Here is a 115,343-nt window from a genome sequence, read left to right on the forward strand (position 1 = left end):
GAAGGTAATTCCTGCGCTGGCGCTATTGGTAAAGCCATTGATGCTCAAACCGGGAAATTGCACGGCACTTTCCACGCCGGGTTCCGCCAAACCGATTTCGCCCATTTCACGAATTACCGCTTCTGTGCGCTCCAAGGTGGCGCCGTCGGGCAATTGCGCGAAACCGATCAGATATTGTTTGTCCTGTGCGGGTACAAAGCCTTTGGGAATCGTGTTGAAGCCGACACCTATAATGGCAAGTAACACTAGATAAATGCCTACAGCAAGTGATTTGCGACCGAGCATTTTGCCAACGCTGGTAGAGTAATTTCCCGCGCTGCGCTGGAAGCTGCGATTAAACCAGCGGAAGAATCGGCCGAATAATGCGTCCATCACTCGCGTCAGGCGATCTTTTGGCGCGTCGTGTCCTTTTAATAAGAGGGCCGCGAGTGCCGGACTCAAGGTCAAGGAATTCACTGCGGAGATCACAGTGGAAATGGCGATGGTCAGGGCAAATTGTTTGTAAAACTGCCCGGTCAGTCCGCTGACAAATGCAATAGGCACAAATACAGCAACCAATGTCAGCGAAATGGCAATAATAGGACCGCTCACTTCCTGCATGGCTTTATAGGTTGCCGCCAGTGGAGACAAGCCTTCTTCGATATTTCGTTCGACGTTTTCCACCACCACAATCGCATCGTCCACCACTATGCCGATGGCGAGTACGAGGCCGAATAGCGAGAGTGTATTAATGGAAAAACCAAATGCCCACATCAATGCAAAGGTGCCGACGATGGAGACGGGAACAGCCAGCAGCGGAATAATGGACGCGCGCCAGGTTTGCAGAAATACGACTACCACTATAACGACCAGCGCCAGCGCTTCCAGCAGAGTTTTGATGACCGCTTTGATGGAGTCTTTAACGAAAATCGTCGGGTCATATACCACTTCGTAATCCACGCCGACGGGAAAGCGCTCCTTCAATTCCGCCATGGTTTTACGCACGCCTTCGGAAATTTGAATCGCGTTAGCTCCGGGCGCTTGAAAAATTGGAATAGCGACCGCCGGTTGATTGTTTAGCATGGAATTCAAACTGAATTCCGCAGGACCGAGTTCTACGCGGGCGACATCTTTCAAGCGGGTAATTTCGCCGTTGCGGCCGGAGCGGATAATGATGTCTTCGAATTCTTCGACACTGTCCAGCCGGCCTTTGGCATTAACCGGCAATTGCACTTCCACCACATTGCTGATCGGTGCTCCGCCGATAATACCGGCGGCAACTTGCACATTTTGTTCGCGCACGGCATTGGTTACATCACTGGCAGTGAGATTGCGCTCGGCGATTTTTTCCGGATTCAGCCAGATGCGCATGGCGTAGTCGCCGGAGCCAAATAATCGCACCATGCCGACGCCGGACACTTTCGCCAATTCATCCTTGACGTTCATCAAAGCGTAATTGCGCAAATAGAGTTCGTCGTAAGTTTTATCCGGCGAAATCAAATGCACCACCATGGTCAAATCGGGTGAACTTTTTACCACGGTAACACCGGTTTGCCGAGTGACATCAGGAAGACGCGGCAAAGCCTGGGAAACCCGGTTTTGCACCATCTGCTGGGCAAGGTCTGGATCTGTGCCGATTTTAAACGTCACTGTGAGCGTCATGCGTCCGTCGGTGGTGGCCTGGGAAAACATATACAGCATGTTTTCCACGCCGCTCATTTGTTCCTCCAGCGGCCGCGCAACGGTTTCGGCAATGACCTTGGGATTGGCGCCGGGATAAGAGGCGTTTACCACAACAGATGGCGGTGACACTTCCGGATATTCGGAAATGGGTAATTGAAACATGGCGATCAATCCCGCGATAAAAATCAGCATGGATATGACGCCGGCAAAAATAGGGCGGTCGACAAAAAAGCGAGAAATATTCATAAGCGCTCCTGCTTAGAGCCTGGAGAAAAATAAAAAGAATTGGCTGCTATTGCGCAGCCAATTGATTGAGCGTGGAAACGGTCACCGGATTGACGACTGTGCTGGGGCGCAGATGAGACAGGCTGTTGACCGCTATACGCCGCCCGGCTGAAGGCCGTTCAAAATAATGCGGTGGGCCTGGTAGTGCCCGCCGAGCGAAACCTCGCGGTAATTCACCGTATTGTTTTCGTCTATGACATAAACAAATTTGCGATTTTGGTTGGTGCCAATGGCGCGCTCGGGTACCAATAAAGCTTCGGTAGTCGTTGCGGTACCCAAAGAAATATTGGCGTACATGCCGGGTGTAAGCGCGTTATCCTCGTTAACAAAAATGGCACGCGCGCGGATGGTGCCGCTGGCGACATCCAAACGATTATCAAACGCATGAATGTAGCCTTCATAAATCTTTTTGTTATCGCCATCGTCGCCCGCCAGCGTTAAATGCACAGGCATTTTTTCCTGCTGTTGAATATGCCGCACCGATTGGATGTAGGTGTTTTCGTCGACATTGAATTCCGTGTACAGATGATCGTCCGCTACTACAGTGGTGAGCACTGGTGCATTAACACCAGCGTTTACCACATTGCCCACCGTCAATTCCGCGCGGCCAACCCGGCCTTTTATCGGCGAGCGAATATGCGCGTATTCCAGATTCAAACGCGCCTGCTGCACGGCACTTTCCGCTGCTTGCACGGCCGCTTGGGCGACGCGATCGTCGTTGAACGCGCTATCGAAAACGCTTTGGGAAATCAGTTTGTTGGCAAGTAATTGCCGCGCCCGCTCCAATTCGTCCCGCGCCAATCGTGCGCGGGACTGTGCCGTGCTGAGTTCTGCCTCCGCACGTTGCAATTGCGCTTGATGAGGGCGAGGGTCGATGACGAATAAGGGATCGTCTTTTTGCACCACTTGGCCATCTTCAAATAACACTTGCTGGATGGTGCCGCTGACCAGGGGTTTGATTTCCGCGCTTTCCACCGGCGTCAGGCGTCCGGAAAAGCGCGTCCAGGTGCGGATTGCCTGCGGCACAAGTTGGGCAACTTCAACATTGAGAGCGGGAGGCGTCTGGCTGGATGCGTCGTCCGCATTGGCGCTACAAAGCGGTAGTGTTGCCGAGTATCCCAACGAGAACGAAGGGCAGGGTGCGGGACGAAAGCAGGGTAGAGAGTTTGGTGAGACTGAATTTGAGGTTTGTGGCAAAGCGCATAAGTCATTCTCCGGTGCCAACAACAAAAAATCCGGTCGGTTAAAGACCGGCGTCCTAGGTATTTCGAGATATGTTGGGCGATAATACATACCGTTCGGTATGTGGCCAATCAGGCAAATGTAAAAATTTGGTTTAGATTTAATGAGAGATTAGTTGGATAAAAAATACCCGCGTTGTGGTCTGATGGGCAGGTTGCTTGCCATTTATAGGTCATGCGGTTAATTTTTACGCCGTTTCGAGCAGCCCAGAGTCATGATGCCGATATATACATACCGGTCGGTATCATGAGAGTGAGCAAATTCCTGAGATTGAATTGATATGTCCGCAGAAGAAACCCGCAACCGTTTACTGGATACCGCCCTGGAGTTGATTTGGCAGAGCAACTACAACTCCGTAGGCGTCAACGAGATTTGTAAGCAGGCGGGCGTAACCAAAGGTGGCTTTTACCATCACTTCGAATCCAAGGCGCAATTGTTTTGCGCCGCCAGCGAGCACTATTGGGAAAACATCAAGCGCGATCTCGACGCCATACTGTCGCCGGTGAACACGCCGTTGGAGCAGCTGGAAAACGTGATCTCCTTTATTTTTCACCACAAGTTCACGCCCGATTCCAGCTGTGTGCGCGGCTCGCCGTTCTTTAGCGCCGGTCTGCAAACCGGTTGCGAAGAGCCGATGATCAACGAAAGTCTGCACAAAATGTCGCAGAACTGTGTGAAGTACTATCTGGCCATGGTGCGCTCACTGCTCGCCGCAGGCTATTTGGAAAGCGAAGTGGATCCCGAGCGCGTGGCGCGGTTACTCAGCCAATATGTGCAAGGTTTGGCGGGTTATGCGCGCGTGAATGGCTGCCAGTGTTTGCGCGGTATGTACGCGGATATGGCAGAAGGTTTTTATCGCTTGGTGGGATTGAAGCGGGAGTATTGGTTTGCCACCAAACCCACTTGGGAAGCGCCGAAGCAGAAGTGTTTGGCGTGATAGGCGGGCAGGGGGCAATTCCCCTGCGTTTCTCTCTTCTTCTCTCTCTTTTCTCTTCCCTTTAAAGCACTGTTCTCAACATCTGCAGCGCCAGCAGCAGCGACAGGATGCCAAATAATTTTTTCAGCCATTTGACCGGCAAGCGGTGGGCGAGACGCGCCCCCAGAGGCGCTGTAATCAGGCTGAGAGCAGCGATGCTCAAGACTGCTGGCCAGTAAATAAATCCGAGAGTAAATTCCGGCAAGCCTTCGACAGACCAGCCGTTGATGAGATAACCGAGTGCGCCAGCAAGCGCCACTGGCAGGCCGGCGGCAGCGGAAGTGCCTATGGCCACTGGAACGGCAACGTTACACCAAGCCAAAAACGGCACTGTGAGAGATCCCCCACCAATCGCCACCAGCGCGGAAATGCCACCGATTCCACTGCCTGCTACGGTCATTCCCAGGGTACCCGGTAACTGGCGCGACGGCTTGGGTTTGCGATCGAGAAATAACTGTAGCGAAACAAACCCCATAAAGATCGAGAAAAAGATCGCCAGCGGCGCGGCGGGCACCAGAGCTGCCAAAAAGGTTGCTCCGAAAGTGCCGAGCAATATGCCGGGCGTTAAGCGCGCAACAACCGGCCAGAGCACAGCTCCATGACGGTGGTGGGCGCGTAAGCTTGCCAAAGAAGTGGGAACAATTGCCGCCATGGAAGTGGCGAGCGCCATATGCACCAAATGCTCAGGTGCAAAACCCTGGGCGACGAACAGAATGGTCAGCACCGGCACCATAATGCCGCCGCCACCGATACCGAATAATCCAGCTAGCAATCCAACGACGGCACCCAGGCCCAAATACGCCAGCAGCCATTGCAGTTCCAACATCGTGCGACCTCTTGCAAAAAGAGTCGTATCATACGCCGATTGCGTCTTGCTGTTCAGATGGCACTGAGCAGCAGGCTCAGTTCAGACGGGTTGAGGGCCTGCTCAAGTTTGGCGAGGAAATTCCGCCGCTCCGCTGCCGGCATGGCCGCTGCGGATTGCCCCACCAGGGTCGCGGGCGGCAGCTCCATGGAGACGAACAATAGGCGTTCCTCGTCGTCCAGATGCAACAAGTACTCGCCGACGAACTTCAGCCAATCCAAATGCAGCCGCGCCAGCAGTTCCCGGCACGGACCTTCCTGACTTGGCTCCAGATCTTCCGCCAGCACCAGCACCCGGGACAATTGCGCCTCCAGCTCGCGGTGATCTTCCGCCATATGGTTGGCGAGGGCGGGGTCGAGCTGGCGCAGCTGGGACGCCAAGGTGCGGTCCTCCGTTTCCGCATGTCGGCGCAATACGCCGGCAATGGCGGTAAGCGTCTGCAGCACCTCAGAGGAGTCCGCCGGTGTGGCGCGGGCGAGCAGGCCGGCGGCGGTAAACAGTTCCTGGCGAATCAATTTGTGAACCACGGTAATGGCATTGGGTTGGTAGGCCATAAAACGCTCCTTGAAAACGGTACTGGTGATACAAGCTGCGCGATGCTAAAACCTCAGGTTTACTTGAGGTCAAGGGGTTGGATGATGGATGACGCAGACAAAACACCGGGCCGGGAAATGACCATCGGCGAGGTGGCGCGCCGCAGTGGCGTATCGGTGGCGACCCTGCATTTTTACGAGAGCCGCGGCTTGATCAGCAGCTGGCGCACCTCCGGCAATCAGCGGCGCTACCCGCGCGGCATTTTGCGGCGCATCGCGGTGATCAAAGTCGCCCAACGCGCCGGCATTCCGCTGGCGGAAATCCAGCAGGCGCTGAGTGTGCTGCCACCGAACAGCGCACCGTCGGCGGCGGATTGGCGGAGATTGTCCCAGCTCTGGCGCGCCGACCTGGATGCGCGCATCCAGCGGCTGACGCAGCTGCGCGATCAATTGAGCGATTGCATTGGTTGCGGCTGTTTGTCTCTGCAGGACTGCCCGCTGCGCAATCCGGGGGACCGGCTGGCTGAACAGGGCAGCGGGCCGCAGGTGTGGGGCGGGGATGGGGAATATTGAGAACGGGCTGCCCATATATGCCTCTGCGACGATTCAGTTCCTTTTCAGTCGCATCGGCCGGGGCAAAATCGACAGGAGATCTAGTTTTCGCCAGTGGACTTGATCCAACGTCCTTTCACTGGCGTCACTTCAAAGCGCGCCCACTGGCGGAATTCATCGCGGGAGCAGATGCCGGTTTCGTAGGCGCCGTCGCCGGCCAACACCTTGTAGATCACCTGGTCCTTGCGGTCATCGCCGCTGCTGGCGTCCACCACCTGACGGATGCTCCACAGATTGCCAAGCTTGCCATTGCTGTAGAACTTGCCGGCGATGATGTGCTCCGGGTGGGTGATGTTCTTTTCTGCGTGCTGTTTGGCGAGTTCCAGCAACTCGGTCAGGCTCTCCGCTGTTATATCCACGTAGGAATCCAGTTCTTCCATGGCCGCGGCGAAATCTTCCTGGGTCAATTCAAATTGCCGCTCGGCGGGTTTGACTGATTTGGTTTTGCGGCGACGCGCCAAATGCGCGGGATAGCGGCGCCAGGGGAACAAACTGTTGAAAATCACCGCGCTTGTCAAAATGGCAAGCACATTCAACAGGATAGGGGTAAGCAGATAGAAATAGCCGAGGCTATGCACTTCCGGCCCGCTGATAACGGCGGCCAGGGCAGTGGCGCCCCCCGGCGGGTGTATGCAGCGCAAATAGTGCATGGCGGTAATCGCTGTGCCTACTGCTAGGGCACCGGTCCAGAATTGATCGGGCCACAGTTGCTGACAGGTCACACCGCAAAATGCGGAAATCAAATGCCCGCCGAGCACCGGCCATGGTTGGGAAAGCGCGCCGTGAGGTACGCCGAACAGCAACACTGCGCTGGCAGCCATGGAGGCGGTCATCACAATTACGCCGGGGCCAGTCCCGCAAACCAGCACCGAAATAGCGTATACGGAGATGATGCCCACCAGCCCGCCGAGACCGGAGACCAATTTTTCTGCGTGACTGGTGGTATTGCGCTCCAAGCCGAGCAGCGCTCGGCACTCCTGGAGCAGGATGGAATGACGGGGCATGTATGGAGGTAATACTCAGTTCTGTTTCATTTTTGCGGCGAGCCACTCGGTGCCGAGCACCAGTGCTGCCCCCAGCAGCGCGCATACGCAAGCCAGCAAAATCATCGGCTCAGCGCCGGTGACCGCAGTGTAGTCAAAGGGGTTGAGATTGCTCTGTTGCAGCACAACGGTTTTGCCATGGCTGTCCACCGTGGTGACCAGCGCTTGTTTCCACGGCCAGGTGACGTTCAGTGAACCCACCAGAAAACCGATCAGGGTGGCGAGCGTGACAGCGTGGTAGCGCGTCAACAGCCAGCTGACAAAGCGGGAAAACAGAATCAGGCCGGAAATACAGCCAGCGCCGAAGGAGGCGAGAGCAATCAAATCCAGATTGTGGATGGCGTTAAGGAAAACCGGATAGAGCCCGACCAGCAGAAGGATAAAGCTGCCGGAGATGCCCGGCAGAATCATCGCGCATATGGCGACAAACCCGCCGAGGAACAATACCCACCAATGACCCGGCAACTGCGCGGGCGTCAGCACGGAAACGCCGTAAACAAAGGCGGCGCCAAGCAAGAGGCCGATCCAATGCGGCAATTTCCAGTGGGGTTGATGACGGGAAAGGGAATAAATGGAGGCGATGATCAGACCGGTGAAAAATGCCCACACCAATATGGGGTAAGCGTCGAGGGCAAAGAGCACGACACTGGCAAGGGTTTTCAGGCTGATCAGAATGCCGGCGAACAGGGCGACGAGAAAATTGCCGTTGATATAGCGCCAGGTTGCCGCTATGCCTTCGTTTTTCAGCATCAACAGAGTGGCTGGATGACAGCGTTTCAGGGAGTCCAGCCATTCATCATAGATCCCGCTGATAAACGCGATGGTGCCGCCCGAGACCCCGGGTACTACATCCGCCGCGCCCATACACATACCTTTAAGTAGTACCACCAAATAGTCTTTGATTCCGCGTGCTTCTCTGTTCAAGGCGCTTTCTCCTGCGTTGCTCCCCTCGGCCGGTTGGCCCAAAGGCGGGGATTCTATCAAGGTTCGCCCCGCGAAAGTATTAATCCGGGCTCCGGTAATCGGGGGGCATAGAAAGGAAAGAAAGTGGCTATCAAATCTAAATGAAAATAAATATCATTTGCGATATCGCTTTGGTGCGTTTATGATCGCGTCAAATTCAAATCGGCCACTTATTTTTTGCTTATCGGGGGGTTCTATGGCACGTCGGAATGCCAATCAAGGTTTTGCTCTGCCAGCGCCAAATCACGCTCAATTGCGCGATGGGGTTGCACGCACAGCTGCATCTTCGCTTTTGGTTCTGGGTATTGGATTGACCGCTGCAGCGCAGGCGGCAGAGCAGGAAAAGCCGTCGCAGCTGCCCACGGTAAAAGTTGAAGACACAGCAATTCCTTATAAAGCGGAAACTATGTCTTCACCAAAATATACCGAACCCCTCCGTGACACCCCGCAAAACATCACCGTTATCACCAGCGATTTGATTCAATCCCAAAACGTGCAATCACTGCGCGACATTCTCAGTAATGTTCCCGGTATCACCTTTGGTGGGGCAGAAGGCGGCAACGGCTACGGTGACAATATCATTCTGCGCGGTTATGACATCAGCAATAACTCCTCTGATATTACCGTCGATGGTGTGCGCGACTCGGGCCGCTTTACGCGCTCCGACTCCTTCAACCTGGAATCAGTGGAAGTCGTCAAAGGAGCTAATTCCGTTTATTCCGGTGCGGGTTCCGTTTCCGGAACTGTGAATATGGTGACCAAATCACCGAAGAACGAAGACGTCACCACGGTAACGGCCGGATTGGGAACCGAAAACTATCAACGCGTGACTCTGGATACCAACAAGGTTATAGGCGATGGTGTGGCCGTTCGTTTGAACTTGATGACCCACGCTAATGAAGTTGCAGGCCGCGATTACGTCGAATACGAGCGCTGGGGTATAGCGCCATCCATTGCGTTTGGACTGGATTCAAATACCAAAGTGGTTCTCAACGCGCATTTTCAGGATGACCAAGGTTGGAACGACTACGGTGTGCCTATTCGTATGGGACGTGAAGTTCCGGGTGTTGCTCGCAGCAATTATTACGGTTGGCACAACCTCGACGGCGAAAATACCGACAGCCGTTCGTTCAGTGTCTCTGTCGACCATAAATTCAGTGAAAAACTTTCGTTGCGAAACTTGAGCCGTTGGTCGCAGGTGGATGGACGTTTCGTCAATACTGCTTTGCAGGGACGTGTGTGTATCGAAGAGGGCGAGGTGCCGCTCGGCACAGCGCCGAATACGGCGGTATGTACTGCATCCGGCGTTTATCAACATTCTCAAGGTCCTCGTGCAGTAGGAAGAGATTCGATTAATACCACAGCTCTTTCCCAGACCGATCTCACCTGGGATTACGCAATTGGAGCTACGGAAAATACTTTGGTATTTGGTAATCAGATTTCCACCGAAAGAGGTGATCGTCAGAATTTTAATAATATTCCGACGGCAACCGTCACCGTGGATTTATATAATCCCAATTCTTATTGGGATGGTCCCGTCGAAAGAATATTGAGTGGTAAATCGAACTCCGAATTGGATGTGGTGGCATTTTATGCATCCAATACATTTAAATTCAGTCCGCAGTGGCAAGCCAACGTCACCTTGCGATATGACCATTACACCTTCTCGCAAGAGACATTTACGGTGGCGGATGGAAAAATTACTAGTCCTCCTGAGCCGGAACCGGATCAACCTTATACCCCACCTGCGTTTAAATTCGATGATGAATTGGTTAGCGGACGAGTAGGTTTGGTCTATAAGCCGCAGGAAAATGGCAGTATTTATGTTTCCTATGGCACATCTGCAAACCCGGCGACTCCTTCTGCAAATACAACCTGTAACTTCAATAGCAACTGCTTTATAGATCCTGAAGAGGCAGTGAATTATGAGGTGGGTACCAAATGGGATTTGTACGACGGTAAATTGGCTTTGACCTCAGCGCTTTTCCGTAATGAAAAGAAAAATGCCCGGGTTGCATCTGGCGAAGATTCGGTGACGCAGCAGGTGTTGGAAGGACGTTCTCGGGTCGACGGTTTAGAACTGGGCGTGTCGGGGCAAATTCGGGAAAACTGGTCGATTTTTGCCGGCTACGTATTTTTGGATAGTGAAATGCTGCAAAGCGTTTCCAACTATACTGCGTCGAACAACGGCGATCCGCAGAAAGGCCACGCGCTCGCCAATACACCAAAACATTCCGGTACCTTGTGGACTACATATACGTTCGAGTCCGGTTTGAACTTGAGCTATGGTTTGCGTTTTGCCAGCGGCGCTTATATTGGTAATGGACCTACCACAGTCGGCGACGTAACCATAGATCCGAAAGTGCCGAGCTATGTCGTCCACAACGCCGCCATCAGCTATGCCATCGGCCAGGCCACCTTGCAGTTGAACGTGAACAATATTACCAATGAGGAATATTTCACGACGTTCTCCACCAACCCCAACCGTTGGGCTTTGCCGGCGCCGGAGCGTACGACAGTGTTAACCGCTTCTTATACGTTCTAGAAGTCATCTCAAAAATGCAGCTCGGCTGATTTTTGAGGTGCCTACTAAATGCTGAGGTAAAAATCATTATGTTATTAGCGATCCCTAATGTGTTAACCGCTGCGCAAGTGGCGGAATTTCGCAGTGAGTTGGCAAAAGCGGAATGGGTGGATGGACGGGTTACCGCTGGCCATCAATCCGCGCAGGTGAAATACAACCTGCAGGTGCCAGAGGATCATCCTGTAGCGCGCCAACTCGGGGAACGCATTTTGACGGCATTGGGAAACAGTCCGTTGTTTCTCTCTGCCGCACTGCCGCGCAAAATTTATCCGCCGCTATTTAATTGCTATCAGGAAGGCGGCAATTTTGGTTTGCATGTGGATGGAGCGATCCGCGATATCAGAGGAACACCCCATCGCGTGCGAACAGATGTGTCGGCGACATTATTTTTGTCAGCACCGGAAGAATATGACGGCGGTGAATTAATGGTCGAAGACACCTACGGCGCGCAGAGCATAAAACTGCCTGCGGGCCATATGGTGCTCTATCCGTCGACCAGCCTGCACAAGGTCAATCCAGTGACGCGCGGTGCGCGCATTGCCTCTTTTTTCTGGATACAGAGTCTTGTTCGTGAGGATGCTCAGCGCAGTTTGTTGTTTGACCTCGATAGCGCTATTCGAGGCTTGCAGCAGGATGTTCCAAATCATCCGTCGGCGGTCCAGCTGACCGGCGTTTATCACAATCTGCTGCGCCGCTGGAGTGAGGTATAGACCTACCGCCTCCGCACCTGTGGTCCGTCTTTTAAACCTTATTTGTCTTCGATCAATTGATGGGTCGCTAAGGTAAATAGCATGGGGCGTCATCCCCTGTGGAGATATTCACAGAATTGGCGTCCATCTAAAATTTTCGTTGAACCGATGATAAAAATGATTATCATTTAGCTTTCGTTGTGTTGGGGTAAAAGGTTTCCATAATGCAGTTCTGCTCTTCCTTTAAGATCAGCCCAAAATGGGTATTGAGTTCCGTGATTTCCGCCGTTATGGCGGCCCAGGCGGTTGCCCAGGATTCATCAAGCCTGCCAAAGGTTGTGGTATCGGCAACCGGCTTTGAACAAAAGATAAAAGATGCTCCAGCGAGCGTAACCGTAGTTGACTCTGAAGAGTTGAAGAGCAAGCCCTACACCAGCCTTGCGGATGCACTGCGTGATCTGGAAGGCATAGACGTAGGCTCTGGCTTCGATAAAAACGGCAATATCTCCATCACCTTGCGTGGTTTGCCGTCCGACTATACCGTCGTGATGATCGACGGCCGCCGTCAGAGTGATATTGGCAACATTGGCCCCAATAACTTTGGCAATAGCCAATTTATGTATATGCCGCCGCTGTCCGCCATTGAGCGGATTGAAGTGGTGCGCGGTCCCATGTCCACCCTGTACGGCGCAGATGCTATGGGTGGGGTAATCAATATCATTACCCGCAAAGTGCCGCAAAAATGGACCGGTTCTTTGGATACCAGCGTAACGCTGCAGCAAGACTCGCAATTTGGTGATGATAAAAAATTGGATGTCTACCTGGGCGGGCCATTGGTGACGGAAAAACTGGGCCTCAGCCTGCGTGGCGGTATTTACGAGCGCGACTCTAGCGATCCTTCCTACAGTAATGCTCTGCCGTTGCCGGCAACGGATATCAATGGCAATCCAAATCCGCCGGAGTGGGTAGATGAAGGCAGTTTCGGTGATAAGAAAATTGTCGGCGCTAAAAACTGGAATTTTGGCACCACTTTGAATTGGTTGGTGGCGGAAGGTCACGAACTGAGTTTGTCGTACGATGTGGCAAACCAGCGCTACGACAATACCAAAGGTCAAACGGGAACTCTGGATGGTCCCGAAAGTTTATGGAGAGCCGCCGAGGTTGAAATAGTAAACGGAGTTAAGAAGGCGGTAGTTCAGCCCCGCGTTGGTTATACGCCATATCAGCGAGTAGAACGTGAGCAGATTTCTCTCAGTCATACCGGAAATTACGATTTCGGCACTTGGGTTACCACTTACACCTACAATACAAGTGCCAACCTCGGGCGTTCTTTACCTCTGACCGTATCTGAGCGAGCTCGCTTACAGGAGCTGTGGGATGAAAATTGTCCTACGACTACCGCATGTCGGCAAATCCCCGACGACGTAAGGGAAATTTTGGTCACCGAGTTTCTACCGCGTCCATTGCGTACATTGGAAATCAAAAATCACACGCTGGATTCCCGCGTCGATACCAGCATTGGCGATTCGCATGCGTTGAGCGTCGGTGCGCAATACTATGACGCTGAAATGGAAGACGGTGTTTTCGGGATGTTCGGTGATGGCTATAGAGATGACACCGTTCAGCCGCATCGTCAGTCAGCCATTTTTGTTGAAGATCACTGGGGTTTGACCGACGAGCTGGTTGCCACACTGGGTCTGCGCTACGACCACCACAATATATTTGGTGGGAACGCCAGTCCGCGTGTTTACCTGACTTGGCAAACCAACGACTGGTGGACTTTGAAAGGTGGTATCAGTACTGGTTATAAAACGCCGCGCCCGGACCAATTATTTGCGGGGATCACCGGTTTTGGTGGTCAGGGTGTAAACCCGCTGGTAGGCACGCCAGATCTGCAACCGGAAAAGAGTCGCAACTACGAGTTTGCTGTTTATTTTGACAACCTCAATGGCTTTAACGCCAATGCGACAGTGTTCTATAACGACTTTGATGACAAAATTGCCAGCGCACCGAGTGTTCCCAACTGTTACGACATTAACGACTTGAAATATTTGAGCGGTGACTGTGTCGATATAGGACCAGGCTGGGCACCTTTGGGTTATCAGAACTTTAACCAGAGCACCAACATCGATAAGGTAGTCACCTCCGGTCTTGAGCTCGCCACTCGCTATGCCTTCGCTCGCAACTGGGCAGTAAAAGCAAACTACACCATGACCGACAGCGAGCAGCGAAGTGGTTCCGAAAAGGGTTTGCCATTGGTGAACACTCCGCGCGATATGTTCAATGGAACTCTCGAGTGGCAAGCGACGAATGACCTCCTCCTGTCATTAGTAGCGGAAGTACGCAGCAAGCGTTATCGCGGCGCCACAACCAATACAGTTACGGGTGAGCGTACGCTGAATTACTACAAGTCTTATGAGCTTTATCACCTGCGCGCGCGTTACAAATACAACGACAATTTGAGTTTCGGTGCCGCGATCAACAATTTGCTGGATGATGATCTGTCGAGCATTACCTATACACTTAATGATCAGCAAAACGGTTACAACAGCCAGCCTGATTACAACACCACTGAAAAGGCTCGTAGTTTCTGGTTGTCAGCAAACCTCAGCTTCTGATCCGATCGACAATGGCGCCCATGTTCGGGCGCCTTATTTTTGAATGCGGTATTAATGAATTGAAGGACAAAAATTTTTGATTTTTCTCGGCACTGTACGTCAGTGGCATTGGATCAGTTCCGCCATTTGTTTGGTCGGCATGCTGCTGTTCGCTATTACCGGCATCACGCTTAATCACGCTGCGCAGATTTCCACAAAGCCGCGTGTCGAATCTATTGAAAAACAATTGCCGAAGGATCTTGTCGGCAATTTGGTTGTGCCCGATGCGGAAAAAGCCCCATTGCCAATGCCTGTAGCACAATGGCTGGAACAAGAGCTCGACATTTATGTTGGCAAACGACCGGCGGAGTGGAGCGAAGACGAAATATATTTGTCTTTGCCGCGACCTGGCGGTGATGCATGGTTGACAGTGGATTTGACTGATGGAACGGTGTTTTTCGAAAAAACCGATCGCGGTTGGATTTCCTATTTCAACGATCTGCATAAAGGCCGCAATACCGGCAAAGTCTGGTTCTGGTTTATCGATATTTTTTCTGTGGCCTGTGTGGTCTTTTGTATCAGCGGTTTGATTTTGTTGTATCGACATGCCGGAAGCCGGCCAACTACGTGGCCGCTGGTGGGACTTGGTTTGGTTGTTCCGATCATTCTGGCGCTTTTATTTATTCACTAATTTGCGAGACGCAATATGGCTTTTCGACGATATTTATCCGCATTGAGCCTGTTCATCTGTGCTCCAGTATTGGCAGCAGAACTGTCGATTTCTGTGGAAATTCCTAAATTGGATGTAGCGGAATATCACCGCCCTTATGTGGCTGTCTGGTTGGAGCGCGATGGCGCGCACGCAGCGAATCTCGCGGTTTGGTACCAATTGGAAAGAAACGGCCAGGGCGCAGAAAAAGGTGAAGAATGGCTGAAAGATATGCGTCAGTGGTGGCGTCGCAGTGGACGCAATCTGGATATGCCGGTGGACGGTATCAGCGGTGCGACCAAAGCTCCCGGTGTGCATACTCTGACATTTACCCCGGGCAAAGGCGTATTGGCAGATTTGCCAGCGGGCGAATATCAGTTATTGGTTGAAGCTGCGCGCGAAGTGGGTGGAAGGGAAGTGCTGAAAGTCCCATTCCAATGGCCACCGCAAAAAGAGGAGTCGCACTCTGCTAAAGGCAGCAGTGAGCTCGGCACATTGAATTTGCAATTGATTCCATAAGGAGGAACGTCCATGAAAATAAGTCATTCCCTGGCTGGCGCTTTATTGGCAGCGCTTTTGATTCCCGCTGCTCACGCTCACCGTGCCTGGATTGTTCCTGCAGCCACAGTACTTTCCAGTGAAGATCCGTGGGTGACGTTTGACGCTGCGGTATCCAACGATATTTTTCACGCGGATCACGCACCTATGCGTTTGGAAGGTGTAAAAGCGATCGGTCCGGACGGCAAGGAGGTGCCTTTGCAAAATACCGCTGTTGGAAAATACCGCAGTGTGTTCGATGTAAATCTCAAACAAAAAGGCACTTATAAAATCACTTCATTCAGCGGCGGTTTGCGCGCGCGTTGGGAAACTGAAGATGGCGAACGCCGTAGTTGGCCTAATCGTGGAGCGCAAGCGACTGAGGAAGCATTTGCCAAAGAAGTGCCGAAAAAAGCCAAAAATCTGGAAGTCTCCTACGGTTCACGCCGCATGGAAACATTCGTAACCGCCGGCTCGCCAGATGCCAAAGTATTTGTTCCGTCCAACCAAGGTTTGGAGCTGGTGCCTGTTACTCACCCGAACGATTTGTTCGCCGGTGAAAAAGCGGAATTTAAATTTCTGATCGATGGCAAACCCGCAGTTGGGGCAAAAGTGGAAATTATTCCCGGCGGCATGCGCTATCGCAACCAGCAGGACAGCATCAACGTCCAATCTGATAAAAACGGTAGCATTACGGTTACCTGGCCGAAAGCTGGATTGTATTGGATGAGCGTCAGCTACGAAGATGATAAAGCGAAAAAACCTGCGAAAAAACGCAGCGCCAGTTATGTTGCAACTTTTGAAGTATTGCCGGAATAACGCAGTAAAATTCTGGCTGTGATCGTGAAGCGCCTATTACAGGCGCTTTTGTTTTTAGAGCCATCTCAAAAATCAGCCGAGAGTAGGCGCTTTTAGGATGGTTTCTAATGTAACGGATGAAAACCATTGCGAATCTATTTAGCCTGCTTAGTCCTGGTTGCATACGCATTTTTTTGTGTGCTGTGTTGGTGGCACTACAGTCGCAAAATGCGGCGCGAACATAAGCCGTCGACCGAAATTGCACCAGATTGGTTGATTGCCTATGCCAGTCAAAGCGGCACTGCTGCGCAATTGGCTGTGCAAAGCTGCGATCAATTAACGAATGCGGGATTATCTGCACAGGTTGTAACGCTTAATCGCCTGGATGCGCAGTTGTTGCGACGACATAAAAATATTCTGTTTATCATCAGTACTTTTGGCGAGGGCGAAGCGCCGGACAATGGCAATCGCTTTTTGCCGCGGCTGAAAAAACTCGATCTATCCCATTTGCACTATGGCCTGTTGGCCTTGGGTGACCGCAATTACCGATGTTATTGCGGTTTTGCTCATTCCGTTAATCAAGCATTGCATAGCGCTGGTGCAACGTCGATTTTCGATATGATCGAGGTCGATAAAAATGATTCGGCCGCTATCCGCCACTGGCAATATTATCTGGGGCAAATCAGCGGCCAAACCTTATTTCAGGATTGGCAAACGCCGGAATATGAGCCCTGGTATTTGCAGCTGCGCACCTGTCTCAATCCCGGCAGTCCCGGTGCCCCTGCATTTTTTCTTCAGTTGAATCCTGTTGCTGACAAAAAAATGTGGCAAGCCGGTGATATTGCAGAAATTGGTCCATGTAATAGCACCGCACGCCTGGATGCATTTTTGCAACGCGTGCGTCCAAATGCGGATGTAAATGCATTGGAAAAATTGCGCGAACAGTTGCTGCGTCGCGATTTGCCGCAAGACAACGAATCCATTAATTCTTTACGGGCGCTTGGGGATCGTGATTTAGCTGCAGCCTTGCCCGAATTACCGCACCGCGAATATTCCATTGCTTCTATTCCACACATGGGATCATTGGATTTGTTGATTCGCCAAGTTAAAGATGATCGCGGTGAATTGGGATTGGGTTCGGGCTGGATGACCCACTACGCTCAGGAAGGCGAAAGAGTTCTGCTGCGTATTCGTCGCAATCCGGATTTTCATCCGCCAGCGTCGCATATTCCTTTGATTCTGATTGGCAACGGCACCGGCATAGCCGGACTGCGCGCACATCTCCAGGCGCGCCGTCGCCAAGGCGCAAGGCAAAATTGGTTGCTGTTTGGCGAGCGCACCGCTGCCCATGATTTTTTCTTTGGCGATGAAATTCGCGCGTTGCAAAAGGAAGGCTTTTTAACGCACCTGGACTTGGTATTTTCTCGCGATGCGGGCGGGCCGCGTTATGTGCAGGATTTATTACCCATAAACGCGCAACGTCTGCGCGAGTGGGTAGAGGCTGGTGCGGCGATTTATGTGTGCGGCAGCCTGCAGGGGATGTCTCAAGGAGTGGATCAGGCGCTTGCCACAATACTCGGCCGGGACCTACTCGATCAGCTGGCGGAAAATCGACGTTATTGTCGAGATGTCTATTAAACCCTCTCTTGCTCCCTTCTCATCAAGGTTTAATGCCTTGATCACATTTTCTGCAAGCTAAATTGACGCTGTTAATTTTGAGCATTAAGTTCGGTTGATATTGGGTCATTCTCCGCCGATTAAAAAAGTATTATAAAAGAGAAAAATATAACGCTCCGTCAGAGGGCTTGGGTCTCAAAAAATGTTTGCTACGCCGATAAGGCTATGCAAAAAACGTAGGATTCAAAAAATCCTGCAGAATTTTCTATTTTGCAGCGGTCAGCGATGCTTAATATCCGGCCAGTTTGGCCTTCCAGGTGTGTGACCCCGAAAAATGCCTAATCCAAGATAATTCCAAGGGCTATAACAGATGAATCACAGAGCACTTTTTGTCGGATTGCTTTTTCTTGCAGGATTGCTCCTGACCGGGTGTGGGGGTGGCCAGGGGGGATCATCCAGCAGTTCGTCTTCAAGCAGTTCTTCTTCGAGCTCCAGCAGCTCTTCGAGCAGTTCTTCCTCCAGCTCTTCATCATCAAGCAGTTCGTCATCTTCCAGTTCGAGCAGTTCTGGTGTGACCGGCCTCACATTGCAGGAGAATTCCGCAGGGCTTTGTTCCTTTAATGGTGTTGTTGATAACCGCCATGACGGTTTTACCGGTGCAGGGTTTATTGATTCGGCTAACACGCTTGGCGCCGACATAGTGTGGGCGGTGTATGCCGAGCGCGCGGATAGTCTGGTGGTGGAACTGCGTTACGCCAATGGCGGAACTGAGACACGCACGGCAAGCCTGAGCGTTGACAATTCTGGTCCGGCGGCATCTATGAGCTTTGCGCCGACTGCGGGATGGACGGATTGGCGCAGTGAAAGTGCCTATATCAATTTGCGCCAAGGCAATAATCTGGTGCGTTTGACGGCGGGCACGGCGGCTGGCCTCGCCAATATAGATTTCATTTATTTTGCAGCGGACGGACTTAAACCTGGCGAGTGTCCGGTTGCGGCGTCTGGCCCTCTGTTTCCAGCTCCTGGGGCGACAGGCGTCAACCCCGATGTGCGCTTACGCATTACTTTCGATAATCGCCCCGCCATTCAATCGGGTGTGGTGCAGATTTACGACAACACGACTAACGAATTAGTCGATTCCATCAATGTCGCGGGTGATACCGACACTATTGGCTACAGCGGCCAAAGCAGTGCGCGCACTTTGAAGGTAAAACCGGCGGTGGTTCTGGATAAAACCATCAGCATCAACCCGCATACCGGCAAGCTTGCCTACGGCAAAACCTATAGAGTTGTGATTGGCAATGGCGTATTTTCCGGCAGCGTCAATGGCTCGACTTACACCGGTGCTAGCGGCAATCAGTGGACTTTTACCACCAAATCGGCAGGGCCTTCCGGCACCACCGTGACCGTTGACGACGACGGCCCGGCGGATTTCAGCTCGCTGCAGGGCGCACTTAATTACGTTATGCGTTCCGTGGCAAAAGATACTCCGGCGCAAATCAATGTGCGCAATGGCATTTATCCGGAATTGCTGTTTTTACGCGATAAAAATAATTTGCGCGTGATGGGTGAAAGCCGTGATAACACGATTATTCGCGCAAGCAATGGCAATCAAACCAATTCCGGCACGCGCGCTCGCGCCTTGTGGTTGATTCAGCAGAGCGATTTGCTCAGTCTGGAAAATTTCACCATTCACAATAATGCGCCGCGCGGCACAGAAGGGCAGGCGGAGACCATTTATTACGACCATTCAGCGCGCTTGATCGCGAAAAATATGGCGTTTATCAGCGAGCAGGATACTTTGTTGTTGAGCGGTTATTCCTGGTTCTACAACTCCTTGATCGCCGGTAATGTCGATTTTATATGGGGAACCGCAAAAGTTGCCCTGTTTGAAAACAGCGAAATTCGCTCGCTGGGAGATTCAGCGTCGCCTAACAGCGATAACGGCGGTTATGTATTGCAGGCGAGAGTTTCTTCCGCGTCAGATCCTGGATTTATATTCCTGAATTCCACTTTCACGCGTGCAGCAGGTCCGGCGGGCAATAGCATCGGCAATGGCAAAACCTATCTCGCCCGCACAGGCAACGGCAATCCGCCGCAGTACTTCGACAGCTTTGCCTTCATTAACTGCAAAATGGATGTGCATATTAATTCTGCAGGATTTAGAACCGAAAATGGCAAAGTGCAAAATCCCAGTCGCGGCACCGCCACCAACGGTTATCGCGAATATGGCACGACCAATTTGTCCGGAAGCCCGGTGAATTTAGGCAGTCGCGTGGGCGCTTATATTTTGAATGCGAATGAGGTCAACCAATATTACTCAAGCCGCAGCCGCATATTCAGTTCATACAATAATGGACAGGGTTGGAATCCGCAGCCGTAAAATCGGGGAAATATCATGAATAAAAAGACTGTATTGTGGTTAATTCTGGGATTGGTTTTTGCTGGCTGCGGTGGAGAAAAAGGGGAGAGCTCAAGTTCTTCAAGTGCATCCAGCTCTAGCTCGTCTGGTTTGAGTTCGTCCAGTGCATCCAGTTCCAGCTCGTCCAGTTCGTCGAGCAGTTCCGGCGCAGCTTTGGTGACGCTGACGTTACAGGAAAATCAGCCTGGTGTATGCCGCGTCGATGGCGATCCGAATGAATCGAAAAACGCCGGTTTTACCGGTTCTGGTTATGCCAATGTCGATAATGCTGTAGGTACGGCAATTGTGTGGGCCGTCAATGCATCAGCCAGTGGTCGTTATCAATTGATTTTTCGTTTTGCCAATGGCGGAACAAGTGGCCGCAATGGCGCTTTGCTGATTAATAGCGGCAGTAACGGCAATTACACCGTGGAATTTCCAGCGGCCGGCGACTGGACCAATTGGCAAAATGCACGAATGGAAGTTGATCTGGTGCAAGGCAACAATATTTTGCAATTGTCTTCGCTGACCAGTGATGGTCTTGCCAATATCGATTATTTATCGGTAACAGGTGCGCCTACTGCTGCGGGCGATTGCAGTTCATCGTCTAGCAGCTCCAGTTCTGGTGGAACATCCTCCGGCGCAGTAATACTGCCGCAAAGTGGCAACCCCGTACAAAGCCGCTATAACAGTGCCAAAACCGCTTGGGGTAAAGAGAAAGCGGATATTGTTTTGTCGCATCAATTTTCCAATGGCGGCTGGCCGAAAAATCAGGAATACAACTCGTTCGGATCTGGTGGCGATGGCAGAGGGGAATCCACTTTTGATAATGGTGCTACCACCACGGAAATCATTTATCTCGCCCATTTGTACAGCAGTGATCGCCAGTCCAAATATCTCAATGCCGTGCGCAAAGCCGTGGACTTCACCTTGAATGCGCAATATGCATCGGGCGGTTGGCCGCAGTTTTATCCGCTGCGCGGTGGATATTGGGATCATGTAACCTTCAACGATAACGCCATGACGCGAGTGTTGACTATGTTGCATCACATCGCGCAGCGCACAGCACCGTTCGATACAGATGTTGTGACAGATCAACAACGCGCCCGCGCTGCAGTGGCGGTTACAAAAGGTGTGGAGTACATTCTCAAATCGCAATGGCGCCAAAATGGCCGCTTGACCGTCTGGTGCGCACAACACGGTGCAACGGATTATCTACCTAAAGCTGCACGCGCCTACGAATTGGAATCCCTTAGCGGCAGCGAATCAGCGGAAATCATCGGTTTTTTAATGACGCAGCCGCAAACACCGGAAATTGTGGCAGCGGTTAAAGCGGCTTTGGATTGGTATCGAAGTCCTAATACCTATTTGGCCGACTACGCCTACGACAACAGCGTAGCGCAAAAAATCGTCTACAGGCCGGGCAGTAAAATGTGGTACCGCTTTTATAAACTCGACACCAATCGCGGATTTTTCAGTGATCGCGACGGCGGTACCTATTACGACATTATGCAAATTTCTGAAGAGCGTCGTAATGGATACAGTTGGGGTGGGAATTGGGGGAATAAGATTATTTCTTATGCTGAGAGTGTTGGTTATTGATAAGTTGCCCCCCCCCCTTGAAAAGGGGAGGGGCTTGCCAAGTTCCGTTTATTTTTTCTTACTTAGCAATTCATCCAACGTCAAACTGTAACTGTCGATAAACGTATCGAGAAAATACTGCACTTCCGGCATGCCTAAATTGTCCAGGCGCGCTTTGACGGCTTCTTCGGCTTTGCTGAATTCCTGGTTGCCGGCGTTCACTTCCGTACGGCATTTAATAAAGGCGGCGATAGTATCGGCGGCTTTGATTAATGCGCGATGTTCCTCCGGGATCTGTTCTTCCATCAGCACATTGCGATAATCGGTTTGCAATTCATCCGGCAGCAAATTCAATAATTCCCGTTCCGCCTGGCGCTCGATGGCCTTATAGGCTTGGGTGATTTCCGGCGTGTGATATTTGATGGGTGAGGGCAGGTCGCCGGTAATGACTTCACCGCAGTCGTGATACAGCGCTGCCACAACCACTGCGTTCACATCCAGTTGGCCGCCAAAATAACGGTTTTTGATCAGCGCCAGAGCGTGGGTGATGGTTGCAACTTCCCAGCTGTGTTCCATCACATTTTCGTTGACGGTATTGCGCTTTAACCCCCAGCGTTGCAGCCAGCGCAGTTTACTGATGTAAGCGTAGAAATGACTTTTCACAATAACTCCAAAATCAATGGCATTTTTGCATCAGCGGAGTGCTGCCTTCGGCTGCTGCAATATTTTCGAAAACTTGATACTGCTGAACCGCGTCAGCAATAGTTTGATAGAGCGTTTTTACCCAGGGACGTTGATTGGTTGCGAGTGGCTGCAAATCGTGTTTGCGTGCATCGCTCGGTGCAATAATGACCTTTACATTTTTAATGCCAATCTGGGCAACCAGGGTAAAAAGTTCTTCAATGGCAGGATCGCCTATGGCGAGGCAGCCAATGGAAACCGCTTTGCCGTGAATAAAAATATCGCCGCCTAAATTGCTGCGGTTTTCCTTGCGTGCCTGTTCGCGGTCGAATTCGTTGGGATAATTGATTTTCATTGACAGGTGATAAAGGCTGTTGGGATTTAAATATTCCAGCCGATAAATACCTTCCGGTACTTGTTCGTCGCCTTGCTTCAGTTTAGGACCTGTGATGCCGCTGGCGGCTTTTATGGGATAGGAGCGAATAAAATAACGCTCGCCATTATCTTCACTCCAGAGCTCCAGCTTTTTTTCATCCTTGATGGCGAGCAATGTAATGGACTTGGGCGGGTAGGGGGCTTTGGCGGATTCAAAAAACGGCTTTAAGCGCGCTTGCGCTTTATCGCCGTAAATACGCTGCACATCTTGGACTGATCTTGCGCCTGTTGCTTGGCGATACAGCGGCACCCATAGGGGACGCGCATAGGTGTAAACCGTATAGGATGACAATGCCAACGCCACAGCGCTCAATAGCCAGCGACGGGTGTGACTCGAAGGTTTGCTCATGGTAGGTCCCTCTGAATTTTTTCAATCAAGCTAGAAGCGCTCTCAATTAGGTTCATTAGTCAAACGTCTTAAAAGTCGCCCATCTTCTTCAAACAGATCGATTTGAAACTGCGCTTCCGCAGCCCGCAAGATTGAGCTTAGCTGATCCGCCATTTCCAGGCCCTCTATCTCACCGCGCAACATCCACATACCGGGCTCACTTTGCTCGAGTGATCCGCTAAAGCCTTCGGACTTTAGAATCAGTTGATCCGATCTTTGTGTCGCCCTCCAGCCTGCGCGCTTGAAGATGGCGGCCCAAGTCTCCAGCGGTTCGAGGGATTGAAGAGTGGCAAACAGTCTTAATGGTTCCATATGGGCTCTACAGGTTGACATTTCCAGTATATAACCGATACTGTATATAAATACAGTGTAGATCTGGAGGGTAGACAATGGCGGTTATCGCAGTTTGGCAATGTGATCGAGACGGCACTATGTTTCAAGACAGAAAAGAAGCTGAAGAATACGACAAAATGCTGGAGTTGGCGGAAAATATCAGCGAACTGCTCAACCAGCATGTCCCGGGCGGTACCGCAGAGCACAACGAAGCGGTAGGCCTGTTCCTCGCCAAACATCGCGATCTTCTGGCGCGTGCGTGCAAGGGTAAACCAGAGTTGCTGCTGGAGGAAATCGCAGCGCCAGAGCCTGCGGCCAGCAAGGTGACGCCATTGGTGGCTAAGGGATGAGTGGCCCCTCCCTTGTGACTGGTTCGTACCCCGCCCCTTGGCAAGGGCGGGAACATAAGAAAGGGTGAAGCCGTGCGGTTTCGCCCTTCGCAATGTTGGTAACGCATCCACCTCACGTTGTGGTTTTTTAGATACAGCTCAAGTGACTTAAGCCCCCTAGCACCCACACGTAAGTCCACCTATGCCGAATTTCTACTTTTGGTTTCTTGTCAGCTCAAACGTTAAGCTTTGTTTTAAGTGAATATAAGCGTGTCGTCTCGGTCTGTGGCGCGGATCAAAGGACGGCGGTTTTGTATTTGAAGCAATTACAGTTAAAAATGCTCAGGAATTCGTGGTCCAAAAGATAACTTAACTTGCTAAGAGGGCAACCCTATGGCTGTTAAACGACTGCAATTCACAACTGAAATCGACGCACCAGCTGAAGTGGTTTTCAAAATCATGTTGGCCCCGGAGAGCTATAAGGAGTGGACCTCCGCATTTATGGAAGGCTCCTATTACGAAGGCAAATGGGAGCAGGGCGAAAAAGTCCGTTTTCTGGCTCCTTCCGGTCAGGATGGCATGCTCTCAGAAATCGCCGAATTGAGACCAAATGAATTTGTCTCCATCCGCCATATCGGCGCTATCCAAAACGGCAAAGAAGACACCACCAGCCCCGCCGTACGCGAATGGGCACCCGCCTACGAAAATTACACCTTCATCACCATCCCCACCGGCACCAGAGTCGTAATCGACCAAGACGTCCCCGAGTCCTATGAGCACCATATGACGGACAGCTGGCGTGTTGGGTTGGAGAAGTTGAAGGAGATTTGTGAGAGGGGGTAGGGAAACCGTCGCCTGATAATCGGTCGTCACTTTGCAGCTGATGTCGTTGAAAAGACTGCTGACGTTTCCTCTTTTGTTAGCTCTACAAATGAATGCGCAGGTTTTCTAAACCCCCTCTCCCGTTGGGGTGAGGGCCGGTTGTGCAAACCGGCAACATAGGTAACAAAACAAACCGAGAGCATGGGTTACACAAGTATCGTATGAGCAAGGAGGACTTGCTTATGCCCTGGAACGAGACTTGTGTGATGGATTTGAAGATGCAGTTGATCGCTGACTGGCTGCGACAGGAAAGCAGCATCAGTGAATTAGCCCGAGGTTATGGCTTAAGCCGCAAAACGGTTTATAAGTGGGTGACGCGTTATCAGGATGAAGGAGCGTCTGGCCTGCAAGAGCGTTCACGTGCTCCCAAGCATTGCCCGCACGCGGTGGCAGATGAAGTGGCAGACAAAATATTAGCCGCAAAACGTAGCCACCCAAGCTTTGGGCCCAAGAAGGTTATGGACCTGCTGCGCCGCAAGCAGCCTCAGGTTAGCTGGCCAGCAGATAGTACGGCGGGAGACCTGCTGAAGGCTGCGGGACTGGTAAAAAATCGGCGCTACAAGAAGCCTTATCCAGCTGACCCTCAACCTTTTGAGTTGGGAGACCGCAACAATGCGTTATGGAGCGTGGATTACAAAGGACAATACCCGACAACCAATGGTCGTTGGTGTTACCCGTTGACGCTGACCGACAATGGCAGTCGTTATCTGCTGTGTTCTCAAGGTGTAACGGCTACGGATTATGCGCAGGCCAAGCCCATTCTTGAATGGACGTTCAAGAAATACGGGTTACCTGAAGGCATTTTGTCTGACAATGGATCACCCTTCGCCAGCCGTGCTGCAGGAGGGTTAACACGATTATCAAAATGGTGGATTGATCTGGGAATCGCCGTGCATCGTACGAAGCCGGGTACACCCACTCAAAACGCCCGGCATGAGCGTATGCACGGCTCACTGAATCAGGCGATAGGTGATCAGCTGCGAGGTTCCAGCTTGAGCCGACAACAAGCAATGCTGGAGTCGTTTCGACACGAATACAATTCCGAGCGCAGCCATGAAGCTTTGGGAAGAAAAACGCCAGCCAGCGTCTACCAGCCATCAAGGCGAGCTTACTCACCTGTTTTAAAGCCAATTGAATATGACGCAGACCAGAAGGTCCGCAGCATTCGCCAAAACGGTGAAATTAAATGGGGCGGCAAGTTGATCTACATCAGCGAGCTACTCGCTTTCAACCATGTAGGCATGAGAGAAATTGATAATGACCGAGTGGAAGTGAGATACAGCTTCCACCTACTTGGTCATATCAACTTAAAAACTTCGCGACTGGAAACTGCATGCGAGTGGCATGCAGGGGAAAAGGTGTAACCCATGTTGCCGGTTTAAAGTGTTACCTATGTTCCGGTTGCACAGGTACAAACCGAGGGGGCGGGGCCGATAGAGCAGCCTCGAACTTCGGTTCAGTCCGTCGCACAAATCCCGATTTATCCCTAATCGAACATATCCTTCTTCTGAAAAAGCCTTACAATGCCGCGCGAAAAATTCGGGTGGTGGTCGTTCGGCTGCCCCTGATGTCCGATCAGGTGTCAGTTAGAGAGTCAAAGCGGTATGGCGGATTTTGTCGTAGGTCAGCGTTGGGTGGTGGATGCGGAGCCGGAATTGGGGCTTGGCATTGTTGTCGGAGTGGATACTCGGGTCGTCACCCTGATGTTTCCGCAAGCGGACTGCGAGCGCATGTACGCGCGGGAAAAATCGCCTCTTACCCGCATAGCGTTCGACGTAGGCGAGCAGATTCACACCACTGACGGACGCACCGGAACCGTTACCGCGGTCCACGAGCTCAACGGCCTCAAGTTATACGACATAGGCGAAGAGCAACTGGTCCCCGAGCTGTCCCTGGCCAGCGAGATCAAGATGAACCAGCCGTTGCTGCGCCTGCAGACCGGCCAGCTCGATGCCGCCAAATGGTTTGCCTTTCGCCGTCAGTTGGATCGCGCCGTTGCGCGTACCTGGCAATCGCAACTGGGCGGCCTGCTCGGCGTGCGCGCCAATTTGATTCCCCATCAGCTTTACGTTGCCCACAGCGCCTGCAACCGGGAAAACGTCCGCGTGTTGCTAGCGGACGAGGTTGGTCTGGGTAAAACCATCGAAGCCGGCATGATCCTGACGCGTTTGCTGCGTTTTGACCGGGTGCGACGCGCCCTGGTGCTGGTGCCGGATGCGCTGCAAATTCAGTGGCTGGTGGAATTGATTCGCCGTTTTAATCTGCGCCCGGATCTCTACGCGGCGGAAGAGCACGATTACCTCACCGGACAAATCCATCTGGTGCCGCACTCCGCCATGACCAGCGACGAACGTCTGCGCGAATTGGCGGGCGAGTTCGATCTGGTGATCGTCGATGAGGCTCACCATATCCAGCCTGGCTCTGAACCGTTTTCTTTGCTGGAACACCTCTCCGCCCAATGCCACCATTTGATTTTGCTGTCCGCTACGCCAGAACAGTTGGGAGTGGAAAGCCATTTTGCCCGTCTGCGTTTGCTCGATCCTGCCAAATTCACTTCGCTGGAAGAATTCCTCGCCCAGGAGCAAACCTATGGCGAGTTGAATCAGAAAATTCGCGCCCTGCCCAAAGGGCGTGAGCAATTGATTCGCGATTATCAAGTTGATCCGTCCGTCGACGATCAACAATTGCTGGATCAATTATTGGATTGCCACGGTATTGGCCGGGTGATGTTCCGCAATACGCGCGCATCTGTGCAGGGTTTCCCGCAGCGCGTCGCGGTGCCGCATAAATTGGAAGAAGATTCCTGGACCGCCAAGTTTGAATGGCTGGCGAATTTCACCCGCAAAAATCCCGGCAAAAAAATCCTGGTGATTTGCCATCTGGTGGAACACGTGCGCGCGTGTGAGGAACACTTGTGGCAGAAACACGGCATTCACGTTGCTCTGTTCCATGAAAATATGGATCTGATAGAGCGCGATAGCGCCGCTGCCTACTTTGCCGATATGGAACGCGGTTGCCAGTTGTTGCTGTGCTCGGAAATCGGCAGTGAAGGTCGCAATTTCCAATTCAGCCATCATTTGGTGTGTCTGGATTTACCGGATCATCCGGATATGTTGGAACAGCGCATTGGCCGTCTGGATCGAATTGGTCAGCGCGAGACGGTTTCCATTCATATTCCCTATGCGGAAGGTTCTGCCGAGCAGGAAAAATTGACTTGGTATCACGAAGTGCTGGAATGTATCGATCGCCAGAGCCCGGCAGCCGGTGCAGTACACGATCGCTACTGGTCGCAATTGACGCATACAGATGCGGATAAATCTATTTGGGATGCCGCGCGCCAAATGCGTATGCAATTGGAACAGCAAATTCAGGAAGGGCGCGACGCGCTCTTGGAAATGAACAGCTGCCGTCAGCCGCAAGCGGCGCAACTGGTGCAAACCATCGCCGAATTTGAAAGTGAAACTCCACTTGCGCTGGTGGAGCAGGCGAGCGAATTGTTCCATTTTCACTTCGAAGAAACTCAAGGTGGCGCTTATTCTCTGATTCCCGCAGACAATATGTTGATTCCGTCATTGCCTGGAATTCCTCTCGACGGTATCGAAGTGACATTCGATCGCGCCTTGGCCAATGCGCGTGAAGATGTGTTGTTCCTCACCTGGGATTCGCCGTTTATTATCGGCTTGTGGGAAATCCTGCATCACTCAGATTTGGGATCGGCATCAGTGGCGTTCCTGCCCAGCAAACAATTGCCACCCGGCAAATGTCTGTTGGAAACCTGTTTTGATATGGTGATCCAATCGGCGCAGGCGACCGCGTGTTTGCCGTTCCTGACAGATTTGTCGGTGCGCGCCTTGGTGCTCGATGTAGGCGATAAGGATTTGTCCGATGCACTGCCGGAACTTTCTTTCGAAAAATCCCTGACGCCTGCCGATAAAAAACTCGCGCGCAAAATTATCCAGTCGCGCAAGGATGTATTGCCGCAGTGGTACCACAAGGCGGAAAAATTCGCCGAAGCCCGTTGCAAAGGATTATTGGATCAGGCGGTGCAGCGCGTGCAAGCCTATTTCAGCGGAGAGGCTCAGCGATTGGAAAGTCTGGCGCGGCGCAATCCAGCTGTGAATATGGACGAAGTGGCGGCGCTGCGGGAAAAAGAAGCGGCGATCATTCACGCGTTACAGAGTCAGGTGCAGGTGCAGTTGTCGGCGATTCGGTTGGTGGTGACGACGGCGCCTTAACTTTCTGTATTGAATATTCGGTGTGTCGGAAGGGGACTTTGTCCGGCCCACTGGGTGTTTTTTGTTGGATATCCAGAGTGTCGGAAGGCGGCTGCGCCTTTTCCGACCTGATTTTCGATTTATTGGGTGTGTAGCACCTCAAAACCTTCCTCATAGCGGCTGAGCAGCTGTTGCAGATAAAACTCGTTGCGTTCATCGCTGATCAGCGGGTTTTTCAGCACAATCAATTTGCGTTTCTGTACTTTTAATTCAGTCCACACGTAATGGAAATGCCGGTCGAACAATTGTTGTAGTGAACCGTCTTGCAGTGCTATTTGCACACCTTTGTGCAGGCGTTCGGCGAGTTGCGGTTTTCCGGCGTGTACATATAAATAGAAAGGCAACGCGTAAAACAGGCTGACATCCCGGCTCAGCGTGAGCTCAGGGTGAATTTCCCGCTGATTTGCCAGAGTTGTGTGTGCTTCCAGTGTGCTTAAGGGAATGTAGTCGAAGCGCCCGTGCATCAACATCGGAAATAAGGCGTCGAAATTGTGCGCTTCAACGACCGGAATCTGGTTACCTGCCAAAATTTCGACGTCGATCCATTTTTCCCCAAGTCCTGCGGTCAGTTCGCCAAAATTCTGTGGATTCCCTTTTTCTTTTATATGCGCTCGCGCCTGCTGCGTGGTAATTAAATCGCGCAGTCCCAACATGCCGTTCAGCACGGGAAATTCCACGGGAATCACTTTGGAACTGTCGACATAGCGGCCATTCCAGTGCGGGGAGAAGAGTAAATCGAGCAGTGCGCCTTTTTCGGTTTCCAGCTTTAACCGGTTGGAGGACATGAACTCCTCCAGATAAACCAGTTCATAAGGCCCATATTCCGCCACGGTTTTATCCAGCGTCAGCTTGAGCACATTGGCGAGATAAAGCCGCAGCAGCGGGGAATATCCCTGATTGTAATGCCGGATGATTTCGGTAGCGCCGGCGTACGGGCTAAGGCCAAGCCAAAGCAAAAATGCCGCGCACAAACGGCGAAAGTGGAGCTGCACGAGGAAATCTTCTCCTTTATTCCATTAACAGACTTCTATCAGCATAGTCGATGTGCAGAAAACTCGAAGATGCGCCAGAAACCAGCGGAAGTGGAATAAAGAAACGGAATTTCCTATTGAATCAGAATAGAAAGCAAAAGATTTGCCGACAATAAGCTTAAAAATCCGACTCCCGGTTAGGCGAAGCCTTAATCGCTGGCTATAGTGAAAAAATATATGACTGATAGTCTTTAACTAAAAGCTATTTAAGAAGACCTGTACTCGGCTGATTTTAGCGGTAGCTTCAAAACCGAATGATGCGCGCGATAACTCGATTTAATTAGGGAAAGCATGACTCAGACACCAGGCCGCACGCATGGACATCGCTTGCAGCGATACCTTGCGATAGTGGTATTTCTATCCATTGCACTGCCGGCTGTGATCAGTGGAAGTGTGCTTATTTGGCAGAACTACCAGCGCACGCTCGAACAGGACAGTCTGGCGACGGCGAACAACTACATCGACTTGCTGCAGGGCGGTATGTCGGTGCCGCTGTGGAATGTCTCACCGGAGTTGGGACGTCCGTTGATGGACAGTATTTTGGTGGACACGGCGGTGGTGGCGATCCGTGTAGTGACAGATCGCGATGAGCCTTTTTTGGAATATGTGCGTGCGCCGAATGACTCGGTAGCAAGCGATCACATTATTTTGAAGCGCAATGTACTGCACAGCCGGGAACGGATTGGCTCGGTGGAATTGCACTACAGCCTTGCTGCAGCGCAGGCGCGGGCAGCGGGTGAAACCCGCTTGTTGGCCATTATTATTTTTGTGCAGTTGGTGGTGTCACTGGTGACCATCTCCTGGATGTTGCACCGAAAAGTGTTATCGCCGCTGAAAAAATTGTCGGTCGCGGCAGCGGGAATTGCCAAAGGTGACCTGAAAACGAATATTCCGAAACTTGCCGATGACGAGTTCGGGGCTCTATCTCAACAGCTCGAAATCATGCGGCAGGAATTGGATAACAATTTTTCTGAATTGGAAAAGCGGGTGGATAAACGCACTCTGGAATTGCGCGTGACCAATGAAGCCTTGCAAGGCACCTTGGATCGCCTGCAGCAGGCGCAGGAGCATTTGATCCAGTCGGAAAAACTGGCGGCGCTTGGCTCCCTGGTTGCAGGGGTTGCGCATGAATTGAATACGCCGATTGGCAATGGCCTGACCGTCGCCACGGCCATGTGTGAAAGTTGCGACTCCATAAAACGGGAAATGCAAAGCGGTTTGACCCGTTCATCCCTGGAGAAATTTTTGCGCGAGATGGACGAAGGCTCACAACTTGTGTGGCGCAATTTGGAAAAATCTGCGGAACTGGTTAGCAGTTTTAAACAAGTAGCCATGGATCGGACCAGTGCGCAGCGGCGGAATTTCGATTTGTTGTCAATACTGCAGGAAACTCGTTTGACGTTATCACCGGCATTTAAGCGCACTCCTTATGTAGTGGATATTCAAGTGCCGGAGAATGTGATTTTGGATAGTTACCCGGGGCCCTTAGGGCAGGTGGTGACGAATTTGCTGAATAACACGCTGGTGCATGCGTTTGACGGACGGGAGTCCGGTAGGGTGGTCATGCGGGCGGAAAAACAAGACGATAAAGTGGAATTGGTTATCGAAGATGATGGTGTAGGAATTCCAGATGCAAATAAAGGAAAAATTTTCGATCCATTTTTTACCACCAAACTCGGTGCCGGCGGCAACGGTTTGGGGTTACATATTGTGCATAACATCGTCACAGGTATTTTAGGGGGGGAAATACGGCTGTGGTCGCAGGTGGGTGAGGGAACACGCTTTATTCTGACCTTGCCTCTGTGTGCACCGGAAGAAGGTGCGCAGGAGCAGGATCAGTCTAAATCAGAACTGCTTGCGACAATTTAATTCAGCAGTAGGTGTGTTCTCATGAGTGGTAATTTTCCAAAAGATAAAGACCTCTTCGTCTTCAAAGACGAAGGCAAGATGATCCTGATTACCGATACGGGCTCACCTGGCTCCAGCGATACCCAAGACGATGACGATCGCGTGTGGCGGATTCTGATCACCGATGATGAAGAGGAAGTTCATCAGGCGACGCTCTATGCACTGCGCGATACCAAAATTCTGACCCGCAATCTGGAGTTTTACCACGCCTACAACAGCGCCCAGGCGCTGGATATATTGCGCACAGTCCCGGATATTGCCGTGATACTGCTCGATGTCGTAATGGAAACATCGAACGCAGGTCTCGACCTTGTTCCCGTCATTCGCGAACAACTCAAAATGAACGATTTGCGCATTATTTTGCGCACCGGCGAACCGAATCAGGCGCCGGAAATTGACGTCATTCGCGATTACGATATCAACGACTACAAGCTCAAATCCGATCTCACCAAGAAAAAACTCTACGCTTCACTGACGTCGGCGGTGCGTTCGTACAAACAATTGCGCACCATCGAGGACAGTAAAAAAGGTTTGAATATGATCCTGCAGGCCAGCTCGGAATTGCTGACCCAGGAGGGGCTGAACAATTTTGCCCAGGGCGTCATTATTCATATAGCTGCGCTGCTCGGCGTGGCGCCTGAAGGCGTGATTTGTGTGCGTCGACGCGACCAACACGTTGAAGAAGATTTAATGATTATCGCGGCGGCGGGGGATTATTGCTCGCTTATCGACCGGCCCTTGTCGGAAATGAGCGAAAGCATAACATCACGCTTGTTGCGTGAAAGTCTCGATAATCGCTGTAATGTTTTCCATAAAACTGGTGTGGCACTCTATCTCGGCAGTCATACACGCGGCGATATGAGTTGTTATGTGGCCAGCGGAACACCTATTTCCGATGTAGATAAAGGCCTGTTGGAAATTTTCTGTAACAATATCGCGTTGTGCGCTGACAATATCAGTTTCCTGGAAAGCTTAAAGGATTACGCGTTTACCGATACCCTGGTGGGCTTGCCCAACCGCAACGCGCTGGAAGAAGTGATCAACCGTTATATTGATCAAAAATCCGATGTGCCTTATTCGCTGGCGCTGATCGATATAGATAATTTCGCGGAAATCAATGCGGCGCTTGGTCAGGAGTACGGCGATCAATTATTGAAAACAGCGGCGGATCGTTTAAAAGCGCGCTTTTATGAGCCTAATACGGTTGCGCGGGTTGGTGGCGATACTTTTGCTGTTTTCGGCCCTACATCACATGTGCAGAAAAAAGCGCTGTTGCAGCCGTTTGTGAATCCCTTCCAAATTGGCGGCGAATTGCAGTTGTTGTCGATCACTGCAGGCATAGTTCCCTTGACCGAAATTCAAGGCAGAGGCTCTGAGGCGATCAAGGATGCGTCCATTGTCCTTAAGCAGGCGAAGAACCAGAGTCGCGGGCAAGTGGTGATGTTCCACCATAAGATGGTGGACGATGCGCGTTCGCGTTTGCAGATGCTGCGCAATTTGCGCTCTGCATTTGAATTGAATCAGCTGTTTCTGGTATTTCAACCGAAATTGAAACTGAGCGATCTCAGCGTCACAGGATTTGAAGCTTTGATTCGCTGGAAAGACAGTTCCGGTCGATTTGTATCACCCGGGGAATTTATTCCACTGGCGGAACAATCCGGTCTGATTATTCGCATGGGCGAGTGGATTCTGCGCAATGCCATTGCGGAGCTCGCACTGTTGCGTGCGAAAGGCTACATGAATACCAGCATGGCGGTGAATTTATCGGTGGCGCAGTTGGAGCATCCCGATGTACTGGAAATGCTCATGCGCGTCATTGGTGAAAACAATATAGATCCGAGCTTCATCGAGCTGGAAATTACTGAATCCATCGCCATGGGGGATATAGAAGCAAACCTGCGTCGCCTGGAAAAAATACGCGAGATCGGCTTTAAATTGTCCATGGATGACTTTGGTACAGGGTTTTCATCCTTTACCTACCTGCAAAAAATGCCGATCAATTGCTTAAAAATCGATCGCTCATTCGTCAATCGCTCCAACACCAAAAGCGGGCGGGAAATTGTCGAGATGATCGTGCAATTGGGCAAAACCTTGGGTCTGAATGTTATCGCCGAAGGTGTGGAAGAAGAAGTGCAAGGCGTGCTGTTGAAAGAAATGGGCTGCCATGAAGTGCAGGGCTTTTTCTACGCTAAACCGATGGAGCGTGAACAATTGCATCAGTGGCTGGCTGCGCGTAAAGCGAGAGGTTGATGTGAAGTGCTTCGCTTGATCATGCTGTGCTTGCTTTCTCGATAGAAGACAAGCACGTACGTATTTTGCAAAATTAGTTTTAAATCGCGCGGAAGAAATTAGTGTTAATCGCCCTTGGGCGGAAGACTGCGCACAAAATGTTCGCAATGCCGGATCCATTTGTGCAGAGAAGAATCAGAGGTGATGGCTTCGGGTTCTACGTAGACAAATCCTTTTAGGGGTTTGCCGGTGAAGTCCATGATGGAGGTGTACATCTCTTTGAGCGCTCGTTCGTAATGTCTCGGCCCGACGCGAGCCATAAGTCTGCGACCGTTAGTACCGACACACATGTGCCCGTCGACAAGAAACGCCAATCCCCCGAACATCTGCTTTTCTACTACGCCATCATGATTGGAGAAATAGCGGCGAATGCGTTCTGCCAGTTGTTCGTCATAGATCATAACTGCTGGACCCACCGTACACTTGGCGCTTCCGATGCGATTGCTTTGCCCTTTGGTTTAAGTGTAGATGAGCAGATCCCATTTCGCCTGTTATCTGTTTTGGCGAGATTTTGATCGGCCGGCGCGGCTGAGTCTTAAAGCATTGGCTGTACTGGCGTGATAAAAGGGCTTCCAGAAGCTGAATGCCGCATCCAGCGCGGTTTTTTGCAGCTGTAGTTGGTATTGCACCAGGTCCAGGCCCTTCATCTGCGGCCAGGGCTTTATAGCAGCCTGGGTAAGCGCCATCAGGCCCTGAGTAGAAGCACTTGCTTTCTCTTCCACCATGCGCCACAGCTCTTTAGTGTCCGGCGCCTGATTATTCTGCAACCTATAGCTGATCCCGCTAAGGCGGAGGCCAATGGTGAGGCCGGAGGCTACCGCCATTTCCCACCAGCGCAAGCAGTAGATATAACTATTTAACGAGTTTTCAAAAATGCTTAGAGAGTTGCGCATGGCCATAGGGATTCCTCCTGTGAGCCATAAGAGGGAGAGGGCATAGAAACGCGATTAATAGTGCACCAATAAAATGGCAAATGCGAGGAATAAAAACAGCAGCTGGAAGGAATGCAGGCTGATTTATTTGCTAAACCAGCCTCGCAGCAGCACTTATGCAGTTGGTGCTTGTCCGGTGGAGGAGAGCAAAAGAACCGTAGCATTTTCCGGCGACAGAGGTTTGGCGATGAAATAGCCTTGACCGTAATCACAGCCGTAGGATTTCAAAATTTCCATTTGCTGTTGCGTCTCGATGCCCTCGGCGATGATGCGCATGTTGAGGTTGTGGGCGAGCGAAATAGTGGCCCGCACGATTTCGTGAGCGCTGCTCTTGTTTTCTGCCAGAGCGTTGATGAATGAACGATCGATTTTCAGAACCTGCACCGGCAATTTATCGAGATAGGCCAAAGATGAATAACCAGTGCCAAAATCGTCGATGGCCAATTCGATTTTTCGCTCGCGCAAAGATTCGAGAATATCGTCCACCGTTTCGGTATGTTGCAGCAGCGCCGTTTCGGTAATTTCGAATTTGATATTTTCCGTATCTACGCCGCTGTTGATGATAATTTCATCAATGCGATCGAGAAAATCTCTGCGCTCCAGTTGAATGGGCGATAAATTGACGGAAATAACCGGCAGTGGATCAACCTGGTGCTGGGTCTTCCAGATATTCAATTGCTGACAAGCCTGTTCCAGAACCCACAAACCTATATCAAAGATTTGCCCCGAGGCTTCCGCCATGGCAATAAATTTATCCGGTGGAATCATGCCTTTTTGTGGATGGAGCCAGCGAATCAACACTTCGAAGCCGACGATGCGGCACGAGTCGATCGAAATGATGGGTTGATACACCACATGAAATTGTTTGAGTTGCAGAGCCATTTTCAAATCGGTTTCCAATTCGGCTGCCGATAAGGTCTCCTGCAGAATTTTATCGTCGAATTTCTGCCACACGCCGCGACCGCGATCTTTGGCTTTTTGCATGGCGATATTGGCGTTGCGCAGCAGCGAGGATGGCTCATCATAATCGCCGGGTTCTGCAATCACATAACCAATGCTGATGGTGAAGCTCAAGCGAACCTGATCGATCAGGAAGGGATCGCGGAAGGACTGGATGATATTTTCGACCAGTAATTCGATTTCATTGTCGTTTTCGATATTTTCAATCAGCACCGCAAATTCATCGCTGCCCAGGCGAGTGACATGCGCGGTATCCGGACACAATTGCAGCAAGCGTTGGCCCGCGGCAATCAACACCTGGTCACCCAACTGGTGGCCGTAGGTATCGTTGATTTTGCGGAAGCGGTCGCCGCCGGCAAACAGCAGGGCAAAACGGCCACCTTTTAAGGTTTTTTCCAGCTGGAGCAATAACCACGCGCGGTTATAAAGTCCGGTAAGTGAGTCGTGATACGCGATATAGGTCGCCTTGGCTTCGGATTCCTTGCGCTCTTCAATTTCTTTCAAAAGCTCATGGGTGCGCTGGTTGACGCGCTGTTCCAGTTCAGAGTTCAGCAAGCTGACTGCGCGGTTGGCAATTTTGAGTTTGGTTGTTTGTTCGTTGACCAATATTTCCAGCTCGCGTGCTCGTTTGCCACTGACACGCACACGCCACACGCTGAAGCCATAGGTCAGAAACACTAGCAGCGAGATATACATGCCATAGGCCCACCAGGTCTGCCACCAGACGGGTTGTATCTCGATGTTCAAGGTTTTCGCCTTCCCGGCCCAAACGCCGTCATTATTAGCGGCAATCAGTTGGAATTGATATTTTCCCGCTGGCAAATTGCTATACAGCACAGTGCGCTCGTCACCTGTGGTTTCGATCCAGTCTTTATCGCGACCGAGCAGGCGATAGCGATAGCGATTTTTTCCCGGGGCAATCAAATTCGTGGCCGTGAACGATAAGCGAATATCATCGGTATCGCTGGGCAGAATTAGAGTATCCATGTAACGCAGAGATTGCGGCAGCCAGGGCGATTGGCCGGGAATTTGAATTTGGTGATTAAGACTGATACTGGTGAAATGAATTGATGGGGCAAATTCATTGCGTGGTATGTGTTGGGGATCAAAATAACTGAAGCCGCGATTGGTGCCAAAATACAGATGGCCGGAGCGGGTTTTAAAATGGCTGAAACGGTTGAATTGCGCTCCCGCTAAACCGTCCTCTTCGTCGAACACTTCGATTTCTTTACTGATAGGGTCGAAGCGATTCAAACCGTTGCGCGTTGCCAGCCATAAGTAGCCGCGCTCGTCTTGTTCAATGCCCATGACATGCTCGTCAGACAAACCATCTTTGGGCGTGATGCGAATGGCTTCAGAATTCACCGGATTAAAACGGATCAGACCGCGCGAGGTGGCAATCCACAGCAAGCCCACATTATCGCTGTGAAGATCAAAGATGGCGCCGTTTATGGCGAGATTGGCTGTGGTGAATTTTCCGGTTTCGGGTGAATATTTTTCCAGACCGCGATAACCGCCGATCCAAATATCACCATCGGGGGTAAGCAATATATCGTTGATATAGTCGCTGCGCAGGCCGTGGGCAAGATTCTGCTCATCCGGGGGATAATGAATGAACTCGCCGGTTTCGGGATCAAAAATCTGTAAGCCGGAACTGCCAACAGCCAACAGCAAGCGATTGTCTTTATCCACCGCAATGCGAAAAACATGGTTTTCCGCCAGTGTTTGATTTGTCGGGAGCTTGGGATCGCGTAAAAAGTGTTGCACCTTTCCAGTCTCAGGGTCGAGCCGGTTCAGACCTCCCGCCCATGTGCCCAACCAAATAAAACCTTGTGAATCTTCCGCGATGGACAGAATGGAATCAGAGCTGAGGCTGTGTGGATCTGTGGAAGAGTGACGGAAATTCTGGAAAGACTGGCTGCGCGGATCAAAACGATCCACGCCATTGCCATCCGTGCCTATCCAGATAAAACCCTTGCTATCTTCATACAAAGCGGAGAGCTGATTGAAACTGAGCGAATTTTCTGTCTCGAAGCTGTGCTGAAAGGTATGGAATTTTTGCAATTGAGGACTTAAGCGAAAAACGCCGTGATGCCCCGCTGCAAACCACACGGAACCCTTTTGATCATCAAAAATATAAGTGATGGGCGCCGGTGGAAAACGGTATTTATCGTAGGCGGATGGAGCGTAATGGACAAAACTGTCAGTTTCCGGTGCATAGCGAAATACACCGTGTTTATCGCTGCCAATCCAAATATTGTTTTGTTGGTCGCGCGCGATGGACGTGAGGGCGCGGGTCGTAATATCCGAAATGTGTTCTTTCTCTTCCAGGCGATACGGCCGCGCTGTGCGGGTAGCAGGATTAAAGCGGTACAAACCTTCGCGGCTGACGATCCACACATCGCCGTCGCCACCTTCCTGAATGCGCATAAATGGACGGAAGCCAGTGGTGTTGGGCAAATCCAGCCATTTTTCCGCTTGCAGGGTTTGCGTGTCGAACAGCCATAATCCTTCGCTGGTACCTAACCACAATTGGGCGGAATTTTGGCGGCGGATGATACTTTGCACGCTGATGGCAGAATTGGGCTCATTAAAAAATTGCCGTATGACCTGGCCATTATTGGGGTTAAATAAAATCAGACCAAATTGATCGCCGCCAACCCAAATGCGCCCGAGTTCGTCTTCGTAAAGACTGTAAATTTCTTTGTACTGACTGACGTTGTAGCGGGTAAAGGTTTCGCTGATGGCGTTGTAGCGATTGAGGTAGTTACCAGCCGTCCACAAAGTGCCATCGGAATGTACAAGAAATGCATTGGTGTTGGGGGAGCCTATAGTGGCCGGATTTTGCGAATCGTGAGAAAAAGTCTGCAGACTGTAGCCGTCGTAGCGTTTTAAACCGTTATCTGTACCAATCCAGAGAAAGCCTTCCGAATCGCGAATGACGGTGTTCGTATAATCCTGCCGGTAGGCTTTATCCAAATGTAGTGGATAAACGCGCATGCTCGAGTTCGCCAGCGCGAAGTCGGCGCCCAGGAGCAAGGCTGTGACAAAAATCATTCTGATCATAACGGTGCAGTGAATTCCACACGGTTGCGGCCATTTTGTTTGGCCCTCAAAAGTGCCTGGTCGGCACGTCGCACAGCGTCGGCAAAATCTTCATCTTCTCCCACTACGGCAACGCCAATACTCACGCTGATATGTAAATCGTCATCGCCATTGAAGGTGCACTGGGTTGCAAGGCTGCGCAATTTTTCCGCAAAGGTACGCAGACCTTCCAGCGGTTGACGCCGGCAAACCACCATAAATTCTTCGCCGCCCATGCGCGCGAAAATATCTTCTGTGCGTAAATTCATGGCGAGTAGAGAGGTAAAAGCCTTCAGAACCTTATCGCCCATATCGTGGCCGTAGCGGTCGTTCAGGTTTTTGAAATGATCGAGATCCAGTACCAAAACACCCAGTCCACTTAAGGTGCCGAAACGGATTTTTTCTGAGTCGACTCTGCTGCGCAAGCCCGCGCGATTGTAAACGCCGGTGAGAGGGTCGGTATCGGCAAGCGCTTCTAAGTGTTTATTTTGTTCTTCGAGCGCGCGCTGTCTTTCCAATAAAGCCTGGATCGCAGTGCGGTCGCGTTGCCCGGCTCGGTACAGACCGTAAAAACGGATACCGCCTTCAATCAAAAATAGGGTCATCCATAAGGACAATATGATAAGTATCAGTGTTTCGGTATAAATCCATTTGCCAATCAAAGTTATACGCTCGACTATGACTTCGTGTTTGCCTTGCTCAACAAAATCCAACCCGATGGACGTGATGTTGTTTTTTTCCGGTTCTGACCAATGGCGGCGATGTTTGCGCTCCATCAACCACCAGTGGGCAAGAGCAAAATCGCTGAGTTTGAGCAACACAGGCTGATTCGCTTCCGCTGTGGCGAAGGTTGTTTCCATAGGTTGAGTGGTGCTGAGATCGTTGGGGTCGGAATAGGCGGGATTGAAATTGCGCAGATACGCACGAATGCGCGACGCGGGTCCGGTGTATTGCAGTTTGATTTCCATAAAATCATAGGAGGTCAGATCCACTCCACTTCCGACGGGTTCGAGATCCGGTGACGTGCGCCAGCCGCAACCATAGGCGTGCGTGCTTTTGTAATGACAAATCCAGTGATTTTCTTCCTCGTTGACCCAGTAGGCGGATGTTCCTTTTTCTCGGTCGACAAAACCGTACAGTTTGGCAACAAATAAAGGCGCTTTGACTTCCAGAGTTTTGGCTGGCAGAAAATAATGGCCGATAAAAATAATAAGGGTGAGCAGCGATGCCCAGCGGACGCCGATGCGGTAGTAACGTATTGTTTTGCTCTGCGTGAGTTGCATAAAAAATTTTATTCCAACCACTCGTAAACAGCGGTGTTACGGTAGAGCTTGGCTTTGTACAGTGCTTTGTCTCCGCGCTTGAATAAATTATCGAACGATTCATTGTCGGTTGCTTTCACCACACCGATGCTGACGGTAATGGTATTGGCGGGCAGAGCTTTAAATTGATGCGAAGCGGTTTTTTGTCGCAGTTTTTCCGCCAGTGTCGACAATTTTTCCGTGGTTGTCTCCTCAACCAATAAAATAAATTCCTCACCGCCCCAGCGGGCAAATAAATCATGGACGCGAATTTCGCTGCGGATCAGTTCGGCAAACTCGCGCAAAATGGCATCTCCAACATCGTGGCCGTGAGTATCGTTAATGGATTTGAAATGATCTATATCCAGAACGATTAAGCCGGTATGGGAAGGCAACAGACTACCGCCGTGTCTATGGTTGAGCTGCCGCGCTATGCCTGCGCGGTTTAACACGCCTGTAAGTGGATCGGTCAGAGCGCGCGATTGCAGCTGTGCTTGCTCCGCTTCCAACAAATTGGCGTTGTCTTCAAGGCCGAGCAGTTCCTGCTGCTGAGATTGCAAAGCGCTGCGCAAGCGGTAGTAGCGCACAGCGGCTTCTAACAATCCCAAAAAGATCCAGAAAATCAGAATAGTGAGCAGATAGGTTTTGTCGGAGATTCGTTCACCGACCAACTTGATTTCATTGACTCGGATCCGGTGCACGCCGGGTTCCACATTGCCCAGAGCAACCTCCGCGATATGGCCGAACTCCGGACCGGCAATTTGTAATGGTGGATTCTTCGCCATGGTCCACCAATGCTCAACATTGAATTGATTCCAGCGGATCACCACCGGACCGGTTTTTAAATCGTCGGTCCGCAACAAAGCGGCAATAAATTTTTCCGTAATGTCCGGCTTGATGGTGGGGTACAGGGGATTTTTGTCTTGCAGGTACACGTGCAGATACTGCGCCCGCCCTTCGTAGGAAATATCCAAGCTGAGTCCGTCGTAGGCGCTGAAGTCGATGGTGCCGTCTGCGGCGGGTCTGAAGGTCACTTGTTTAAGCGTTTCGCAAGCGTCGGCCGGAGTCTCATTTTGATGTGTGCACTCGCTGAGCGTTTCCCAGGAATAGGTAATGCCGCAATACAGTTGTTTTTCCCGCTCGGGCAATTGGCAGCGCCACTGGGAGTCGTCCAGCCAGGCGTTTTGGGGCGTTTCTCCATCGCTGTTGCTCTGGCCGTAGAGTTTGGCCGTAACGCCGTCCGCCGGGTGTATGACCAGCGTTTTAAGCGGAATAAAAGGCTTTCCCACAATCGCCAGCACTGTGAGTAACGCCATGACGAATCTGATGCTGGTGAATAAACCCGACATACGACCTTATAAGAATGAAATCCACGCACGCAGGACCGAAGAGCCAGGGCGTCGACAACGGCGAGCCCATAGACACGCCTCTACGCTGAAATCCCTGCGCGTAACGATTCACATGCATCTGGCGCCAAACTAAGCGCAGCTATTTAGGGGACAACTTCTAGCGAGTATAGACCAAGGTCAAGCGGCTCGCGGGAGAGTGATGTAGATGCCTGCTCGCCAAATGGCGGCATGAATCCGGATTGATAGCGAAATGAAATAAGTCGGCTGGAGCGGCTATCTGTTGATGCTTCCTCCTATATGGACTATGGAGTCGTCTATTGACTTTACTCGGCTTCTTTTGATCGCTACAGTTCGGCCCTACGCCGGGGCTCGCCCCACAGGATGCCCAGGAATACAAAAGTTTAGGTCAACAAGGAGAAGTCTCTATGCTTCAAGCCAATCGCCTGCACGTCACGGAAGGTCAGCTCACCACCATCGCAGGGGAGACTGCCGGTCGAAAAGTACGCTGCTCCCCACAGGCTCTTCCTGTATATAACTCCCTGGTCGGCCTTGCCCGCAATGGCAATTATTGGGCTCGGCTGATTGTCCAAGGTATTCGCGGCCTTACTTCAGGCCGTCTTCATATGGACAATATTTATGTCAAACAGGAAACCAATATTGCCTATGGTAGAGGGCTGTTTTACGTCGTTTTGCCAGGAGTAAGAGCGACACTAGAGGATCGTGAATTCAGATTTGAATTTTAAAGCAACCGTTAAAACTTCAGCGTTCGGCTTGTCTGCTGCAGGTGCTGCTTTTGGTGTGGCGGGGCTTAGTCTAACAACGTCGGGAGTCGTAGGATTTGCAGGGGCATTGTATTTTGTTGGCACGACCCTTGTGGCAGGAACGAAAACTCTTTCTCCGAAAAAATATAAATAAAGGGGCGCCGGATACATGATGAATGTTCCTTTCAAACTCCGAGAGCCCAAAGGTTTAACTATCCCTAGAGGCCCTAGTTTCCAAAGGGCTCAAGCTGTTTGTAGCAGTATCGCAGGAACTGAGATTCAGTTTAGAGTGCCAAAACACTCGCCTAGACACTCAAACAATAAAGAGGTTTTCCCCGGCAAACGCTATGCATTAGATGAATTGCGATTTTCGTCGAGGTTTAAAGAAGAAGATGTTTTAAGAGGGGTCAAGGATGATTGGGAAGAAATGCTCTTCCTTTACCGTGCATGGGCATTTAATGGGCCTTGGTTTACTGGGACACTGGCGGAATTAAGATTGTCATTGTGGTTAATTAGATCTGTAAATTCCGAGCAGAAGTTTTCTTTGTTTCACCCCAGGGCAATGGAGATGACGATTGGAGATTATTTAACGTCTCTGTACGGGCATCGTTTGAATAAAAGCAGAAATTATATTCAAGAATATATTGCGCCGATTGATTGGCAACCTCTAAATCACTTGCCTATCAATACTGTTAGCTTGTGGGTAAAGTCTCAAGACTTCACTCCGTATCGACGAAATAATCGGATGATATTCTTTCCGGTTGCCGATGATATGTTGGTGTTATTTAGTTTTGATCCAAGCCGTTTAAAAAATGTGCCTGATTCGGAAATGGACAATTGCGTCAGTGCCGAATCAATGTATGATTTGATGGATCAAATCATCAGTAGCATCAAAGTTGAATTGTCTCCAGAAGCGAAAGAACAACAAAAAAAGGCTTTGGAAGGCTTGGTGGATACATCTCTAGTCAAAGAATTTCCGCCCATAAAATGGGATAAGCTCGACGAAAAAACTACGGAAGCTATATTGTTGGAGTCTAAACAGAAAAACATCCAGCAAATGTAGAAATGAAAGGCATCCAATAGGATGCCTTCTTGTATATGCTTTCGGAATACAATGACTCCCAAATAATAAGGATGTAGCAGTGATTTACGTTCCTTTTCAGCTACGAGAATCCAAAACGCTGGTTATTCCAAAAGGGCCAGATTTCCAATGGGCGCGCACTATTTGGCACCACTGTCGAAGGCACTGAACTGAGTTTTAAAGTGCCCCGACATGCATCAAGGCATTCCAATAGCAAACCTATTTTTCCCAAGCGCCATTATGATCAATTACCCCTTCGGTCTTATTACAATGAGCAGGAGGCAGCTAAAGGTAAAAAGGATATTTGGCGCGAGGCTAAAATTTTTTATCACGGTTGGGCTTTTTGCGGGCCGTGGTTTACTGGAGTGTTGTCCGAACTCCGTATGACTTTAACTTTATTTGCCCCAGTTAATTATCCTCAGAAATTTTCACTGTTCCATCCTCGTGCAATGGAAATGGTTATTGGGGATTTCCTTAGTGATACCTATGGGTATCATTTGGATGAAACCAGGCACTATATTCAGGAGTTTAAAGCGCCAGTGAATTGGCAACCATTGGATCATTTGCCTGTAAATGCGGTGAGATTGGAGGTGGTTTCGCAAGACTTTTCGCCTCATCGAACCATAGAGCATTTTATGTTTTTCCCTTTGTCAGATGGCTTGATGGTGCGCATCTGGTTTGAACCAAGTCGGTTAAAAAACATTCCTCGTGAGGAAATGGATAAGCTCGTAAGTGTTAGTCCTATGCATGAATTGATGGATCAAATCATCAGTAGCATCAAAGTTGAATTATCGCCAGAAGCGAAGGAGCAACAAAAAAAGCCTTGGAAGGCTTGACAGATACATCTCTGGTCAAAGAATTTCCACCCATAAAATGGGATAAGCTCGACGAAAAAACGACGGAAACTATATTGTTGGAGTCTAAACAGAAAAGTATTCAAAAAATGTAAAAAAAGCATCCAATAGGATGCCTTTTTTATTCCCGCATTATTAAAACACCGCCGTATAAGTCGCCGGCGCAGCAGTCGTCGTAATCACGTGGTAGCGATTAGTAGAAATAGTTTGGCCGTTGGCGTTGCGCCAGCCGACAAAATTGAAACCGGACCTTGGACGTACTTTTAAGGTCACTGGAATGCCTTCCGGATATTGAAAACCGCGTGTCACCAAGCCTGCGTTGGGGTTGGTGGTGTTGACGGTGAGGGAGTAGGTGGGTTTCAGCGCGGCAACCAGGGGAGCCACTGCTGCATGGCCGGATTCGCGCAACCCCTCGGTCACCAAACGAGCCATTTCCACCGCGCCCATTTCCTGGAAGTGAACCTGGTCGGCGCGGCCGCTGGGGTAGTTGGGATATTCGCCCGCCGCCAGATTCATGTAATAGAAGTAGGTGGAGTATTCCTCGCCGACGCTTTCCAGCAGGGCGGTGCTTTTGCCATCGAGGTCGACCACAGGAATACCGAGCTGTGCTCCGAGTTCGCGGGTGACGACCGGGTGTTCATGGTAGGCGGGATACACCTTGTTGCCGTCCCACGCATTGCGCACCAGGGTGGCGACAAAAATCGGCGTTGCGCCGAGTGCCTGAGTCTCGCGCGCAAAGCGGGTCAGGTAATCCTGGAAGACGCCGTTGCCGGGAGCGTAGCGATCGGGATCGGCGTTGTTGCGATCGTTGATGCCGAATTGAATAAACACAAAATCGCCCGCGCGGATTTCTCGTTTCACGTCCGCCCAATGATCGTTGTAAAAACTTTTGGAGCTGCGACCGCTGAGGGCGCGATTGAAGACGGTGATTTTGTCGCTGCGGAAAAATTTACCGAACACCTGACCCCAACCGATCATAGGGTAGTAACCCGAGTTGTAATCCGAGACCGTGGAATCGCCGATCAAAAATACCCGAGCCGCCGGATATTCCGTGACGTTCGAGCCGCGAAATTCCGCTGTGTAAGTCGTATTGCCCGCCGGCATAAGGACGCGATGTAGGGAATTGGTGCTGATGGAATTGCCGTTTTGCGACCAGCGCGTAAAGCTGTTGCCGTTGTTGGGCAGAGCTTTCAGCGTGACCGGCGCTCCTTCGGGCAGGGAGAGGCTGCGCGTAATAGTGCCGGTATTGGCTGGGTTGGCGGTAATTTGCAGGCTGTAACGCGGTTTTAAATTATCGGCGAGGCGCTTCAAGTCTGAGCGGGTTTGTTCGCGCAGTGCCTGGGTAATCAAACCGGCCATTTCCACTGCGCCCATTTCCTGGAAGTGGGTGCCGTCATTGGCGCCATCTGGATAGTTGGCGTATTCACCCGCCTGCAGGCCCATAAAAATAAAGCGCGTGGCGTAGTTCTGGCCGACCGAGCGAATCAACTCAAAAGAGCGCTGGTTTAAATCCAGCAGGGCGACATTCATTTCCTGCGCGACTGCCACCATAGCGCCGCGGTAATCGTTGCCGGATTCGGTAAAGACATTGCGCAATTGGCCGTTGTTGTAGGCGTTCATCACCATAGGCGTGACGAACACCGGAATAGCGCCTTTGTTGCGCGCTTCATTCACATACATGCGCAAGTAGGTTTGGAAATCGGCTGGTGGTGTATAGCGTTCAGCTTTGCTGAAATCGCGGTCGTTGTGTCCGAATTGAATGAGCACGTAATCGCCCGCGTTCAATTCATTCACCACGCCTTGCCAGCGGCCTTCCTGATAAAAACTGCGCGAGCTGCGTCCGCCGATCGCGCGGTTGTTAATGGCAACCGAATCGCTGTAGAAAAAGTGGTGCAGAATCTGGCCCCAGCCGGTCATGGGCGCCTGACTCGAGTTGTAGTTGGCCACGGTGGAATCGCCCACCACAAACACCCGCACATTTTCGCGCGTATTGGCCGGGCAATTGGCTTTGCTCAAGCCTGCGCCTGTAAGCGTCAGGCGATCTAGGTTGGCGACGCCATCAGCGCTGGCGGCGATCAGCTGAATCAGGTTCAAACCCGCTTTTAGCTCCAGATTAAAGGTTTGCGTCTGCCAATCGGTCCAGGCTTGTGTGGGTGGGAAGTTCAAAACCGTCTGCGGCAGATCATTTACGTTGACCTGCGCAGGTCTGTTCGCCGTGCCGGCATTCGCGTAGCGCCACACGGCCGAATAGGTATCGCTGTTGGCCGCTTGCACAGCCCAGGTCAAACTGACGCCTTGTTGGTTATCCGTATTCGCATAACCCCGGCCGGTGTAGCCCGCGTGAATGGATTCGATGATGCCAATGAACTCGCAAAAGCCGGTCTCGCCTTCTTCAATGGTCAAAACCGTGCTGCCAGAGGACGAGCTGGAACTCGATGAGCTTGAGCTGGAAGAGCTCGAAGAGCTGGAACTACTGGAGGAAGACGAACTAGAGGACGAGGCGCTGGAACTGCTGCTGGAGGAACCGTTCTCTCCAGTGCCTCCACAGGCCGTCAGCACCAGTAGGAGTATCCCAAGTAAGACTGTTCTCATGTTTGACCTTTTTATTGTGTGTTTATGCAGATCCCACTGCCCAGGATACAAGCATGCAAATGGGGGCTTACAAAATACCGAATCCACCTCGAGGCCGGGACGATTCGGGTCACAAATGCAATAGGAAAGATCTGCGGCATTGCCGGGTTCAATCGGCAATTGCGCAACCTTAAAAACATTTGTGCTATGCGTCACGTTTAGTTCAGCGTTATTCGATTAATAAAAGAGACAAAAGCAACGCGTTTATCTGAGCTGATTGGCTCAGCGTCTTGATCGCATTAACAATGCAAACAAGAACTGCTTCACGTTTAAGGGTGTTTTATTCCATGCATTGCCGCCGTGTATTGTGCAAAAAAGCGTTCTAGTTTGCCGAATTGGAAAAATTTGCCGGGTACAATAGCCCGATTATCCCATTGGTCGGGTAAACCTATTCAGCAAAAAAAATCGTCAATTTACGCTTGTTGAATAAATCGATGCTGATTTTTAAAGAAGAGAGATGGCAGTATCGCCGGGCAGATAACCTCGGCATATGTGATCACTGCAAAAAGGATCTCGAAATAATAATCTGGGTGAACCTATGTATAAAAAATTAGTGCCTCTGAGTGTCGCATTACTGATGTTAGCCGCCTGTGGCGGAACGGGAGGTGGTTCGTCCTCCTCCAGCAGCGCTTCATCAAGCAGCAGTTCTTCCTCCAGTAGTAGTTCTTCATCAAGCTCAAGTTCTTCGTCCAGCAGTTCCTCCAGCAGCTCATCATCGTCCAGCTCATCCTCCGGCAGTGTCAACGCCAAATATATGGAATGGCTGAATCGCGGGGTGGTGGCGGTAAAAGTGAACAACGGGGTGTTTGTGTCCTGGCGCTTGCTGGGTACAGATCCACAAAATGTCAGTTTTAACCTTTATCGCAATGGCACTTTGGTCAATGGAACGCCGCTGACCAATGTCACCAATTATGTCGATACCGCTGGCAGCACTAATTCCACTTATGAAGTAAAAGCCATTATCAACGGCGTTGAGCAGGGTGCGGATGCGCCTGCATCGGTTTGGGCAGATCAATACCTCGCCATCAACCTGAATGTTCCTGCGGGCGGCAGTACACCGGATGGTGCTTATACCTATGAAGCCAATGATGCGTCGGTGGGTGATCTGGACGGCGATGGCGAATATGAAATTATTCTGAAATGGGATCCGACCAACGCCAAAGACAGCGCGCAAAGCGGGTATACCGGCAACGTCTTATTGGATGCCTATAAATTAAATGGCAAACATCTGTGGCGCATCGACCTGGGTCGTAACATTCGTGCGGGCGCGCATTACACTCAATTTTTGGTTTACGACTTTGATGGCGATGGCAAAGCCGAAGTAGTGGTGCAAACCGCTGATGGCACTCGCGATGCAGCGGGTACTGTGATTGGCAATGCCAATGCGGATTACCGCAACAGCTCCGGTTATATTCTGACAGGGCCAGAATATCTCACCGTATTTAATGGTGAGACTGGGCGGATTTTGCAAACCATTGAATATCCCAATCCGCGCGGCACTGTATCCGCTTGGGGCGATAATTACGGCAACCGTGTTGGACGTTTCCTCGCTGGCGTTGCCTATTTGGATGGTCGCCGTCCGAGCATGATTATCGCGCGCGGCTACTACGCAAAAACCATGATTTCTGCGCTCGATTGGCGCAATGGTCAACTGACCAAGCGTTGGACCTTTAACGCAGACGACAACCAAAATCAAAATTATCGTGGCCAAGGCGCGCACAGCTTGAGTATTGCGGATGTCGATAACGATGGCCGCCACGAAATTATTTATGGCGCCGCCACCATCGACGATAACGGCAATGGGCTCTATACAACCAATTTGGGTCACGGTGATGCGCTGCATGTGGCGGATATCATTCCCAACCGTCCCGGTTTGGAAGTGTTTATGGTGCACGAGTGCCCATCTTGCTACGGCAACCACGGTGTGGAAGTGCACGATGCGCGCACTGGGCAAATTCTCTATAGCGGCAATGGCAACGCCCAGGACGTTGGCCGTGGCGTAGCGGCGGATATAGATCCGCGTTATCCCGGTATGGAGGCTTGGGCATCGCGCAATGGTCTGTTTACTTCGACTGGTCAGGAGCTTTCCACCAAACCATCACAAATGAATTTCCTAAGCTGGTGGGATGGCGATTTATTGCGTGAATTGTTGGATGGCACCACGATTTATAAATGGGATTATCAGCGTGGTACTTCAACCAGCATTTTTGCTCCGAGCGGCGTATCTTCCAACAACGGTACCAAATCAACGCCGGCATTGTCTGCGGATATTCTGGGCGACTGGCGGGAAGAAGTGATTTTCCGCACGTCGGATAATCGTCAGTTGCGAATTTACACCACAACGATTCCAACCGAGCACCGCTTGTATACGCTGATGCACGATCATCAATACCGCGTTGCTATTGCGTGGCAAAATACCGCTTACAACCAGCCACCGCACCCGAGCTTTTTCCTGGGTGAGGGTATGAGTGCTCCGCCGGTTCCGGATATCACCACGCCGCGAGCCAGGTAAGTTGCACTAAGAGATTTAATAAGCCGGTGTTACGCCGGCTTTTTCTTTTTCAGGAGAGAGAAGTTTTTGTTTGTTGTAATTTTCCGCGCGCGCATCAAGCAGCTTGACGAAGAATATTCCACAACCGCTGCGCGCCTGCGCGAGCTGGCGTTAACGGAATTTGGTTGTGTTGAATTTTATTCGGTGAGTGAAGGGCCAGAGGAAGTGACGCTTTCCTATTGGCCAACGGAAGAGCATATACGTTTATGGAAATCGCACCCGGAGCATAGTGCCGCGCAAAAACTGGGTGCGGAAAAATGGTACGAATCCTATTCGGTACAAATTGCGGAAATTAAGCGGGAATATGCCCGTTTAGCGAATCACCAAGGGAATTTTATTTAACGGCAATATTTCCTGGGCTGCACCGTGGTTGATGGCCTCCTTGGGCATGCCAAAAACAACGGATGTGGCTTCGTCCTGGGCAATGGTTCTGGCGCCAGCTTGGCGCATTTCCAGCAGACCGCGGGCGCCGTCGTCGCCCATGCCGGTCATAATAATGCCGATGGCATTTTTTCCCGCAAAACGTGCGACAGAACGAAATAACACATCGACTGAAGGACGATGGCGATTGACCAGCGGCCCGTCGAGGACTTCGACATAATAATAGGCGCCGCTGCGTTTGAGCTGCATATGTTTGCCGCCCGGGGCGATCAACGCCAGGCCGGGAATAACCCGGTCATTATTTTTCGCTTCGCGAACTTCAATCTGAGAGAGTTTATTAAGCCGATCGGCAAAAGACGCAGTGTATTTTTCTGGCATATGTTGCACGATAACAATGCCGGGGCACACGCGAGGCAAGGGAACCAACACAGTTTCCAAAGCTTGAGTTCCACCAGTGGACGTGCCTATAGCGACGATTTTTTCCGTGGTTTGTGCCATGGCACCTGGAGGTGCGCCTAGCGGGATCACATCGGCCGAATTCTTTTTCGGCGGATGGAGAATGTCGGAAGTCAGATGTGTGCGTTTTACTCTTGCGTTGGCGGCAGCACGAATCGCCATAATCAAATGATCGGTCGATTCTTCAAAAAAATCGCGCAGACCCATTTTAGGTTTGGTGATGATTTCTACCGCTCCCAGGGCGAGCGCCTGCATGGTAGTTTCCGCGCCTTTTTCCGTCAGTGAAGAGCAAATGACAACGGGAGTAGGGCGCTCGGACATAATTTTTTTTAAGAAGGTTATGCCGTCCATACGTGGCATTTCCACATCCAGGACAATGACGTCCGGCCATTCTTTATTTAATTTGTCTATGGCGAATATGGGATCGGAAGCCGACCCGATCACTTCAATGTCGGGCTGAGACTGCAAAATTTTCATCAATACCTGACGTACAACTGCGGAGTCGTCCACCAATAACACTTTGATTTTTTTTAAAGACACCTAGTTGACCTCTCTAATAGGCTGGTGGCGGACCCACACATTGCCGCTCCATACTTCAAAAATAACATTGCGGTGTCCACTGGCGCCGACATTTTCCGATATGGGTTTCATGTTGTACTGGTCTAAGAACTGTCGCGCAGCCTGGATATTGCGGCGCGAAATACTCTCCCCCCGGGACGGGCGGCCGGGAAACATATCACCGCCGCCAAATAATTTGATTTGATAGTCGCCGGGATGGGTTTTATGAAGCCGGACTTGCTTCAACAACAATTCCAATACTTCATCGGCATATTTACCATGAAATTCGTCGCCGCGTTGTGCGCGTTGCGGCAGCATAAAATGGCACATGCCACCTATGCGCTTCCATGGATGCCATAGGGTTATGGAAACGCAGGAGCCTAAAATTGTACGAATGCGCGTCGACTCATCACCAAAGTAGTAATCACCTGGCTGAAGGAAAATGTCGATGACTCCATCTGGCGCTTTCATAATTTTTGGTACACCGACGGGCTGATTAGTTTGAACGCTTCTGAAATGCCATTGAGGCTTTCGGAATGGCTTACGAAGAAATAGCCGCCGGGTTTCAGCTTGGGCAGCAGGCGGCTAACCACTTTGCGTTTGGTTTCCAGATCGAAATAGATCATCACATTGCGCAGAAAAATCACATCGAACTCACCGAGATCGCCTGGCAGGGGTGCGATGAGATTGATTTGGGAAAAGCGCACTTTCTGTTGTAGTTGGCGGTCGATCAGCATGGTTCCTTCCTGGCGTCCTATACCCTTCATGCAGAAACGTCGCAAAAAATCCGGCGGAATATGACGCGCCCTATTCATGGAATAGTGACCGTTGCGGGCCATGGACAGAACGTGGGTGCTGAGATCGGAGCCGAGAATTTCCCATTGTGTGGAAACCAGCTTATCTGCCAGTACCATGGCAATGGTATAAACCTCTTCCCCGGAAGAGCAGGCTGCGCTCCATACCCGAAAAGTTTTTCCGGGGGTTAGCCCGGGCAAGATGGTATCGCGTAAAAATTCGAAATGTTTGGGTTCGCGGAAAAAATAGGTTTCGTTAGTCGTCAGCAGATCAATGGCAATTTGCAGCTCCGCAGAGGCCTTGTCGCTCATGATCAATTTAAAATAATCACCAAAACTGTGTAAGTTGTGGTGTCGCAATCGTTTGGTTAAACGGCCTTCAACCAGCATTTTTTTTGCGGGCGAGAGGTTAATTCCTGACGCATCGTAAAGCCAGGTTTTAAACTGATTGAACTCGCTGTCTTTTAGATGGTTAAGGCTCATTTGAGTATTCTGTGATGCATTTGACTGATAAAAATGCCATCGCAAACCGTCGCTGCGAATTTTGCGATGGCATCGTTAATGCACTTTATTCTGTGATATCGCTGGGAAGGTTGGTCATTTCAGAAATCATGGTCATTTCTTCAACGGACAATACTTTTTCCACATTGAGGACGATCACAAATTTGTGATCGATTTTCGCCATACCGCTGATGAAATCCACGCGGATACGTGAACCAAAGCTCGGCGGCGGCTCAATTTCTTTCGACGGAATTTCCATGACGGCTGATACCGCATCTACCATAACGCCAATGTCCTGTTGATCGTCATTTTCGGTTTTTGCCTCAATAATGACGATACAGCTGCGACGTGTAACATCGGAAGTTTTACGTCCAAAGCGTGCTGCGAGATCGATAACCGGAACCACCGAACCACGCACATTGATTACGCCGCGCACAAAATTCGGCATCATGGGTACGCAGGTTAAATTGCCATACTCAATGATTTCCTTGATCGCCAGGATCCCGATGGCGAACATGTCGCCACCGGAGGAAAAAGTCAGATATTGATAATCTTCCTTTTCTGAATAAACAGCCGGCGAGTTTTTCAAAGCAAGTTCGCCCATGTTAGCCTCCTGTTAAAAGCGCGTGAATTCGCTATCGAATGACCCACCTGCTGCGGCGTAGACCGGAGCTTTGGCAGGCCGAGAGGTTACATGCGAACTTTTGTCGGTGGCTTTTTTAGCATTGGCTTGAGGCTTGGTGACGCCGTTGGCGTCAACTTGGAAGAAACTCATGATTTGTTGCAGTTGTTCAGCTTGACTGCTCATTTCTTCCGCTGTCGCTGCCAATTCTTCACTGCTGGACGCGGTCTGCTGCGTGATCTGGTTCAGCTGAGACATGGCGGTATTGATCTGCGAAACGCCACTGGCTTGTTCTTCCGAGGCGGCACTGATTTCTTGTACCAGATCAGACGTTTTGCGAATAGACGGCACAATTTCATCCAGAAGTCGGCCAGCTTTTTCTGCCAGCTCTACGCTGTTGGACGACAATTCACCGATTTCCTGCGCTGCAACCTGGCTGCGTTCTGCCAGTTTGCGAACTTCCGCTGCCACCACCGCAAAACCTTTACCGTGCTCGCCTGCACGTGCAGCTTCGATTGCCGCGTTAAGTGCGAGCAGGTTGGTTTGGTAAGCGATGTCATCGATGATGCTGATGCGCTGCGCAATCTGTTTCATCGCATTAACGGTTTGCTGCACGGCCTCGCCACCTTCATTGGCTTCCTTGGTCGCTTTGCTTGCCATGCCGTCGGTCACTTTGGCGTTTTCGGTATTTTGGTTAATGCTTGCGCTCATTTGTTCAACGGACGCGCTGGTTTCTTCCACGCTGGCTGCTTGTTCACTGGCTGCCTGGCTCATGGATTGCGCAGTCGCACTGATCTCTTCTGATGCACTGACAAGACTATCCGCAGAGCCTCGAACTTCTGTAATCACCATGGAGAGTTTTTCAACCATTTCCTGCATGGCCTGGCAAAGCTGGCCGGTCTCGTCTTTGGATTTGACGTCGATGCGCAGGGTCAAGTCACCACCGGTTAAGCGTGTCGCCATTTGCGCAGCTTCAGCGAGCGGTCTGGCAATAATGCGGGCTATTACTAATGCCAAGGCAATGCCGAGAATAATGGAAACGATTAAAACCTGGATAATGGCAAAACGAGAATTTTTTGAAATTTCCGCACTGAGCTTGCTGGAAGCGGCGGCGTGCTCATCAGACAAATCAATCATTTGTTGGATGACCCCGAGCATGTGATCGAACCGCTCACGCGACTGAACGCCGAACAGAGGACGTAATTCTTCCTGACGATTCTGATCGGACAAATCGAGAACTTTACTACTGATGGATTGATAATCGCGCCAGTGGTTTTTCAGTGATTCGACAAATTGCCGCTCTTCCGGCATGGTTATGAGTTTTTCATAGTCTGCGAAGAGACCTTTTACAAATTCGGCTCTTTCGGCAATTTCTTTTTCGAAGCGCGTTTTGCTTGCCGCATCTTCAGCCAGAACGTGGCGCGCTTCTTTGAGACGATAATCTGTAACATAGAAACGTATGCGCTGAGCTATCCGCATTGTCGGCATCCAGACGTCGCGAACTTCCGCACCGGCGGTGTTGACTTCCTCCAGCTTGGTTATGGAAAAAATTCCCATAAATGCCGCCAGCGCTAAAACAATAAGAAACGAAATCAAAAGCTTCGTCCCTATTTTCAGATCATAAAACCATCTCATTAAAGTTTCCTCGAGCTTACGTGTGGTGGGGGATTAAATGCCGTCATAAATGTGACGGTCTTTGTTTAGAAATCCTGTGTGTCTCTCAATGCAGAGATGCTTTTATGGGTGCATTCTGGTTGGTTTCCCGATCAATGATTTTTTGCACCAGTAGCGGAATATCCAGAATCAAAGCAACTGCACCGTTGCCCAATATGGTCGATCCGCTAATGCCGCGCAGAGTGCTGAACATTTTTCCTAGAGGTTTGATCACCGTCTGGAATTCACCTTCCAGTCCATCGACGACCAAGCCCGCTTTTTGATTGCCATAGCGCACAACCACGATATTTTTTCTACGGGCGTGGCTGTCTGTAATATTGAATTGTTTGCGCAGATGGATAAGTGGCAGTACTTCACCGCGTAAATTCAGACAATCGACTTCACCTTTTTCCTGTATCTCATCGTTTAGCTCCAGGCATTCCTGCACCATTTCCAGCGGAACCACATAGCTTGCGGAACCGACGCTCACCAGGAAACCGTCAATAATTGCCAGTGTAAGAGGCAGGCGAACTTTTACTTGTGTGCCCAAACCGGGGGTTGTGGACAGCTCCACGGTACCGCGCAGTGCAGCAATATTGCGCTTGACGACGTCCATGCCGACACCGCGCCCGGATAAATTGGTAATAGCATCTGCGGTAGAAAATCCCGGTTCAAAGATCAGGTTGTAAATCTCCTGATCGGAAAGGGTGGTTCCAGGACTCACCAATTCCCGTTCTATGGCTTTATTGAGAATTTTTTCCCGGTCTAATCCTCTGCCATCGTCAGTAATTTCAATCACGATGCTGCCGGACTCGTGATAGGCATTTAAGCTCAGCGTCCCGGTCGGTGATTTCCCCAAACTTACTCGCTGCTCGGGCATTTCGATACCGTGGTCCATGCTATTGCGCAACAGATGCACCAGTGGATCGCTGAGTTTTTCCACCACACTTTTGTCGACTTCGGTTTCTGCGCCGGTAATTTTCAGATCTATGTTTTTGCCCAGCTCATTGCTGACGTCGCGCACCACTCGATGGAAGCGATTGAAAATTTCGCCGATGGGTACCATGCGCAGGCGCAATGCACTATCGCGGATTTCTTCGACCAGATCGGCTACCACAGAGGTGGCCTCATGAAAGGATGGATCGCGGGATTTTTGGGCGATCAGGTTGGCACCAGCGCCGGCGATTACCAATTCGCCGATTAGATTAATCAATTTATCCAACTTGTCTGCTTGCACCCGGATAGAACTTCCCTCGCGAGATTTTTGCTCTTTGTTGCGGGTTTGTTTCTCCAACGCCGCATCCACCACCTGGGTTTCCACCGCATGTTGTTCAACCAAAATTTCGCCCAGAAGTGGTTGCGTACCTTTGATTTCAACATTTTCCTTTTGCCGATTTAGACCCCTTTCCAATTCCTGCGGTGTCAGAGCGCCGCTTGCAATCAAAATTTCGCCAAGGCGAGCATTGGTTTCCGGCAGATTGTGGATAAGCTCGATGTACTCGGTGATTTTGCTGTGCGGCGGCAGAATGTGAATCAAACAATCCTCACGTACAAATGCAAAAGCATCGGCGATAGTTTGTTTATCAACGGTGGTGTCGTAATCAATTTCAAAACCGAGATAGCAGGTCTCCGCATCCATGATTTCCGTTGCGGGCATGGTGTCGCACAAGGTTGTAATGCTGACAATGCGACCAAAGGTTTTCAGATAGCGAATAAAGGAAAGGGGGTCCATGCCATTGCGAAACACATCCGGACCGAAGCGCAGTGAAATATGCCAGAATTGTGAGGCGACGTGATTGTGGTCTTGCGTATTAACAGGTAATTCAGCAGGAATATTCAGCGAGTTATGCGAAGGACTCTCGGGCATGGGTTCTGTTTGCGTTTGGTAAGCGGTGAGTCTGTTGCGCAGGTCTTGTTCGCGCTTTAATGCACCTTCATTTAATTCGGTGCCTTCTACCACAATAACATCGAGCATTTCGCGCAAATGGTCGCCGCATTCCAACAACAGAGCGATCAAATCCGCGTCGATAAAAAGCATTCCGGCACGGACGCGATCGAGCACGTCTTCGAGAATGTGAGTGAAATCAACGATCGCAGAAAAATTAAAAATACCTGCGGATCCTTTGATGGTATGGGCGGAGCGAAATACTGCCGCTATATGGTCGCCATCGTTTGGATCGTTTTCCAATTCCAGCAGGGATTGTTCCATGCTCTCGAGCAATTCCTGCGCTTCCTGGATGAAGATCTGAAGAATCTGATCCTGAGTGATCACGCTATATTTCCTCCATCTTCTGTTGCAGGTTCGTCAGCCAAAGTCTCGGCAGAAATATTGAAATAGTGGGTGAGGCCGACGAGTTCGAGAACGTCTAGAACGATCTGGCTTGGGGCGTATACTTGTATCTCGATTCCGTGCTGTTCAGCTTCACGTTTGGCCCACAAAAGCAACTGCAGGCCCGCACCATCAAAATCGGTTACTTGCGCCAGATCAATTTTCCAATGCTCGGAATCAGGCAATATGTCGAGCATTCTTTCTTTGAGTTCGGCAGCATGAAATATAGTGACTTCACCACCGATGATCGTTCGTGGAGGTGTATTACTAATGTCGTGTTGAAAGTTGATGCTCATGGGAATCAGAATTTAGTTGATCAGCATGGAAACGGCCTGCAGCATTTGCTCAGGCTTGAACGGTTTGACTACCCAGGCTTTTGCGCCCGCCGCTTGTCCTTCTCTTTTTTTGGCTTCGGCCCCTTCGGTAGTGAGCATGATGACCGGAGTAAATTTGTAGGCAGGCTTTTGTTTAAATTCCTTTAAAAAGCTGATTCCGTCCATATTTGGCATATTGACATCGGAAATCACCAAATTGATTTTGGGCGCACTTTCGAGCTTGGCTAAGGCGTCTTTGCCATCGACGGCTTCAATAACGCTGTATCCTGCACCCTTCAAGGTAATTCCCACTACCTGACGAATACTGGCGGAGTCATCCACGATCAAAATCGTTTTAGACATGTTGGTCTCCTAAAAAAATGTAATCTGAGAACTCTGGTCTGTGGTGTGAGTGCTTTGGATACCTTGGTGAACATCCACCTGCTCCAGCGTTGTATAGGTCTGGCGAATGGAATCGAGCCAGGCACCCACGTCGATGGTGCGGATGCTTTCACCGCGTTTCAGTTTTTGCTGGTGTTCTTGCAGCATATCGCCGAACTTTTGCATATCGGCGGTTACGTGCCCCAGGATCTGGTTGACCCGATCCTGGAATTGCAGGTTAACCAGCACTTCTTCAACGTTGTTCTGTACGGCTGAACTCTCCTGTTCGAGCGAGTAGGCGGAGTTGATGATGCGTTCGCTGGTACTGCGGAATTTCTTCAAAACATCCTGAACGGCAATTTCAGACTGCTGCAGCCGATCCGTATCCTGTTTCGCAAATTCTGTGGTGGTGTCCATGGTTTTTTGAAGCGCAGCATTGGCTTGTTCGATGCGTTTGCTGATGCGCGAGCCTGTTTCACCGGAGCGACTTGAGAGCGTGCGTACTTCGTCGGCAACCACAGCAAATCCGCGACCGAAATCGCCAGCCCGCGCAGCTTCGATGGCGGCGTTCAAAGCCAGCAAGTTGGTTTGCGAAGCGATACCGGCCACTTCGACGCCCATGCTGCGAAGATCATCAGTAATTTGTGCGAGGGCATTGATTTCGGAAAGCAGAGCATCGCGTTGCTGTATCGCCTGGGAAATCAACGTCATCATATTTCCCAGCTCGTTTTCCGCGAACATGATTACGTCGCTCAGGCCTTCCTGGCCTTGCATGTTGGAAGCCGTCGAACGTGAAGTATCAACGGCAATCTGCAAGCGCGAATGAATATCGGAAAAGCGTGTCGTTAACTCATTAATACCTTTTTCCATCTGCGAGCGCGCCAGTTCCGTTTGACGATTCCATAAAGGAATCAGTTCTTGCAGAAGTTGCTGGTAGTTGTTGTTTATGTCAGTGAGTATTTTTACCTGCTGATGTGATTTGTCACACTCATTTTCCAATTCAGTGAATGAGCGAAGCGTTCCCTGATGCTGCGTCAGCAAATGACACGTGATGGTCGTAAATACGAGTAGGATCAGACCCAGCAAACCGCGTATCACGTATGAATCTGGCGGGAAAATCAGGGCTAAAAATAGAAGGGCAGCGACCGGGATGATAACGGCGAATAAGATGGATGTTCTTGTCAGATAAATTTTTGTCAGAACATCGGATTGCCCCGAGCGATCGGCAAACATACTGCTATTCCTGTCTTTTATAGGGATAGGGGCTCTTACTTTTTCGAGAAGGCTTAGTGGAAGCTGTCTCTTAACTGGGGAATTAAAGCTCTGCCGTGAGAATTATTCCGTCTACCGAAGTAGTAGCTAATTTATAGGATGCGATCAGAGCGCTGTCAAAAAGACAATGACTCTTTTGGCTCATTAATTTGGGGCAAGGCGATGAGCGCAATTTTGTGCTTTGCATCCTCCGCTTTTCAGTGACAAAAATTCGTTTTTTGGGAGTTGTTATTTCCTTTATATATGAAGCATGGAAACCATTCTTTCCGATGCATCGCTTGAATATGAGGGTGAATCGCCATTTAACGCCGTTTACGGTTGCAAAGATCCATAAATGAGCTTTCTGCTGATCTTTAGACGCTTTCCTAATTTATTGGCAAGGCAACTCACTTGAGGAAGCGGTTATTTATCAGGGGCCGGATATTATTGGTCGGTAATCCAGGGTGTCGGAAATTTATCAAGTCTAAATGAGACGCTTTCTTGTTAATCTCTTGAGTGTGCGACTCTGATCTGTTAGGCGGTGAATGTGGCACGAAAATCTCGTCGAGACCTTTTACGGCGAAACATGCGCCGTGTCATTTTTTTCATTTTTGATAAATTTTGATTTGCTAAGCCCTGAATTTTTCCTATTGGCGGAGCGTGACAACAATTCTTTTTTTTCGATAAGCATGACGGGTACTTAAGCGCGCAGGCCCGACGCAACAAGAAGCCACTTTTGTAGGTTTATCCGAATCGAGAGGAAGGGTGGGCACAGGGATTGCTGTTTTAACGGCACAACAACAATAAAGAACCGGCGACCCAGCCGGACGGGACACAGGATTCCATTTCTTTTCATCAAGCCTAGTGAAGGGCGTCAGCAAAGGTATGCATCATGAAAACTCGTATATCCATCTCAAAATCATCGTCACCACAATCTTTTTCCATTAAAGCCTTGGTTGCGGCCATTGCTGCATCTGGCATCTTGTCATACGAGGTCAACGCCGCTCCTACAGGAGGAGCGGTGGTAGGCGGTACTGGCTCTATTAACCAAATCGGTAGTACTACTCAGGTCCAGCAAACGTCAAATCGCCTCGCTGTGCAATGGAATTCATTTAATGTGGCGGCAAGTGAAAGTGTGAAGTTTGTTCAGCCGAACAAAAGTGCCATAGCACTTAATCGGATATTGGACAACAACGCCTCCCAGATTCTTGGGAAAATCGATGCCAATGGCCATGTAATTCTGATGAATCCCAACGGGATATTGTTTGGCACTAGTGCCCAAGTCAATGTAGGAGGTTTGATCGCATCTGGGTTGAATATTAAAACCAGTGATTTTATGAGTGGCGATCTGAAATTCTCTGGAGTTGAAGGCACATCTGGCTCAGTTACCAATTCTGGAGTCATAAAGGCAGCCGCAGGTGGCAATGTTCTATTGCTTGGAAAAAATGTTTCAAACAATCTTTTGATATCTGCAGATCTCGGACACGTAGCGCTGGCTTCTGGGAATGAAGCGGTAGTGACATTTGATGATGATGGTCTAATTGGTGTAAGAATCGATCAGGAAACTCTAGCCAGTGACGTGGCAGCCTACGCCGTTAATAATTCCGGTATGGTGTCGACCAAAGGAGGCAAAATATTGCTAAATGCCAGTGCCAGTGCAGATCTATTCAGTGAGGCCGTAAACCGTGGAAGTTTAAATGGCAGCACCGAAGTAGTCCTACATGAGGATGGAAGTTTTAGTTTGGGAGGAGGCAACGACGTTATTAACAGCGGGGCTCTCTCGGTATCTGCTAGTGGGCCAGGCGGGCATGACGCGGGTTATGTAATAGTCGCAGGCAAGAATGTGGAGCAAAGAGGTGTTATTCAAGCAAATGCCTCAGGCGCTAATCTCGCCGGAGAAATATATGTAGAAGCAAGTGATCAAGTGTGGATGAGGAATGCCAGTTCCATAACTGCAACAGCTGGAGTAATCAGTGGAATAGTAAGTTTGGATTCCGACAAGATTCAATCCGAAGCGGCGGCCACTATAACCACTACTGGTAACACTTACGCCACTGGGTATTTGGAAGCTGGGTTGCCCAATATAGATACGCACCATTTGTACGTCAGCAGTTTGGATACCCTGACACAAAGTGCGCCTGCCGTAGTGAGTGGAAATACGCACATAACCGCGGCTGGTGGTGATATTCAATTGAATAACTCTGATAACGATTTTAATACAGTCAGTATAAGGACTTATTTCAACGATAATGTTTCGATCACGGACCGTAATGACATAGTGTTGGGCAATATTGAAATGGAAGATTCTTCCTTGAGCGTGCAAGCTTTAGGGGAGGATGCCACCATCAGCCAACTCGGAGATAGCAATCTCTTCCTAAGCGCAGGTCATTTGCGATTGGAGGCGGATAACGTAATTCTCGGTGAAGATGGAAGTACCAGTGATCTCACAGGAGTTGCTTTCAACGTAGATTTTACTAAGAGCGTTGCCACCAATGAGTCGGTAACTTTGCACCCTTATATGGGGATGGAAGGCAGCAATGTGGTTCACTTTATAGGAAAGACCAGGGAATACGGGGATGTGTTGCTGGACTTGAAAGGTGGCGACCAAATTGAACTTAACGCAACTTTTGAAGATGGTGAACATCTGCTGGTGATCGACAGAATGCTCGGTCGCACAGCAGAGTTATATGGAGCTTCTCTGGAAACATATCAGACAGGTCCAGTCACACTTAGCGAATCCTTGACCTGGAATTCCTATATTACAGAGCTGACAAACCCGCAAAATGATATAGCATCGATTAAGGGAAATGGCGGCCCAGCGTTTGGATCGCTGAATTACGTCGATAAAAATGATTTGGTCATAGATGACCTGATTACAGGTAGCGAGGTTTCCGTCAGTCTGGCTTCAGTTGGTTCGGGAGGCACACTGAGTCAAGCTGCCAATACGACATTACAGGCAGATTTTCTTTCTTTATCTGCAAATAACATATCGCTGGGAGCTGGTGGGACCAGTGAAATTGTTGGCGGAAGCGTTATGGACATTAATTTTTCCGGAGACTTGGAAATCGATGGCCCTTGGAGCGTGAGCTCATATGCACTCCAAGGGCCTTTCGTTAACATTATAGGAACCAATAGTAGTAATAGGCTGAGATTCGGTCCGAATGCGGTAAATAACAGTTTTGCCAACGCGGGTTATTTTGCACGTTTGAATATAGACCTGAAAGGTGGAGCAGACGTCGCTATTTTTGATAGTGAATTTCCTATCGGCGGAGCGGATCCAGAAGTGTGGGATTTAATTCAATTGAATATGGGCAGCGGAAACGATCGTGTTGAATATAACAGTAATGTCCAAATCCCACTGTTGCTCGGCGCAGGGCGAGATACCCTGACTCTTCTGAACGGTACAATCGAATATGATGTACTGGACTTTAATCCCGCCGAGGACACATTGGTTGGACTTTAATTGAATGGATTCTTGGAGAGGAGGCGTCAGCCTCCTTTTTTATTTCATCCTGCTCACTCAATGAGGTCGGAATTAGGAGGCTTGGCGCAAAAACCTTGTCGAGACCTTTTACGGCGAAACATGTGTCTCGGCAATTTTTTGAGTGGGGGAATTTTTTTTGCTCTGTGTTTTTGTTGTCGGAGCGTAACAATCAGGTTATTTGTTTCGTTAGCGAATACAGATACTTAAATATGTGGTTTCGCCAAGGGCAAATTGTTTTGCAGTCGAGCGGAGGGAGTGGGCACGGGGATTGCTGTCTAACGGTACACAAAATAACAACACCGGCGGCCAAGCCGGGCGGGACATGGATATTCCATTTCTTTCACCAAGCCTCGATAAGAGCGTGAGAATAGGTGTGCATCATGAAAACCCGTCTATTGAACTCTAAATCTGCAAAAAAAATTCCCTTTGAAAAATTACTATCCCTAAAATTATTGGTTGGAGCAGTTGCCGCATGCACTGTCCTTCCCTATCAGGTCTACGCTGCCCCTACGGGAGGCACCGTAGTTGGAGGAACTGGTTCAATTAATCAAACCGGAAATTTAACCAGTGTTACCCAAACCTCGGATCGCCTCTCTCTCCGCTGGAATAAGTTCAATGTCAACAGTAACGAGCGAGTAGAATTTGTTCAACCGACAGCCAGCTCTATAGTGCTGAATCGAATTTTGGATAGCAATGCATCGCAAATTGCTGGACGTATCGATGCCAACGGTCGGGTCATCTTGATGAATCCCAACGGCGTTATCTTTAATGGAACTGCGGTCGTTAATGTCGGAGGATTAATAGCATCTGGATTGAATATCGAAAGTAGCGATTTTATGAATGGCGATCTGGTTTTTTCCGAGGTTTTAAATTCGTCGGGACTTGTTCGCAATAAAGGCCTTATTACCGCGTCCACCGGAGGGAACGTAGCGTTGCTTGGAAAGAATGTTATTAACTCCGGATTGATCAGTGCAGACCTGGGACACGTAGCGCTGGCTTCGGGTGCAGAGGCGGTAGTGACATTTGATGCTGATGGTTTGATTGGTGTACGGATTGATAGAGAGACGCTTACAAGTGAGCTTGCTGCTGAAGTGAACAACTATGGTGTGCAAAATTCCGGGACTGTTATTGCCAACATTGAATACTAATCATTTATATGTGGCCAGTGTGGGGAATGTGCAACAGTCCGCGCCTGGCGCATCGATAGTGGTGAACGGTAATACGCATATTACGACTGCGTCTGGCACAAATGTGTACTTGACTAATGCTGCAAATGATTTCAACACGGTCACTATCAGTTCGAATTACAACGATAAGGTTTTTATTGCCGATGGTAATGATATCGTTTTGGGCGATATATCCATGGATGATTCGTCATTGAATGTCAAAGCATTGGGAACGATCAGCCAGATTGCGAATAGCAATCTTTTTGTTGGCGCAGGAACTTTGCAACTTACAGCAGCTAATGTAATTCTTGGTGGAAATGGCAGTTCGACTGACCTTGTAGGCGTTAAGTTTTACGTGGATTTTACGGAAAGCATCAGAACCAACAGCTCAGTGGAATTGCGTCCTTACACTTATGAAGGCGATGGCAGCAATAGTGTTCGCATTCGAGCCAGGGATAGCTATAACGATGACGTGACAATGGATCTGCGCGGACTTTCTGTTATCGAGGCCAATGTGGAGCAAAGGAACGATGACATCATTATTGAGCGAATAGTTGGCACCAACCTGACATTCAATTCCCCATATATTTTTGTAACGCAAACTGGACCTATTAATTTGAGCGGCGGATTGGTTTGGAATTCCTATAATGCCGTGTTGAGACATCCTGAAAATGATGTCGCTACGGTTCAGGCATCGGGTGGTATTGGGATGGGAGTATTTTCCTATGTGGATAAAAACGATTTAACGATTAAAAATATCCGCACCAATGAGGAGGTGAGTGTCAGCATTTCTTCGGTTGGTCCCGGGGCTACTATAAAGCAAGCAAACAATACCTCGATTGATACAGATTATCTCTATTTAAAAGCAGATAATATCATTCTCGGTGCGAATGGTACCAGTTCAGTATATGCTGGCTATTTATTCCAGGTCGACTTTGATACCAAGTTTGAATTAAATGGTGGTTGGAGTTTGCGTGATTATTTCGGTCAAGGGCCGTTTTTTTCGGTCAGAGGAACGGATGGTCCCAATCAGTTTATTTATGGAAAATACGCAGGTACTGGACCATTTTCGAATGCAGGCTTTTCGGCAGCCATCACTATTGACTTGATGGGTGGAGATGATACCGCGACATTTCACAGCGAATTCCTGCTCGGAGGAGATCCGTCATTGTGGGGCACAATGGAGCTGAATATGGGTAGCGGAAACGACCGAGTGGTATTGAACCAGAATATGGATATTCCAATTCTGCTCGGCGCAGGGGCTGACACTATAACGCGTCGCAACAGCAGCATTACTTATGATGTGTTGGATTTCAATCCGGTGGAAGATGTAATCACACCTTAGAAATTTTAGGGGAGTGGTGTTGGAAGGAGGCCTAGGCCTCCTTCTTTTAATGTGTCCGCTAATCATGGATCAAACATGATCCCTATATAGTCGAGTTATTTTCTCTTCTTCTCTTTCTCTCTATTTATCCCGTCATTTTTAGTTCAGGCTATCGCCTGCTGCGTCGTCATTATTCCCACAGCATATTTTGTGATGAATCGCACATTTTAAGCGGGTGAGGTACGTAGCGCGCTTCACCGCGCAGATCGCCAGACCAATTAATGGCGCCATGTAAGCTAACGGAGCCCACCTGACGAGGCATCTAGGTTCTTTAACTGGAGGATTCATGTCCCAAGCCATTACTGCCCAGGCTGAGATCAACATCGACGGCTGCGCGCGCGAGCCTATCCATATTCCAGGCAGCATTCAGCCGCACGGCTACCTGGTAGGAGTGGAGGAGGCGGGGCTGACCATCAGTCAGCTGAGTGCCAACTGCGCGGAATTATTCAAAGCTGCCGTGCAGGATCTATTGGGGCGTTCCCTTTTTGACTTTCTTGCGCCAGCCTCGCGTGAACTGCTGCAAAAAGCGGTTGGCGCAGCCAATCTACAGCGGGTCAATCCGCTCAAACTGAATTTTGCCCACCAAGAGCAAACTGTTTGGGAAGTCGTGGTGCAGCGTTCCCAGGGGCTCCTTCTACTCGAATTCGAACCTTCACGCGGTGGGCGGAATCCGGCCTTTCTCAGCATTTATCAACAAATTCACGCAGCGATTGAAGAAATTGGCGCGGCCAAAGATTTGGCCGAACTCTATCGTGTAACCGTGGAGTGGGTGCGTGAGATCAGCGGCTATCAGCGCGTAATGATTTATGAATTCGATGCGGAGTGGAACGGTAGAGTCGTTGCGGAAGTCTGCGCACCGCATCAGGAACCGTTTCTCGGCTTGCACTATCCCGCGTCGGATATTCCGGCGCAGGCGCGCAGGCTGTACAGCGTCAATTGGCTGCGCTCGATTCCCAATGTGCACTATGAGCCTTCGCCGATTGTGCCGGGGCGGGTGCAGAACAATGGTTCAGATGCGTCTTTGGACCTCAGTACCTGCAGTTTACGCAGTGTCTCACCGGTGCATATTCAATATCTCAAAAATATGGGAGTGGGGGCGTCTACCAGTATTTCGGTCATCAAAGACGGTATTTTGTGGGGATTGATCGCGCTGCATCACGACCAACCTGCCTATTTGTCGTATGAAGTTCGCCAGGGTTTGGAATTTATCGGGCGCATTTTTTCCATTCAGCACGCCGCTAAGCAAAAATTGGAAAATGTCGATTACAAAAAACAGCTGCGAGCGCAGGAAGCCGAATTGCTGACGAAAATGAAAGCGGAATCCACTTTTCTGCACGGATTGTTGCGCGGCGAGCCCAATTTTTTAAGTCTCGCGCAGGGTTGCTGCGGTGGAGCCATTTTGCGCAGGGGAAAATGGTTTTTACTCGGTGTTACACCGCCTGCGGAATTCTTAACGAAGCTGGTCGATTGGCTGCGCATCAATACCGGTGAAAAACCGCTGTTTCATACAACCTCTCTGGCTAAGCGTTTGCCTGAGGCTGAGTCTTTTAGTAACTGCGCCAGCGGTATCGTGAGTATTTCCATTCCGGAAATTGAGCCCTGTTATGTGTTGTGGTTTAAGTCCGAGGTTATTCAAACCGTGAATTGGGGCGGAAATCCAAATAAGGCAGTGCAGATGGGTGAGGGTGGTGCGTCGTTAAGTCCCCGTCATTCCTTCGAGCTTTGGCAGGAGACCGTGCGCTTGACATCGCTACCCTGGCAGCCGGAGGAAATTGAAGCCATTGAGGAATTGCGCCGTTCGATTATTGAAGTCGATTTGGAAAACCAAGTTCGCGCAGCAATGGATAGCAATGCCGAATTGGAACAATTCGCCTCGGTGATTGCGCACGATTTAAAGGAACCGCTGCGCGGAATCCATTTTTTTAGCGATTTTTTGCTGGAAGATCTGCAAGGGAGTTTGGATGAAGGTTCGCAAAATTACCTTGAGGAAATTCGTCGCTTATCCGGTAAAGCAAAAGTATTAATCGCCGATCTTTACGAGTATGCAAAAGTTGGCCGCATTGATATGTCGTTCGGTGAGGTGGATTTGAATTACGTGGTGCAGGATGTTGCGCTGCGTTTATCGAGTTATTTCAAGGAGAAAAACGCCCACCTGCATATCTCATCGCCTCTGCCAAGGGTGTATTGCGACAAAGTCCGCGTGGGGGAGCTTTTTGCCAATTTGTTCACCAACTCAGCAAAATATAACCAGCAAACCGAGAAAGTGATCGAAGTGGGTGTAAACCTTGCTAGCACCGACAAGGTTGATGTGAATGGAGTGGATCAGGTTCCTATCTTTTACGTCAGGGATAATGGCATCGGCATCGCCCCGGAAAATCGCCAGCGCGTTTTTGAAATGTTTCAGCGCTTGCACACCGAACACGAGTATGAAGGCGGCACAGGCGTGGGCTTGGCCATTGTCAAGCGGATAGTCGACCGGCACGGTGGGCAGATCTGGATAGAATCCACTCCAGGCCAGGGTTCGACTTTTTACTTCACTTTACGTCCGGCCAAGAAGCCAAAATGGCAGCCCGCTCTTGAACAGACAGTGCAATGAATGAGATGTATACGGCGATTCAAAGACGAGACCAAGCAATCCAAGAGGAGCTGAGCCAGGTGGCTATCAAACAAGACCGCTACGACGAGCAAGAGAAGCCGCGCATCATCCTGATCATTGATGACAGTGCTGCAGATCGGAAAATTTATCGACGCTTTTTGACCAATCAAGATCGCATAGCCGTTGAAATACTGGAGGCGTCGTCCGCTCACGCCGGTTTGGAAATCTGCGCATCGGCAAAGCCGGATTGCGTCATTCTGGATTTTCGCCTACCTGATCGCGATGGCTTGTCCCTGCTGGATGATTTGCAAACGATTCATCCAGTGCCCGTGATTTTTATCACCGGTCAACCAGAGGCGCTACTGGTAAGCGAAGCATTTCGTCGCGGCGTGGTGAAATACATTTCCAAGGATACAGTGACGTCCTCGTCCATTCAGGAAGCTGTATATGACGCACTGGACCTGATTTAGTTGTTGCCGGTCATGCAGGAAATGTCATAGAGGAGCGGGAAATGTCACAAACGATCAGTAATTAGTCATGGCGGGAAGTAAAAATAACACAGGAAACTGGCGGACCAAGCCAGAATAACTGAGAAAATCAGGGATAACACAAAAGAGCCGGAATTGCCAAAGAAGACGCTGTATGAATGAGAGCCTACAAAACAAGAATTCACTGAACAACAAAAAAAGCGCAGAAGTGCGTTTTATTGTCGGAATTGGCTCGTCCGCTGGTGGCTTGGAAGCATTGCGTACTTTATTTGGTTGTTTGGGGCAAAACGTTCCTATGGCCTTTGTGGTGGTCCAGCACCTTGCGCCAAGCCATAAAAGCCGTTTGGTGGAAATTTTGGCGCAATCCACTCATTTGAAAGTCAAGGAAGTGGAAGATGGTGAGCGACCGGAAACCAGCGTTATCTACATTACCCCGCCCAATGCCGACGTTTATTTCGAAAACGGCCACCTGCGTTTGATGGAGCCGCATCTAAAAATCGGTCCCAAACCTTCTGTAGATTTTTTCTTTCGTTCACTGGCGGATAATTTTGGCTCGTCTGCGATTGGGATTGTTTTATCCGGCACAGGTTCCGATGGCGCTCACGGTGTGCGCGCGATAAAAGCGGCAGGCGGCTTCACTATTTCACAAAAAGCCAGCACCGCCAAATACGACGGTATGCCGCGTGCGGCCAAGCACACAGGTGCGGTGGATTTGGAGCTGAGCCCGGAAGAAATCGCGCAGGAGCTTTCGCGCTTCGGAAAAATTCCCCGACGTGTACAGCGGGAAAAATCCGAACCTGCAGATGACGACCATTTTGATCGCATTTTTGCCATTCTGGAACGAGAAAAAGGCGCGTGCTTTGCCAACTATAAACCTTCTACTATTCGACGCAGAGTCGAGCGCAGAATCATCGCTACACGTTGCGCATCTATCAAGGAATACGCCGAATATCTGCAGAATAACCCTGCCGAATCCAGCAATTTATTCCAGGATATTTTGATATCGGTGACGGCATTTTTTCGCGATCCGGAAGCTTATGAAGCTTTGGAAAAGCATGTCAGCGAAAAAATACAAGCCAAACAAAACGGCGATAGCTTCCGCTGCTGGATCATAGGCTGTGCCACTGGCGAAGAACCCTATTCAATTACCATTATGATCTGTGAGTTGGTCGAGCGCTTCGGCAAGAAGCTCAGTTTGCAAGTGTTCGCCACAGACTTGGATGAAACCGCATTGGAAGTCGCGCGGCGCGGTTCTTATTCGCGCGCCAGCTTTGATAAATTTCCGCCTGAGTTGCGAGAAAAATATTTTGTGACCTATGAAGATCAATTGCAGGTGCGGCCGTTTCTGCGGGATTTGATCATATTTTCTCGTCACAACGTTATCGAAGATCCGCCGTTTTTGAATACGGATTTGGTTTCCTGTCGCAATGTATTGATTTATTTCAACCAAAGTCTGCAGGAGCGGGTATTCAAAACCATTTGTTATTCATTGGGTAAAGGCGGAATTCTATTTCTTGGCCGTTCCGAAGCGGTTTCCGGACACGCGTCCCATTTATTCCAGGTGCAGGACAAAGAAGCGCGCATTTTCTATTCGATGAAAGAGCGCAGTGGCACCATTCTCCCGGTGCTGAAAGCGGGATATTCCGATATGCCGAATCCGGGCGAAAAAAAACACGCGGAGCGCGAAGAATCCGAAGCCGAATTATTTCAAGCCATGATCGCGGGCTTTGCCCCGGATTCGGTGATCATCGACGAAACTTCGAGGGTCAAACACACCTTTGGCAAGGCAAGCGAATATTTGAGTTTTCCAGCAGGTGAGGTCACTGTCGATGTGTCGCGTTTATTGCCGGATGAGATGGGAAAAGAATTGCCATCACTTCTCTATCGCGTCAGTAAAAGTCTCGGTTCGGCACAAGGGAAACAGCACGAAATCAAGCAAAACGGCCAGCTATACCTGGTGCAAATGACCGTTGCGCCTTTGAAATTAAAAGGCGAAAGCAAGCAGTATTTGCTGGCTTTTGCAAAATCTCCAAAACTGCCCGAGCCAGCGCCTGCTTATACCTCCAATGGCAAGCCCGCTGAAGAGCGAACCCGCGAGCTGGAAAAGGAGCTGATATCGGTCAAAGAGCAATTGCAGTCGATTATGGAGGAATATCAGGCGAGCAACGAAGAACTGCAGTCGCTCAACGAGGAATTACGGTCCGCTAACGAGGAATTGCAGTCCTCCAACGAAGAACTGGAGACAACCAACGAAGAACTGCAATCCTCCAACGAAGAATTGACCACGCTCAATCAGGAATTGAATGTAAAATCTGCTGAGCTGCAGGTTCTCTACAACCGGCACCAAGCCATTCAAAATGCGATCGCTTATCCGCTGTTGATTATCGATGAAAAATTAAACCTGTTGGATTTCAATCCATCGGCACGTCATTTGCTGCGTATCTCTGAGTCAGATATTGGCACACAGCTGCGATCCATTCCCACGCCGCTGGATTTCACCGACATCATCAATGCGGTGGGCAAGGCGCTGCGCGAGCAGAAAAACAGCCGCTTTCAATATCAGACGAAAGATCGATCGTTTGAAATTCAGGTTCAGGTTTTTTTTGGAGAAAAAAATACAGTGGCTGGGTCTGTGGTGAGCTTTATCGACAACACCGAAATATCCATGGCGCTGGACGAAGCCCGGGTGATAAAGAGCCGTTTGGCGAGCATTATCGACAATACCCCGGCCATGATCACCATGAAAGATCTGTCCGGCGTTTATATCCTTGCGAATAATCGCTTCTGCGAAGTGATGGGCAAAAAGCCCGAGGATGTGATCGGTAGCACTGATGAAGAATTATTTGACCACGTCATTGCCAAACAGATCCGCGACACGGATTTTGAGGTATTGAAACAGGATGAAGGACTGCAAATGGAGGAGTCATTCTTTATTGGCGGTCAAACCCATGTTTGGACGTCCTCCAAATTTACGTTGTTCAACGCGAGAAGCCGGCCTTATGCCGTGTGTACGATTTCGCTGGATATTACCGAGCGGGCAATTCGCGAGCGGCAACTGGAGCTGTTTCGTCATATCATTTCGTCAGCGAATAGTGGTGCCGTGATTCTGGAAGACAGCGGTAATGGTCTTGCAGTTTCGTTTTGCTCGGAGCAGCTTTGTAAACTGCTCGGCGTCAATTCGTCTGATTTGCTTGGTATCAATCTGGAAGATTTTCTCCACAGTATTCATATGCAAGGCAAACCTCGCTCGGTTAGCGAGCTAGCCAAGGCGATCGAAGAAAGCCGCGAAGCGTCATTTACATTTACTGCACTTATGCCACGCGGTGAAGAGCTCACCTTCGAGTTGCGCTCCGCCAAAATCGATTCGTTTGATGACATCAAATCGCACATCATTCTCTCGATATTTGATGTGACTGAACGTCTGAAAGATCAACAGATTATTCTGTCGCAGCAGGAAGAATTGTCCCGCTATGCGCGGTTTTCTGCACTCGGAGAAATCGCCGCAGGTATATCGCATGAAATTAATACACCGCTCAACGTGATTACCGCCAATACGGATATTCTGCAGCGCGCGGTTAAGATGAACAAATTGAATGATCATCTGGTAATTCAGTCGGCGCAGGATATCGAAACTATGGCGAAGGGAATCTCCAATATCGTGCGCGGCTTGAAGTCGGTGGCGGGAATTGATCCGGGCACTTTCGAATATGCATCCATGCAGAAATTGATTTCGGATGCATTAAAAATTTGCCAGCTGCGCATACAGCGTTCGGATGTGGATTTGCAAGTGGAAATGCCCAATGGTGACCTGATGGTGCGCTGTTATGCCATTCAGATTATGCAGGTCATTATCAACTTGGTGAACAACGCTTTGGAAGCGATTGCCGGCACTGAAAATCCATGGATCAAAATTGTACTGAAAGAACAGGACGAAAAAGTGTGTGTCACAGTGACCGACAGCGGGAATGGTATTGATGCCAGTCTCACCGAAAAAATTATGACGCCATTCTTCAGTACCAAAAAAATGCAAAACGGAACAGGTATGGGGCTGTCCTTGTCGCGTGCGATTGCACGTCGGCACAACGGCGACTTGGTGGTTGACCCAAGTGCTCCCAACACCACATTTCGTTTGGAAATTACCAAGGACCAATCGCGAAGTATGGCTGTATGAGTGCATATGAGAAATCTCCGCCTTCCATTATTCTCGTCGAGGATGATCATTCCCTTGCGCGAGTATGGAAGACATTATTTGAAATGCTCGATTATAAAATTTCGTGCTTTCACACTGGCTTGGACCTTTTGCGCCACGCGCACGAAATCGGCAATTACGATATTGTGATCACCGATTATTATTTGCCGGATATTAACGGTGTTGAGCTGATCAAGGAGATTCGTGAACATGCACCCAGCATTCCGGCAATAGTACTGACTGGGTCGCACGAAGAATTTATCAAAGACGCGGTAAAGAAGGTGTCTGGCTGCCATATTCTGTACAAACCGCTGAATATGGCGGATATTGAAGAGAAATTAGCGGAAATTTTTTCTCACACGTCGGAGTAATCCTCTGGTGCCGCTATTTCCCGCACCAAGGCTGCATGGACGCATTTCAAAATATCGTAGCTGTAAGCTCCGCCCAATTCCTCGTAAATCGGTTTTAGCCGTATGGGCTCCTCGGAATGGGCGAGCATCACATCCATAATCTGATCCAATTCCTCCTGCTCCAACGGAATCACATCTTCCAATTGCACATGACCTTGCTCAATCAGTGATGCAGCATGGGAGTAAACCGTACCTTGAGTCAGTCCGCGCAACTGCGCTACATCTTCCAAAGTTTTTCCTTGGCGCAACAGAATCAGTGTCTCAGTTTCCGTTGGTTGTTTTTGAGTTTTGGATTCTATTTCTGGTGCGGCGGCTATGTGCGCGAGAATAACCTCCAAAAATGCCTGGCCGTAGCGCGCCAATTTACTTTGCCCAACGCCGGAAACCTGGCTCATAGAGCCGAGATCCTGCGGCTGTAGACGAACCAGTTCCATCAGGGTCGCATCGTGGAAGATAACGTACGGTGGCACACCCTGTTCCTGAGCGAGTTGTTTGCGCAGCTCGCGCAGACTGTCCCAAAGTATTTTGTCAGGAGAAGCGAGATTACTCGCCGAAGATTTTTCGCTTTTATTTTTCGCTTTTTCTGCTGTCGCACTTTTGCGCTCTCGGCGCAACTCAATGGTTTCTTCGCCGCGCAGTAGTGGCCGGCATTTTTCCGTCAACATAACGCCGCCGTATCCTTCCATGTCCACTTGCAAATATCCGCGCGCCGCCAGCTGGCGAAATACCGAACGCCATTGTGCCGCGTCCAATTCATTCCCTATGCCGAAAGTGGACAGTTTTTGATGCTGAAATTGCTCGACCTTGGGTGTCAGTTTACCGAGCAGAATATCCACTAAGTGATTGACGCCGAATTTTTGCCCGCTGCGATAACAGCAGCTCAGCGCTTTTTGCGCGACCACAGTGGCATCAAAGGTTTCCACGGGTTGCAGGCAGGTATCGCAATTACCGCAAGGAGTGTGGTGAGTTTCACCAAAATAGGCGAGCAGTGTCTGGCGGCGGCACGAGGTAATTTCACACAGGCCGAGCATGGCTTCCAAACGTTGACGCTCAATGCGTTTGTGCTCGTCGGAACCTTGGGACTGCGCCATCATTTGGCGCAGCTTCAACACGTCCTGTACACCGTACACCATCCAGGCAGTCGCCGGCGCACCGTCGCGGCCCGCGCGCCCGGTTTCCTGGTAATAGGATTCGATACTTTTGGGCAGATCCAAATGCGCGACAAAGCGCACATCCGGTTTATCTATGCCCATACCAAAGGCGATGGTCGCCACCATGATCAAACCGTCTTCGCGCAAAAAACGGGTTTGATTTTCCTGTCGTTCGGCATTGGATAAACCGGCGTGATAGGGCAGGGCATTAAATCCCTGCTGATTTAACCAGAGGGCAACCTCTTCGACTTTTTTGCGTGACAAACAATAAATAATGCCCGCGTCTCCCGCGTGTTCGCTGCGCAAAAAACGCAATAATTGTTGCCGGCTGTCCTGTTTGGGCTCTATGCGATATTGAATATTCGGGCGATCAAAACTCGCGACAAATTGTTCGGCATTTTCCAATTGCAGCCTGCGCACGATTTCGTTGCGCGTGCGCGAATCCGCTGTGGCGGTTAATGCAATGCGCGGCACATCCGGAAATTGTTCGTGCAATAAACTGAGTTGCAAATAATCTGCGCGAAAATCGTGACCCCATTGGGATACGCAGTGCGCTTCATCAATGGCGAACAAGGAGATGGGAATCGTGTGCAGCGTCTCCAGCATGCGCGGCTGGATCAGTCGCTCGGGGGCTATATACAGCAATTTAATTTTGCCCAGGCGCAAACGCTGTTCCGTTGCCCACTGCTCTGCGGAGGTCATGCTGGAATTGAGATATGCCGCGGCAACGCCCAATTGTGCCAGAGCGTCCACTTGGTCCTGCATGAGTGCGATCAAGGGGGAAATCACCACGCCGACGCCGTCACGCGCGAGGGCGGGAATTTGGTAACACAGAGATTTACCGCCGCCGGTCGGCATCAAGACCAGCGCGTCGCGCCCGTCACAAAGCGCGCGCACAATCGCCTCTTGCTGACCGCGAAACGCGGAGTAGCCGAAGGTGTTTTGCAGAATATGGAGGGGAGCGTCAGACATGGCGGGGGAGTTTACCGGCTCGGTTGAGCCAATGCATCCGTTATTGATCGGCTAAAAAACAAACCCCAGCTGAACTGGGGTTTGTTTAGCTTCTTGCGCAGACTGATCAGTGCCGCTCAGGCCTTGCCTCATGCGAACGGGAGCCACCTGCCGGCGGCTGCCTGTGATTGCTGTGCATATCCCGGCGCTGCTCGAACGATTGCCGCGGTACTTCCTGGCGCTGTGGACGCGGCGACTCAGCACGGGGAACGCTTTGGTAATCCCGGCGGGTTTGGGTTTCCCGCGCCGGCGCTGAAGATTCCCGTCTCTGGCTCGTGTCTTGACGACGTTCTACTGTGAAGGTCGAGCGTTCACGCTGCGGTGCCTGAGTCTCAGTACGCTGTGGCGCTGGGGCTTGAGCTGGGGCTTGAGTAGTATCACGTCGTTCAGTCGTTGCGTGCTTCTCGCGAGTTTCCCGCGGAATATTCGGCGTGCGCTGAGCGCCCTCACCGTCACCGCGATTGCGCCATTGGCCGGGGTTATGTTGGCCTCTGTCGCCACCTTGGTTGGCGCTTCTCTGCTCAGAACCGCGATTTCCCAGGCGCTCCCGCACCTCTTCGGCACGATTGGGTCGATCGCGATTGGGCAAACCCTCGCGGCGGTGATCCACGGTTACCTTTTCCCGATTGTTTCTCTGCTCGGTCAGGTGTTCACGTCGTTGGTCGCGGTCTCTTTCGCGGGCAAGGGGGGCTCGATCATCACGACGTACTTCACGCGGAGGCTCCGCCCGTCGGGGAGGCAGCGTACGATGCTCATTGTGAAGATTGCGTCCATGCAGATTTGCATAGCGGACTCGCACAGGTTCGCTGCGGTAAACCACATTGCGGCGATGGACCGGGTCGTGGTGCCAATGGCGCGCATCGTGGTAGTGAGCGATTTTGCGCGCACTGTAGAAATGCGGGTGATGGTGGTGTCGATCAATCACCACAATTCGCCGTTGTGGCCAGTGAAATGCGCTGAAGAAAAATCCATGACCAAGCGATATTCTCGGCCCCCAATAAAAGCCGCTGACATACACATAAGAGGCCGGGTGGCTCCAATACACCGGAGGGTAATCCCACCACCAATTGCCGTATACCACACGGGTGTCGTAGTAGGGGATGTAAACGACCCGCTCCGACGCAGGTTCGAGGATGATGATTTGATTCTCTCTATGCACTTTTACGTGCTTCATCTTGCGCAGGTGGCCCGACGCGTAGGCTTTTTCACGCAGATTTTGAATCGCATCCATCACCCGGCCTTCATCTGCCAAAAATGCCTCGCCTAAATCCTGCGTCCACTCAATATCCTCGCTCATGCGCTGCAGAATATCGGGAAACGCCGTCAGGGCGGCGACGCTCGGGTCCCAGCCCTTCTCATAAGCCGCATTGACCGCATCTTCCCCCTTGAGGTGAGGGTTTTTGCGAATCCAACGCTCGGCTTCGACGACTTCGAGAGGGTAGGTGGAGGCGATCAAAATATGGGAGAGAACTGTATCTGGATAAAGGGCGATAGGGGCAAGCGTTCGGTCGATTTCCGCCCGGGTGAAAACTCGGTCGGTATCGGCCTGTACGCTAGTGCCTATGACAAAAAGCCATGCGCCCAGTAACAAGGATATGAGGGCTTTCATAATCGCCGCTCCTTTGATGGTTGAAAGAATCCCGACAAATCCTGCCAAATTTCTGTCGGCTGAATCGTTTATAGGGATCCGTGCCTTAATTGGAGCTGAATTCTCAGCGGTGCATATTGGACTGTGGATATGCAATGGAGTTTGCCAGCGATTGGATATGGTTGCAGGACGAAAGGCTGCGGGGCGGGAGATCAGGCCCGCTGTAGCGGGCCTAGTTTATTGAATTAGAAGGCTTTTGCCGTTTGTCGGCTAGGCTTTTAGTTGCTGCAGGAGCAATTGCGCCGGATGCGGTAATTTGATGAACGCCTCACGTTTTACCTGCGATCGGCAGGAATATCCTGTAGCCGCCAGTCGGCCCTGATTGTCTTTCGCCATAACCGCGCCGCGCCAGCTCTGCTCGAAGATGCGGCTGGAGGTTTCCCGGTTGGTCGACTCATGTCCATAAGTGCCGGACATACCGCAGCAACCCACGGGAATCACATCGAGTTTTTGTCCCAGAGTGGTAAACACTTTCTGCCACGCGCTGATGGACGGCGCTGCATTGGTTTTTTCCGTACAGTGGGGCAACAGGCGGAATTCGCCGTCGGGTTTGAACAGGGATTTCTGCTGCACCAGCTGATCTTTGTGCTCCAGTAGCCATTCCTGTAGCAAATTCACTTTGGGCGTCGCATCTTTGCCGAGCGCATAGACGTATTCGCTACGGAAGGTGAGCGTCATGGCCGGATCTATACCAACCAGACTGACATTTTCCGCCGCCAGCGCCTGCAAAAATTCCGCTTGGCGTTTGGCCACTTTGCTAAAGCGCTGCAGAAAACCGTGTACGTGCAGCGGTTTGCCATTGGCTTTAAAAGGCGCAACCAGTGGATAAAAACCTAATTTGCGCAGCAGCAGGGCGATATCCAGAACCAGCGGCGCTTCGAAATAACTGGTAAACGCGTCTTGTACGATCACCACACTTTTCGCTTTTTGCGAAGCGCTTAATTTTTTCAACGCAGCCGGTGTCGCAAAGGGAATCTGGTTTTCTTTCAGCAATTTCACCAGCGTGCGTTCGGACAGGCGCGGTGGATCTTCAAAGCCAACGCCTTTGGACAATACCCAGCGACTGAATTTATTTTGCGTAACGCCGTTGTACAGCGGAGGAAATACCGCCGCGAGCGGCAACACAAATTCCAATGCGCCCACCAAATAATCTTTTAACGGGCGCATATAGCGCGTGTAATAAAGCGCGAGGAATTTGCTGCGGAAGGTCGGCACATCCACTTTGATCGGACACTGACCGGTACAGGATTTACAGGCCAAACAGCCTGCCATCGCTGTATAAACCTCGTGAGAAAAATCGTATTCGCCGCGTTTTTTCGCGCGCGTATTTTTGATTTTCTCCGGCAGAGCTTTCAGCCCGTGGAAAAATCCGGTCGGTTGCGCAAGCGCAGCAACCGGATCAAAACCGCGATCATTGAGTTGCTTGAGCCATTCGCGAACCAACGAGGCGCGCCCTTTGGGCGAATGAATGCGCTCGCGCGTCGCCTTCCACGATGGACACATTGGGTCCTGAAAACTCCAGTTGTAACAGAGGCCGTTGCCGTTGCAGTGCACAGCCTCCTGAAACCCGTTCCAGGTTTGCACGGCGATGGTTCGGTCGAATTGTCCGCGGGTCGGTACACCGTCGACTTTCAGCAATTCCGCTTGCGTCGATGGTGTGGCAATTTTGCCGGGGTTTAACTGGTTGTAGGGATCGAAGGCAGCTTTGATGCGTTGCAATTGCGGATAGAGTTCGCCAAAAAATTTCGGCGCATATTCTGAACGTACACCTTTGCCGTGTTCACCCCACAGCAGGCCGTGGTATTTGTGGGTCAATTCAGCCACTTGGTCGGAGATCACGCGCACCAGTTTTTCCTGTTGCGGATCTTTCATATCTATGGCCGGGCGCACGTGTAAAACACCGGCGTCCACGTGGCCGAACATGCCGTATTGCAGACCGTGACTGTCCAGCAGCTCGCGCAATTCCACAATGTAATCGGCGAGGTTTTCCGGCGGCACCGCCGTGTCTTCGATAAACGGAATCGGGCGCGCTTCACCCTGGCTGTTGCCGAGCAAACCCACCGCTTTTTTGCGCATATTCCATAAACGGTTTACTGCTGATGCGCCCCAGGCGAGGCTGTGGCCCAGGCAGGCGGCGTTGGCTTCGCTGCCGCTCAAAATACTGGTCAAGCGCTCGACGCCCGCGCGCAAGGTCGCCTCGTCATCCGCCGTGTATTCCACCAGGTTGATGCCCTGGATTTTGGAACTGTCGGCGGGGAAAAATTCGGCCACTTCGTGCCAGACGATATCGCCTTTGGCGAGGTTGAGAACTTTTGAGTCCACCGTTTCGATACTGGTGGGCTGCGCCTGCATCAATCGTTTGGCATCGCGCAGGGCGCTGTTGAAGTTGTCGTACTGCACCACCACCAGCGCGGCGAATTTGGGAATCGGCACCAGATTGAGTTTGATTTCGGTAATAAACCCGAGCGTGCCTTCACTGCCGCACAGAATATTGTTCAGGTTGAAACGGCCTTTTTCATCGCGGATATGCGCGAGGTCGTAACCGGTCAGGCAGCGGTTGAGCTTGGGAAATTTTGCATCGATCAACGCGTGATGTTCTTTCTGCAGATTGTTGATCATGCGGTGAATCAGGCCGACCCGATCCTGCTGGTCGCACAGCGCTTCCAATTCATCTTCCTTCAGCGCGTGGGAGCGCAGCACAGAGCCGTCCAGCAAAACAGTGGTCAGCTCCAATACGTGATCACGGGTTTTACCGTACAGGCAGGAACCTTGGCCGGAGGCGTCAGTATTGACCATGCCGCCGATGGTCGCGCGGTTGCTGGTGGACAGTTCAGGGGCGAAGAACAGGCCGAAAGGTTTGAGGGCCGCGTTGAGTTGATCCTTGACCACTCCCGCTTCCACTCGCACCCAGCGCTCAGACTGGTTGATCTCCAGGATGCGGTTCATATGGCGGGACACATCCACCACCAAACCGTCGGTCAGCGACTGGCCGTTGGTCCCTGTACCGCCGCCGCGCGGTGACAGCACGATTTCGCGGAAGGGCTTTTCCTGGCTCAGTGACGTCACTATGACCAGATCATTCAGATCGCGCGGATAAACCACGCCTTGCGGCAGCACCTGATAAATCGAGTTATCGGTCGACAACACAGTACGGTTGGCGTAATCCGGGCAGATCTCACCACTAAAGCCTCGCTTGCCCAGCTCCTGCAGGAAGTTCAAGTAGAGAGATTGGACGGGGGAGGTTTGGCTGATCTGTGGAATCATAAGAGGGTCACTGCGTAAATCATCTGGCGGCCGCGCATTCTAGCGCCGCGCCGGATGGTATCCAATGATTTGAAGGTATTAAGTGTAGGACTATCGCCCGAGTATAAAGGTGCGCAAGAGGAAATTATCGATCCTTCAGCCAAAACCTCAGCAGTCGACTGACCAGCAGGCGGCTCTGGCCGAGCAAAGCCACAATAAACCCTATGCCACCCAGCACTAAGCCGCCCAGCACCACCAGCTCCTGCGTCACCGATGGCTCCATATAGTTGTTGGCCATCAAGACGGTGCCGAGGCCGACGGCGAAATAGATCAGGCCTGCGCGAAATTGGCGGAAGGATACTTCCATAGGCACCTGATAATAGGCGCGCACGGATTTTTTGAGGGATTTCAGAGCGGCTTTGACGCGCGTCATTTCGCCCGTTCTCTCCATGCGTCGGCAGCAGCTTGGTCGCTGTCTTTGGCTTCCACCCAGCGATCGCCTTCGCGTTTCCAGAAGGGCGCCTGGGTTTTAAGGAAATCCATCAGGAATTCGCTGGCAGCGAAGGCGGCTTTGCGGTGGGCAGAGCTGACGCCGACAAAGACGATCTGGTCGCCCGGTGCCAAATGGCCGATACGATGAATAATGGTGACCCGAATCAGCGGCCAGTTATGGCGCGCGCGCTCCACCAACTCGGCCAACACTTTTTCCGTCATACCTGGGTAATGTTCCAGCCACATGGATTGATCGCTGCCTGCAAAATCCCGGACCCGACCGACAAACGTCACTACTGCGCCTGCATCGCTTCCCTGGGCCAGCTCGTGGTATTCGGCGCCCTGATCAAAATCGTCAGTCTGTACCTGGATCTTGTCGCCCATGTTTCAGCCGCCAGTGACGGGAGGGAAAAACGCCACTTCATCGCCGGATTGCAGTACATGATCCAGCTTGACGATTTGCTGGTTGACTGCGCAGCGCAGGCGTTCGCTGTTTAACGCCGCCCAGGCTGCGCCTTTTTCTTGAATCAGCTGATCACGCAGTTGTTGGACGGTGAGCCGAGATGTGATGGGGAGTGAAAGGGAACGGCATTGCAGCTGATCGGCCAGGGAGGCGAAGAACAAAACGGTGATTGCGCCGCTCATGGCGCTTCTCCTTCGGTGGGAAACTGCCAGTCGCCGGACCTGCCACCGCTTTTGCTAAGCAGGCGGGTCGGGCCTATGGTCATGCCCTTATCGACGGCTTTGCACATGTCGTACAACGTCAAAGCCGCTACGGATACGGCGGTTAGGGCTTCCATTTCCACACCGGTCTGTCCGGCCAAGCCGCAGGTAGCTTCGATGCGCACCCGCTGGTGTTCCGGCTGGGCTTCCAGGTCGACAGCAATTTTGCTGAGCATCAACGGATGGCAAAGGGGGATCAGGTCGCTGCATTTTTTCGCCGCCTGAATTCCAGCGATTCGCGCTACCGCAAATACATCGCCTTTTTTGTGACCGCCGGATTGGATCAACTGCAGCGTCTCCGCCGCCATGGTGACGTAGGTTTCCGCGCTGGCTGTGCGCTGGGTAATCGCCTTGCCGCCCACGTCCACCATATGGGCTTCGCCCTTGGCATTTAGATGGCTTAATTGATCCGGCAAATGATTCAATTGATCCGGTTGGTCGCTCATGGCGTCAGCAGTTCACGCATTATGTGCTCGTACATGGAACTGAGCAGATCCAGGTCTTCCGCCTTCACACATTCGTCTACTTGGTGAATGGTGGCGTTGACCGGGCCGAGTTCCACCACTTGGGCACCGGTTAGCGCGATAAAGCGACCGTCCGATGTACCGCCGGAGGTGGACAGTTCAGTTTCTCTACCTGTGACGGCGCGAATGGCTTTTTGTGCCGCGGCCACCAGGGCGCCGCTGGAGGTAAGAAACGGATGACCGGACAGTTTCCAGGTCAACTCATACTCCAGTCCGTGCTTGTCCAAGATGGCTTCAGTGCGGCGGCGCAGGTCTTCTTCGGTCAGTTCGGTGGAAAAACGGAAGTTAAAGACGATATGCGCTTCCCCAGGAATCACATTGGTCGCGCCAGTGCCGCTGTTGAAGTTGGAGATTTGAAAGCTGGTCGCCGGGAAAAAGGCATTGCCGCGATCCCATTCTTCCGCTGCCAGTTCCGCCAGTGCGGGTGCGACCAAGTGAATCGGGTTGCGCGCCAGATGAGGGTAGGCCACGTGCCCTTGTTTGCCCTTGACCACCAGCTCGCCACCGAGCGATCCGCGCCGGCCGTTTTTGATCACGTCGCCTACGACGTTAGTACTGGAGGGTTCGCCGACGATGCACCAGGTGATCTTCTCGTTGCGGCTTTCCAGCCACTCAACCACTTTGACAGTGCCGTTGATGGCTATGCCTTCTTCGTCACTGGTAATCAAAAAGGCAATACGGCCCGAGTGGTTGGGATATTCGGCGACAAAGCGCTCGCAGGCTGTGACCATGGCGGCGAGGCTGCCTTTCATGTCCGCCGCGCCGCGCCCGTAGAGCATGCCGTCGCGTAAGATAGGTTCAAACGGCGGAGTATTCCAACGCTGTTCCGGCCCGCTGGGCACTACATCGGTGTGGCCGGCAAACGCCAGAATAGGCCCTTTTTGGCCGCGCACCGCCCAAAAGTTATCCACATCGCCAAAGCGCAGATGCTCCACCTGAAAACCTATGGCTTGCAGGCGCTGGATCATAATGTTCTGGCAATCCGCGTCCTCCGGGGTGACGGAGCGACGGCGAATCAAATCCATGGTGAGTTGTAGAGTCGGCGAGAGAGCAGTCATCAGTTGTTCGCGTGCAGTTCGTTATTGAGAGCGACGGCACTGCGGTTGGTTTTGCACTCCACCGCGCCGGTGACGGAATTGCGGCGGAACAGCAGGTCGCTTTTGCCAGCGAGATCGCGCGCTTTGACGTGTTTGACCAGTTGATTTTGATCGTCGAGCAGCGCCACTTTGGTTCCGGCGGTCACATACAGGCCGGACTCCACGGTGCAGCGGTCGCCCAGTGGAATGCCGATACCGGCGTTGGCGCCGATCAGACATTTTTCGCCGACGCTGATGACGATATTGCCGCCGCCAGACAATGTGCCCATGGTGGAGCAGCCGCCGCCCAGGTCGGAACCTTCACCGATCACCACGCCAGCGGAAATACGTCCTTCCACCATGCTGGTGCCCAGTGTGCCCGCGTTAAAGTTGACGAAGCCCTCGTGCATGATGGTGGTGCCTTCGCCGATATAGGCCCCGAGGCGCACGCGCGCCGTGTCGGCGATACGCACGCCTTTGGGCACTACGTAATCGGTCATCTTGGGGAATTTGTCGATGCTGTCTACGGACAGCAATTCGCCTTTCAGACGCGCAGCAAACTGGGCCTTGGGCAGTTCATTGATATCGATCGCGCCTTTATTGGTCCAGGCGACATTCGGCAGCACACCAAAAATGCCATCCAATTTAGTGCCGTGGGGTTTGACCAGGCGATGGCTGAGCAAATGGAGCTTGAGATAGGCTTCCGGAACGCTTTTGGGACCTTCATTGGTTGCCAAAAGGACGGCGACTAAAGGTTTACGGCTTTCCTGGAAGGGGGGGATGAGATCGCTGAGTTCGGAAGAGGAAGTGCTTAAGGCTTGTAAATGGTCCGGGGTTAGAGCGATGGAGACATTGCCTTGTTGATAACCCACTGCTTGCGCGACGGCAGCGGCGGTTTCGGCGCTGGGATTTAACAGAGGTCGGGGAAAAAACACTTCCAGCCATTCGCCTTTTTCATTTTGCGTGCCCACGCCAAGGCCGAGCGCATAAAGAGTGGTCATAAACTTACCTTTTGGATCTGTTTTTTAAGAATGGAAAATCAGCGCCAAGGATCAGAATGATCGGCGCGGGAGAGGGGATAGGCGCCGTATCAGAGCAGCTTTTCGTAGTCCTCGGGTTTGTATCCGATGATCAGCTCACCTTTCATTTCCACCACTGGGCGCTTGATCAGCGTCGGATTTGCCAAGACAACCGCGGCGGCGATCTTGCCCATGGCAAGCTTTTGGTCCTTTTCTGAAAGCTGTTTCCAGGTGGTGCTGCGATTATTGATCAGTGCTTCCGCGCCTACGCGGTCGAGCCAGCTTTGCAGCAAATCTTTGCTGAGCCCATCCACGCGGAAATCGTGAAAGTGGTAGTCGATTCCGCGTGCTTCAAACCAATCGCGGGCTTTTTTGACACTGTCGCAATTCTTGATGCCGAATAATGTTGTCTTATCTGACATACTCGCTCCTATCAACAGGTGATGCAGGATAGCACAGGGCAATGAGTCGAATAAAACCCCATAGTCACTTTAACCATTGTAGTGAAACGAAAAACTATCGTAGTGAAACGAAAAACTGCTGAAGTGGAAATCCACTGTAGCGGACCGAAGGTGATCGCGATAGCAAGCGAAACGCATGGAGGCACCTCTATTGTTGTTATGAAACTCTAGACCAAGCGTGAGCGTCGATCACTGTATAGAGGCGAATCAAAATCGCGCGGCCTTAAATCTGTGGAGAATTCTATGAGCCTGCCTGACGACCGGTTGAGCGATATCAGCGCTCTGCATGTGACGGATCTTATGTCCACCGGTGTGTTGACCGCATATGAAGGATGGTCCATTAAACGCCTGGCTGCATTTTTTGTCCGGCACCAAATTTCCGGTGCGCCGGTGGTGGCCTCTGACGATTCTCTCGTGGGCGTGGTTACCAAGGCGGATATCATCCAATTCGAGACGAAAACTCCGTCGGATACGGAAGTGCGCAAGATGGTGCAGTTTTATTACGGTCCGAACGTTCAAGGTTTTAACTCTGCGGATATTCGACGGTTGAAGGAAAAGGCCATAGAAACCTGTACGGTCAATTCCATCATGACGCCACACATACACTCCTGTGACATCAATACCAGCGCCGCATCAGCTTGCCATCTGATGGTAAAAGAAGATGTTCACCGGCTTTTCGTCACGGACAACGGCCGTGTGGTGGGAGTGGTTACGGCGATGGATTTTTTGCGGCGCATGGTGGCGACATAAGGTGTGAAAACTTTGGCGGTTTAATCTCATCGTCAAATATGCGCGCTTGCGCCTCCTACTATTTTTTGGCTCAATGCGCCGCTGCCTTCGATTGTCGAGAGTCACCCCTTGTCTGCTCCATCGAATCCCCCTGTAAAAAAATCTGGCTTGCTGCGCTCCAGCGCCCTGGTCGGCATAGCGACTATGCTGTCACGCGTGCTCGGTTTGGTGCGCGATGTGGTGTTCGCCTGGTTTATAGGCGCAAGCGGCGGGGCGGATGCCTTTTTTGTCGCTTTCAAGGTTCCCAATTTCCTGCGCAGACTGTTTTCCGAAGGCGCGTTTGCCCAGGCGTTTGTGCCGGTGCTGTCGGAGTATCGGCAGAAGGGCAGCATAGAAGCGGTGCGCCATTTGATCGATCGCATTGCCGGCTGTTTGGGTATGGCGGTGATCAGTGTCTCCGCGCTAGCCGTGCTCGGCGCACCGCTGCTCACTTTTGTATTTGCGCCCGGCTTTTATATGAATGCGCCGGAAAAATTTGCCCTGACCGCGGATATGGTCCGCATTACGTTTCCTTATTTAGCACTGATTTCTCTCGCCGGTTTTGCCGGTTCCATTCTCAACAGTTACGACCGTTTTGCGGTGCCGGCACTGACACCTGTGACTCTCAATATTGTGCTGATCACAGCAGCGGTGTGGATTTCACCCATGCTGGAAACGCCAGTGATGGCGTTGGCATGGGGTGTGTTGGTGGCAGGTGTGTGCCAGTTGGTTATCCAGTTGCCGTTTCTCGCGCGCCTGCATTTATTGCCCAGACCTAAAGTTGCCTGGAGCGATCCCGCTGTTAAAAAAGTGCTGACCTTGATGGCGCCGGCTATGTTTGGCGTGTCCGTATCGCAAATCAATTTATTGCTGGATACGGTATTGGCGTCACTGATCTCCGACGGCAGTGTGTCCTGGTTGTATTACTCTGACCGGCTGATCGAGTTGCCCTTGGGCGTATTCGGCATTGCCATTGCCACCGTGATATTGCCCGCACTGTCCCGGCAATACAGTGCAGCCTGCGAACACTACAGCCACACCCTCGATTGGGCGTTGCGCACCGTTTTATTGATCGGTTTTCCCGCGACCGTCGCACTAGTCGTGATGGCGGAGCCCATCATCATTACCCTGTTCCAGCACGGCGAACGTTTCTCCGCGTTTGACGCGCGTATGTCCTCCTACAGCTTGATGGCCTATGCGGTGGGGTTGAGCGCGTTTATGCTCATCAAGGTTCTCGCCACTGGCTATTTTTCTCGTCAGGACACCAAAACACCGGTAAAAATCGGCATCAAGGCGATGGTGGCCAATATGGTGTTCAATATGATTCTGGTGATGCCTTTCCACTTTTTAGTGGAGGCGGGGCACGTAGGCTTGGCACTGGCCACATCCGGTTCTGCGTTTTTAAATGCCGGTTGGCTCTATACCGGCTTGCGACGCAGTGGAGCATTTGCACCGCGAGATGGCTGGGTGCGTTTTCTCACCTTGCTTGCGGTAGCCAGCGGCTCCATGGGTGCATTCCTCGCCGCCGCTATTTACGTTCTGCCGGACTTCGTCAGCCTGGAATGGTGGCTGCGTTTGATTCATATCGGCTGGCTGTGTGTAGGCGGAATGCTGATTTATGGCGCGGTGTTGTTTATGGGTGGATGGCGGTTGAAGCATCTGCGCCCGGATTTTGTGGTTAACTAGAGTCGATCGTTCTTTATTGGTTGTTGTTTGTTCTAAGCGATCTCTGAGCATCCTTCATACCCACTTCCCCCTGGGTTATACTCGCGCCCTCGCGTTTTCAGCAGGTTGAGCTTGGTTTGAACGACTTTCCACAAGAATTCATCGCCGGTCTGACGGGACTCAAGCCGCATCATCAAGGTTGTGTGGCGACCATCGGCTCCTTCGACGGCGTCCATCTCGGCCATCAAGCGATTTTGCAGCGGCTGCGTGAAGTGGCTAAACAACTGCGCTTGCCGACTCTGGTGATGGTGTTCGAGCCCCAGCCACCTGAATATTTTTCCCGCGAGCAGGCGCCAGCGCGTTTGATGCGCTTGCGTGAAAAAGTCGATGCTTTGTTCCGTTGTGGCATCGACCGGGTGTTGTGTCTGCGCTTTAACGAGCATCTGCGCACCCTGTCCGCTGAAGCCTTTATCCGCGACATTTTGGTGGATCGCCTGGATGTCAAACATCTGGAAATCGGCGATGACTTTCGTTTCGGTTGCGGCAGAACCGGCGATTTTGCCCTCTTGCAGCAAGCCGGAGCGCACTACGGCTTTGAAGTGCGGGATACCCAAACCTACGTGTTACAGGGTGAGCGGGTGAGCAGCACTCGAGTCCGCCGCCTGCTGGAGGCGGGTGAATTCCACGAAGCCGCAGCTCTGCTCGGACGACCGTTTTCCCTGACCGGGCGAGTGGTACACGGAAAACGCCTGGGACGCACGCTGAACGTGCCGACGGCCAATATCAACCTTGGCCGTTATAGATCGCCGGTCAATGGTGTCTATACCGTGAAGGCGTCTATTCCAGCGGGCAAAAACAGCACGCAACAGTGGGACGGTGACAGCCCAAAGCAGTGGAACGGCGTGGCCAATGTAGGTGTGCGGCCTACCGTCAATGGCACGGTAAAACCTGTATTGGAAGTGCATCTGCTGGATTTTTCCGGCGATTTGTATGGCCAATGGTTGCGCGTGGAGTTCTGCCACAAACTGCGCGACGAACAGAAATTTCCTTCATTGGAAGAGTTGAAGCGGCAAATTGACCAAGACGTACTCGCCGCGCGTCAGTATTTTTCTAACCCGATTTGAGCGATCTTCACGATCGTTAAACCTGAAACAGAAGCGAACGCTCATGACCGACTACAAAGGCACCTTGAATTTACCGGCGACGGAATTTGCCATGAAAGCCAACCTTGCTCAGCGCGAGCCTCAGACTTTGGCGCGTTGGCAAAAGGAAAACGTGTATAGCGCAATTCGCGCAGCGCGCGCTGGTCGTCCCCAATTCATCCTGCACGATGGCCCTCCTTACGCCAATGGCGATATTCACATCGGTCATGCGGTCAACAAAATTCTCAAAGACGTTATCGTTAAAGCCAAAACCTTGAGCGGCTTTGATGCGCCCTATGTGCCCGGTTGGGATTGTCACGGTCTGCCGATCGAACACAACGTGGAAAAGAAAATCGGCAAGGCGGGTGTAAAAGTCGATTATGCAACTTTTCGCCAAAAATGCCGCGAATACGCCACTCAGCAAGTAGCTGGACAAAAACAGGATTTTATTCGTTTGGGGGTGTTGGGTGAGTGGGATAACCCCTACCTCACCATGAATTTCGTCACCGAAGCGAATATTGTTCGCGCCCTCGGCAAAATTGCGCAAAACGGTCATTTGCAGCGCGGTTTTAAACCGGTTTATTGGAGCGTGGTGGGCGGCTCCGCGCTGGCGGAAACGGAAGTCGAATATCACGAAAAAACCTCCTTCTCCATCGATGTCAGTTTTCCTGTCGCCAATGAAGAGGATCTGGTTGCGCGCATTGGTGCCGTGTCTGGATCGGGTCCTATTTCCGTCATTATCTGGACCACCACGCCTTGGACTCTGCCTGCCAACCAGGCGGTGAGTTTGAATCCGGAACTGGATTATGTGGTGGTGCAAACCGGCGATCAGCGTTTGATTTTGGCGGAAGCTCTGCTGGAATCCGTCAGCAAACGCGCGCAATTAACTTCACCGCAAATTCTGACGCGCTTCAAAGGCAAGCAGTTGGAACATTTGCTTCTGAACCATCCATTTTATGCTCGCCAAGTGCCCGTTATTCTCGGCGATCACGTTACAACGGATGCCGGTACCGGCTGCGTGCATACAGCGCCTGACCACGGTATGGAAGACTTTTTGGTCGCGCAGAAATATCAGATAGGCACTTTGAATTACATCGACGACAACGGCAATTTCCGCGATTTTGTCGAAATATTCGCGGGCGACCATGTGTATAAAGTCGATGACAAAGTGGTTGCGCTGCTGCAGGAAAAAGGTCACTTGCTGCACCAAGGCAAAATCACCCACAGCTATCCGCACTGCTGGCGCACCAAAACCCCATTGATTTATCGCGCGACGCCCCAGTGGTTTGTCAGCATGACCAAAAATGGTTTGTTGGACAGCGCCAAAGCAGCGGTTGATCAAGTTCGCTGGGTTCCGGATTGGGGTAAAGCGCGTATACAAGCCATGCTGGATGCGAGCCCCGACTGGTGTATTTCCCGACAGCGCACCTGGGGCGTGCCGATTACGCTGTTCGTGCATAAAGAAACCCAAGAATTGCATCCGCGCACACCGGAATTGGTGGAGCAGGTCGCCAAAAAAATCGAAGAAAAAGGTATCGACGCCTGGTTTGATTTGGACCCGCGCGAACTGCTGGGCGATGAAGCTGACCAATATCAAAAAGTCACTGATACGTTGGACGTGTGGTTCGACTCCGGTGTTACCCATTTTGCGGTTTTGCAACAGCGCGATTATTTGCGTTTCCCCGCCGATCTTTATTTAGAAGGCTCGGACCAACACCGTGGTTGGTTCCAATCGTCATTAAAAACCTCGCTGGCCATTCACGGTCAGCCGCCTTACAAACAGGTTTTAACGCACGGATTTACCGTGGACGCAGAGGGACGCAAAATGTCCAAATCCCTCGGCAACGTTATTCCACCGCAAAAAGTCGTTAATGACCTCGGGGCGGACGTATTGCGTTTGTGGGTTGCCGCAACGGATTTCAGCGGTGATATGAGCGTGTCCGACGAAATTCTGAAACGCACCGCCGATTCCTATCGCCGTATCCGCAATACCATTCGTTATTTGCTGTCGAATCTGCCGGATTTCCAACCGGAATTTGCCGTGCATATCGACGAAATGGTGGCGCTGGATCGCTGGGCGGTTGAGCGTACGGCGCAACTGCAGAAAGAAATTATTGCCTGCTACGACAATTATCAGTTCCACCTGATTTATCAGAAATTACACAATTTCTGTGTTGTCGATCTGGGTGCGTTTTATCTCGATATCACCAAAGACCGCGTTTACACCACCAAAGCAGATAGTGCTGCCCGCCGTTCTGCACAAACTGCGCAATACCATATCGCGGAAGCTCTGGTGCGTTGGATTGCGCCGATCCTGTCATTTACAGCGGATGAAATCTGGCAGACTCTGCCAGGAGATCGCAGCTCATCCATTTTTGCGCAGGAATGGTATCAATTGCCTGAAGCGTCCAACGTCGGTGCGATGGATTTTGCGTTTTGGCAATTTGTTTCCGACGTTAAAGCAGCGGTCAATAAAGAGCTGGAGGCCAAACGTAATCAAGGTCTCGTTGGTAAAAGCCTTGAGGCTGAAGTGACTTTGTTGTGCAGCAGCGAAAATCTGCAAAAACTCTCTCTGCTGGGAGAGGAATTGCGATTTGTCTTGATGACTTCCAAAGCGCATATCCAATTGGATGATGGCGCATTGGATGTTAACAAAAGTGATGTTCCCGGAATTCGCGTTGTCATTGAACCGACCAGTGCGCCCAAATGTGTGCGCTGTTGGCATCACAGTAAAGACGTAGGCACCCACTCCGCTCATCCGGAATTGTGCGGTCGCTGCGTGGAAAATGTCGACGGAACCGGGGAGTCGCGTTTGTATGCCTAACGCAAATTCTGCGCGCAGCCAATTGCCGTGGTTGTTATGGGGCGTTTCTGTATTGGTGATCGCCCTTGATCTGATCACCAAATATCTGGCGCTCGCCAAACTGGAATATTTGGAAGTTGCACCCGTCACGCCGTTTTTTTATCTCACCTTGAGATTTAACGAAGGCGCTGCGTTCAGTTTTCTTGCCGGCGCAGGCGGATGGCAGCGCTGGCTGTTTTCCGGTTTGGCTATTGCCGTTGGCGTCGTATTGATTGCCTGGATTATGCGCATCTATCGCCAAAAGGGTAATACCTTGGAAGCCTTTGCCTTGGCGTTGATTCTGGGCGGTGCCATTGGAAATTTATACGACCGAATCGTGCACGGCCATGTAGTGGACTTTATTGTTCTGCATTACGGCGCAAAGGAGTGGCCGGCATTTAATATTGCGGATTCGGGAATTTGCATAGGCGCTGCACTTTTGATTTTGGATATGTTCAAGGGGCATAAAAAGGCTACTGCAACGCATGAATGATTTAACAATTGGTCCGGGAACTCAGGTCACCCTGCATTTTTCTCTGAGTTTGGAGGATGGCTCTGTCGTTGACTCCAATTTCGATGCCGCGCCCGTAACCTTTGCTATTGGCGATGGGAATTTGTTGGCCGGTTTTGAAGAAGTTTTATTTGGTCTGCAAGCGGGCGATGAAAGAGAATTTATTATTCCGCCGGAAAAAGCCTTTGGTCCCTACAATCCACAAAACATCCAGGAGTTTCCCCGCAAGCAATTTCCGGCGGATGTCGAGTTGACCGAAGGCCTGGTTTTGTCCTTCGCCGACGCGCAACACAATGAACTGCCTGGTGTGGTTCAGGAATTTGACGAAACAACTGTGACGGTTGATTTTAATCATCCGCTGGCTGGCCGCGATATCGAATTTAAGGTTCGCATTATCGATGTCAATCCGGCCGTAACCCACTGATAGAGTTTAAACAGCGTTATGGAAATTAAACTGGCGAATCCACGCGGCTTTTGTGCCGGCGTTGATCGCGCGATCGACATAGTCAACCGCGCATTGGACGTCTTTGGTGCTCCGATTTATGTGCGACACGAAGTCGTTCACAACAAATTTGTGGTTGAGCAATTGCGCAACCGCGGCGCTATTTTTGTCGACGAACTCGATGCTGTACCGGACGATGTGATCGTGATTTTCAGCGCTCACGGCGTATCGCAAATGGTGCGCAAAAATGCCGCTGATCGTGGTTTAAAGGTATTTGATGCAACCTGTCCGCTGGTAACGAAAGTCCATATGGAAGTTGTCAAATACAGCAATGAAGGCTGGGAATGCATCCTGATCGGCCACGAGGGCCACCCGGAAGTGGAAGGCACCATGGGGCAGTACGACACCAGCTACGGCGGCGCCATCTATCTCGTAGAAGATGAAAACGATGTTGCCGAACTTCAAGTCCGCAACCCCAATAAATTGGCATATGTGACTCAAACGACGCTCTCGGTCGACGACACCGCGAAAGTAATCGACAGCTTGCGGGCGAAATTCCCGGCCATTCAAGGTCCGCGCAAAGACGACATCTGCTACGCAACCCAAAACCGCCAGGACGCAGTCAAACAACTCGCCCTGGAATGTGAAGTGGTTCTGGTTGTCGGCTCACCTAATAGCTCCAACTCCAACCGTTTGCGCGAACTCGCCGAGCGCTGTGGTGCCAAGGCTTACCTTATCGACGGCCCTGCTGACCTGCAGGCGGACTGGTTCAAAGACTGTCGCGTCGTCGGCATTACCGCTGGTGCCTCCGCCCCGGAAGTCCTGGTGCGCGATGTGATAGACGGTTTGAAAAAGATGGGTGCATCTGAACCGGTGGAACTGGACGGCCGGCAGGAAAATGTAAGCTTCTCCTTACCTAAAGAGCTGCGCGTTTCATAGCATCCTGTAACCAAATCTAGGGATAGTGTTAATTATTTCCCCTGATGGCATACTGGCGCGGGAAGGCGCACCAAACCGCAAATCGTTAACTTATAAAAAATAAAACGTGATGCGGTTCTCGCCAGCACAAGCTGGCAAATATTTCAATGCCGCTCGTCGTCAACGTTAGTCCTTTTGTCCGCGCCTCAATGACAAGCCCACAAGCCTGTTTTACTGTGCTTTTAAATAAAGCAGGCTCTTTTATACGTTAACAAGAAGAGAGACGCACTGTGATAGGCCAAAGCAAAAACCGAGGTTTTACCCTGATCGAACTGATGGTAGTCATCATCATTGCTGCCATCCTGCTCACCATCGCCGTTCCTTCCTTCAGCAGCCTCATAAAACGCAACAACGTCGACAGTCTGCAATCCAAACTCTCCAGTGCCCTGGCTACAGCCAGGACGGAGGCAGCGTCGAGGAATAAGGTTGTAAGAATTTGTCACAGTAATGATGAGGCCACTTGCAGCGGCACTTGGTCTACCGGTTGGATCGTGTTCGAAGATAACGATCGCGACAAAAAATATTCTGACGGAGATGTATTCATTTCCGTTTATCGCAATCAAGGCGGTTATAAAGTCACCTCTGATCCCAGTGACCGAACTGGCATTTCATTTAATTCCCAAGGATTTGTAATGGATGGCGAAACCCTGCAATTAACGATCTGTGAGCCGGATGGAGAGCAGATATATGCAAGAGGTTTATTTGTAAATAAAAGTGGTTTAGTGATGAAAACCAAGGACACCGATGGAGACGGCAAACATAATAATCCCAATCCCGACGCCGATTCGTCTGCAGTAGATAGCGATGGAAACCTGGTTTGCCCATAAGCGGTAGATCATTAGAAAGAATAATGAAACAGGAGAAATAATATGAGGACGGCAAAACAAACTGGTGCCTCACTTGTAGAAGTCATGGTCGCACTTTTTGTACTAGCCATTGGCTTGCTCGGCATATTGGCTATGCAATCCAAGTCGATGCAGTTCAACCAGTCTGCGCATATTTATTCTCAGGCGATTTATTTGGCGAATGATATGGCGGAGAGGATTCGAAGCAATATTGATGCGGATGCAAGAAAAAACTATGCGATGGCACAAATGCCAGCTGCTGCCTCTGAAAATTGTCAAACTAGTGCTTGTTCTGGAGATCAATTGGTTGATTGGGATAAATATACTTGGAGTGAAAATGTAAAACGTTTGCTGCCAGCGGGGGAGGCGGAAATAAAGGCAGAGGACGACTATTACACAATAATAGTGAGATTTGATGATAGTCGTGTGGACGGCAAAGTGAATGGCGTGGGTGGTTATAACGGAACGAAAGAATATGCATTGGTGGTGGAGTTCTGACATGAGACTTAAGCAGCTACGCCATAAAAGAAAGGATGAAGGTTTTTCCATCGTCGAGCTGATGGTGGCAATTCTAATTGGTTTGATTATTTTGGCGGGTGTTATTCAAGTTGTTGTTACGAGCAAAACGACGTTTCTTGGGCAAGAGGAAATGTCATTTATTCAGGAAAACGCCCGCTATGCGATGGATGTTCTCGGCAAAGATATACAAGGGGCGGGATATAAAGGATGCGCTGGACAAGATGCTCGCATAGCGTTAGTGGCAGGTGCTGCTAATACCAACTCGGCAGCTTTTGTGGGAGTAGAAAGCATCTTGGGTTATGCAGGAGAGTTGGGTGCTCCCGCCGCATACGTTAATAAACTGGGCTCCGTTGGAAATGGCAGTGGCAAATCAGAGTCGATTTTAATTCGTTCCTTTGTTGGACCGGAATCCATCATTCAATCGCATTCCTCGTCAACACTGACTTTTGCGGGTACTAATCCACATGGCTTTTCGGCTGGGGATTATCTAGGAATTGTTGCTGAGGATTGTCAGAGGATTGGTGTGATTCGGATAAGTGCTAGAACTAACAATTCTGTGAGCTACACGGCAGCAGACAATAATGGTATGCCTACCATAAAACCCAGCCTGGAAACCAATATCATTTGTCCTGGCTCAAATTGCTCGACTTCCTTTGTCCAAAACTATAACCCTGGAGCTGTCGCAATGAATTATGTTGCGCAGGCTTATTATGTCGGTGATTCTTCAGCGTTATCCGGAGTGCCAGCGCTTAAACGAGCTGTATTGAGGCGTACAGGCGAAGTGATAGAAGAAGAAATTGCGCTAGGAGTTGAAGATATACATTTCCGCTACGGTATTAGAAATGGCAGCAACCTAACTTATGTTCAGGCAAACCACGTGACTGACTGGAATCAAGTGATTTCGGTGGAGGTGAGCGTGATGATGCGGTCCCAAACCGCCAGCTTGCCGGCGGCAGAAAGTAAAATATTTGGTGCTAGTGGGCGTACATATAATGATAAGTATATGAGACAGGTAGTCACAACCACTTTCAGAATTAGAAACCGGATATGATTTATGGATAAGAAAAATTATAAAAAGCTTACATGTCAGAAAGGTGCGACCTTAATTGTGAGTTTGGTTATTTTGGCCGTGGTCACCCTTTTGGGGGTTGCCAGTATGCGCAGCTCAAATTTGGAGTTGCGGATGGCGGCTAGTGCGCGTGATCGCGCTGTGGCGTTCCAGAGAGCAGAAGCTGCTTTGTTGATGGTAGAGCGGCAGCTGATTGATAGTCCTTATCCTATAAGAAGTTTTGATTCAAATTGCAATGATGGGAATTGTTTCAATTCCGATTGTAATGGAGGTTTATGTTTTTTTGGGGAATTCGATAGTTTAGGTAGTCGAAAACAATGTCGATTAGCGCCTATTGGTGGAGCCGAAGAACCTGATTGGATGAATGACGTTTTTTGGAAACAATCTTCTAAATATCTTGAGGTAACGTTGCCCGGAGTCGGGAATGAGCAACATTCAGTGAAATATGTTATTGAATTTTTGTGTTTTGCACCAAGTGGCGGACGCTCATTATATGGTGGCGCTGGTGGTGTAGTAACAGAAGGGGATAGTGACGTGCCATTGTATCGAATTACAGCCAGAGCGTCGGGAGATGCCGGTCGCTCATCTGTAATGTTGCAATCAATTTTTCGCTCAGCTCGCTAAGCGTGAGGAATTTAAAAATGGGAAATATAAAAATTCCTAAAATCTTTTTAGATGTTTCCACAAAGATTGTCGCAGCAGCAATTGGTGCTTTAATTTCAGCAGAATCATTCTCGCAAACGATGGATGATTATGCTGCGTTGCCAGCTCTTTCAGTGCAGGCTCTGTCTAATCAGTCCATCATGCTGGCGATGTCGCGGGATCACCAGCTGTTTATGAAAGCTTATAACGACTTTTCGGATTTGACTGGGGATGATAAGCCAGATAATACGTATGTACACGATTATGACTATGTTGGCTACTTTGACTTCGCTCTCTGTTATTCGTACGTATCGGATATATTTGAGGCGGTGGCTCGCAGAGATAGTGTGAGTCGCAAATGTGCTTCGGGTCAATGGAGTGGGAATTTTTTGAATTGGGCCACTATGACCCGTATCGATTTGGTGCGGCAGGTACTATATGGTGGTTATCGATATAAAGATCAACCAAGCCGCACTGTTCTGGAACGATCTTACTTACCTAGTGATGCTCATAGCTTTGCTAAGTATGTGCCTGCAGAAATCAACTTAGATGGCCTTGCAGTCGTTTCTGATTTGCCGGCGGGCGAATGCCCGGCAGGCAGAGAAAATGAGGATGATCGCTGCAAGGGCTTTACGTTCTGTAATACCTCGCAACCCCCCGGTCCTGATATGCTTTCACAGCAGGTTAGTACGCCTCCTTTATTAAGGGTTGTCAGAGGCAATTATATGCTCTGGGATGCTGGGGAACGATATCAGTGCTTGACGACAAGTGCTTATTATCCCAGTCGTACACCTGATATGCCTAACTCCTATCAGAGAATTCATGAGGCTCCTTGGACAATATTTATCCAAAATACGTTGGCCATTCGCGACGAAAGTGAGGCAAAGCAGGTTTTTGGAGTGTTGCCAGCGGAGAATGTGAATGTGCAATTTGACCCTGCGGGCGCGAATTTGAATAACCCTGATTTATCGGGTATTCAAGCTTTCCCTAGGTCTCCGTTAAAAGCTTACGTTAAGGACTATATTGTTAGGGTTTCTGTATGTGATTCGAATTTCTATGAAGGCCAATTGGGGCCCGATGAAGGAGATCCGCTGGCTTATGATTGTAAAAAATATGGCGAGAATAATTATAAGCCGGTCGGTCTATTGCAGCGTTATGGGGCAAGTCCGTCTCACAACGTTCAGTTCGGGTTGCTGAGCGGCAGTTATATCAGCAATAAATCATTTGGCGCCCTTAGAAAAAAAATTAGTGATTTTAGTGAAGAGATAAATGCCACTGATGGGACTTTTAAAAGCTTAGACGAAGTCCCGAACTCTATTGTTCATAACCTCAATGCGTTGCGGGTTGTGGACTATTTGTACGACTATACCCCCGATCGGCCGATTACGTATGGTGAATATCCGCTGGACCATCCGCTAAATAAGATGGCGGATTACAGTGGTACCTACCAGTCGCCGCAAACAGGAGCGGCAGTTTGCAAATGGGGACAAAATTATTTTAACTCTTCCGAGTGTCGAAACTGGGGCAACCCATTTAGCCAGATATTGGCTGAATCCTATCGCTATTTGACCGGCGCTACGAATGCTAGTGTAAATGTGGACTCAGAAGAAGAGGAGTTGCTCACAGGGCTTAGTGTGGATGATTGGCCGGAATCGCAACAGAGCCAACCAACAGAGGAAAATCAATTCAGTTGTTCAGCTAAAGGTGTTCTCGGATTTAATGCTAGTGCCGTTTCTTACGATTGGAGCAATGAGTTTAAATCATTAACACCATCTAGACTGGGCATACCTAACTCGAGTAATGATGCGACATTGGCAGATCTGACAAATGCTCTAGGAAGAAATGGTAATTACTTTATTGGGAATAATGGATCTGGAGGTGAGCCATTTGAAAATGTTGGTCTCTGTACAGTAAAAACTGTGGAAAATAACCTGGGAGAAATAAGTGGTACCTGTCCGGAAACTCCAAGGTTGGAAGGCGGTTATTTGGGGGCAGGATTGGCGGACTACCTATATAAGGAACAGGGTATTAGAACTTTTGGGGTTTCACTAACGGATGCTTTACCTCGTATCAAAATTCCCCTTAGTGAAGACGGTGACGCAAAGGTACAACTTGTTCCTGCCTGTCGAAATGTATCAACAGGTGGAAATTGTGCTCTGATGAGCTTTAAAGTTATCGAAGACCCAATTGAAAATTTCGAGCGAGCGTCCGGCAGACCAGGCTTGCCAAATGGAGTGCAGATCAAGCGGGCTGGAGCATATTATGTTGCGTGGGAAGACTCCGAGCAGGGCGGGGACTATGATGTGGACGCAGCAGGGGTTATTCGATATGAGTTGTTGACGAACAACGAGCTCGTTGTTGAAACAGAGCTTTTATATAACGGAACTCCAGACAAATTGCTTTTTGGCTACGTAATTTCTGGTACTGTTGGGGGCGCTGACGGTGTTAAATTTCCAGCGGTAACGCCAGGTGACTGGAACTATCTCTCGACTTTGCGGAAAGGTCCAAACTCAAATTGGCGGCCTACGAATGAATCTGATGGCCCAATAAACAGTAGATGTACCTCTACAAATAATTGTGAAAAAGGAGGTGGGGGAGATTATCAAAGAATAACATTCGCAGTCTCTACGACTGGAGGGAGTGACGCTGATTTCTTACCTTCCCCGTTGGCGCTTGCTGCTGAAGTAGGTTCTGGAATTGGAACAGATGGCCATGCCGAAGTAGATGACCCATCAAAATTGCGTTCGCGATTGGACACGATTCTTAAAGGATTATTCAACGCTCTGAAGCCCGGCACGGGGGCATCCGTGGCAACCAATGCAATTGCGGGAGAGGGGTTGGTGATGAGCAGTCTTTATTCTCCCGAGTTGACCAATGGAAATGGCGAACAAATCTCTTGGGTTGGTCACTTTAACGGTCTTTTTTATAAAGATGGTCTGTTTTGGGAAAATTGCCATCAGCCGGATGAAAGTGCTCCAAGAGTAATTACGAATGATGACTGCGTTATTGAAATATTTTTTGATAACGATTCGCAGAAAACAATGTTTAAGCGGTACAAGACCCTTGTAGATGAAGAGGGGGTTGTTTCGATAGATCCAGAGAGTGAGCAGGGACCATTTGATTATCAGGATCTCAAACCACTTTGGAGTGCGAATGCCGAATTGTCATCGGTCAGCAAACCTTTGGAGCAAAGAGGCTACGGGGTGGTCGATAATAAAAAACGATATATATTTACTGCAGTAGCTAAAGATAATAGGGTTAATGTTGCATCAAATGATGTGATGCCTTTTTTGGATAGCAGTTTTGCAGAAACCACGCCTAACACGGTCGGATTGGGAAGTAGAAACTACCGGTTGTTAGGTGTGGAAGATCCGGCAATCGCTCAGGATATTGTTAAATATATCCGAGGCGATGAGACTCTGCCTAACTCTCGAAGTCGCACAATAAACGATAAAAAGTGGTTGTTGGGTGACATAGTTAATTCTTCCGCTGCGTTGGTAGGTCGGCCTTCCGCTACCTACGATATTGATCGTATTGGTGACGCCACGTATGCAGCTTTTGTAAATCGTTACCGTAATCGTCGCTTGGTCGCCTATGTGGGAGCTAATGATGGTATGTTGCACGCGTTTAATGGAGGATTTTTTAACTACAGCCTCAACAGTCCAGGTTATTTGACGAGGCCTCTGGATGAAAATATTGACGTGAAAGAGCATGCACTTGGTGCCGAATTGTGGGCTTACGTTCCGTACAATTTATTGCCGCATCTGAAGTGGTTGAAAGATCCCGAATATTCCCATGTCTATTATGTGGACTCCAAAGTCCATACATTTGATGTGAATATCTTTTCAGGAAATGAATACTCTGCTGAAGATTATCCCGGCGGTTGGGGCACTATTTTGGTGGTGGGAATGCGTTTTGGTGGTGGCCCGTACGCTCTGGATACCAACGGCGATCAAGTGCCTGATCGCACCACTCGATCCGCATACGTAGTGTTGGATGTTACCAATCCGGAGAAAGAGCCGAGACTTCTCGCCGAATTGACTGATGAAGATCTAGGATATACGACTGGAGATTTGGACATTATTAGTATCCGAAGACCTAATGCTCAAACTGGTTCATTCGTAAATCCGGAGAGGAATGAATGGTATTTGGTTTTCGGGTCTGGGCCTACGGGCGCAAATGCGTTGAAAAAGTCAAAAAGTGACCAGGAAGCTAAAGTGTTTTATGTTCGTTTGAATGACTTGACGTCAACGACTAACTCAAACTCTTGGGTTAATAAAATTTCTACTGGAATAAGTAACGCATATGTCGGCGGAGTAACAGCTGTCGATTGGAACAGCGATTTCCAAACCGATATGTTATATATCGGTGTTGTTGGTACTGGAAATGGAGCAGGGGATAGTCGCGGGGCATTAATGCAGGCGAAAGTTTCTTATTCCAATGCGCTAAGTATAAGCACGCCCACTCGTTTGCTGAACGATGTTCATCTACCATTTAGTCGGGCACCTCTAGTGGTGAGGGATCTTACAAATAACGGATATTGGGTGTACGCAGCGACAGGAGAATTTATGGTTAGCGATCATCTCCTGGCAGAAAATATTGACCAAAACAGACTGTTTGGTGTTCGAGTTAACGATGCGGGGGGATGGCGTCAGTCAGCGGGTATTTATCAGTCGAATCTAAAAGATATTTCCAGCGTTGAAGTTATAACCAAGGTCGAAAATAACATAAGATCTTTTACGGTTGTTGATCCAAATTCGGATATTGTTACACCTGATCAAATGGAGTTGGAAATTAGGGAAAATTATTCCGGATGGGTAAAAGACTTAAGATATCGTCCAGAGCTCGTTCTCAATAGTCCCACATTTTCTGGAACGACTTTGGCAGTCGGTTCGTTTTCGCCATCAGTGGATGAATGTAAGCCTGAAGGTATGAGTCGCTTGTATTGGCTTAATATGTTCACCGGATTACCGCAAACAGAGAATCGCAATATCTTTGTTCGTGACGGTAGCAACGTCAAAAGCATCGATTCAAAAGGTCCTGAAGGCGGTGCTGTGTCGGACCATGCGCCGCCGACTCCCGGAATAATTTTGGGTGGTTCTAAGGCGGGAAGAAAAATTATCTATGGGGATAATGAAGGTGATTTGAGCTCAGTTGATGCAGACCAAAATCCACCATCTCCAGTCCGCCGCGCATGGCGCGAAATACCGATGAGTGAACTACATTAATCTCAAAGTTGGAATGGTTTATTCGTATGAAGAAGCAAAACGGGTTCACTCTAATTGAGGTAATGATTGTAGTGGTGATCGTCGCGATACTCGCGGCGGTCGCTGTTCCGTCGTATCAAGAATCGGTGCGTAAAACACGAAGGGCGGATGCAAAGGAGACCTTAACAAGAATCGCAGCGTTGCAAGAGAGGTATTTTTTTACAAAAAACGACTATGGCAACGCCGCCGCTCTTGGAGTAGCGAATACTAGTACAGAGGGCTTTTACACTATCAATATTTACACTACACCAGGAACCGGCGAGGGACAGTGTGGGACCAAGCCGTGTTATCGAATTGTGGCTACCCCAGTATCTACTGGCCCACAGGCGGCAGACGTTAAGTGTAAAATTTTCACTCTGAATCATGTTGGACAAAAGACGGCTAAAGATGTGAATGACGTAAACACAACCGACCAATGTTGGTAAGAATTAGCTATCGTTTTGTTCGTTTTGTAATCCGTTCGTGCTGGTCAGCCAGCTCTTATAATGGCTTTTGAGGCTTTTCCTTCAAAAGCCATTAATCTGTAAAGAAGAATTTATCCAGTTGGTGGGTAGGTTCTTGTCTCTCAAATGTATTTTCTAATATCTGGGTTGTACCATCTGAGTGTGCGCGAGGAATCTTTTTTACGGAAATCGCTTAATGCTTGGCTGCTTTTTCTTCTGTCTTACATAGCGATTAGATTGTTCTGATCGATGCACGTAAACATTGGTGCAAATGAAGTTTGTTTCATTTGTCTGTGTGGATCTGGTCATCTGAGCCCTGCATTTTTCCTTATCCCAATCAAAACTATCTTTAAATCCAATCTCCTATAGGGTGTTGTTAAAGTAGCTGTTGCTCGTGCAAAAATCTTGATAATACTGAAGACAAAGCTTAAGGGTGCTCACGCCAAACTTTGGGTGGCCACTGTAGGGAATATTATAAATATCTTATGTATATAGCAGGACAACTCCCTTGTTTAATGTTAAACAAGGGAGTTGTCTGTTTTTGTGTTTATAGAGACTCGGTCACTGAGAAATCTCAGAGTTTTGGCCAGGAGTTCTGAAGAAGTTGAATAAAATGCTTTTCAAACCACATGCCGCCTTGCGGTGGGTCCTCTAATGCATCTCCGTTTTTAGGATCGCAGGCGTGTGGCTCGATCCATTCGACTTCTTCTGGAACACCATCGGAGTATCCGGGTTGTTTTAGCCAAGTATAGGCGTGCATATTAGCCATAATGTCTGTTGGTTCGATTTCAAAAGTACGTCCAATACCTGCACCAGAGACGTTACACCAATTCCCGCTCCTTTTTCTCCTGTCTAGTCTACTTTCTACGCCTCCTGGGGTTGTAGGTCTATCTGGACCGCCCCAGCCGTTGCGGGAGGTGTCGGTAATAAAACCAAAATGAGAATTTGGCATGGACGCTTTGAGGTTTCTGTCCATTTCTTCAATTAATGATTTTTCGTCGAGATAAGATCGATATTGGTAAAACCCTTCATTGAAATAACTGGGTTGATAGATGATCATTTCTTCGTGAAGAGGAACATATGCAGCTGTATTGGTCGCAAAGCCCTTCACTGTACTATCGATATCAAGCTCTAGGCTGTTAAGCCATGCGGGAAGTCGTTTGCCGCTAGAAATTAGCCAAGCTGAGTGACCTATGCCCAAATAGAGGTAAATATTGCGATCTGCAACATTGCCAAGTGTATTGATGCCATAGCGGATAATATCGGTAGCATCGGCAATTCGTTGGCACTGAATTTCTTTGCACTCGTGAATTTCCAGCAGATCTGGAATAGTTTGTGGCTCAAGAATGACAATAAAACGAATATTGGGATAGGTATCTACCAGTTCTTTTAATTTATCAATGAACTCATTTTTATATTGTTTTAAATCGTCTTCGGTATATCCCATTGTGTCCGGTTGAGCTATTTTGAGCTGTGAAATTGGATGGCGTCGAGTGACGATTTGAATCGCCATCGGCTGAATCCGCCCCTCAACAAGCTGCGCATTTTGCTCGGCTGTGGCCAGGCGCAGATGTTCTGCCAAGCCTATCCGTCCTGTAGCTTCATCTCCTTTATCCAGCATTCCGGGAGTGTCCAGCCAGATAGCGGTGGGTTGGGTCATGACTATGTCGGTAGCCTTAGCTAATTCCGGCGAGTTGGCTACGGATGCTTTGAATTTTTCCAAGTGTTTACGGTAATCGGGGTCGAGGTACATTCGGGTACCTGCGTATGGATTGCCTTCTGTTTGTAGAGCGCTGCAATCGATCCAGTCGGGGTTGCCGTTTGATCCGGATTTACATTGTGGGGTGAAGTTGCTGCCGGATGAAGAGCTGGACGAACTTGAGCTCGAAGAGCTTGATGAACTCGAGCTAGAACTTGATGAGCTAGACGAGCTGGAAGAAGAACTAGAGCTGGAGGAACTGCTCGAACTGGAGCTTGAAGAGCTGGATGAACTAGAGCTAGACGGTGGATTGCCTGTGTTGTCGAATTGATAGGCTTCAATACCGATATTTTCCCCGAGGATGCCGGTGAGATGTCGGCTGCCGCCGCGCCAGAATATTTTCAGGTCGTAGGCAATACGGCCCTCGGATGGATTTTCCAGGCTGATATAAAAACGTCCGCGTGGTCCGGATTCCCAGGTGACATCGATAAAACGATTTGCGCCTTCTCCCAACTCTTGCCAGCGGGCGGTTTTATCTTCGCACGTGCCGTCGTCGTAGGGTGATTGAATCAGGTTGAAACAAGAATCCAGAATGGTCAAAAGCGGTAACGGACCTTCGACTGCGGTCAGAAGAATTTTGACTTCACCATTGTCGCCGGGCAGCTCAGTTTCCGTAACAGGGCCGAGATCTTTCGGCGAATTGCTATTGTTGTCTGCGCGATCGCCATCGTTATCTTCAATGACTGCATAAGCGCGTTGACTGAATTCGGGTGAATCACTGCTAAATACCACGCTGAAGTATTCATTGGGCTCGCTTTTTGTGTCGCCCAACAGGTCAATCGTGATGCGCGCTTCGCCAATTTCAGAATTGAACTCCAGGATACCGCTTTGCGCCACATAATCTTCGCCCGCAAGAGCGTCGCCATCTTCGGTTCGATAATAGATGACCGTATTCGGACTTATGGCATCGGTGAGGCGGACAATAAAGGTGACTGTATGGGCAATTTCGTTTTCGACAACGGACGAAACCAGTAATGGCGATTGCAGTGGCATGACGGTGACTGAGGTGTAGTCTTTTGCCACGTAGGATTCGGTGTCGGCTGCAATCAGACTGAAGGTAATTTGGCTGGCTTCATCGACATAGGGCAGCAATGCGTAGGTAACCAGTTGATCCGGATTGAGAATAATGGCCTCTGGGCCACTTTCCTGTTGCCAGAGTTGGGCTGCCAGAGCTTGAGATTGCAGCAGTTCGACTTGTCCATTTAAACGGAGAAGAACGGCGGAGTCGGCATGGCCGAGATTGCCCGCTCTGAGACGGAAACGCGCTTGCTCGCCAGGTTTATTGGGTTTTGGCGAGGTCACTCCCAGATCGTCGCCGATTTCAACTACGGCGGAATCCTCGGGTGTTGAGAGAGCAGGATCGATGGTCGAAGATTTTTGGCTGCAACCCAATAAACTCAGATTGGCAGCGAATGTGAGAAGCATTCCACGGCTTACAAGTGATAGAAATTTCATTGTGACACCAAAAAAATAGACGTTAATCGGATTCCATTCACGCACCAGGCGTGGTGCTGAAAAGCTGCGGATAACCAGGGTGGGCGCGATCTTTGAAGCGGGAGATCAGATGGCATAGGTAAAGTCCGTTTAGTACAGGGCTGCCGATAGCGTGCCGTCGCTCCGGAGAAGACACGCGATTTTAGGTTATTTGTCGGGCGGGAGAAATAGGAACAAAGTCTTAGGTTTGGGAAGAATGCGCCGATTTGTGGATGGGATCAAATGATCCTCATCGATAAATCGATTGCGCGTAGGTGTTTCGTCAAGCTGCCGGACGATATGGCCGATATTTTTAACTTAGCTAGTTTCTCGATTTCAGCAGCGGTGATATTGCCGGACACTTCCACCGGAATATTGCTCGGATGAGCTGCAACTTTTTGCAGGTCTTCCGCACTGAAATTATCAAGCATAATCCGGGTAACTGGATGGGAAGCAGCTTCACAAAATTCTTGATAATTTTCCACTTCAACGATAATCGGTTTTTCTGGATGCAATTCCTGTGCGCGCAATATGGCTGCGGTAATTCCTCCGCAGGCGGCAATATGATTTTCTTTAATTAAAAAGGCGTCGTATAAACCGATGCGATGGTTGTGGCTGCCGCCGACGGCGACCGCGTATTTTTGCGCGGTGCGCAAGCCGGGGATGGTTTTACGGGTGTCGAGAATTTTGATATCAGTTCCCGCCACCAATTGAGCATATTTCCGACTTTGTGTGGCCGTGCCGCTTAATAGTTGCAAAAAATTCAGTGCAGTTCGCTCACCAGTGACCAGCGAGCGCGCCTTGCCTTGCAAAGTGACGAGTTTGGTTTCGGCAGCGACAAAATCGCCGTCTTTCGCATGCCATTCAATTTTGACGGCGGGATCGATTTGCGCAAAAACCTCGTCAAACCACGCAGTCCCACACAACACACAATCTTCCCGCGTAATAACCGTTGCTGTGTTTTCTTTATCAGCAGGTAATAATTCCGCGGTGATATCACCGCTGCCAATATCTTCCTGTAAGGCAAAAGCAACGGTTTGGCGAATATCTTGGATGATGTCGTTTAATTGAATATTCATGAATTTTTTCATGTCAGGGGTTTAGTATTGTTTTAGTGTCAGCGTGCCATCGCGATGAGTAAATTCGATATTTTTCAGCGCGCTCATGCCCAATAATATTTCGTCGCCGTGCATGCCAGGATTAATGTTGGCGCGCACATTATTTAATGTGATGGTTCCCAGGCGTAATTCGTGTATGGTGGTTGCGCGTGTTTCCACCACGCCGTTGGCGGTGTTGACCATTTGTGGGGCGCCGGAACGAAGACCTAATTTATCGGATAAATGTGCCGGAATCGATACGGTCGTTGCCCCTGTATCCACCATAAAGGTCACTTCGACGCCATTGATGCTGCCGCTCGCTACGTAATGGTGTTGAAAATTTCTCACCAGAACGACTTGGTTGACACCGCCTTCCGTTGAGGTCATTGGATTGGCATTGGGATTTTGCCGCTCGTTCAGCCATTGATTGAAATACATGGTAAGTAAGGCCAAAGCAATCAGCCATCCGGCGAGGATCATGCCCTTGCCCAGCCTGACTTCCGTTTTTGAATTTGGACTGGAATCGCTCATTAAATCGTTTCGTTCTAATTAAGTAGTAAAGGTGGCTAATTCGATCTTAGACTAAGTCCACGTTTTTTTTATTTCCTCACGCTCGGCTCGGCACCCTGTGATACATTTAATTGGTGTTTGGTACTTTAGAATGGATTCCAAAGATTTTTCTAAACAATTGGTATTAGGAATAGGAATAACTGTTTATTGTTTAGATTGAAATGCATGGATACTTAAGTTGTTTCGGAGGTTTGCAGTGACTGACAGCGCGAAGGTAATCCGACTGGAGCCTGAAATTCAGCGTCAGATTAGGGCTCGTCTCGCCCGTTTGCCCGCAGTAATCCACAGTTTGAACGAACAGGGCCAAAAATTTCTCGCAAGCGCTCTCGAAACCTACTTCGATGCTGCGGATGATGCCTTGTTTGACTTGGCAGATAAAGCGCGAAGTAACCACGAGCAGAATGTGTTCTTTGATTCCATGCGGGAAGTGCGGGTGCAACGCCGTAGCTGTGAGCGCCGCTTTTTCGAGATGATCGATGAAGCCTTTTCCCGGCTGGCCGGGGAAGAGGGCAAGGCGCTCGCCAAATCCGACGCCGAATTGTCTGCCGAAGCCTTGTCCCTGGTACAAAACGAAGATCTCGAACAGCTGGTCGCACTGGAATCCACTGTGGCGCGCGCCATGCGGGAGCATGTCCAGGTGTTGCAAGCGATCGCCGAAGCCTTGTCGCGAATCCTGCCAACCCCCATTAATGAACAGAAGGTGCCTCTTAGCCCTGCCGTTATCTGCAATGCGGTAATGGCGCAAATCAAGCGGCTGGATATTGATATCAAGGCCAAGCTGATTTTGTTCAAGCTGTTTGATCGCCTGGTGGTGAGCCGCCAGCCTGAGATCAACCAATTGATGATCGATTGCCTGGAAGCGGGTGGCATCAAGGTGGTTATGGGGCGGCGCTATGCGTCCGAAGCGGAGGAAAGCGAAAGCTTTGATGCTAGTGGTGGAGCACCATTTACCTCATCGTCGTCCGCCTCTATGCCGGATTTACCGCCCAACCGCGCGGAGCTTCTCAACTTGCTTTCCTTTATTCAGCGGCTGCCGGTAACGGCCGATAGCGACAGCGGTTTGGATTTCGAGCGCATCCTGGCCAGTGTCCAGCATCGCCGCGGCCAGAACGTCGAGATCGGTCGCCTGGAGAAGGAAACCATGGGGCTGGTGCAGATGCTGTTTCGCTCCATTTTGCAGGACCAGGCACTGGCGCCGCCGTTTCGCGATCTGATCGGCCGTATGCAGGTGCCGGTATTGAAAATGGCGCTGCTCGACGAGCAGTTTTTGATGGAAAAGCGTCACCCGGCCCGCCGTTTGCTCAATGAGCTGGTCTCGGTCGCGTCTGAGTGGCAGAGTAGTGATGCTGATATCAGCAATGATCCGCTGTTGCGCTTTATGCGCAGTATTGTCGATCGTGTTCTCAGCCAGTTCGATCACAATCCGGAACTCTTCAAAGACGCTCTGGCGGATTTCACTTCATTTGTGGAAAAAGAAAAACGCCGGGCGGCGGTGCTGGAAAAACGCACAGTGGATGCTGAGGACGGCAAAGCCCGTGCAGAACTGGCGCGCAAGACCGTCGCCAGCGAGATCGACAAGATAACCGCTGGTCACACTCTGCCGGAGATCGTGCAGGGGTTGATCAAAGGACCCTGGAGCAATGTTCTCTTTGTTCACGGCCTCAAATACGGTTTTTCATCCATGGAATGGGACGAGCAGATCAAGGTCCTGGCGGATCTGGTGTGGAGCGTGCAGCCACACACCACTAAAGCTGAGCGCCAGAAGCTGATTCGGTTGATTCCGGATTTGATTCTGCGTCTGCGTCGCGGCTTGGATTCCATCTCATACAACCCCTTTGAAGTCGCTGAACTGCTGACTGGATTGGAAGAAATCCATCTGGCCCGAATTCGCGGTGAATTGGCTCCAAGTGAACAACAGGCTCCTGCCGCTAAAGAGGTTGAAACGCGTCAAGCTGTCGCGCCTGAGCCAGAGAAGAAGGTCGAACCAGAAGAGCCGGGCCTGCCCGCTGATGATCCGCATATGGTGATGGTGGCAAGTTTTGCCCAGGGTGCTTGGTTTGATCTGGATGGGGGCGAGGGCAACGAAGCCTTGCGCTGTCGTTTGGCCGCCTTTATCCGCCCGACCGGCCGTTACATTTTCGTCAATCGCAACGGCATGAAGGTCGCGGAGAAGACGCAGACCGAACTTGCCCTGGCACTGAAATCTGGGCATATGCGACCGCTGGATCACAGCATGCTGTTCGACAAGGCGCTGGAGTCGGTGGTGACCAATTTGCGCCAGGCCAAAGCCAAAAATACGCTCGATCTTAACAACAACTAGGCGCGGTGACGCTATGCACCCAAACGCATAGTCGTCGCCGCGATATGATCTGCCCCCGATCAAGCAAGTCTTGTAAACTGCGCCTTCTTTTTTCTTTGATGGACAGGGCGTGGCGCAGCGTCAAATCGATTCGAATCCGCAGTTGAGTATCGACTCCTCCGGTTGGCTGGAAGGCGTCGTGCGCTGTCCGTCCCCCAACTTCAATGCTCGCCCCGCAGGCGAAATCAGCCTCCTGGTTGTCCATAACATCAGCCTGCCACCGGGGAATTTCGGTGGGGGTTATATCCAGCGATTCTTCTGCAACAGCCTGCCGGTCGCGGATCATGCTTACTTCGAATCCATTGCCCATCTGCAGGTCTCAGCTCATTGTCTGATTGATCGAGCGGGGCAGATCACCCAGTTTGTCTCCTTTGCCGATCGCGCCTGGCATGCGGGGGTATCCAATTTTGTGGGGCGTTCCAACTGCAACGATTTCAGTATCGGTATTGAACTTGAAGGCACAGATGAGCAGCCTTACGAGGAGTTGCAGTATCGAACACTGGCCGCATTAACTCAGGCATTGATGGCGCGCTATCCGGCCATAACCCGGCAGCGCATTGTCGGGCATAGCGATATAGCACCCGAGCGCAAAACCGATCCCGGCCCGGCTTTCGACTGGGCGCATTACTTCAGAGTGCTCGACGGACATAATTCATAGGAGCGATTCATGTATTTGATCGTGATTTTGTTGGCGCTGGCAGCCCTTCAGTTGTGGGGTTCGCGCAATCCATTGCACAGGGACACAGCCTTCTACTCCTGGATAGATCTGGTGGAAGAATGGATTGGGCCTGAGCGCTGGCTCTGGTTGCAAATGGTTGCTGTGTTGTTGGTGCCAGTTGCTATAGTTGCCACCTTGGCGTTTGTACTGCCCCTCGGTTTTTGGCTGGTGTTGGCAACCGCAGTACTGCTTTATTCCCTGGGGCGAGGTGATTTTGCGCCGGAAACCGTGGCCTATACCCTGGCGTGCAACGACGGCGCCTGGGATGTCGCGATTAACAAAGCAAAAAAGCAAGGCGCCTTTGTTGAAGGATTGGTTGTGGGTGATTGGCCTGGATTGCACCAGCGCATGCTGGAAGCGTCTGCCTACCAAGGTTTCGAACGGCTTTTTGCAGTGCTTTTCTGGTTTCTACTGTTCGGACCTGCAGGTGCTTTGCTCTATCGACTGTCATTTTTGTATTCCAAGGCGCGCCCGGAAAACCAGCGACTGAAACGTTGGGTGTGGGCGTTGGAATGGCTGCCGGTGCGACTTGTCGGTGCCAGCTTTGCGATTACGGGTAATTTTGTCGGCTGCGTGAATCGCTGGAAGCAATTCGCCTTGAGCGTGAGTAGCACTTCCACCGAAGTGCTGCGAGAAACGGTGCTCGGCGCCTTGTCGGTCGATGATGAATTAATGCAATCCTGCGACTGTACGCAGCGGGAAGTGCTCGCGCTCAAGCGCCTGTATACGCGGACTTTGTGGTTTTGGGTTACCTGCTTGGCGATTTTTATTCTGCTGCAGTCCTAGAAGCTAATGCCTGTACTTGGCTGATTTTTGAATTGGTTTCTATTTCCCTTGCCAATCTCAAACTGCCCGCCTATGATGGCCAAACTTGTCGGGAGCTGTATATATATACAGTTCTCTCCTCATCCACAGGGATGTGGTGCGCACCTTAACCCTGAACTGGTATGGCTCCCGGCAAGACCAATTCCTATTTTATTGCTCTTCCTTTTTCGCGCCTGAGTAAAGCTGATTAAGTGCTTTTTTTAGGCCTATCAGAATCAACAAGCTCGGCACCACCATAAACGCCGTAATGGCGAAGAACAGCGCCCAGTTGCCGCCCAATCCGTCCACCATCTGACCACTGAACGCAGCCAAAGTGGTGCGGCCGAGGGATGCCAGGGACGACATAAGCGCGTATTGCGTCGCCGAGAAAGTGTGGCTGCACAGCATCGAAATAAAACCGACAAACGCAACAGATGCCCAGGCAGTGGTTAAGCCATCTACCACTATAGTGGCGATAAACATGGGCACATTGGGACCGGTAAAGGCGAGCACCGAGAACATCAAATTACTCGCCGCCATAAAGATTCCGCTTACCACCAGGCCTTTCACCAAACCAAAGCGCGCATTGAGCAGCGCACAGGGAATAGCGCCTGCCATAGTGATGCCCCAGGTCAGCAGCTTGGAGTAAGCGGCAATTTCAGTGTTGGAAAAGCCGACTTCCTTGTAAAACACAATCGACATGCGGCCGAGGAATGCCTCGCCGAGCTTGAACAGCACAATAAACAGCAAAAGGGAGAGTGCCAGGCGGGTGCCGTTGCGCTGAAAAAAGTCATCAAAGGGTGCGACCACGGTGGTTAGCAGCCAAGCGTAAAACGCCGTTAACACGCCGTCATTTGGTCGTCCCAATCCCGAAGACTGGTGTTGCAACTGATGCAGATACCACAGCAGCCCGAGAAATAAAGCCACTTCTGTCACCACAACGGCGGGAATCCACAAAGGGTGACTGACCAGTGCGGTCGGCAGCCCGGTATTGCCGCTTAAGGTCCAAATCGCCAGCGCTATGGGGGCGAGCAGCAGAAACAACAATGCATTGCGTTTGCTCGCAGATGTTAGCGCCATAAGCTGCCGGTTGCCCTGTTGCAGCTTGTTCAGATGTTCTTGGCGCGATGAGGTGGGCGGGGCGGGGCTCCAAAAAATACAAGAGGCGAGCACCAGAGTGGTTACGCCCATCAACAGATACAGTTGCGGCCATTTCCATCCCTGGTCCGACAGCAGCAAGGGCACCATGCCGAGACCGGCAAAGGCAGTCCACCAGCCAGAAGTGGCCGCCGCCGCACCTGCGGAAATAAAGGCTGCGTCTTTGGCATCGAACAAATCTACCCGGTAGGCGTCTATGGCAATGTCTTGAGTCGCTGCGGCTATGGCAATTAGGAGCGCCGTGAGCACAATGATTTTGACTCCACTCGCGGGGGAGAGCGTACTCATCAGCAGGCAGGATGCTGCGATCAGAATCTGGCACAAAAAAATCCAATTACGCCTTGAGCCCAATTTGCGAAACAGGGGCAGGCGGACCTGATCCAGCAAGGGCGACCAGAGAAAGTTGATGGCGAATACCGTAAAAATGAATCCCGCGTAGCCGATATCGGTGCGGCTGACGCCCGCTTCTTTCAACCATAACGTCAACGCGGAGCCGATCATGACCCACGGCAGGCCGCTCAACATGCCAAAACAAAAGACGGTAATAATCCGGCGGTCGAGGAAAATGCGCAGGTTGTTAGTAGGTCGGCTGGTATTCAAATCCGGTACGGCCAAGCAAAAAAGCCCTCAAGATCAAAGTTATTGGCTAAATTTAAAGAGTCGGTTTGCGGCAAGCGGAAAGGAACGGGCATATCAAAGCTGCTCTGGCCGCCATCGATAGCGACTTAGGGATACGCGTCCACCGACCACCTCAATCTGCTCGTCTCGGAGGCGAGCGATCTGTTCACTATAGCCAGGGGAATCCTCTGGCAGTGCAATTCGCCCTTGTGCATTGATGATGCGATGCCAGGGCAGTTGGGAATTCTCCGGCAGTTTGCGCAAGGTATGTCCCACCAGACGCGCAGCACCAGGTAAACCCGCCAGTCGAGCAACTTGACCGTACGTGGCAACACGTCCGGCTGGTATGGCTTTTATGACGGCAAAAATGGCGCTTGAATTTGACATGGCACTGTCTTGTCTTAGGCTTCCCGTTGAAATGGCGCGTCCATCCTAACAGCTTGCGGCGCTGATTTTCAGGAGAGATGTTGGTTTTGAATACGATGTTGATGTTCCGGAAGCGCAGCTTTGCGCAGTCCGCTCTTTTAGTGTGTTTTTCAGTTTCGGTTCCTGCGTTTGCAGGCCAAGTGGTTTTGACCAACGGAGATACTATTGCCGGAGAAGTGCGCGGTATAGAAGGCGGTATGGTGATCTGGCAGTCCGACAGCTTGGGCGAACTCCGGCTGCCCAAATCGCAAATTGACAAGCTCTCCTCAGACACCCCTTTGAAAATTCGCGGGCAAGAAGAGCCGTGTTACTGGCTGGAAATGAAAGGTCGCAAAATTCGTTTTCAATGCGGTGAAGGGAAAAAGAAGCTCTATTCGCTGATGGGCCTCAAGCATGTAGTGCCTTACGCCAACCACGCTGCAGCCAACTATTCCTATGGCGGAAATTTGCGCGTAACCGGCTGGAAGCAGACGGGTAATACCAAGGTTGAATATCAGGAGATCATGACCGAAGTGCGTTTGCGCCACAGCGATCTGCGCCATGATTTCAATATCAACTACAACATTCAGCGCACTACTTCCATTGACTACGACAACAATCGGGTTTTCAAAACCGATGTTCAGCGCAGCCTGGGTTCCTATTCCCTTAGCTGGTTTTTTCTGCCGCGCTGGTATTGGGTCAATATGGTTTCCGCGGAGCACGATGACAACCGGAATATCCGCGAGGAATACCGTGCTTCGACTGGTCTCGGGCATTTGTTTTGGGAAGATAGCCGTTCCTCCCTCGACGTAGAAGCCGGTTTGCAGTTCAACCGGACTTACTTGGAACAGACGGATCCGTCCGTTAAGCCAGATACTTATCCGGCGATGCGGTTTTCCACCAACTTCCGTTACAAAATGAAGAACGGTCTGAATTTCTATCACAAGAATAAATTCAACCATTCGATTGTGGCACCGGAAGAGGGCGAAACGGAGCGATGGGAACTGCGCACGGATACGGGCCTGAATTTTCCGCTCGGTTTCGGTATTTCCGCTAACTTCAGCGTCGAATGGGCCTACGTCAACCACGCTCGGGATCAAAACCCCAACGCCTCCTTGCAGGACACGATCTATCGTCTAGGTGTCAATTACGGCTGGTAACAAGCCGCCATCATTCGATGGTATCAGTGATCTCTCATACCGCCCGGTTTAAACCGGGCGCCTTGTAATTTCGTCTCTGGACCCCATTGAGTGCTTTCGAATGTTTCACCGGGGGCTCAGTGCGCGTATTTCTTTTTCTGTTTCTGGCTGTGCCTCTGTTGGAACTGTTTGTTTTGATACAGGTGGGCCGGCAAATTGGAGCTGCGGCAACCATTGCGCTGGTGATACTCACCGCAGTGGCAGGGGTGTTTTTGCTGCGCCGTCAGAGCTATACGGTGGTGGCGCTAGTGCGCGAGAAAGTCGCCGTGGGGGAAATGCCTGCTAAGGAAATGCTGGACGGTTTGTTCGTTGCAATCGGCGGATTGCTACTGCTTTTGCCCGGTTTTATCTCCGATGTCATTGGTTTGTGCTGCCTGTTGCCGCCAATTCGCGCAGTCTTAATGCGCTGGTTTGTCACACGTGCTGCGGTGAGCACAAACATTCACGTGCAGCACTATGAAAGCTGGTCGTCGCAAAGACGCTCGCCGAGCGACATTATCGATGGCGAGTTTGAGCGTGATGATAAAGACAAGCCGGACGATGAGGATCGAAGACTGAGGTGAAATATTTTTTGCCTCGGGTGTTGAAATCGGCAAAAACGCTCCCATTTTCGCCTCAGACTTTTTTCCTCCCGCCGCGCCATCTTCAAGCCGGGGCGGGGACTCCGGTATCTGGAGATGTCAAACTGCCCGTTTGCGGGTCTTGTTCGAGCAGATGAACAAGCGGCCCCATGGCGAACGGGACAAAAATCTAAAACGTTACTATTGGAGAAACCTTAATGAAAATCCGTCCTTTACACGATCGTGTTGTGGTACGTCGCAAGGAAGAAGAACAAAAAACTGCTGGCGGTATCGTTCTGCCCGGTTCAGCCAAGGAAAAACCCAATCAAGGCGAAGTTGTAGCTGTTGGCTCTGGTCGAGTGCTGGACAATGGTGAAGTGCGCCCAGTTGACGTAAAAGTTGGCGATATAGTCGTGTTTGGCAAATACGCCGGTAGCGACACCATCGAAATTGACGGCGAAGAACTTGTGATTCTCAGCGAGAACGACATCAAAGCCGTTCTTCAGTAATTCAGGTCATCCAATCCATTAGTCAAACACTAGGAAAAAATTATGGCAGCTAAAGTCGTAAAATTTGGTGATAGCGCCCGTCAAAAAATGGTGGCGGGAGTGAACATTCTGGCAGATGCCGTTAAAGCAACTCTCGGTCCAAAAGGCCGTAACGTGGTGCTCGACAAATCCTTCGGCGCTCCTACCGTTACTAAAGACGGTGTTTCCGTTGCGAAAGAAATCGAACTGAAAGACAAGTTCGAAAACATGGGCGCACAAATGGTGAAAGAAGTTGCCTCCAAAGCTTCTGACGAAGCGGGCGACGGCACCACTACTGCAACTGTGTTGGCTCAGGCTATCGTCAACGAAGGTCTGAAATCCGTTGCTGCGGGCATGAACCCGATGGACCTGAAGCGCGGTATCGACAAAGCGGTTACCGCTGCTGTTGCGCACATCAAATCTATCGCTCAGCCTTGTGAAGATTCCAAATCCATCGCCCAAGTGGGCACTATCTCTGCCAACAGCGATTCTTCCATCGGCGACATCATTGCTGAAGCCATGGAAAAAGTTGGTAAAGAAGGTGTTATCACTGTGGAAGAAGGCAGTGGTTTGGAAAACCAATTGGAAGTTGTGGAAGGTATGCAGTTCGACCGCGGCTACCTGTCTCCCTACTTCATCAACAACCAAGACAACATGAACGTAGAGTTGGAAAACCCCTTCGTTCTGTTGGTTGACAAGAAAATCTCCAACATCCGCGAACTGCTCCCAGTTCTGGAAGGCGTTGCCAAATCCGGTAAGCCTCTGGTCATCGTTGCAGAAGACGTTGAAGGCGAAGCGCTGGCGACTCTGGTGGTCAACAACATGCGCGGCATCGTAAAAGTTGCTGCTTGTAAAGCACCTGGCTTCGGTGATCGTCGTAAAGCCATGTTGCAAGACATCGCAGTATTGA

General features: G+C 50.5%; 91 protein-coding genes and 2 pseudogenes (2 of these 93 running past the window's edge). 51 read left to right on the top strand and 42 right to left on the bottom strand.

The annotated features are described in order from the left end of the window. Both DWB84_RS08295 and DWB84_RS08300 read right to left on the bottom strand, forming a co-directional pair. Positions 1-1,908: the 5' portion of an efflux RND transporter permease subunit gene (locus DWB84_RS08295; RefSeq protein ID WP_187409298.1), read on the bottom strand. 1,314 nt of this gene lie to the left of the window's left edge; the window shows 1,908 of its 3,222 coding nt (coding positions 1-1,908); its start codon is at positions 1,906-1,908; its stop codon lies beyond the left edge, outside the window. A 132-nt stretch (positions 1,909-2,040) separates the two neighbouring features. Next, positions 2,041-2,973, bottom strand: coding sequence for an efflux RND transporter periplasmic adaptor subunit (locus DWB84_RS08300; RefSeq protein ID WP_222868097.1), 933 nt, complete (start codon positions 2,971-2,973; stop codon positions 2,041-2,043). A gap of 496 nt (positions 2,974-3,469) precedes the next feature. Here DWB84_RS08300 and DWB84_RS08305 point away from each other — a divergent pair, with 496 nt between their 5' ends. After that, entirely contained in the window at positions 3,470-4,126 is a 657-nt protein-coding gene (locus tag DWB84_RS08305; protein WP_187409299.1) for a TetR/AcrR family transcriptional regulator, read from the top strand. A 61-nt stretch (positions 4,127-4,187) separates the two neighbouring features. Here the strand turns inward: DWB84_RS08305 and DWB84_RS08310 are convergent, their stop codons facing one another. Both DWB84_RS08310 and DWB84_RS08315 read right to left on the bottom strand, forming a co-directional pair. Next, entirely contained in the window at positions 4,188-4,991 is an 804-nt protein-coding gene (locus tag DWB84_RS08310) for a sulfite exporter TauE/SafE family protein (protein WP_255428899.1), read from the bottom strand. A 53-nt stretch (positions 4,992-5,044) separates the two neighbouring features. Further along, complete coding sequence (locus DWB84_RS08315) at positions 5,045-5,584, bottom strand: hemerythrin domain-containing protein (protein WP_187409300.1); 540 nt, start codon at positions 5,582-5,584, stop codon at positions 5,045-5,047. A gap of 81 nt (positions 5,585-5,665) precedes the next feature. Between DWB84_RS08315 and soxR the strand changes: the two genes are divergently transcribed. Next, a complete protein-coding gene (soxR, locus tag DWB84_RS08320; protein WP_304610846.1) occupies positions 5,666-6,136 on the top strand; it encodes a redox-sensitive transcriptional activator SoxR in 471 nt (156 codons plus the stop codon). A gap of 80 nt (positions 6,137-6,216) precedes the next feature. On the opposite strand, the gene DWB84_RS08325 is transcribed toward soxR, so the two are convergent. Both DWB84_RS08325 and DWB84_RS08330 read right to left on the bottom strand, forming a co-directional pair. Beyond that, on the bottom strand, positions 6,217-7,179 hold the full coding sequence (locus tag DWB84_RS08325) for an HPP family protein (RefSeq protein WP_187409301.1): 963 nt from the start codon (positions 7,177-7,179) through the stop codon (positions 6,217-6,219). A gap of 15 nt (positions 7,180-7,194) precedes the next feature. Further along, on the bottom strand, positions 7,195-8,088 hold the full coding sequence (locus DWB84_RS08330) for a DUF368 domain-containing protein (protein WP_222868112.1): 894 nt from the start codon (positions 8,086-8,088) through the stop codon (positions 7,195-7,197). Between the two features lie 289 nt (positions 8,089-8,377). Between DWB84_RS08330 and DWB84_RS08335 the strand changes: the two genes are divergently transcribed. The 7 genes from DWB84_RS08335 (at position 8,378) to DWB84_RS08365 (ending at position 17,733) form a co-directional block, all read left to right on the top strand. After that, positions 8,378-10,726, top strand: coding sequence for a TonB-dependent siderophore receptor (locus DWB84_RS08335; protein ID WP_187409302.1), 2,349 nt, complete (start codon positions 8,378-8,380; stop codon positions 10,724-10,726). A gap of 68 nt (positions 10,727-10,794) precedes the next feature. Further along, positions 10,795-11,475, top strand: coding sequence for a Fe2+-dependent dioxygenase (locus tag DWB84_RS08340; RefSeq protein ID WP_187409303.1), 681 nt, complete (start codon positions 10,795-10,797; stop codon positions 11,473-11,475). A 203-nt stretch (positions 11,476-11,678) separates the two neighbouring features. Then, positions 11,679-14,072: a TonB-dependent receptor domain-containing protein gene (locus DWB84_RS08345; protein WP_187409304.1), complete on the top strand. Its 2,394-nt coding sequence runs from the start codon at positions 11,679-11,681 to the stop codon at positions 14,070-14,072. A gap of 76 nt (positions 14,073-14,148) precedes the next feature. Beyond that, positions 14,149-14,742 (top strand): PepSY-associated TM helix domain-containing protein, encoded by a 594-nt coding sequence (locus DWB84_RS08350; RefSeq protein WP_187409305.1) that lies wholly within the window; start codon positions 14,149-14,151, stop codon positions 14,740-14,742. Between the two features lie 15 nt (positions 14,743-14,757). After that, positions 14,758-15,279, top strand: a complete 522-nt coding sequence (locus tag DWB84_RS08355) for a DUF2271 domain-containing protein (protein WP_187409306.1) — start codon at positions 14,758-14,760, stop codon at positions 15,277-15,279. A gap of 12 nt (positions 15,280-15,291) precedes the next feature. Beyond that, positions 15,292-16,116, top strand: coding sequence for a DUF4198 domain-containing protein (locus tag DWB84_RS08360; protein ID WP_187409307.1), 825 nt, complete (start codon positions 15,292-15,294; stop codon positions 16,114-16,116). A gap of 126 nt (positions 16,117-16,242) precedes the next feature. Beyond that, positions 16,243-17,733 (top strand): sulfite reductase subunit alpha, encoded by a 1,491-nt coding sequence (locus tag DWB84_RS08365; RefSeq protein ID WP_255428900.1) that lies wholly within the window; start codon positions 16,243-16,245, stop codon positions 17,731-17,733. A gap of 354 nt (positions 17,734-18,087) precedes the next feature. Here the strand turns inward: DWB84_RS08365 and DWB84_RS08370 are convergent, their stop codons facing one another. Then, positions 18,088-18,297, bottom strand: coding sequence for a hypothetical protein (locus DWB84_RS08370; RefSeq protein ID WP_187409308.1), 210 nt, complete (start codon positions 18,295-18,297; stop codon positions 18,088-18,090). Here DWB84_RS08370 and DWB84_RS08375 point away from each other — a divergent pair. Together DWB84_RS08375 and DWB84_RS19345 are read left to right on the top strand one after the other, a co-directional pair. Then, positions 18,284-20,095, top strand: a complete 1,812-nt coding sequence (locus tag DWB84_RS08375; protein ID WP_187409309.1) for a pectinesterase family protein — start codon at positions 18,284-18,286, stop codon at positions 20,093-20,095. The genes DWB84_RS08370 and DWB84_RS08375 overlap by 14 nt on opposite strands. 15 nt (positions 20,096-20,110) lie before the next feature. After that, positions 20,111-20,671 (top strand): annotated as a pseudogene (locus DWB84_RS19345) (carbohydrate-binding protein); the annotation flags it as partial. A 49-nt stretch (positions 20,672-20,720) separates the two neighbouring features. On the opposite strand, the gene DWB84_RS19350 reads toward DWB84_RS19345, so the two are convergent. Next, the gene (locus DWB84_RS19350; RefSeq protein ID WP_370589700.1) at positions 20,721-20,930 is read right to left on the bottom strand and encodes a hypothetical protein; all 210 of its coding nucleotides are present in this window, start codon (positions 20,928-20,930) and stop codon (positions 20,721-20,723) included. Between DWB84_RS19350 and pelA the strand changes: the two are divergent. After that, a pseudogene (gene pelA / locus DWB84_RS19355) lies at positions 20,867-21,715 on the top strand (pectate lyase); the annotation flags it as partial. The gene DWB84_RS19350 and the pseudogene pelA sit on opposite strands and share 64 nt — an antisense overlap. A 48-nt stretch (positions 21,716-21,763) precedes the next feature. On the opposite strand, the gene yfbR reads toward pelA, so the two are convergent. The 3 genes from yfbR to DWB84_RS08395 are packed head-to-tail and all read right to left on the bottom strand — an operon-like array spanning position 21,764 to position 23,510. After that, positions 21,764-22,357 (bottom strand): 5'-deoxynucleotidase, encoded by a 594-nt coding sequence (yfbR, locus tag DWB84_RS08385; protein ID WP_187409311.1) that lies wholly within the window; start codon positions 22,355-22,357, stop codon positions 21,764-21,766. A gap of 13 nt (positions 22,358-22,370) precedes the next feature. Beyond that, positions 22,371-23,159, bottom strand: a complete 789-nt coding sequence (locus DWB84_RS08390) for a murein L,D-transpeptidase family protein (protein WP_187409312.1) — start codon at positions 23,157-23,159, stop codon at positions 22,371-22,373. Positions 23,160-23,201: 42 nt separating this feature from the next. Then, a complete protein-coding gene (locus DWB84_RS08395) occupies positions 23,202-23,510 on the bottom strand; it encodes a hypothetical protein (protein WP_187409313.1) in 309 nt (102 codons plus the stop codon). A gap of 77 nt (positions 23,511-23,587) precedes the next feature. Here DWB84_RS08395 and DWB84_RS08400 point away from each other — a divergent pair, with 77 nt between their 5' ends. The 4 genes from DWB84_RS08400 (at position 23,588) to DWB84_RS08415 (ending at position 28,977) form a co-directional block, all read left to right on the top strand. Then, positions 23,588-23,881, top strand: a complete 294-nt coding sequence (locus tag DWB84_RS08400; protein WP_187409314.1) for a YebG family protein — start codon at positions 23,588-23,590, stop codon at positions 23,879-23,881. 372 nt (positions 23,882-24,253) lie between these two features. Continuing rightward, complete coding sequence (locus DWB84_RS08405) at positions 24,254-24,703, top strand: SRPBCC domain-containing protein (protein ID WP_187409315.1); 450 nt, start codon at positions 24,254-24,256, stop codon at positions 24,701-24,703. A gap of 245 nt (positions 24,704-24,948) precedes the next feature. Then, positions 24,949-26,106 (top strand): integrase core domain-containing protein, encoded by a 1,158-nt coding sequence (locus tag DWB84_RS08410; RefSeq protein ID WP_187409316.1) that lies wholly within the window; start codon positions 24,949-24,951, stop codon positions 26,104-26,106. 240 nt (positions 26,107-26,346) lie between these two features. Then, the gene (locus DWB84_RS08415; RefSeq protein WP_187409317.1) at positions 26,347-28,977 is read left to right on the top strand and encodes a helicase-related protein; all 2,631 of its coding nucleotides are present in this window, start codon (positions 26,347-26,349) and stop codon (positions 28,975-28,977) included. Between the two features lie 119 nt (positions 28,978-29,096). On the opposite strand, the gene DWB84_RS08420 is transcribed toward DWB84_RS08415, so the two are convergent. Then, positions 29,097-30,008 (bottom strand): hypothetical protein, encoded by a 912-nt coding sequence (locus tag DWB84_RS08420; protein WP_187409318.1) that lies wholly within the window; start codon positions 30,006-30,008, stop codon positions 29,097-29,099. Between the two features lie 330 nt (positions 30,009-30,338). Between DWB84_RS08420 and DWB84_RS08425 the strand changes: the two genes are divergently transcribed. Both DWB84_RS08425 and DWB84_RS08430 read left to right on the top strand, forming a co-directional pair. Next, complete coding sequence (locus DWB84_RS08425; RefSeq protein ID WP_187409319.1) at positions 30,339-31,916, top strand: sensor histidine kinase; 1,578 nt, start codon at positions 30,339-30,341, stop codon at positions 31,914-31,916. 21 nt (positions 31,917-31,937) lie between these two features. Next, positions 31,938-34,205, top strand: coding sequence for an EAL domain-containing protein (locus DWB84_RS08430; RefSeq protein WP_187409320.1), 2,268 nt, complete (start codon positions 31,938-31,940; stop codon positions 34,203-34,205). Between the two features lie 104 nt (positions 34,206-34,309). Here the strand turns inward: DWB84_RS08430 and DWB84_RS08435 are convergent, their stop codons facing one another. The 5 genes from DWB84_RS08435 to DWB84_RS08455 form a co-directional block, all read right to left on the bottom strand. Beyond that, positions 34,310-34,645, bottom strand: coding sequence for a TfoX/Sxy family protein (locus tag DWB84_RS08435; protein WP_187409321.1), 336 nt, complete (start codon positions 34,643-34,645; stop codon positions 34,310-34,312). Positions 34,646-34,735: 90 nt separating this feature from the next. Further along, positions 34,736-35,143 (bottom strand): hypothetical protein, encoded by a 408-nt coding sequence (locus DWB84_RS08440; RefSeq protein WP_187409322.1) that lies wholly within the window; start codon positions 35,141-35,143, stop codon positions 34,736-34,738. Positions 35,144-35,290: 147 nt separating this feature from the next. Continuing rightward, the gene (locus DWB84_RS08445) at positions 35,291-39,202 is read right to left on the bottom strand and encodes an EAL domain-containing protein (protein ID WP_187409323.1); all 3,912 of its coding nucleotides are present in this window, start codon (positions 39,200-39,202) and stop codon (positions 35,291-35,293) included. Beyond that, entirely contained in the window at positions 39,199-40,503 is a 1,305-nt protein-coding gene (locus DWB84_RS08450) for a GGDEF domain-containing protein (protein ID WP_187409324.1), read from the bottom strand. The genes DWB84_RS08445 and DWB84_RS08450 overlap by 4 nt, the downstream gene beginning before the upstream one ends. Before the next feature lie 8 nt (positions 40,504-40,511). Further along, positions 40,512-41,837, bottom strand: coding sequence for a GGDEF domain-containing protein (locus DWB84_RS08455; protein ID WP_187409325.1), 1,326 nt, complete (start codon positions 41,835-41,837; stop codon positions 40,512-40,514). 458 nt (positions 41,838-42,295) lie between these two features. Here DWB84_RS08455 and DWB84_RS08460 point away from each other — a divergent pair, with 458 nt between their 5' ends. From DWB84_RS08460 to DWB84_RS08475, 4 genes are all read left to right on the top strand, one after another. Continuing rightward, on the top strand, positions 42,296-42,613 hold the full coding sequence (locus tag DWB84_RS08460; protein ID WP_187409326.1) for a hypothetical protein: 318 nt from the start codon (positions 42,296-42,298) through the stop codon (positions 42,611-42,613). Next, complete coding sequence (locus DWB84_RS08465) at positions 42,603-42,785, top strand: hypothetical protein (RefSeq protein ID WP_187409327.1); 183 nt, start codon at positions 42,603-42,605, stop codon at positions 42,783-42,785. The genes DWB84_RS08460 and DWB84_RS08465 overlap by 11 nt, the downstream gene beginning before the upstream one ends. A gap of 15 nt (positions 42,786-42,800) precedes the next feature. After that, complete coding sequence (locus tag DWB84_RS08470; protein WP_187409328.1) at positions 42,801-43,694, top strand: hypothetical protein; 894 nt, start codon at positions 42,801-42,803, stop codon at positions 43,692-43,694. Between the two features lie 200 nt (positions 43,695-43,894). Next, positions 43,895-44,548, top strand: coding sequence for a hypothetical protein (locus tag DWB84_RS08475; protein WP_255428901.1), 654 nt, complete (start codon positions 43,895-43,897; stop codon positions 44,546-44,548). A gap of 153 nt (positions 44,549-44,701) precedes the next feature. On the opposite strand, the gene DWB84_RS08480 is transcribed toward DWB84_RS08475, so the two are convergent. Beyond that, positions 44,702-47,158, bottom strand: coding sequence for a GDSL-type esterase/lipase family protein (locus DWB84_RS08480; RefSeq protein ID WP_187409329.1), 2,457 nt, complete (start codon positions 47,156-47,158; stop codon positions 44,702-44,704). Positions 47,159-47,735: 577 nt separating this feature from the next. Here DWB84_RS08480 and DWB84_RS08485 point away from each other — a divergent pair. Then, positions 47,736-49,709 (top strand): rhamnogalacturonan lyase, encoded by a 1,974-nt coding sequence (locus DWB84_RS08485; RefSeq protein ID WP_187409330.1) that lies wholly within the window; start codon positions 47,736-47,738, stop codon positions 49,707-49,709. A gap of 66 nt (positions 49,710-49,775) precedes the next feature. Then, positions 49,776-50,090 carry an antibiotic biosynthesis monooxygenase gene (locus DWB84_RS08490; RefSeq protein WP_187409331.1) on the top strand — a complete coding sequence of 105 codons (315 nt, stop codon included), beginning with the start codon at positions 49,776-49,778 and terminating at the stop codon, positions 50,088-50,090. Here DWB84_RS08490 and DWB84_RS08495 read toward each other — a convergent pair. The 9 genes from DWB84_RS08495 to DWB84_RS08535 all read right to left on the bottom strand — a co-directional run bounded on the left by DWB84_RS08495 (position 50,061) and on the right by DWB84_RS08535 (position 58,970). After that, positions 50,061-51,125, bottom strand: coding sequence for a chemotaxis response regulator protein-glutamate methylesterase (locus DWB84_RS08495; RefSeq protein WP_187409332.1), 1,065 nt, complete (start codon positions 51,123-51,125; stop codon positions 50,061-50,063). The two genes, DWB84_RS08490 and DWB84_RS08495, sit on opposite strands and share 30 nt — an antisense overlap. Continuing rightward, complete coding sequence (locus tag DWB84_RS08500; RefSeq protein WP_187409333.1) at positions 51,126-51,614, bottom strand: chemotaxis protein CheD; 489 nt, start codon at positions 51,612-51,614, stop codon at positions 51,126-51,128. Continuing rightward, on the bottom strand, positions 51,611-52,420 hold the full coding sequence (locus tag DWB84_RS08505; protein WP_187409334.1) for a protein-glutamate O-methyltransferase CheR: 810 nt from the start codon (positions 52,418-52,420) through the stop codon (positions 51,611-51,613). The genes DWB84_RS08500 and DWB84_RS08505 overlap by 4 nt, the downstream gene beginning before the upstream one ends. 85 nt (positions 52,421-52,505) lie before the next feature. After that, entirely contained in the window at positions 52,506-53,042 is a 537-nt protein-coding gene (locus DWB84_RS08510; protein ID WP_187409335.1) for a chemotaxis protein CheW, read from the bottom strand. 12 nt (positions 53,043-53,054) lie between these two features. Then, positions 53,055-54,695 (bottom strand): methyl-accepting chemotaxis protein, encoded by a 1,641-nt coding sequence (locus DWB84_RS08515; RefSeq protein WP_187409336.1) that lies wholly within the window; start codon positions 54,693-54,695, stop codon positions 53,055-53,057. A gap of 85 nt (positions 54,696-54,780) precedes the next feature. Next, positions 54,781-56,985 (bottom strand): chemotaxis protein CheA, encoded by a 2,205-nt coding sequence (locus DWB84_RS08520; protein WP_222868098.1) that lies wholly within the window; start codon positions 56,983-56,985, stop codon positions 54,781-54,783. Beyond that, positions 56,982-57,338: a lipid asymmetry maintenance protein MlaB gene (locus DWB84_RS08525; protein ID WP_187409337.1), complete on the bottom strand. Its 357-nt coding sequence runs from the start codon at positions 57,336-57,338 to the stop codon at positions 56,982-56,984. The genes DWB84_RS08520 and DWB84_RS08525 overlap by 4 nt, the downstream gene beginning before the upstream one ends. 12 nt (positions 57,339-57,350) lie before the next feature. Continuing rightward, on the bottom strand, positions 57,351-57,719 hold the full coding sequence (locus DWB84_RS08530) for a response regulator (RefSeq protein WP_187409338.1): 369 nt from the start codon (positions 57,717-57,719) through the stop codon (positions 57,351-57,353). Between the two features lie 9 nt (positions 57,720-57,728). Continuing rightward, positions 57,729-58,970, bottom strand: coding sequence for a methyl-accepting chemotaxis protein (locus DWB84_RS08535; protein ID WP_187409339.1), 1,242 nt, complete (start codon positions 58,968-58,970; stop codon positions 57,729-57,731). 910 nt (positions 58,971-59,880) lie between these two features. Between DWB84_RS08535 and DWB84_RS08540 the strand changes: the two genes are divergently transcribed. The 7 genes from DWB84_RS08540 (at position 59,881) to DWB84_RS08570 (ending at position 72,666) form a co-directional block, all read left to right on the top strand. After that, positions 59,881-62,451, top strand: a complete 2,571-nt coding sequence (locus DWB84_RS08540; protein ID WP_187409340.1) for a filamentous hemagglutinin N-terminal domain-containing protein — start codon at positions 59,881-59,883, stop codon at positions 62,449-62,451. A 401-nt stretch (positions 62,452-62,852) separates the two neighbouring features. Continuing rightward, on the top strand, positions 62,853-63,620 hold the full coding sequence (locus DWB84_RS08545; protein WP_187409341.1) for a filamentous hemagglutinin N-terminal domain-containing protein: 768 nt from the start codon (positions 62,853-62,855) through the stop codon (positions 63,618-63,620). Then, positions 63,574-64,983, top strand: coding sequence for a hypothetical protein (locus DWB84_RS08550; protein ID WP_187409342.1), 1,410 nt, complete (start codon positions 63,574-63,576; stop codon positions 64,981-64,983). The genes DWB84_RS08545 and DWB84_RS08550 overlap by 47 nt, the downstream gene beginning before the upstream one ends. 325 nt (positions 64,984-65,308) lie before the next feature. Beyond that, on the top strand, positions 65,309-67,618 hold the full coding sequence (locus DWB84_RS08555; protein WP_187409343.1) for an ATP-binding protein: 2,310 nt from the start codon (positions 65,309-65,311) through the stop codon (positions 67,616-67,618). Positions 67,619-67,677: 59 nt separating this feature from the next. Further along, entirely contained in the window at positions 67,678-68,088 is a 411-nt protein-coding gene (locus DWB84_RS08560) for a response regulator (RefSeq protein ID WP_187409344.1), read from the top strand. 172 nt (positions 68,089-68,260) lie between these two features. Then, a complete protein-coding gene (locus tag DWB84_RS08565; RefSeq protein WP_187409345.1) occupies positions 68,261-72,277 on the top strand; it encodes a chemotaxis protein CheB in 4,017 nt (1,338 codons plus the stop codon). After that, positions 72,274-72,666 (top strand): response regulator, encoded by a 393-nt coding sequence (locus tag DWB84_RS08570; protein ID WP_187409346.1) that lies wholly within the window; start codon positions 72,274-72,276, stop codon positions 72,664-72,666. The genes DWB84_RS08565 and DWB84_RS08570 overlap by 4 nt, the downstream gene beginning before the upstream one ends. Here the strand turns inward: DWB84_RS08570 and recQ are convergent. The 10 genes from recQ to DWB84_RS08620 all read right to left on the bottom strand — a co-directional run bounded on the left by recQ (position 72,651) and on the right by DWB84_RS08620 (position 84,014). Further along, a complete protein-coding gene (gene recQ / locus DWB84_RS08575; RefSeq protein WP_187409347.1) occupies positions 72,651-74,828 on the bottom strand; it encodes a DNA helicase RecQ in 2,178 nt (725 codons plus the stop codon). The genes DWB84_RS08570 and recQ overlap by 16 nt on opposite strands. A 106-nt stretch (positions 74,829-74,934) precedes the next feature. Further along, on the bottom strand, positions 74,935-76,476 hold the full coding sequence (locus DWB84_RS08580; RefSeq protein WP_187409348.1) for a DUF3300 domain-containing protein: 1,542 nt from the start codon (positions 76,474-76,476) through the stop codon (positions 74,935-74,937). Positions 76,477-76,725: 249 nt separating this feature from the next. After that, a complete protein-coding gene (locus DWB84_RS08585; protein WP_187409349.1) occupies positions 76,726-79,779 on the bottom strand; it encodes an FAD-binding and (Fe-S)-binding domain-containing protein in 3,054 nt (1,017 codons plus the stop codon). 124 nt (positions 79,780-79,903) lie between these two features. Next, positions 79,904-80,191, bottom strand: coding sequence for a hypothetical protein (locus DWB84_RS08590; RefSeq protein ID WP_255428902.1), 288 nt, complete (start codon positions 80,189-80,191; stop codon positions 79,904-79,906). Then, positions 80,188-80,634 carry a molybdopterin synthase catalytic subunit MoaE gene (gene moaE, locus DWB84_RS08595; protein ID WP_187409350.1) on the bottom strand — a complete coding sequence of 149 codons (447 nt, stop codon included), beginning with the start codon at positions 80,632-80,634 and terminating at the stop codon, positions 80,188-80,190. Before moaE ends, DWB84_RS08590 begins: the two co-directional genes overlap by 4 nt. Positions 80,635-80,637: 3 nt before the next feature. Then, positions 80,638-80,895 carry a molybdopterin converting factor subunit 1 gene (gene moaD / locus DWB84_RS08600; protein ID WP_187409351.1) on the bottom strand — a complete coding sequence of 86 codons (258 nt, stop codon included), beginning with the start codon at positions 80,893-80,895 and terminating at the stop codon, positions 80,638-80,640. Then, the gene (moaC, locus tag DWB84_RS08605; protein WP_187409352.1) at positions 80,892-81,419 is read right to left on the bottom strand and encodes a cyclic pyranopterin monophosphate synthase MoaC; all 528 of its coding nucleotides are present in this window, start codon (positions 81,417-81,419) and stop codon (positions 80,892-80,894) included. Before moaC ends, moaD begins: the two co-directional genes overlap by 4 nt. Then, on the bottom strand, positions 81,416-82,555 hold the full coding sequence (gene dapE, locus DWB84_RS08610) for a succinyl-diaminopimelate desuccinylase (RefSeq protein WP_187409353.1): 1,140 nt from the start codon (positions 82,553-82,555) through the stop codon (positions 81,416-81,418). The genes moaC and dapE overlap by 4 nt, the downstream gene beginning before the upstream one ends. After that, positions 82,555-83,574, bottom strand: a complete 1,020-nt coding sequence (dapD, locus tag DWB84_RS08615; RefSeq protein WP_187409354.1) for a 2,3,4,5-tetrahydropyridine-2,6-dicarboxylate N-succinyltransferase — start codon at positions 83,572-83,574, stop codon at positions 82,555-82,557. Before dapD ends, dapE begins: the two co-directional genes overlap by 1 nt. Before the next feature lie 89 nt (positions 83,575-83,663). Then, on the bottom strand, positions 83,664-84,014 hold the full coding sequence (locus DWB84_RS08620; protein ID WP_187409355.1) for an ArsC family reductase: 351 nt from the start codon (positions 84,012-84,014) through the stop codon (positions 83,664-83,666). 282 nt (positions 84,015-84,296) lie between these two features. Here DWB84_RS08620 and DWB84_RS08625 point away from each other — a divergent pair, with 282 nt between their 5' ends. The 13 genes from DWB84_RS08625 (at position 84,297) to DWB84_RS19020 (ending at position 101,168) form a co-directional block, all read left to right on the top strand. Further along, positions 84,297-84,803 carry a CBS domain-containing protein gene (locus DWB84_RS08625; RefSeq protein ID WP_187409356.1) on the top strand — a complete coding sequence of 169 codons (507 nt, stop codon included), beginning with the start codon at positions 84,297-84,299 and terminating at the stop codon, positions 84,801-84,803. A 108-nt stretch (positions 84,804-84,911) separates the two neighbouring features. Next, positions 84,912-86,507 carry a murein biosynthesis integral membrane protein MurJ gene (gene murJ, locus DWB84_RS08630; RefSeq protein ID WP_255428903.1) on the top strand — a complete coding sequence of 532 codons (1,596 nt, stop codon included), beginning with the start codon at positions 84,912-84,914 and terminating at the stop codon, positions 86,505-86,507. Between the two features lie 116 nt (positions 86,508-86,623). After that, positions 86,624-87,610, top strand: coding sequence for a bifunctional riboflavin kinase/FAD synthetase (ribF, locus tag DWB84_RS08635; RefSeq protein ID WP_187409357.1), 987 nt, complete (start codon positions 86,624-86,626; stop codon positions 87,608-87,610). A gap of 43 nt (positions 87,611-87,653) precedes the next feature. Further along, complete coding sequence (gene ileS / locus DWB84_RS08640) at positions 87,654-90,452, top strand: isoleucine--tRNA ligase (protein ID WP_187409358.1); 2,799 nt, start codon at positions 87,654-87,656, stop codon at positions 90,450-90,452. Beyond that, a complete protein-coding gene (gene lspA, locus DWB84_RS08645; RefSeq protein WP_187409359.1) occupies positions 90,445-90,963 on the top strand; it encodes a signal peptidase II in 519 nt (172 codons plus the stop codon). Before ileS ends, lspA begins: the two co-directional genes overlap by 8 nt. Next, positions 90,956-91,405, top strand: a complete 450-nt coding sequence (locus DWB84_RS08650) for a peptidylprolyl isomerase (protein WP_187409360.1) — start codon at positions 90,956-90,958, stop codon at positions 91,403-91,405. The genes lspA and DWB84_RS08650 overlap by 8 nt, the downstream gene beginning before the upstream one ends. Positions 91,406-91,423: 18 nt before the next feature. Continuing rightward, the gene (gene ispH / locus DWB84_RS08655; RefSeq protein ID WP_187409361.1) at positions 91,424-92,362 is read left to right on the top strand and encodes a 4-hydroxy-3-methylbut-2-enyl diphosphate reductase; all 939 of its coding nucleotides are present in this window, start codon (positions 91,424-91,426) and stop codon (positions 92,360-92,362) included. 269 nt (positions 92,363-92,631) lie between these two features. Continuing rightward, on the top strand, positions 92,632-93,228 hold the full coding sequence (locus tag DWB84_RS08660; protein WP_187409362.1) for a GspH/FimT family pseudopilin: 597 nt from the start codon (positions 92,632-92,634) through the stop codon (positions 93,226-93,228). Between the two features lie 42 nt (positions 93,229-93,270). Continuing rightward, entirely contained in the window at positions 93,271-93,744 is a 474-nt protein-coding gene (gene pilV / locus DWB84_RS08665; RefSeq protein ID WP_187409363.1) for a type IV pilus modification protein PilV, read from the top strand. A gap of 1 nt (position 93,745) precedes the next feature. Next, the gene (locus DWB84_RS08670) at positions 93,746-94,816 is read left to right on the top strand and encodes a PilW family protein (RefSeq protein WP_187409364.1); all 1,071 of its coding nucleotides are present in this window, start codon (positions 93,746-93,748) and stop codon (positions 94,814-94,816) included. 3 nt (positions 94,817-94,819) lie between these two features. After that, positions 94,820-95,458 carry a PilX N-terminal domain-containing pilus assembly protein gene (locus DWB84_RS08675; RefSeq protein WP_187409365.1) on the top strand — a complete coding sequence of 213 codons (639 nt, stop codon included), beginning with the start codon at positions 94,820-94,822 and terminating at the stop codon, positions 95,456-95,458. 17 nt (positions 95,459-95,475) lie between these two features. Beyond that, entirely contained in the window at positions 95,476-100,704 is a 5,229-nt protein-coding gene (locus DWB84_RS08680) for a pilus assembly protein (protein ID WP_187409366.1), read from the top strand. Positions 100,705-100,730: 26 nt separating this feature from the next. Next, positions 100,731-101,168 carry a type IV pilin protein gene (locus DWB84_RS19020; RefSeq protein WP_187409367.1) on the top strand — a complete coding sequence of 146 codons (438 nt, stop codon included), beginning with the start codon at positions 100,731-100,733 and terminating at the stop codon, positions 101,166-101,168. Positions 101,169-101,760: 592 nt separating this feature from the next. On the opposite strand, the gene DWB84_RS08690 is transcribed toward DWB84_RS19020, so the two are convergent. From DWB84_RS08690 to DWB84_RS08700, 3 genes are all read right to left on the bottom strand, one after another. Then, positions 101,761-104,370 (bottom strand): glycoside hydrolase family 6 protein, encoded by a 2,610-nt coding sequence (locus DWB84_RS08690; RefSeq protein WP_187409368.1) that lies wholly within the window; start codon positions 104,368-104,370, stop codon positions 101,761-101,763. Positions 104,371-104,657: 287 nt separating this feature from the next. Beyond that, positions 104,658-105,497, bottom strand: a complete 840-nt coding sequence (nadC, locus tag DWB84_RS08695) for a carboxylating nicotinate-nucleotide diphosphorylase (RefSeq protein WP_187409369.1) — start codon at positions 105,495-105,497, stop codon at positions 104,658-104,660. A gap of 21 nt (positions 105,498-105,518) precedes the next feature. After that, on the bottom strand, positions 105,519-106,046 hold the full coding sequence (locus tag DWB84_RS08700; RefSeq protein ID WP_187409370.1) for a TIGR02281 family clan AA aspartic protease: 528 nt from the start codon (positions 106,044-106,046) through the stop codon (positions 105,519-105,521). Positions 106,047-106,281: 235 nt separating this feature from the next. Between DWB84_RS08700 and DWB84_RS08705 the strand changes: the two genes are divergently transcribed. The 3 genes from DWB84_RS08705 (at position 106,282) to ampE (ending at position 109,948) form a co-directional block, all read left to right on the top strand. After that, positions 106,282-108,405, top strand: coding sequence for a DUF1631 domain-containing protein (locus DWB84_RS08705; RefSeq protein WP_187409371.1), 2,124 nt, complete (start codon positions 106,282-106,284; stop codon positions 108,403-108,405). A 109-nt stretch (positions 108,406-108,514) separates the two neighbouring features. Then, complete coding sequence (gene ampD / locus DWB84_RS08710) at positions 108,515-109,102, top strand: 1,6-anhydro-N-acetylmuramyl-L-alanine amidase AmpD (protein ID WP_370589691.1); 588 nt, start codon at positions 108,515-108,517, stop codon at positions 109,100-109,102. 9 nt (positions 109,103-109,111) lie between these two features. Next, entirely contained in the window at positions 109,112-109,948 is an 837-nt protein-coding gene (ampE, locus tag DWB84_RS08715; protein ID WP_187409372.1) for a regulatory signaling modulator protein AmpE, read from the top strand. A 189-nt stretch (positions 109,949-110,137) separates the two neighbouring features. Here ampE and DWB84_RS08720 read toward each other — a convergent pair whose 3' ends face one another. After that, complete coding sequence (locus DWB84_RS08720) at positions 110,138-111,739, bottom strand: MFS transporter (RefSeq protein ID WP_255428904.1); 1,602 nt, start codon at positions 111,737-111,739, stop codon at positions 110,138-110,140. Between the two features lie 78 nt (positions 111,740-111,817). Then, on the bottom strand, positions 111,818-112,129 hold the full coding sequence (locus DWB84_RS08725; protein WP_187409373.1) for an MGMT family protein: 312 nt from the start codon (positions 112,127-112,129) through the stop codon (positions 111,818-111,820). 185 nt (positions 112,130-112,314) lie between these two features. Here DWB84_RS08725 and DWB84_RS08730 point away from each other — a divergent pair, with 185 nt between their 5' ends. The 4 genes from DWB84_RS08730 to groL form a co-directional block, all read left to right on the top strand. Beyond that, positions 112,315-113,307: a DUF481 domain-containing protein gene (locus tag DWB84_RS08730; protein WP_187409374.1), complete on the top strand. Its 993-nt coding sequence runs from the start codon at positions 112,315-112,317 to the stop codon at positions 113,305-113,307. 119 nt (positions 113,308-113,426) lie between these two features. After that, positions 113,427-113,909 (top strand): FxsA family protein, encoded by a 483-nt coding sequence (locus DWB84_RS08735; protein WP_187409375.1) that lies wholly within the window; start codon positions 113,427-113,429, stop codon positions 113,907-113,909. Positions 113,910-114,124: 215 nt separating this feature from the next. Next, the gene (gene groES, locus DWB84_RS08740; protein ID WP_187409376.1) at positions 114,125-114,415 is read left to right on the top strand and encodes a co-chaperone GroES; all 291 of its coding nucleotides are present in this window, start codon (positions 114,125-114,127) and stop codon (positions 114,413-114,415) included. Positions 114,416-114,457: 42 nt separating this feature from the next. Further along, positions 114,458-115,343, top strand: the 5' portion of a protein-coding gene (groL, locus tag DWB84_RS08745) for a chaperonin GroEL (protein WP_187409377.1). It continues 749 nt past the right edge of the window; only the first 886 of its 1,635 coding nucleotides appear in the window; its start codon is at positions 114,458-114,460; its stop codon lies beyond the right edge, outside the window.

It is taken from the genome of Saccharophagus sp. K07 (genome assembly GCF_014336955.1).
Lineage (GTDB): Bacteria > Pseudomonadota > Gammaproteobacteria > Pseudomonadales > Cellvibrionaceae > UBA5868.

Coding starts and splice junctions, on each gene's coding strand:
- DWB84_RS08500 (WP_187409333.1), bottom strand. CDS start 51,614: ATGAAAGCGCCAGATGGAGTCATCGACATTTTCCTTCAGCCAGGTGAT.
- DWB84_RS08515 (WP_187409336.1), bottom strand. CDS start 54,695: ATGAGATGGTTTTATGATCTGAAAATAGGGACGAAGCTTTTGATTTCG.
- DWB84_RS08415 (WP_187409317.1), top strand. CDS start 26,347: ATGGCGGATTTTGTCGTAGGTCAGCGTTGGGTGGTGGATGCGGAGCCG.
- DWB84_RS08360 (WP_187409307.1), top strand. CDS start 15,292: ATGAAAATAAGTCATTCCCTGGCTGGCGCTTTATTGGCAGCGCTTTTG.
- DWB84_RS08450 (WP_187409324.1), bottom strand. CDS start 40,503: ATGCAACTCACGCAGAGCAAAACAATACGTTACTACCGCATCGGCGTC.
- ispH (WP_187409361.1), top strand. CDS start 91,424: ATGGAAATTAAACTGGCGAATCCACGCGGCTTTTGTGCCGGCGTTGAT.
- DWB84_RS08590 (WP_255428902.1), bottom strand. CDS start 80,191: ATGACGCGCGTCAAAGCCGCTCTGAAATCCCTCAAAAAATCCGTGCGC.
- DWB84_RS08355 (WP_187409306.1), top strand. CDS start 14,758: ATGGCTTTTCGACGATATTTATCCGCATTGAGCCTGTTCATCTGTGCT.
- DWB84_RS08535 (WP_187409339.1), bottom strand. CDS start 58,970: ATGTTTGCCGATCGCTCGGGGCAATCCGATGTTCTGACAAAAATTTAT.
- DWB84_RS08470 (WP_187409328.1), top strand. CDS start 42,801: ATGATGAATGTTCCTTTCAAACTCCGAGAGCCCAAAGGTTTAACTATC.
- DWB84_RS08580 (WP_187409348.1), bottom strand. CDS start 76,476: ATGAAAGCCCTCATATCCTTGTTACTGGGCGCATGGCTTTTTGTCATA.
- ileS (WP_187409358.1), top strand. CDS start 87,654: ATGACCGACTACAAAGGCACCTTGAATTTACCGGCGACGGAATTTGCC.
- DWB84_RS08725 (WP_187409373.1), bottom strand. CDS start 112,129: ATGTCAAATTCAAGCGCCATTTTTGCCGTCATAAAAGCCATACCAGCC.
- DWB84_RS08690 (WP_187409368.1), bottom strand. CDS start 104,370: ATGCTTCTCACATTCGCTGCCAATCTGAGTTTATTGGGTTGCAGCCAA.
- recQ (WP_187409347.1), bottom strand. CDS start 74,828: ATGTCTGACGCTCCCCTCCATATTCTGCAAAACACCTTCGGCTACTCC.
- DWB84_RS08670 (WP_187409364.1), top strand. CDS start 93,746: ATGAGACTTAAGCAGCTACGCCATAAAAGAAAGGATGAAGGTTTTTCC.
- DWB84_RS08625 (WP_187409356.1), top strand. CDS start 84,297: ATGAGCCTGCCTGACGACCGGTTGAGCGATATCAGCGCTCTGCATGTG.
- DWB84_RS08530 (WP_187409338.1), bottom strand. CDS start 57,719: ATGTCTAAAACGATTTTGATCGTGGATGACTCCGCCAGTATTCGTCAG.
- DWB84_RS08390 (WP_187409312.1), bottom strand. CDS start 23,159: ATGAGCAAACCTTCGAGTCACACCCGTCGCTGGCTATTGAGCGCTGTG.
- DWB84_RS08485 (WP_187409330.1), top strand. CDS start 47,736: ATGTATAAAAAATTAGTGCCTCTGAGTGTCGCATTACTGATGTTAGCC.
- DWB84_RS08505 (WP_187409334.1), bottom strand. CDS start 52,420: ATGAGCCTTAACCATCTAAAAGACAGCGAGTTCAATCAGTTTAAAACC.
- DWB84_RS08445 (WP_187409323.1), bottom strand. CDS start 39,202: ATGATCAGAATGATTTTTGTCACAGCCTTGCTCCTGGGCGCCGACTTC.
- moaC (WP_187409352.1), bottom strand. CDS start 81,419: ATGAGCGACCAACCGGATCAATTGAATCATTTGCCGGATCAATTAAGC.
- DWB84_RS08680 (WP_187409366.1), top strand. CDS start 95,476: ATGGGAAATATAAAAATTCCTAAAATCTTTTTAGATGTTTCCACAAAG.
- DWB84_RS08405 (WP_187409315.1), top strand. CDS start 24,254: ATGGCTGTTAAACGACTGCAATTCACAACTGAAATCGACGCACCAGCT.
- DWB84_RS08310 (WP_255428899.1), bottom strand. CDS start 4,991: ATGTTGGAACTGCAATGGCTGCTGGCGTATTTGGGCCTGGGTGCCGTC.
- DWB84_RS08425 (WP_187409319.1), top strand. CDS start 30,339: ATGACTCAGACACCAGGCCGCACGCATGGACATCGCTTGCAGCGATAC.
- DWB84_RS08585 (WP_187409349.1), bottom strand. CDS start 79,779: ATGATTCCACAGATCAGCCAAACCTCCCCCGTCCAATCTCTCTACTTG.
- DWB84_RS08620 (WP_187409355.1), bottom strand. CDS start 84,014: ATGTCAGATAAGACAACATTATTCGGCATCAAGAATTGCGACAGTGTC.
- DWB84_RS08525 (WP_187409337.1), bottom strand. CDS start 57,338: ATGAGCATCAACTTTCAACACGACATTAGTAATACACCTCCACGAACG.
- DWB84_RS08325 (WP_187409301.1), bottom strand. CDS start 7,179: ATGCCCCGTCATTCCATCCTGCTCCAGGAGTGCCGAGCGCTGCTCGGC.
- moaD (WP_187409351.1), bottom strand. CDS start 80,895: ATGAGCGGCGCAATCACCGTTTTGTTCTTCGCCTCCCTGGCCGATCAG.
- nadC (WP_187409369.1), bottom strand. CDS start 105,497: ATGAATATTCAATTAAACGACATCATCCAAGATATTCGCCAAACCGTT.
- DWB84_RS08565 (WP_187409345.1), top strand. CDS start 68,261: ATGAATGAGAGCCTACAAAACAAGAATTCACTGAACAACAAAAAAAGC.
- DWB84_RS08340 (WP_187409303.1), top strand. CDS start 10,795: ATGTTATTAGCGATCCCTAATGTGTTAACCGCTGCGCAAGTGGCGGAA.
- DWB84_RS08435 (WP_187409321.1), bottom strand. CDS start 34,645: ATGATCTATGACGAACAACTGGCAGAACGCATTCGCCGCTATTTCTCC.
- DWB84_RS08455 (WP_187409325.1), bottom strand. CDS start 41,837: ATGGCGTTACTCACAGTGCTGGCGATTGTGGGAAAGCCTTTTATTCCG.
- DWB84_RS08700 (WP_187409370.1), bottom strand. CDS start 106,046: ATGAGCGATTCCAGTCCAAATTCAAAAACGGAAGTCAGGCTGGGCAAG.
- DWB84_RS08430 (WP_187409320.1), top strand. CDS start 31,938: ATGAGTGGTAATTTTCCAAAAGATAAAGACCTCTTCGTCTTCAAAGAC.
- DWB84_RS08395 (WP_187409313.1), bottom strand. CDS start 23,510: ATGGAACCATTAAGACTGTTTGCCACTCTTCAATCCCTCGAACCGCTG.
- DWB84_RS08440 (WP_187409322.1), bottom strand. CDS start 35,143: ATGGCCATGCGCAACTCTCTAAGCATTTTTGAAAACTCGTTAAATAGT.
- dapD (WP_187409354.1), bottom strand. CDS start 83,574: ATGACCACTCTTTATGCGCTCGGCCTTGGCGTGGGCACGCAAAATGAA.
- DWB84_RS08510 (WP_187409335.1), bottom strand. CDS start 53,042: ATGGGCGAACTTGCTTTGAAAAACTCGCCGGCTGTTTATTCAGAAAAG.
- DWB84_RS08480 (WP_187409329.1), bottom strand. CDS start 47,158: ATGAGAACAGTCTTACTTGGGATACTCCTACTGGTGCTGACGGCCTGT.
- DWB84_RS08550 (WP_187409342.1), top strand. CDS start 63,574: ATGGTGTGCAAAATTCCGGGACTGTTATTGCCAACATTGAATACTAAT.
- DWB84_RS08555 (WP_187409343.1), top strand. CDS start 65,309: ATGTCCCAAGCCATTACTGCCCAGGCTGAGATCAACATCGACGGCTGC.
- DWB84_RS08345 (WP_187409304.1), top strand. CDS start 11,679: ATGCAGTTCTGCTCTTCCTTTAAGATCAGCCCAAAATGGGTATTGAGT.
- dapE (WP_187409353.1), bottom strand. CDS start 82,555: ATGACTGCTCTCTCGCCGACTCTACAACTCACCATGGATTTGATTCGC.
- DWB84_RS08545 (WP_187409341.1), top strand. CDS start 62,853: ATGAAAACCCGTCTATTGAACTCTAAATCTGCAAAAAAAATTCCCTTT.
- ampE (WP_187409372.1), top strand. CDS start 109,112: ATGTATTTGATCGTGATTTTGTTGGCGCTGGCAGCCCTTCAGTTGTGG.
- DWB84_RS08650 (WP_187409360.1), top strand. CDS start 90,956: ATGAATGATTTAACAATTGGTCCGGGAACTCAGGTCACCCTGCATTTT.
- DWB84_RS08540 (WP_187409340.1), top strand. CDS start 59,881: ATGAAAACTCGTATATCCATCTCAAAATCATCGTCACCACAATCTTTT.
- groES (WP_187409376.1), top strand. CDS start 114,125: ATGAAAATCCGTCCTTTACACGATCGTGTTGTGGTACGTCGCAAGGAA.
- soxR (WP_304610846.1), top strand. CDS start 5,666: ATGATGGATGACGCAGACAAAACACCGGGCCGGGAAATGACCATCGGC.
- DWB84_RS08335 (WP_187409302.1), top strand. CDS start 8,378: ATGGCACGTCGGAATGCCAATCAAGGTTTTGCTCTGCCAGCGCCAAAT.
- lspA (WP_187409359.1), top strand. CDS start 90,445: ATGCCTAACGCAAATTCTGCGCGCAGCCAATTGCCGTGGTTGTTATGG.
- DWB84_RS08570 (WP_187409346.1), top strand. CDS start 72,274: ATGAGTGCATATGAGAAATCTCCGCCTTCCATTATTCTCGTCGAGGAT.
- DWB84_RS19020 (WP_187409367.1), top strand. CDS start 100,731: ATGAAGAAGCAAAACGGGTTCACTCTAATTGAGGTAATGATTGTAGTG.
- DWB84_RS08315 (WP_187409300.1), bottom strand. CDS start 5,584: ATGGCCTACCAACCCAATGCCATTACCGTGGTTCACAAATTGATTCGC.
- DWB84_RS08330 (WP_222868112.1), bottom strand. CDS start 8,088: ATGTGTATGGGCGCGGCGGATGTAGTACCCGGGGTCTCGGGCGGCACC.
- DWB84_RS08675 (WP_187409365.1), top strand. CDS start 94,820: ATGGATAAGAAAAATTATAAAAAGCTTACATGTCAGAAAGGTGCGACC.
- pilV (WP_187409363.1), top strand. CDS start 93,271: ATGAGGACGGCAAAACAAACTGGTGCCTCACTTGTAGAAGTCATGGTC.
- DWB84_RS08460 (WP_187409326.1), top strand. CDS start 42,296: ATGCTTCAAGCCAATCGCCTGCACGTCACGGAAGGTCAGCTCACCACC.
- DWB84_RS08305 (WP_187409299.1), top strand. CDS start 3,470: ATGTCCGCAGAAGAAACCCGCAACCGTTTACTGGATACCGCCCTGGAG.
- moaE (WP_187409350.1), bottom strand. CDS start 80,634: ATGGGCGACAAGATCCAGGTACAGACTGACGATTTTGATCAGGGCGCC.
- DWB84_RS08410 (WP_187409316.1), top strand. CDS start 24,949: ATGGATTTGAAGATGCAGTTGATCGCTGACTGGCTGCGACAGGAAAGC.
- DWB84_RS08400 (WP_187409314.1), top strand. CDS start 23,588: ATGGCGGTTATCGCAGTTTGGCAATGTGATCGAGACGGCACTATGTTT.